The organism is Microbacterium sp. (assembly GCF_047602155.1).
GTDB lineage: Bacteria > Actinomycetota > Actinomycetes > Actinomycetales > Microbacteriaceae > Microbacterium.
In genome coordinates this window covers 1,998,995-2,112,057 of the sequence record NZ_JASGHZ010000001.1, presented here as the reverse complement: position 1 = coordinate 2,112,057, position 113,063 = coordinate 1,998,995, and the positions used below count along the sequence as shown (strand labels likewise).

At 71.9% G+C, this 113,063-nt stretch carries 105 protein-coding genes, 1 tRNA gene and 5 pseudogenes (2 of these 111 running past the window's edge); 42 read left to right on the top strand and 69 right to left on the bottom strand.

Annotated features, from left to right (window positions below; translation table 11 throughout):
- The 5 genes from QM720_RS09525 to coaBC all read right to left on the bottom strand — a co-directional run.
- Positions 1-1,526: the 5' portion of a DEAD/DEAH box helicase gene (locus QM720_RS09525; RefSeq protein ID WP_415125934.1), read on the bottom strand. The gene continues 637 nt to the left of window position 1, outside the view; 1,526 of the gene's 2,163 nt are visible here — the first part of the coding sequence; it begins with the start codon at positions 1,524-1,526; its stop codon lies beyond the left edge, outside the window.
- A 117-nt stretch (positions 1,527-1,643) separates the two neighbouring features.
- A complete protein-coding gene (locus QM720_RS09520; protein WP_415125932.1) occupies positions 1,644-3,821 on the bottom strand; it encodes a heavy metal translocating P-type ATPase in 2,178 nt (725 codons plus the stop codon).
- Positions 3,818-4,018, bottom strand: coding sequence for a heavy-metal-associated domain-containing protein (locus QM720_RS09515; protein ID WP_415127878.1), 201 nt, complete (start codon positions 4,016-4,018; stop codon positions 3,818-3,820). The genes QM720_RS09520 and QM720_RS09515 overlap by 4 nt, the downstream gene beginning before the upstream one ends.
- Before the next feature lie 53 nt (positions 4,019-4,071).
- Positions 4,072-4,956 carry a glycerophosphodiester phosphodiesterase gene (locus QM720_RS09510; protein WP_415125930.1) on the bottom strand — a complete coding sequence of 295 codons (885 nt, stop codon included), beginning with the start codon at positions 4,954-4,956 and terminating at the stop codon, positions 4,072-4,074.
- Positions 4,957-5,047: 91 nt separating this feature from the next.
- Positions 5,048-6,268 (bottom strand): bifunctional phosphopantothenoylcysteine decarboxylase/phosphopantothenate--cysteine ligase CoaBC, encoded by a 1,221-nt coding sequence (coaBC, locus tag QM720_RS09505; protein ID WP_415125928.1) that lies wholly within the window; start codon positions 6,266-6,268, stop codon positions 5,048-5,050.
- Positions 6,269-6,309: 41 nt separating this feature from the next.
- On the opposite strand from coaBC, the gene QM720_RS09500 reads away from it, so the two are divergent.
- On the top strand, positions 6,310-7,023 hold the full coding sequence (locus QM720_RS09500) for an NRDE family protein (RefSeq protein WP_415125926.1): 714 nt from the start codon (positions 6,310-6,312) through the stop codon (positions 7,021-7,023).
- Positions 7,024-7,029: 6 nt separating this feature from the next.
- On the opposite strand, the gene QM720_RS09495 is transcribed toward QM720_RS09500, so the two are convergent.
- From QM720_RS09495 to truB, 4 genes are read right to left on the bottom strand one after another with little or no spacing between them, the layout of a single operon-like run.
- Positions 7,030-7,986 carry a bifunctional riboflavin kinase/FAD synthetase gene (locus QM720_RS09495; protein ID WP_415125924.1) on the bottom strand — a complete coding sequence of 319 codons (957 nt, stop codon included), beginning with the start codon at positions 7,984-7,986 and terminating at the stop codon, positions 7,030-7,032.
- Positions 7,983-8,438 (bottom strand): hypothetical protein, encoded by a 456-nt coding sequence (locus QM720_RS09490; RefSeq protein ID WP_415125922.1) that lies wholly within the window; start codon positions 8,436-8,438, stop codon positions 7,983-7,985. The genes QM720_RS09495 and QM720_RS09490 overlap by 4 nt, the downstream gene beginning before the upstream one ends.
- Positions 8,439-8,450: 12 nt before the next feature.
- A complete protein-coding gene (locus QM720_RS09485; RefSeq protein WP_415125920.1) occupies positions 8,451-8,819 on the bottom strand; it encodes a hypothetical protein in 369 nt (122 codons plus the stop codon).
- Positions 8,816-9,727, bottom strand: coding sequence for a tRNA pseudouridine(55) synthase TruB (gene truB / locus QM720_RS09480; protein ID WP_415125918.1), 912 nt, complete (start codon positions 9,725-9,727; stop codon positions 8,816-8,818). The genes QM720_RS09485 and truB overlap by 4 nt, the downstream gene beginning before the upstream one ends.
- Positions 9,728-9,777: 50 nt before the next feature.
- Here truB and QM720_RS09475 point away from each other — a divergent pair, with 50 nt between their 5' ends.
- Positions 9,778-10,656 carry an A/G-specific adenine glycosylase gene (locus QM720_RS09475; RefSeq protein ID WP_415125916.1) on the top strand — a complete coding sequence of 293 codons (879 nt, stop codon included), beginning with the start codon at positions 9,778-9,780 and terminating at the stop codon, positions 10,654-10,656.
- Positions 10,657-10,818: 162 nt separating this feature from the next.
- Here the strand turns inward: QM720_RS09475 and rbfA are convergent, their stop codons facing one another.
- From rbfA to QM720_RS09450, 5 genes are all read right to left on the bottom strand, one after another.
- Entirely contained in the window at positions 10,819-11,250 is a 432-nt protein-coding gene (rbfA, locus tag QM720_RS09470) for a 30S ribosome-binding factor RbfA (RefSeq protein WP_415125914.1), read from the bottom strand.
- Positions 11,247-13,985, bottom strand: coding sequence for a translation initiation factor IF-2 (gene infB, locus QM720_RS09465; RefSeq protein ID WP_415125912.1), 2,739 nt, complete (start codon positions 13,983-13,985; stop codon positions 11,247-11,249). The genes rbfA and infB overlap by 4 nt, the downstream gene beginning before the upstream one ends.
- A gap of 92 nt (positions 13,986-14,077) precedes the next feature.
- Entirely contained in the window at positions 14,078-14,329 is a 252-nt protein-coding gene (locus QM720_RS09460) for a YlxR family protein (protein WP_415125910.1), read from the bottom strand.
- Positions 14,330-14,433: 104 nt separating this feature from the next.
- A complete protein-coding gene (gene nusA, locus QM720_RS09455; protein WP_415125908.1) occupies positions 14,434-15,423 on the bottom strand; it encodes a transcription termination factor NusA in 990 nt (329 codons plus the stop codon).
- Between the two features lie 52 nt (positions 15,424-15,475).
- On the bottom strand, positions 15,476-16,540 hold the full coding sequence (locus tag QM720_RS09450; protein ID WP_415125906.1) for a TIGR00730 family Rossman fold protein: 1,065 nt from the start codon (positions 16,538-16,540) through the stop codon (positions 15,476-15,478).
- A gap of 155 nt (positions 16,541-16,695) precedes the next feature.
- On the opposite strand from QM720_RS09450, the gene QM720_RS09445 reads away from it, so the two are divergent.
- Positions 16,696-17,964: a glycosyltransferase gene (locus tag QM720_RS09445; protein WP_415125904.1), complete on the top strand. Its 1,269-nt coding sequence runs from the start codon at positions 16,696-16,698 to the stop codon at positions 17,962-17,964.
- 179 nt (positions 17,965-18,143) lie between these two features.
- Here QM720_RS09445 and QM720_RS09440 read toward each other — a convergent pair whose 3' ends face one another.
- A complete protein-coding gene (locus tag QM720_RS09440) occupies positions 18,144-19,898 on the bottom strand; it encodes a proline--tRNA ligase (RefSeq protein WP_415125902.1) in 1,755 nt (584 codons plus the stop codon).
- A gap of 69 nt (positions 19,899-19,967) precedes the next feature.
- Here QM720_RS09440 and QM720_RS09435 point away from each other — a divergent pair, with 69 nt between their 5' ends.
- Genes QM720_RS09435 through QM720_RS09420 form a run of 4 tightly spaced genes read left to right on the top strand, consistent with a single transcriptional unit; the run spans position 19,968 to position 23,120 of the window.
- Complete coding sequence (locus QM720_RS09435; RefSeq protein ID WP_415125900.1) at positions 19,968-20,234, top strand: type II toxin-antitoxin system Phd/YefM family antitoxin; 267 nt, start codon at positions 19,968-19,970, stop codon at positions 20,232-20,234.
- Positions 20,231-20,623, top strand: coding sequence for a type II toxin-antitoxin system VapC family toxin (locus QM720_RS09430; protein ID WP_415125898.1), 393 nt, complete (start codon positions 20,231-20,233; stop codon positions 20,621-20,623). Before QM720_RS09435 ends, QM720_RS09430 begins: the two co-directional genes overlap by 4 nt.
- Before the next feature lie 26 nt (positions 20,624-20,649).
- Complete coding sequence (locus QM720_RS09425; RefSeq protein ID WP_415125896.1) at positions 20,650-22,095, top strand: RNB domain-containing ribonuclease; 1,446 nt, start codon at positions 20,650-20,652, stop codon at positions 22,093-22,095.
- Complete coding sequence (locus QM720_RS09420) at positions 22,092-23,120, top strand: 1-aminocyclopropane-1-carboxylate deaminase (protein WP_415125894.1); 1,029 nt, start codon at positions 22,092-22,094, stop codon at positions 23,118-23,120. Before QM720_RS09425 ends, QM720_RS09420 begins: the two co-directional genes overlap by 4 nt.
- A 196-nt stretch (positions 23,121-23,316) precedes the next feature.
- On the opposite strand, the gene QM720_RS09415 is transcribed toward QM720_RS09420, so the two are convergent.
- The 4 genes from QM720_RS09415 to ispG all read right to left on the bottom strand — a co-directional run bounded on the left by QM720_RS09415 (position 23,317) and on the right by ispG (position 26,284).
- Positions 23,317-23,940: a GNAT family N-acetyltransferase gene (locus tag QM720_RS09415; protein ID WP_415125892.1), complete on the bottom strand. Its 624-nt coding sequence runs from the start codon at positions 23,938-23,940 to the stop codon at positions 23,317-23,319.
- A gap of 106 nt (positions 23,941-24,046) precedes the next feature.
- The gene (locus QM720_RS09410; protein ID WP_415125890.1) at positions 24,047-24,505 is read right to left on the bottom strand and encodes an SRPBCC family protein; all 459 of its coding nucleotides are present in this window, start codon (positions 24,503-24,505) and stop codon (positions 24,047-24,049) included.
- A gap of 262 nt (positions 24,506-24,767) precedes the next feature.
- Positions 24,768-25,154: a VOC family protein gene (locus tag QM720_RS09405; RefSeq protein ID WP_415125888.1), complete on the bottom strand. Its 387-nt coding sequence runs from the start codon at positions 25,152-25,154 to the stop codon at positions 24,768-24,770.
- Complete coding sequence (gene ispG, locus QM720_RS09400; RefSeq protein ID WP_415127876.1) at positions 25,154-26,284, bottom strand: flavodoxin-dependent (E)-4-hydroxy-3-methylbut-2-enyl-diphosphate synthase; 1,131 nt, start codon at positions 26,282-26,284, stop codon at positions 25,154-25,156. Before ispG ends, QM720_RS09405 begins: the two co-directional genes overlap by 1 nt.
- A gap of 44 nt (positions 26,285-26,328) precedes the next feature.
- Here ispG and QM720_RS09395 point away from each other — a divergent pair.
- Together QM720_RS09395 and QM720_RS09390 are read left to right on the top strand one after the other, a co-directional pair.
- Positions 26,329-27,584 (top strand): annotated as a pseudogene (locus tag QM720_RS09395) (low temperature requirement protein A).
- A gap of 156 nt (positions 27,585-27,740) precedes the next feature.
- Positions 27,741-29,663 (top strand): chorismate-binding protein, encoded by a 1,923-nt coding sequence (locus tag QM720_RS09390; RefSeq protein WP_415125886.1) that lies wholly within the window; start codon positions 27,741-27,743, stop codon positions 29,661-29,663.
- Between the two features lie 136 nt (positions 29,664-29,799).
- Here the strand turns inward: QM720_RS09390 and QM720_RS09385 are convergent, their stop codons facing one another.
- Positions 29,800-31,107, bottom strand: a complete 1,308-nt coding sequence (locus QM720_RS09385; RefSeq protein ID WP_415125884.1) for a M50 family metallopeptidase — start codon at positions 31,105-31,107, stop codon at positions 29,800-29,802.
- 396 nt (positions 31,108-31,503) lie between these two features.
- On the opposite strand from QM720_RS09385, the gene QM720_RS09380 reads away from it, so the two are divergent.
- The 3 genes from QM720_RS09380 (at position 31,504) to QM720_RS09370 (ending at position 34,453) form a co-directional block, all read left to right on the top strand.
- Positions 31,504-32,076, top strand: a complete 573-nt coding sequence (locus QM720_RS09380; protein WP_415125882.1) for a hypothetical protein — start codon at positions 31,504-31,506, stop codon at positions 32,074-32,076.
- A gap of 32 nt (positions 32,077-32,108) precedes the next feature.
- Positions 32,109-32,795, top strand: a complete 687-nt coding sequence (locus tag QM720_RS09375) for a DUF1775 domain-containing protein (RefSeq protein ID WP_415125880.1) — start codon at positions 32,109-32,111, stop codon at positions 32,793-32,795.
- Positions 32,796-32,881: 86 nt separating this feature from the next.
- Complete coding sequence (locus QM720_RS09370; RefSeq protein WP_415125878.1) at positions 32,882-34,453, top strand: Mur ligase family protein; 1,572 nt, start codon at positions 32,882-32,884, stop codon at positions 34,451-34,453.
- An 11-nt stretch (positions 34,454-34,464) separates the two neighbouring features.
- Here QM720_RS09370 and dxr read toward each other — a convergent pair whose 3' ends face one another.
- The 3 genes from dxr to QM720_RS09355 all read right to left on the bottom strand — a co-directional run bounded on the left by dxr (position 34,465) and on the right by QM720_RS09355 (position 36,853).
- Positions 34,465-35,547 (bottom strand): 1-deoxy-D-xylulose-5-phosphate reductoisomerase, encoded by a 1,083-nt coding sequence (dxr, locus tag QM720_RS09365; RefSeq protein ID WP_415125876.1) that lies wholly within the window; start codon positions 35,545-35,547, stop codon positions 34,465-34,467.
- A 167-nt stretch (positions 35,548-35,714) separates the two neighbouring features.
- Positions 35,715-36,698: an FKBP-type peptidyl-prolyl cis-trans isomerase gene (locus tag QM720_RS09360; protein ID WP_415125874.1), complete on the bottom strand. Its 984-nt coding sequence runs from the start codon at positions 36,696-36,698 to the stop codon at positions 35,715-35,717.
- The gene (locus QM720_RS09355) at positions 36,695-36,853 is read right to left on the bottom strand and encodes a hypothetical protein (protein ID WP_415125872.1); all 159 of its coding nucleotides are present in this window, start codon (positions 36,851-36,853) and stop codon (positions 36,695-36,697) included. Before QM720_RS09355 ends, QM720_RS09360 begins: the two co-directional genes overlap by 4 nt.
- On the opposite strand from QM720_RS09355, the gene QM720_RS09350 reads away from it, so the two are divergent.
- Complete coding sequence (locus QM720_RS09350; protein ID WP_415125868.1) at positions 36,840-37,616, top strand: lysophospholipid acyltransferase family protein; 777 nt, start codon at positions 36,840-36,842, stop codon at positions 37,614-37,616. The genes QM720_RS09355 and QM720_RS09350 overlap by 14 nt on opposite strands.
- 258 nt (positions 37,617-37,874) lie before the next feature.
- The gene (locus tag QM720_RS09345; RefSeq protein WP_415125866.1) at positions 37,875-38,717 is read left to right on the top strand and encodes a type IV toxin-antitoxin system AbiEi family antitoxin domain-containing protein; all 843 of its coding nucleotides are present in this window, start codon (positions 37,875-37,877) and stop codon (positions 38,715-38,717) included.
- Positions 38,718-38,902: 185 nt separating this feature from the next.
- Here the strand turns inward: QM720_RS09345 and QM720_RS09340 are convergent, their stop codons facing one another.
- Together QM720_RS09340 and QM720_RS09335 are read right to left on the bottom strand one after the other, a co-directional pair.
- Positions 38,903-39,376 carry an OsmC family protein gene (locus QM720_RS09340; RefSeq protein WP_415125864.1) on the bottom strand — a complete coding sequence of 158 codons (474 nt, stop codon included), beginning with the start codon at positions 39,374-39,376 and terminating at the stop codon, positions 38,903-38,905.
- A 59-nt stretch (positions 39,377-39,435) separates the two neighbouring features.
- Positions 39,436-40,230, bottom strand: coding sequence for a class I SAM-dependent methyltransferase (locus QM720_RS09335; protein WP_415125862.1), 795 nt, complete (start codon positions 40,228-40,230; stop codon positions 39,436-39,438).
- Between the two features lie 126 nt (positions 40,231-40,356).
- On the opposite strand from QM720_RS09335, the gene QM720_RS09330 reads away from it, so the two are divergent.
- Genes QM720_RS09330 through ald form a run of 3 tightly spaced genes read left to right on the top strand, consistent with a single transcriptional unit; the run spans position 40,357 to position 43,343 of the window.
- On the top strand, positions 40,357-41,145 hold the full coding sequence (locus QM720_RS09330; RefSeq protein ID WP_415125860.1) for a helix-turn-helix transcriptional regulator: 789 nt from the start codon (positions 40,357-40,359) through the stop codon (positions 41,143-41,145).
- A 53-nt stretch (positions 41,146-41,198) separates the two neighbouring features.
- Positions 41,199-42,188: an asparaginase gene (locus QM720_RS09325; protein WP_415125858.1), complete on the top strand. Its 990-nt coding sequence runs from the start codon at positions 41,199-41,201 to the stop codon at positions 42,186-42,188.
- Positions 42,189-42,221: 33 nt separating this feature from the next.
- On the top strand, positions 42,222-43,343 hold the full coding sequence (ald, locus tag QM720_RS09320; RefSeq protein ID WP_415125856.1) for an alanine dehydrogenase: 1,122 nt from the start codon (positions 42,222-42,224) through the stop codon (positions 43,341-43,343).
- A 29-nt stretch (positions 43,344-43,372) separates the two neighbouring features.
- Here the strand turns inward: ald and QM720_RS09315 are convergent, their stop codons facing one another.
- From QM720_RS09315 to QM720_RS09295, 5 genes are all read right to left on the bottom strand, one after another.
- Positions 43,373-43,981: a hypothetical protein gene (locus tag QM720_RS09315; RefSeq protein ID WP_415125854.1), complete on the bottom strand. Its 609-nt coding sequence runs from the start codon at positions 43,979-43,981 to the stop codon at positions 43,373-43,375.
- 48 nt (positions 43,982-44,029) lie between these two features.
- Positions 44,030-46,900 (bottom strand): FtsK/SpoIIIE domain-containing protein, encoded by a 2,871-nt coding sequence (locus tag QM720_RS09310; protein ID WP_415125852.1) that lies wholly within the window; start codon positions 46,898-46,900, stop codon positions 44,030-44,032.
- Between the two features lie 67 nt (positions 46,901-46,967).
- Positions 46,968-47,783, bottom strand: a complete 816-nt coding sequence (locus tag QM720_RS09305) for a PP2C family protein-serine/threonine phosphatase (RefSeq protein WP_415125850.1) — start codon at positions 47,781-47,783, stop codon at positions 46,968-46,970.
- 2 nt (positions 47,784-47,785) lie between these two features.
- Entirely contained in the window at positions 47,786-49,750 is a 1,965-nt protein-coding gene (locus QM720_RS09300) for an ABC transporter ATP-binding protein (RefSeq protein WP_415125848.1), read from the bottom strand.
- On the bottom strand, positions 49,747-51,480 hold the full coding sequence (locus QM720_RS09295; RefSeq protein WP_415125846.1) for an ABC transporter ATP-binding protein: 1,734 nt from the start codon (positions 51,478-51,480) through the stop codon (positions 49,747-49,749). Before QM720_RS09295 ends, QM720_RS09300 begins: the two co-directional genes overlap by 4 nt.
- A 260-nt stretch (positions 51,481-51,740) precedes the next feature.
- On the opposite strand from QM720_RS09295, the gene QM720_RS09290 reads away from it, so the two are divergent.
- Positions 51,741-52,265 carry a DUF4870 domain-containing protein gene (locus QM720_RS09290; protein ID WP_415125844.1) on the top strand — a complete coding sequence of 175 codons (525 nt, stop codon included), beginning with the start codon at positions 51,741-51,743 and terminating at the stop codon, positions 52,263-52,265.
- Here QM720_RS09290 and QM720_RS09285 read toward each other — a convergent pair whose 3' ends face one another.
- The 13 genes and pseudogenes from QM720_RS09285 to prmC form a co-directional block, all read right to left on the bottom strand.
- Entirely contained in the window at positions 52,266-53,024 is a 759-nt protein-coding gene (locus QM720_RS09285; RefSeq protein ID WP_415125842.1) for a YaaA family protein, read from the bottom strand.
- A gap of 93 nt (positions 53,025-53,117) precedes the next feature.
- Positions 53,118-53,378 (bottom strand): F0F1 ATP synthase subunit epsilon, encoded by a 261-nt coding sequence (locus QM720_RS09280; protein ID WP_415125840.1) that lies wholly within the window; start codon positions 53,376-53,378, stop codon positions 53,118-53,120.
- A 1-nt stretch (position 53,379) separates the two neighbouring features.
- On the bottom strand, positions 53,380-54,834 hold the full coding sequence (gene atpD / locus QM720_RS09275) for a F0F1 ATP synthase subunit beta (RefSeq protein ID WP_415125838.1): 1,455 nt from the start codon (positions 54,832-54,834) through the stop codon (positions 53,380-53,382).
- 22 nt (positions 54,835-54,856) lie between these two features.
- On the bottom strand, positions 54,857-55,759 hold the full coding sequence (locus tag QM720_RS09270; RefSeq protein ID WP_415125836.1) for a F0F1 ATP synthase subunit gamma: 903 nt from the start codon (positions 55,757-55,759) through the stop codon (positions 54,857-54,859).
- 20 nt (positions 55,760-55,779) lie between these two features.
- Entirely contained in the window at positions 55,780-57,420 is a 1,641-nt protein-coding gene (gene atpA, locus QM720_RS09265; RefSeq protein ID WP_415125834.1) for a F0F1 ATP synthase subunit alpha, read from the bottom strand.
- Positions 57,421-57,475: 55 nt separating this feature from the next.
- Complete coding sequence (locus QM720_RS09260) at positions 57,476-58,264, bottom strand: F0F1 ATP synthase subunit delta (protein WP_415125832.1); 789 nt, start codon at positions 58,262-58,264, stop codon at positions 57,476-57,478.
- Complete coding sequence (locus QM720_RS09255; protein WP_415125830.1) at positions 58,264-58,821, bottom strand: F0F1 ATP synthase subunit B; 558 nt, start codon at positions 58,819-58,821, stop codon at positions 58,264-58,266. The genes QM720_RS09260 and QM720_RS09255 overlap by 1 nt, the downstream gene beginning before the upstream one ends.
- A 28-nt stretch (positions 58,822-58,849) precedes the next feature.
- Positions 58,850-59,068, bottom strand: coding sequence for a F0F1 ATP synthase subunit C (gene atpE / locus QM720_RS09250; RefSeq protein WP_415125828.1), 219 nt, complete (start codon positions 59,066-59,068; stop codon positions 58,850-58,852).
- Between the two features lie 38 nt (positions 59,069-59,106).
- Entirely contained in the window at positions 59,107-59,931 is an 825-nt protein-coding gene (gene atpB / locus QM720_RS09245) for a F0F1 ATP synthase subunit A (protein ID WP_415125826.1), read from the bottom strand.
- A gap of 184 nt (positions 59,932-60,115) precedes the next feature.
- Positions 60,116-60,568, bottom strand: coding sequence for a hypothetical protein (locus QM720_RS09240; RefSeq protein WP_415125824.1), 453 nt, complete (start codon positions 60,566-60,568; stop codon positions 60,116-60,118).
- Between the two features lies 1 nt (position 60,569).
- Positions 60,570-61,748 carry an MraY family glycosyltransferase gene (locus QM720_RS09235; protein ID WP_415125822.1) on the bottom strand — a complete coding sequence of 393 codons (1,179 nt, stop codon included), beginning with the start codon at positions 61,746-61,748 and terminating at the stop codon, positions 60,570-60,572.
- Positions 61,745-62,448 (bottom strand): annotated as a pseudogene (locus QM720_RS09230) (L-threonylcarbamoyladenylate synthase). Before QM720_RS09230 ends, QM720_RS09235 begins: the two are co-directional and overlap by 4 nt.
- Positions 62,449-62,476: 28 nt before the next feature.
- Positions 62,477-63,334, bottom strand: coding sequence for a peptide chain release factor N(5)-glutamine methyltransferase (gene prmC / locus QM720_RS09225; protein WP_415125820.1), 858 nt, complete (start codon positions 63,332-63,334; stop codon positions 62,477-62,479).
- Positions 63,335-63,434: 100 nt separating this feature from the next.
- On the opposite strand from prmC, the gene cysK reads away from it, so the two are divergent.
- The 3 genes from cysK to epsC are packed head-to-tail and all read left to right on the top strand — an operon-like array spanning position 63,435 to position 65,145.
- Entirely contained in the window at positions 63,435-64,373 is a 939-nt protein-coding gene (gene cysK / locus QM720_RS09220; protein ID WP_415125818.1) for a cysteine synthase A, read from the top strand.
- A gap of 8 nt (positions 64,374-64,381) precedes the next feature.
- The gene (locus QM720_RS09215) at positions 64,382-64,567 is read left to right on the top strand and encodes a hypothetical protein (protein ID WP_415125816.1); all 186 of its coding nucleotides are present in this window, start codon (positions 64,382-64,384) and stop codon (positions 64,565-64,567) included.
- Positions 64,564-65,145 carry a serine O-acetyltransferase EpsC gene (epsC, locus tag QM720_RS09210; protein ID WP_415125814.1) on the top strand — a complete coding sequence of 194 codons (582 nt, stop codon included), beginning with the start codon at positions 64,564-64,566 and terminating at the stop codon, positions 65,143-65,145. The genes QM720_RS09215 and epsC overlap by 4 nt, the downstream gene beginning before the upstream one ends.
- Positions 65,146-65,308: 163 nt before the next feature.
- Here the strand turns inward: epsC and QM720_RS09205 are convergent, their stop codons facing one another.
- From QM720_RS09205 to QM720_RS09160, 10 genes and pseudogenes are all read right to left on the bottom strand, one after another.
- Positions 65,309-65,713, bottom strand: a complete 405-nt coding sequence (locus QM720_RS09205; protein ID WP_415125812.1) for a hypothetical protein — start codon at positions 65,711-65,713, stop codon at positions 65,309-65,311.
- Between the two features lie 123 nt (positions 65,714-65,836).
- On the bottom strand, positions 65,837-66,916 hold the full coding sequence (prfA, locus tag QM720_RS09200; protein ID WP_415125810.1) for a peptide chain release factor 1: 1,080 nt from the start codon (positions 66,914-66,916) through the stop codon (positions 65,837-65,839).
- Positions 66,917-66,920: 4 nt separating this feature from the next.
- Positions 66,921-68,849 carry a transcription termination factor Rho gene (gene rho / locus QM720_RS09195; protein ID WP_415125808.1) on the bottom strand — a complete coding sequence of 643 codons (1,929 nt, stop codon included), beginning with the start codon at positions 68,847-68,849 and terminating at the stop codon, positions 66,921-66,923.
- A gap of 164 nt (positions 68,850-69,013) precedes the next feature.
- Positions 69,014-69,945: pseudogene (gene thrB / locus QM720_RS09190) on the bottom strand (homoserine kinase).
- The gene (gene thrC / locus QM720_RS09185; protein ID WP_415125806.1) at positions 69,942-71,012 is read right to left on the bottom strand and encodes a threonine synthase; all 1,071 of its coding nucleotides are present in this window, start codon (positions 71,010-71,012) and stop codon (positions 69,942-69,944) included. Before thrC ends, thrB begins: the two are co-directional and overlap by 4 nt.
- 28 nt (positions 71,013-71,040) lie before the next feature.
- Positions 71,041-72,363, bottom strand: a complete 1,323-nt coding sequence (locus tag QM720_RS09180) for a homoserine dehydrogenase (RefSeq protein WP_415125804.1) — start codon at positions 72,361-72,363, stop codon at positions 71,041-71,043.
- Positions 72,360-73,814 (bottom strand): diaminopimelate decarboxylase, encoded by a 1,455-nt coding sequence (lysA, locus tag QM720_RS09175; protein WP_415125802.1) that lies wholly within the window; start codon positions 73,812-73,814, stop codon positions 72,360-72,362. Before lysA ends, QM720_RS09180 begins: the two co-directional genes overlap by 4 nt.
- A 373-nt stretch (positions 73,815-74,187) precedes the next feature.
- Positions 74,188-75,072, bottom strand: coding sequence for an LmeA family phospholipid-binding protein (locus tag QM720_RS09170; RefSeq protein ID WP_415125801.1), 885 nt, complete (start codon positions 75,070-75,072; stop codon positions 74,188-74,190).
- An 11-nt stretch (positions 75,073-75,083) separates the two neighbouring features.
- Positions 75,084-76,748 (bottom strand): arginine--tRNA ligase, encoded by a 1,665-nt coding sequence (argS, locus tag QM720_RS09165; RefSeq protein WP_415125800.1) that lies wholly within the window; start codon positions 76,746-76,748, stop codon positions 75,084-75,086.
- Between the two features lie 177 nt (positions 76,749-76,925).
- A complete protein-coding gene (locus tag QM720_RS09160) occupies positions 76,926-77,846 on the bottom strand; it encodes a transglutaminase-like domain-containing protein (protein WP_415125799.1) in 921 nt (306 codons plus the stop codon).
- Positions 77,847-77,960: 114 nt separating this feature from the next.
- On the opposite strand from QM720_RS09160, the gene QM720_RS09155 reads away from it, so the two are divergent.
- Together QM720_RS09155 and QM720_RS09150 are read left to right on the top strand one after the other, a co-directional pair.
- Positions 77,961-78,719 (top strand): SGNH/GDSL hydrolase family protein, encoded by a 759-nt coding sequence (locus QM720_RS09155; protein ID WP_415125798.1) that lies wholly within the window; start codon positions 77,961-77,963, stop codon positions 78,717-78,719.
- Between the two features lie 16 nt (positions 78,720-78,735).
- A tRNA-Arg gene (locus tag QM720_RS09150) sits at positions 78,736-78,808 on the top strand.
- A gap of 282 nt (positions 78,809-79,090) precedes the next feature.
- Here the strand turns inward: QM720_RS09150 and trmB are convergent.
- Positions 79,091-79,762 (bottom strand): tRNA (guanosine(46)-N7)-methyltransferase TrmB, encoded by a 672-nt coding sequence (gene trmB, locus QM720_RS09145; protein WP_415127874.1) that lies wholly within the window; start codon positions 79,760-79,762, stop codon positions 79,091-79,093.
- 266 nt (positions 79,763-80,028) lie between these two features.
- Here trmB and QM720_RS09140 point away from each other — a divergent pair, with 266 nt between their 5' ends.
- Genes QM720_RS09140 through QM720_RS09130 form a run of 3 tightly spaced genes read left to right on the top strand, consistent with a single transcriptional unit; the run spans position 80,029 to position 83,298 of the window.
- Entirely contained in the window at positions 80,029-80,949 is a 921-nt protein-coding gene (locus QM720_RS09140) for an alpha/beta hydrolase fold domain-containing protein (RefSeq protein WP_415125797.1), read from the top strand.
- Positions 80,950-80,998: 49 nt separating this feature from the next.
- A complete protein-coding gene (gene glsA, locus QM720_RS09135) occupies positions 80,999-82,222 on the top strand; it encodes a glutaminase A (RefSeq protein WP_415125796.1) in 1,224 nt (407 codons plus the stop codon).
- A gap of 50 nt (positions 82,223-82,272) precedes the next feature.
- The gene (locus QM720_RS09130) at positions 82,273-83,298 is read left to right on the top strand and encodes a putative zinc-binding metallopeptidase (protein WP_415125795.1); all 1,026 of its coding nucleotides are present in this window, start codon (positions 82,273-82,275) and stop codon (positions 83,296-83,298) included.
- A gap of 4 nt (positions 83,299-83,302) precedes the next feature.
- On the opposite strand, the gene QM720_RS09125 is transcribed toward QM720_RS09130, so the two are convergent.
- Positions 83,303-84,154 (bottom strand): DUF3097 domain-containing protein, encoded by an 852-nt coding sequence (locus QM720_RS09125; protein ID WP_415125794.1) that lies wholly within the window; start codon positions 84,152-84,154, stop codon positions 83,303-83,305.
- 228 nt (positions 84,155-84,382) lie between these two features.
- Between QM720_RS09125 and QM720_RS09120 the strand changes: the two genes are divergently transcribed.
- From QM720_RS09120 to QM720_RS09105, 4 genes are all read left to right on the top strand, one after another.
- Entirely contained in the window at positions 84,383-86,437 is a 2,055-nt protein-coding gene (locus QM720_RS09120) for a TPM domain-containing protein (RefSeq protein ID WP_415125793.1), read from the top strand.
- 87 nt (positions 86,438-86,524) lie between these two features.
- The gene (locus tag QM720_RS09115; protein WP_415125792.1) at positions 86,525-87,262 is read left to right on the top strand and encodes a PspA/IM30 family protein; all 738 of its coding nucleotides are present in this window, start codon (positions 86,525-86,527) and stop codon (positions 87,260-87,262) included.
- A gap of 184 nt (positions 87,263-87,446) precedes the next feature.
- Positions 87,447-88,265 carry an arginase family protein gene (locus QM720_RS09110; RefSeq protein WP_415125791.1) on the top strand — a complete coding sequence of 273 codons (819 nt, stop codon included), beginning with the start codon at positions 87,447-87,449 and terminating at the stop codon, positions 88,263-88,265.
- Entirely contained in the window at positions 88,262-88,711 is a 450-nt protein-coding gene (locus tag QM720_RS09105) for a Fe-S oxidoreductase (protein ID WP_415125790.1), read from the top strand. Before QM720_RS09110 ends, QM720_RS09105 begins: the two co-directional genes overlap by 4 nt.
- Positions 88,712-88,885: 174 nt before the next feature.
- Here the strand turns inward: QM720_RS09105 and QM720_RS09100 are convergent, their stop codons facing one another.
- The 4 genes and pseudogenes from QM720_RS09100 to QM720_RS09085 form a co-directional block, all read right to left on the bottom strand.
- Positions 88,886-89,380, bottom strand: a complete 495-nt coding sequence (locus tag QM720_RS09100; protein ID WP_415127872.1) for an SIP domain-containing protein — start codon at positions 89,378-89,380, stop codon at positions 88,886-88,888.
- Positions 89,381-89,444: 64 nt separating this feature from the next.
- Complete coding sequence (locus QM720_RS09095; protein ID WP_415125789.1) at positions 89,445-90,155, bottom strand: tyrosine-protein phosphatase; 711 nt, start codon at positions 90,153-90,155, stop codon at positions 89,445-89,447.
- On the bottom strand, positions 90,152-90,649 hold the full coding sequence (locus tag QM720_RS09090) for a carboxymuconolactone decarboxylase family protein (RefSeq protein ID WP_415125788.1): 498 nt from the start codon (positions 90,647-90,649) through the stop codon (positions 90,152-90,154). The genes QM720_RS09095 and QM720_RS09090 overlap by 4 nt, the downstream gene beginning before the upstream one ends.
- A gap of 110 nt (positions 90,650-90,759) precedes the next feature.
- Positions 90,760-92,452, bottom strand: a pseudogene (locus QM720_RS09085) (glycoside hydrolase family 13 protein).
- Positions 92,453-92,475: 23 nt separating this feature from the next.
- Here QM720_RS09085 and QM720_RS09080 point away from each other — a divergent pair.
- From QM720_RS09080 to QM720_RS09040, 9 genes and pseudogenes are all read left to right on the top strand, one after another.
- Positions 92,476-93,405, top strand: coding sequence for an alpha/beta fold hydrolase (locus QM720_RS09080; RefSeq protein WP_415125787.1), 930 nt, complete (start codon positions 92,476-92,478; stop codon positions 93,403-93,405).
- 147 nt (positions 93,406-93,552) lie between these two features.
- Positions 93,553-95,054 (top strand): annotated as a pseudogene (locus QM720_RS09075) (ABC transporter substrate-binding protein).
- Positions 95,055-95,063: 9 nt separating this feature from the next.
- Entirely contained in the window at positions 95,064-96,014 is a 951-nt protein-coding gene (locus tag QM720_RS09070) for an ABC transporter permease (RefSeq protein WP_415125786.1), read from the top strand.
- Entirely contained in the window at positions 96,011-96,880 is an 870-nt protein-coding gene (locus QM720_RS09065) for an ABC transporter permease (protein ID WP_415125785.1), read from the top strand. The genes QM720_RS09070 and QM720_RS09065 overlap by 4 nt, the downstream gene beginning before the upstream one ends.
- Entirely contained in the window at positions 96,877-97,665 is a 789-nt protein-coding gene (locus QM720_RS09060) for an ATP-binding cassette domain-containing protein (protein WP_415125784.1), read from the top strand. The genes QM720_RS09065 and QM720_RS09060 overlap by 4 nt, the downstream gene beginning before the upstream one ends.
- Before the next feature lie 50 nt (positions 97,666-97,715).
- Positions 97,716-98,519 carry an ABC transporter ATP-binding protein gene (locus QM720_RS09055; RefSeq protein WP_415127870.1) on the top strand — a complete coding sequence of 268 codons (804 nt, stop codon included), beginning with the start codon at positions 97,716-97,718 and terminating at the stop codon, positions 98,517-98,519.
- Positions 98,520-98,693: 174 nt separating this feature from the next.
- Positions 98,694-98,849 (top strand): hypothetical protein, encoded by a 156-nt coding sequence (locus tag QM720_RS09050; protein ID WP_415125783.1) that lies wholly within the window; start codon positions 98,694-98,696, stop codon positions 98,847-98,849.
- Between the two features lie 594 nt (positions 98,850-99,443).
- Positions 99,444-100,508 carry a M4 family metallopeptidase gene (locus QM720_RS09045; protein ID WP_415125782.1) on the top strand — a complete coding sequence of 355 codons (1,065 nt, stop codon included), beginning with the start codon at positions 99,444-99,446 and terminating at the stop codon, positions 100,506-100,508.
- Positions 100,489-100,830, top strand: coding sequence for a protealysin inhibitor emfourin (locus QM720_RS09040; protein ID WP_415125781.1), 342 nt, complete (start codon positions 100,489-100,491; stop codon positions 100,828-100,830). The genes QM720_RS09045 and QM720_RS09040 overlap by 20 nt, the downstream gene beginning before the upstream one ends.
- A gap of 21 nt (positions 100,831-100,851) precedes the next feature.
- Here the strand turns inward: QM720_RS09040 and QM720_RS09035 are convergent, their stop codons facing one another.
- The 5 genes from QM720_RS09035 to QM720_RS09015 form a co-directional block, all read right to left on the bottom strand.
- Positions 100,852-101,463, bottom strand: coding sequence for a GNAT family N-acetyltransferase (locus QM720_RS09035; protein WP_415125780.1), 612 nt, complete (start codon positions 101,461-101,463; stop codon positions 100,852-100,854).
- A 3-nt stretch (positions 101,464-101,466) separates the two neighbouring features.
- On the bottom strand, positions 101,467-102,156 hold the full coding sequence (locus QM720_RS09030; protein ID WP_415125779.1) for a uracil-DNA glycosylase: 690 nt from the start codon (positions 102,154-102,156) through the stop codon (positions 101,467-101,469).
- Positions 102,156-102,671 carry a phosphoribosyltransferase gene (locus QM720_RS09025; protein WP_415125778.1) on the bottom strand — a complete coding sequence of 172 codons (516 nt, stop codon included), beginning with the start codon at positions 102,669-102,671 and terminating at the stop codon, positions 102,156-102,158. Before QM720_RS09025 ends, QM720_RS09030 begins: the two co-directional genes overlap by 1 nt.
- A gap of 9 nt (positions 102,672-102,680) precedes the next feature.
- Positions 102,681-103,481, bottom strand: coding sequence for a class I SAM-dependent methyltransferase (locus QM720_RS09020; RefSeq protein WP_415125777.1), 801 nt, complete (start codon positions 103,479-103,481; stop codon positions 102,681-102,683).
- Between the two features lie 112 nt (positions 103,482-103,593).
- Positions 103,594-104,373 (bottom strand): SDR family oxidoreductase, encoded by a 780-nt coding sequence (locus tag QM720_RS09015; RefSeq protein ID WP_415125776.1) that lies wholly within the window; start codon positions 104,371-104,373, stop codon positions 103,594-103,596.
- A gap of 174 nt (positions 104,374-104,547) precedes the next feature.
- On the opposite strand from QM720_RS09015, the gene QM720_RS09010 reads away from it, so the two are divergent.
- Positions 104,548-105,870, top strand: a complete 1,323-nt coding sequence (locus QM720_RS09010) for a bifunctional o-acetylhomoserine/o-acetylserine sulfhydrylase (protein ID WP_415125775.1) — start codon at positions 104,548-104,550, stop codon at positions 105,868-105,870.
- A gap of 219 nt (positions 105,871-106,089) precedes the next feature.
- The gene (gene metX / locus QM720_RS09005) at positions 106,090-107,289 is read left to right on the top strand and encodes a homoserine O-acetyltransferase MetX (protein WP_415125774.1); all 1,200 of its coding nucleotides are present in this window, start codon (positions 106,090-106,092) and stop codon (positions 107,287-107,289) included.
- 1 nt (position 107,290) lies between these two features.
- On the opposite strand, the gene QM720_RS09000 is transcribed toward metX, so the two are convergent.
- From QM720_RS09000 to QM720_RS08985, 4 genes are all read right to left on the bottom strand, one after another.
- A complete protein-coding gene (locus tag QM720_RS09000; protein ID WP_415127868.1) occupies positions 107,291-108,433 on the bottom strand; it encodes an MFS transporter in 1,143 nt (380 codons plus the stop codon).
- Positions 108,434-108,551: 118 nt separating this feature from the next.
- A complete protein-coding gene (locus tag QM720_RS08995; protein WP_415125773.1) occupies positions 108,552-108,875 on the bottom strand; it encodes a thiamine-binding protein in 324 nt (107 codons plus the stop codon).
- Positions 108,876-108,890: 15 nt separating this feature from the next.
- A complete protein-coding gene (locus QM720_RS08990) occupies positions 108,891-110,120 on the bottom strand; it encodes a hypothetical protein (RefSeq protein ID WP_415125772.1) in 1,230 nt (409 codons plus the stop codon).
- A 10-nt stretch (positions 110,121-110,130) separates the two neighbouring features.
- On the bottom strand, positions 110,131-110,976 hold the full coding sequence (locus tag QM720_RS08985; protein ID WP_415125771.1) for an ADP-dependent NAD(P)H-hydrate dehydratase: 846 nt from the start codon (positions 110,974-110,976) through the stop codon (positions 110,131-110,133).
- 46 nt (positions 110,977-111,022) lie between these two features.
- Between QM720_RS08985 and QM720_RS08980 the strand changes: the two genes are divergently transcribed.
- Complete coding sequence (locus tag QM720_RS08980; protein WP_415125770.1) at positions 111,023-112,096, top strand: NADH:flavin oxidoreductase/NADH oxidase; 1,074 nt, start codon at positions 111,023-111,025, stop codon at positions 112,094-112,096.
- A 20-nt stretch (positions 112,097-112,116) separates the two neighbouring features.
- Here QM720_RS08980 and QM720_RS08975 read toward each other — a convergent pair whose 3' ends face one another.
- Positions 112,117-113,063: the 3' portion of a hemolysin family protein gene (locus tag QM720_RS08975; protein ID WP_415125769.1), read on the bottom strand. Its footprint extends 103 nt past the window's final position; the window shows 947 of its 1,050 coding nt (coding positions 104-1,050); its start codon lies off the right edge, out of view; it ends in the stop codon at positions 112,117-112,119.

Sequence of the window (113,063 nt, the reverse complement as noted above, 5' to 3'; positions counted from 1 at the left end):
TCGTCGTACTCCCCCAGCCGCACGGTGTCGCCGCGCGCCTCGATGATGCGGCGGTACTTCGCCGCGAGGCGCTGGCCGAGCTCGTGCTCGGCCTGGCGGATCGAGCGCCCGAACTCGTCGTCGAGCTCGACCGGCAGGTCGGCGATGAGCTTGTCGGGCAGGTCCGCCGCGACGTCCTTCTTCTTGCGGCGGACGATGCCCATCGAGATGACGGCGTCGCGCGCCTCGGGGTAGAAGGCCTTGTCGGCCGGGGTGAACCCGGTCGCGTCGAGCTTGGCCATCAGCTCCGGCCCCGGCTTCTCGCCGTTGGTCCAGCCGAGGAACCGCCAGATCGCGTCGAAGTCTTCGACGTCGTTGATGAGCGGCGTGCCGGTGAGGGCGAGCATGAGGGGGCTGCGCACCTGCTCGCGGATGCGGGCGGCCAGCGCCAGCACGTTCTGCGAGCGCTGCGACGTGAGGTTCTTGATGAAGTGCGCCTCGTCGACGACCATGCCCTTCGGCCCGAGGCTCGACAGCCACGACAGGTGCCGGTCGAGCACCTCGTAGTTGACGATGAAGACGTCGGCGAACGCGTCGACGGCGTCGCCGTCGCCGTGGATGACGGTCGCGCGCCGCTGCGGCGTCCACCGTTCGACCTCGCGCGCCCAGTTCATCTTCACGACGTTGGGGACGACGGCCAGCAGCGGGTAGGCGCCCGCGACGGATGCCGCGAGCACCGACTCCGCCGTCTTGCCCAGGCCCGGCTCGTCGGCGAGCAGGAACGAGCGGTGCCCGGCGCGGACCGACTCGAGGAACCGCGACTGGTGCGGCATGACCTCGAGCCCCTTGGGCGACAGGCGGTCGAACTCGGGCACGGGCGGCAGCTCCATCGAGGCGGTGGCGCCGCCGGCGCCGGTCTCGAACGCCTTGTACAACGGGCCCATGAGCTCCCAGCCGTCGAGCCGACGGCGCGCCGTCGACACCGGCGCGCGCAGCGTGAGGTCGGGCGCGAGGAACGGGTTGGCCTCGCGGCGCGCCTCGACCTGCGGCGGGGTGACCTGGCGCTCGGCGAGCGCGGCGGGCACGACGGGCGCCTGCACGGGCGCGGTGTCGGTGATGATGAGCTCGTCCTCGGGCAGTTCGGCACCGGATTCGAGCAGCCAGTCTCGGCGCATGCGCTTGGCGACGGGCGAGGTGGCGGCATCCACCTCGAGCAGCTGGATGAGCGAGGTGTCGCGGGCGGCGGTCTTGGCGAGGATCGTCGCGACGCCGTCGAGGCGCTTGAGCAGCTCGGCCCGCGCCGCGGTCGGCACGTTCTCGTCGGAGCGCACGCGGGCACGCTCCTCGCGCACGAGGAACGCGATCACCTGGAACTTGACGCGATTGGTGGGGCCGAGCTTGCCGCGCTGGGCCTTGGCCTCGACCTCGCGCACCTTGCGGGCGAGGATCGGGATGAGGGGCGCGTCGTCGTCGCGACGTGCCGATGAGCCCCGGGTGGTCTTGGTGCGTCGCCTCGACGCCGGGGCGGTGGATGCCGTGGTCGGCATGCTCCTCCTGAGCGGGATGGCCGGCGCGAGCCGGCGTGGGAGTGGCCCGGTGCTCCCGGCTGCAGGCACTCGCTTCTGCGAGCTGCGGCGACGGAAGGCGGAGGCCTCGCACCCAGTCTAGCGGGTGGACCGCAGCCGCAGGCTGTTCAGCACGACGAACACGCTGGAAAACGCCATCGCGGCCCCGGCGATCATCGGGTTCAGCAGTCCGAGGGCGGCCAGCGGAATGGCGGCGACGTTGTAGGCGAACGCCCAGAACAGGTTGCCTCGGATGATCCGCATCGTGCGGCGGCTGAGCCGGATGGCGGTGAGCACCGGGGCGAGACCGTGGCCCGTGAGGGCGATGTCGCTCGCGTGCAGGGCGGCGTCGGTGCCCGACCCCATCGCGATGCCGAGGTCGGCGGTCGCGAGCGCGGCGGCGTCGTTGATGCCGTCGCCGACCATCGCGACGCGGCGCGGGCCGTCCGGCCCTGTGCCGTCCGGGTCTCGGCCTTGCAGCCGCTCGATCTCGGCGACCTTGCCCTCCGGCAGCACGCCCGCGATGACGCGACGGATGCCGGTGGCTTCCGCGACGGCGCGCGCGGCGCCCTCGTTGTCGCCGGTGAGGAGGACGACCTCCATCCCGAGCCCCTGGAGAGCTGCGACCGTCGCGGCGCTGTCGGCACGGACGGCATCGGCGACGGCGACGACGGCGTGCACGGCCCCGTCCCAGCCGACGACGACGGCGGTGGCCCCCGCCGCCTCGGCCGCCTCGGCCGCCGCGACCGCCACCCCGACGGGGGCCGCGAGCGGCGCCCCGGTCTGCTCCCGCGCGAACGCCGCCCGCCCGGCGAAGACGGCGTGCCCGTCGACGACCCCGGTGACGCCGCGCCCGGCGAGCCCGGCGAAATCTGTCACCGGCAGCGGTACGGGGGCGAGAGCGGCGAGCGCACGCGCGAGCGGGTGCTCGCTCGCGGCTTCGAGCGACCCGACGAGGCGGCCGATGTCGGCATCCGTCGCATCGATCGGCGTCACCGCGGCGACCGTCATCCGGCCCTCCGTGACGGTGCCGGTCTTGTCGAGCACGATCGTGTCGAGCTTCTCGACCGACTCCAGCGCCTCGGGGCCGGTGATGAGCACCCCGAGCTGCGCGCCCCGGCCGGTGCCGACGAGGATCGCGATCGGTGTCGCGAGCCCCAGCGCGCACGGGCAGGCGATGATGAGCACCGCGACGGCCGCGGTGAAGCCGTCCGCCACCGGGTGCCCCGTGACGATCCATCCGATCAGCGTCAGGACGGCGAGCGCGATGACGGCAGGGACGAACACCGCCGAGATCCGGTCGGCGAGGCGCTGCACGCGGCTCTTGCCGGCCTGCGCGTTCTCGACGAGGCGCGCGAGCTGCGCGAGGCGGGTGTCGTCGCCGACCGACGTGGCCTCGACGATGAGCCGCCCGTCGGCGGCGATCGTGCCGCCGGTGACGGCGGCGCCGGCCTCGATGTCGACCGGGACGGACTCGCCGGTGATCATGCTCTCGTCGACCGACGCGCGGCCGTCGACCACCCGCCCGTCGGTGGCGATCTTCTCCCCCGGTCGCACGACGAAGACGTCGCCGACGCGCAGCCGCTCGATCGGCACACGCGTGCCGTCGCGCAGCTCCACCTCGCGGGCCGACAGCTCCATCAGCGCGCGCATCGCGGCGCCGGCGCGGCGCTTGGACCGCTGCTCGATGACCCGCCCCAGCAGGAGGAACACCGTGACGGCGGCGGCGGTCTCGAAGTAGTAGTGCGCCATCCCGTGGTGCACGAACAGGACGGCCCACGCGCTCCACAGGTAGGCCGCCACGGTGCCCAGGGTGATGAGGGTGTCCATCGTCGCGGCGCCGTGCCGCGCGTTCGCCCAGGTCGCGCGGTGGAACGGCCAGCCGCCCCACGCGACGATCGGCGTCGCGAGCGCCCACGACACCCACTCCCAGCCCGGGAACTGCCAGGCCGGCACCATCCCGAGCGCCACGACGGGGACGGCGAGGATCGCGCTGACGATCAGTCGCGTCGCGAGGGTGACCCCTCCCGGGGCGTCGCCGTGCTCGTGCGCGGGGCGCGCTCGCACGTGCGCGTCGTATCCCGCTTCGCGGACGGCGTCGACGAGGAGGTCCGGGTGCAGCCCGCGCGGATAGTCCACGCGCGCCGACTCGGTCGCGAGGTTCACCGTGGCGGTGACGCCGTCGAGCCGCTGGAGCCGTTTCTCGATGCGGGCGACGCAGCTCGCGCAGGTCATCCCCTCGATGTCGAGGACGGCCTCCTCACGGAGCGTGCTCACCGTGCGGCGACGAGCGTGTAGCCGGCCTCGTCGACGGCCGCGGCGATGGCCGCCTCGGGGGCGTCGCCCGCGAGCGAGAGGATGCCGGTGCTCACGTCGACGGAGATGTCGCTGACGCCGGCGATGCGGCCGACTTCGCGGGTGACGGCGGCGGCGCAGTGCGCGCAGGTCATGCCCTGGATTCGGTACTCGTGCATGCTCACGTCAACAGGATACCCCCATGGGGTATTCCGCGCATGTCGGCGGGATGTCAGCCGCTCGCCAGCCCGCGCTGCCAGTCGTGGAGCAGGGCGGGGTCGTCGGTCACGATGCCGTCGACGCCGAGACTGGTGACGGCGTTCCACTGCCGGTCGGTGTTGAGCGTGTAGACGATGACGCGCAGGTCGGCGGCGTGCAGCGCACCGACGATCTCGGGCCGGGCCGCGAGCGCCCGGCGGTCGACGACGACGCCGCGGGCACCCACCTCGAGCGCCGCCTCGACGACGTCGGCCGGAAGCATCTTCAGGATCACGAGCCGCGAGATCACCTCGGAGCGGGCCTGGATGTACGCGAGCGTGCGCGCGTCGAAGCTCGCGACGGCGACCTGCCGATCGAGGCCGAGTGTCTGCAGTTCGTCGACGAGGGTGCCGGCGGCATCCGCCGTCCACACCCCCTTGAGGTCGAGGATCGCGCGCCCGTTCTCGCGGGCGAGCACGTCGAAGAGCTCCTGCGCGGTGGGCACCCGGGTGCCGGCGAAGGCGGGCGAGAACCACGACCCGGCGTCCAGTTCGCGGATCTGCGCGAGGGTGAGGTCGGCGACCCTGCCGGTGCCGTCGGTCGTGCGGTCGACGGTGGCGTCGTGCATGAGCACGGCGTGGCCGTCGGCGGTGAGCGCGAGGTCGACCTCGACGTAGTCGAAGCCCCGATCGAGCGCGCTGCGCACGGCCGGGAGGGTGTTCTCGGGGGCGGTGGTCGAGCCGCCGCGATGGCCGGCGATGAAGGCGGCCTCGCCGGGGACGCGCTCGGCTCCCATCAGCTCCTGCGCCGACACGCGCGCCGTCGTCGTGCCGAGCATGCCGATGACGAGGCTGACCGCGGCGAGCGCACAGACGATCAGGAGAGCGGGGAGCCGGTCGGCCTGCCGCGACGGGATCATTCGGGTGGGTCCCTTCGGGACGGTGACATCGTCGTCACCCCCACCCTAGCGGCTCGCGTTACCTTTTCGTTATCTCTTTCTTACCTTTTCGTTATCTTCGCCCGCGCAGGGCCACGACGGCGTCCCACAGCGCCTCCGCGACGGCGCGCTTCGTGCCCTGTGCCGCGCCGACGACCTCGCCGCCGGCGTCGACGAGCACGACGGCGTTGTCGGGCCGCTCGAAGCCCCGGGCCCAGCCGACCTCGTTCGCCACGAGCAGGTCGGTGCCCTTGCGCTGCGCCTTGCGGCGCGCCCGCGCCTCGAGCGTCTCCCCCGCGCCGGGGGTCTCGGCGGCGAAGCCGACGATCGTCTGACCGGCGCGGCGGCGACGGGCGAGCCCGGCCAGGATGTCGGCGGTCTCCACGAGTTCGAGGGTCAGACGCTCGCCCACGGCATCCTTCGTGAGCTTGCGTTCGGCGACGGCGGCGACGCGGTAGTCGGCGACGGCGGCGGCCATGACGACGACATCGGCGCCTTCGGCCTCGGCATCCATCGCGGCACCGAGCTCGGCGGCGGTGCCCGCGCGCACGATCCGGATGCCGGCGCGCTGCGCGTCGTCGAGCGCGCGCTGCTCGACGTGCGCGACGACGAGGGCGACCTGCGCGCCGCGCGCGGCCGCCGCGACCGCGACGGCGACGCCCTGCGCGCCGCTGGAGCGGTTGCCGATGAACCGCACCGGGTCGATCGGCTCGCGCGTGCCGCCGGCGCTGACGACGACGCGCAGCCCGGCGAGGTCGCGCCCGGCAGCACCGGACGCGGCGGCGAGCGCCGCCGCGAACAGCGCCTCGGGCTCGGTCATGCGCCCGGTGCCCGAGTCGCCGCCGGTGAGGGGGCCGTCCTCCGGGCCGACGACGACCACGCCGCGCCCCCGCAGCACGCCGAGATTGTGCTGCGTCGCGGGGTGCCGCCACATCTCGGTGTGCATCGCCGGCGCGACGACGACCGGCGCCGTGGTGGCCAGTAGGGTGGTGCCGAGCAGATCGTCGGCAAGCCCTGCGGCCATCTTCGCCAGCGTGTTCGCCGTCGCCGGCGCCACGACGACGAGGTCGGCCGCCTGGCCGAGAGCGACGTGACGCACGCGCGCGACGTCGTCGTGGACCGAGGTCGTCACCGGGTTGCGGCTGATCGACTCCCAGGTCGGCGTGCCGACGAACCGGAGGGCGTCCGCGGTCGGCACGACGTGCACGTCGTGACCGGCGAGCACGAACAGACGGACGAGCTGCACGGTCTTGTAGGCGGCGATCCCGCCCGAGACACCCACGACGACGAACACGATCCGATCCTCCCACGCCCCACCCTCCAGGAGTCCACCGCATGTGCACCGTCATCATCCGCGTCCCCGCCGCCCGGGGCGAAGCCGTGCACCTGCTGGCCGTGCGCGACGAGGATCCGCAACGCGCGTGGGATCCGCTCGGTGCGCGGTGGCCCGAGCTTCCCGGCGTCGTCGGGGTGCGCGACGCCCGCGCCGGCGGTGCGTGGCTGGCCGCCGACCCGGATGCCGGGCGGCTGGCGGTGCTCCTCAACCGCGCCGACGTGTCGAGGCGGCCGGAGGAAGAGCTCGTCTCGCGCGGCGGCATCGCGCTGGCGTCGGTGGCGGGCGCCTCCCCCGTCGGCGAACCGGCCACCCACGGCTTCAACCTCGTCGAGGTCGACGGCTCCGCGGCGCGCGTGGTGACCTGGGACGGTGCCGTGCTGCGCACGACCGGGCTCGCCCCCGGAACGCACATGATCGCCCACGACGACGTCGACGACCCCGGCACGGCGCGCATCGCGCGGTGGCTCGGCGCGTTCGCGCGTGCCGCACTGCCGTCGAGCGCGCAGTGGTGGGCACCGTGGCTGGAGATCCTGGCGGGCTCCGCAGCGCTGCCCGCCGACGACGAACGGGCCATCGTCCGCGACAACCGCCCGCTCGGCTACCCCACCCTGTCGACGCTGCTGTGCGTCGCCGCCGTCGCACCCGGCACGGCCGACGTGCGCTACGCCGCGCTGCGCGAACCCGGGCGCTGGGATGCCGTGACGCTCGCCTGAGCCGCCCTAACTGAGCAGCCGCCGCACCTCGGCGACATCGGCATCCATCTGCGCGATCAGCGCGTCGATGCCCTCGAACGCGACCATGCCGCGCACGCGGTGCGTGAACTGGACGTGCACGCGGTGGCCGTACAGCTGAAGGCCGGTCTCGTCGAGCACGTACGCCTCGACCTGCCGCACCGGCACGTCGTCGAACGTCGGGTTCGTGCCCACCGAGATCGCCGCCGGGTAGCGCGTCGTCGAGGGGGTCGGGGCGCCAGTCGGCCCGAGATCGATGAGCCACCCGGCGTAGACGCCGTCGGCGGGCACGAAGCCCTCGGCATCCGTGGCGAGATTGGCGGTCGGAAAGCCCAGCTCGCGGCCCCGCTTGAGGCCGTGCACGACCTCGCCCTGCACGCCGTGCGGGCGGCCGAGCAGCCGCGCCGCGCCCTCGACGTCACCCGCGGCGAGGAGGTCCCGCACCCACGACGACGACACGCGCCGCCCTCCGCCCTGCACGTCGCCGACGACGTCGACGGCGAACCCGTGCTCGGTGCCGAGCGCCGTCAGCAGCGCCGGGTCGCCGGCGCCGCCGCGCCCGAACCGGAAGTCGTCGCCCACCATGACGCGCCGGGCGTGCAGCGCGTGCACGAGCACCAGCTCGACGAACTCTCGCGGCTCGAGGGCGGCGAGCGCGTCGTCGAAGCGCAGCACGAGGGTGGCATCGACGCCGGCGTCGGCGAGCAGCCCGAGCTTCTGGTCGAGGCTCGACAGCGGTTCGGGGCACAGGCCGGGGCTCAGCAGGCTGAGCGGATTGCGGTCGAACGTCACCGCCACGACGCGCGCACCCGCCTCGGCGGCGCTCACCCGCGCCCGGTCGATGACGGCACGGTGCCCGGAGTGCACGCCGTCGAACTTGCCGATCGCGACGATGCAGGGGCCGAATCCGGGTGGCACCTCGGAGGGCTCGTGAAAGACGATCACCAGCTCGACCTCCCGGCGAGGGACGACTCGGGTGCCCGCTCGCGCGCGACGCGCCCGGCCGAGGTGCGCAGCCACCACAGGCCGACGAGCGGCAGCACGAGCGGCACCCAGAAGTAGCCGAACCCGAAGCCCGACCACACGGTCGCGTCGTGCAGGAACAGCTCGGGATGCGTGAGGCTCAGCGTCCCCACGACGAGCACGCCGGCCAGTTCGACACAGATCGCGATCCAGGCGACGACCGCCCACGCCCGCGACTGCGACTTCACGAGCGCGACGGTGGCGATGAGGTAGACGACGGCGGCGAAGGCCGACAGCAGGTACGCGACCGGCGCGTCGTCGAACCGCTCGATGATCTGCACGAGCGAGCGCCCCGTCGCCGCGAGCGCCATGATCGCGTAGACGACGACGAGCACCCGGCCGATGCCGGTCATGCGGGGTCGGAATTCAGCCATGACCCGTCAATCCTAGGCGGCGGGCGCGGTCCAGATCACCTGCATCCGCCACACCATCACCGCGATCGCCAGTGCGGCGATGCCGAGGATGACGGTGCTCCACCGGCTGCGCTCGACGAGCGCCCAGAACACCGCCGCGGGCGGGATCAGCAGCGCCGAGACGAGGTACACCCAGAACTCCAGCACGCTGCCGGTCGGCGGATTGCCGGCCAAGGGAGCGACGATCGCGATGACGACCTGGGCGACCAGCAGCACGAACACGAGTGCCATGCCGCCGACCGTGACGTCGCCGGGACGGCGGCCGGCGAGCCCCGCGACGATCGCGACGAGGCCCGCGGCGACGGCGACGGCGACCTGCGCGATCGCGAACCACGCGATCACGACGCCTCCTCGGCGAGGTTCATGACGCTCTTGACGTCGTCGCCGCGCCGCTCGACGATGCCGACGAGGCGGCCGTCGGGATCGATCGCGGCGGGGGTGGCCTGCACTGCGGATACGCGGTGCGCCGCGCCCGCGAGCCGCTTGCCGTGGCGCAGGTCGCGGGCCTCGTCGGCGGTGACGGGGAACGTGCCGAGCACGGATGCCGCCACCTCCGCGGGCGCGCGCAGCGGCAGCCCGGGCGCGAGCTCGATCACCGCGTCACGAACCTCGAACGGCCCGATGCGCGTGCGGCGGAGGGCGGTGAGGTGCCCGCCGACGCCGAGTGCGGCGCCGAGGTCGCGCGCGAGCGCCCGGATGTAGGTGCCGCTGGAGCAGTCCACGACCACCTCCAGGTCGATCCCGCCGGGCACGGGCCGCAGGCGCGAGAGCGCGAACCCGCTCACCGTGACGCGCCGCGCCTTCAGCTCGACCCGCTGCCCCGCCCGCGCGAGGTCGTAGGCGCGCTTGCCACCGACCTTGATCGCCGACACGGTGCTCGGCACCTGGTCGATCTCGCCGGTGAGGGCGGCGATGCCCGCCCGGATGGCGTCGGGGGTGACGGCGGCGAGGGCGGCGGCATCCGCCGTGTGCGTCACGGTGCCGTCGGCGTCGTCGGAGGCGGTCGCGACCCCGAGCCGGATCGTCGCCTCGTACGTCTTGTCGAGGCCGACGAGGTAGGTCAACAGGCGCGTGGCGGGCCCGACGCCGAGCACGAGCAGGCCCGTCGCCATCGGGTCGAGGGTGCCGGCGTGGCCGATCTTGCGCGTGTTCAGCGCGCGCCGCGCGCGGGCGACGACGTCGTGGCTGGTCACCGCGCCCGGCTTGTCGACGAGCAGGATGCCGTTCGGCTGCGGCACGGGTTCGAGCATCCCCCCAGCCTAGGCCGGGCGGCCCGCCCGACCCGGCCTAGGCTGGTCGGGTGCCCGACCTCGCGACCCCGCTCATCGCGTGGTACCGCGAGAACGCGCGCGACCTGCCGTGGCGGCGGGCCGAGTTCACGGCCCGGTTCGGCGGGTGGGGGACGCTCGTCAGCGAGTTCATGCTGCAGCAGACACCGGTCAGCCGCGTCATCCCGCACCTCGAGGCGTGGCTGGCGCGCTGGCCCACGCCGACCGCCCTGGCCGCCGAGGCGCCGGCCGCGGCGGTGGCGCAGTGGGCGAACCTCGGGTATCCGAGGCGGGCGCTGTGGCTGCACCGCGCGGCGGTGGAGATCCGCGACCGCCACGGCGGCACGGTGCCGCGCGACGTGGACGAGCTGCTGGCCCTCACCGGCATCGGCGACTACACGGCGCGGGCGGTGGCGGTGTTCGCGTACGGCGACCGGCATCCGGTCGTCGACACCAACACGCGCCGCGTGCTGGCACGGGCGCTCGACGGCCGCGCACAGCCGGGGCCGCCGTCGCGACGCGACCTCGAGGCGATGGCGGCGCTGCTGCCGGCAGGCGCCGCGGATGCCGCCGTCGTCAACGCCGCGACGATGGAGCTCGGCGCCGTCGTCTGCACGGCCCGCTCGGCGCGCTGCGACGCGTGCCCGATCGCGCCGCTGTGCGCGTGGCGCGCGGCCGGATACCCCGACACCGGCGACGCTCGCCGCAAGCAGGCCCGCTACGAGGGCAGCGACCGGCAGGCGCGCGGGGCGATCCTGCGCGCGCTGCGCGCGGCATCCGGCCATCGCCTGCCGCAGGAGGCCGTCGCCGCCGACTGGCCCGACGCCGCTCAGCGCGACCGGGCGATCGACTCCCTCGTCGCCGACGGCCTCGTCGAGGCCTGCGACGGCGCGCTGACTCTGCCCCGCTGAGCGCGCCAAAAGCAGGCTGAACTGATCGTTGACGGGCCGCGGGGGGCCGGCAGAGCCGTTTCAGCCTGCTTTTCGTACGCGAGAAGTGCGGGGTCGGGCGCGAGGGCGCCCGCGACGACGATGGCCCCCGCCAGAAGGAGGGGGCCATCGTCTCACGACGCGTCAGTCCGCGTCGTCTTCGCGGGGCTTGAGGTACGGGTCGGCGTCGCCGGCGTAGGTCGCGCCGGCGGCCAGGCCCGCCACCGCGGCGTCGCGCTCCTGCGCCTCGCGCAGGAGGTCGGCGATGTGACCGGCGTTGTCCGGCAGCGCGTCGGGGATGAACTCCAGCGACGGCGTCAGCCGCACGCCGAGCTGCTTGCCGACCTCGCTGCGCAGCATCCCGGTCGCCGACTTCAGCGCCTCCGCCGTGTCGGTGCGCTCCTTCTCGTCACCGAGCACGGTGTAGAACACCGACGCGTGCTGGAGGTCGCCCGTGACGCGCACATCGGTGATCGTCACGAACCCGAGGCGCGGATCGCGCAGCCCCTTCTCCAGCCGCTCCGCGATCAGCACGCGGATGCGGTCGGCGAGCCTCGCCTGTCGTTCTGAGCTCATGAGCGCGGCTTCTCCACCATCTCGGTCGTCTCGATCTCGTCGCCGACCTGGATGTCGTTGTACTTGCCCAGGCCGATACCGCACTCGAAGTCGGTGCGCACCTCGGTGACGTCGTCCTTGAAGCGGCGCAGCGACTCGATGGCCAGACCATCGGCGATGACGACGCCGTCTCGGATGACGCGCGCCTTGGCGTTGCGCGTGATCGTGCCGGACCGGACGATGACACCGGCGATGTTGCCGAACTTCGACGAGCGGAACACCTCGCGGATCTCGGCGACACCCGACTGCACCTCTTCGAACTCCGGCTTGAGCAGGCCCTTGAGCGACTGCTCGACGTCGTCGATCGCGTTGTAGATGACCGAGTAGAACCGCACGTCCACACCCTCGCGCGCAGCGCGCTCGCGGGCCTTGGTGTCGGGGCGCACGTTGAAGCCGATCACGATCGCGTTGTCGATCGTGGCGAGGTTGATGTCGCTCTCGGTGATGGCACCCACGCCGCGGTGGATGATGCGCAGCTGCACCGAGTCGTCGACCTCGATCTTCAGCAGCGACTCCTCCAGCGCCTCGACGGCGCCGGAGACGTCGCCCTTGATGATGAGGTTGAGCGACTCGACCTTGCCCTCCTCGAGGGCACGCGTGAAGTCCTCCAGCGAGATGCGCTTGCGGGCCTTGGCCAGCTGGGCGTTGCGCTCGGCGGCCTCGCGCTTCTCGGCGATCTGGCGGGCCATGCGGTCTTCGTCGGTGACGATGAACGTGTCGCCGGCGCGCGGCACCGAGTTGAGGCCCTGCACCTGCACGGGGCGCGACGGGAACGCCTCGGCGACCGCGTCGCCGTTCTCGTCGATCATCGCGCGGACGCGTCCGTAGGCGGTGCCCGCGACGATCGCGTCGCCGACGCGCAGCGTGCCCGACTGGATGAGCACGGTCGCCACCGAACCGCGGCCCTTGTCGAGCTTCGCTTCGATCGCGACGCCGCGCGCGGCCTTGTTCGGGTTGGCGGTGAGATCCAGGCCGGCATCCGCCGTCAGCAGGACGGCATCGAGCAAATCCTGGATGCCGATCCCCTCGCGCGCCGAGACGTCGACGAACATGACGTCGCCGCCGTACTCCTCGGCCACGAGGCCGTACTCGGTCAGCTGCTGACGCACCTTGGCCGGGTTGGCGTCGGGCTTGTCGATCTTGTTGACGGCGACCACGATCGGCACCTCGGCGGCCTGCGCGTGGTTCAGCGCCTCGACCGTCTGCGGCATGATGCCGTCGTCGGCGGCGACCACGAGGATCGCGATGTCGGTGACCTGCGCACCACGGGCACGCATGGCGGTGAACGCCTCGTGACCGGGGGTGTCGATGAAGGTGATGGCGCGCTCGATGCCGTCGTGCTCGGTCCACACCTGGTACGCACCGATGTGCTGCGTGATGCCGCCGGCCTCGCCCGCCACGACGTTCGTCTGGCGGATGGCGTCGAGCAGTCGCGTCTTGCCGTGGTCGACGTGGCCCATGACGGTGACCACCGGAGGACGGATCTCGAGGTCGTCCTCGTCCTCGTTCTCCAGCTCGGCCTCGAGGTCGAGACCGAAGCCTTCGAGGAGTTCTTTGTCCTCGTCCTCGGGCGAGACCATCTGGATCTTGTAGCCGAGCTCGGCACCGAGCACCTCGAACGTGGCCTCGTCGAGCGACTCCGTCGCCGTGGCCATCTCACCGAGGTTGAAGAGGATCGTGACGAGCGTTCCGGGCTGAACGATGTAGCCGTTCATCGCCTCGAGCTTGTCGGCGAAGTCGGCGATGGATGCGCCGCGACGCAGGCGAATGATCTCGCCGTTGCCCTTCGTGACGTTGACGCCGCCGACGACCGGCGCGTCCCGCATCTCGAATTCCTGCCGCTTCGCCCGACGCGACTTGCGCTGCTTGCTCTTGCCGCCGCCCTTGCCGAAGGCACCCGCGGTACCACCGCCGGGGCCACGACCGCGGCCGCCGCCACCACCGGGGCGGCCGGCGAAACCGCCGGGCGCGCCGGCGCCGGGGGCGCCGGGACGCTGGAAGCCGCCGGCACCGCCGGGACGACCCGGGCCGCCCGGACGCTGCTGGAACGGCGCACCGGGACGGCCGGCGCCACCGGGGCGACCGGCACCGCCGGGACGGGGGGCACCCGGGCGCGGGGCACCGGGGCGCGGCGCCTGCGGGCGCGGGATGTTGCCGGGCGTCGGGCGCTGGCCCATGCCCTGGCTCGACGCGAACGGGTTGTTGCCCGGACGGGGGCCGGCGGGGCGCTGACCCATGCCCTGGCTCGACGCGAACGGGTTGTTGCCCGGACGCGGGGCGCCGGGGGCACCGCCGGGGCGGGGCGCCGCGGGCACGTCAGCCGGTGCCGACGGCGCGGCGGGCGCCGCCGCGGGCGCGGCAGCAGCGGGTTCGGCGAGCGCCGCGGCGGCCGGTTCGGCGGGCGCCGGGGCGGCGGGTTCGGCGGGCGCCGGGGCGGCGGGCCGGGCCGGGCCGGGGCGCGGGCCGGCGGGCTTTGCCGCGGCCGGTGCGGCGGGTGCCGCCGGCGCGGCCTTGGCCTCGGCGGGCTTGCTCGCACCGTCGGCCTCGAGGGCCGCACGGAGCTTGCGAGCGACCGGCGGGGCGATCGTCGACGAGGGGCTCTTGACGTATTCGCCGAGCTCCTTCAGCTTCGCGAGGGCGACTTTGCTGTCGACGCCGACCTCGGAAGCGATTTCGTGCACGCGTGGGTTTGCCACAATTCTCCTGTCTGAGGTCTCCCCCGGACAGGGCAGACCGTTACTTGCGGACGGGTCTCATTTCGAGCCGTTCACTTTGTGTCCATAGCCGTTCAGCCGTTTCGCTGGTGGGTGTTCTGAAAGGTCTGCGTGTCGAGCGGGCCCGACACACGCAATGCTCGTCCGAAGGCGCGGCGCCGGATGGCGAGGTCTACGCACGCATCCGTGTCATGCACCCACGCCCCCCGGCCCGGAAGGACGGCCTTCTCGTCGGGGACGAGTTCACCGCCCTGGGCGACGACGCGCAGGAGCGCGGATCGCGGGGTGCGCGCGCGGCATCCCACGCACGTTCGAACGGGTTCCATCCTACCCCCTTGCCAGGTCGCTGCGTTTCGTCTCGTCGCTGCGCTCCTCGCTCAACGACCGGTTGACCCGCGGTCGTTGAGCGAGCGAAGCGAGACGAAACGCGTCAGGAGTCTTCCAAGATGCTGTCGGGCTGGATGTCGATCTTGGCGCCGGTGAGCTTGGCCGCGAGCCGTGCGTTCTGGCCCTCCTTGCCGATCGCGAGCGACAGCTGGTAGTCGGGCACGAGCGCGCGCACGGCCTTGATGTTCGCATCGAGCACGAAGCTCGACGTGACCTTCGCGGGCGACAGCGCGTGGGCGACGAAGGTGGCGAGGTCGGCGTCGTAGTCGACGATGTCGATCTTCTCGCCGCCGAGCTCCTCGGTCACGGCGCGCACGCGGCGGCCGAGCTCTCCGATGCAGGCGCCCTTCGCGTTGATGGCCGGGTCGTTCGCCTTGACGGCGATCTTGGTGCGGTGACCGGCCTCGCGGGCGAGCGAGGTGATCTCGACGAGGCCCGAAGCGATCTCGGGCACCTCGAGGGCGAAGAGCTTGCGCACGAGCCCGGGGTGGGTGCGCGAGACCGTGATCGACGGGCCCTTCAGCCCCTTCGACACCGACGTCACGTACACGCGGATGCGGGCGCCGTGCGGGTACTCCTCGCCCGCGACCTGCTCCTCGGGCGGGAGGATCGCCTCGACGGTGCCGAGGTCGACGTGCACCATGCGGGGGTTCGGCCCCTGCTGGATGACGCCGGCGACGATGTCCCCCTCCTTGCCGCGGAACTCGCCGAGGATCGCGTCGTCGGCGATGTCGCGCAGCCGCTGGCTGATGACCTGCTTGGCCGCGAAGGCGGCGATGCGGCCGAAGTCCTCCGGCGTCGACTCCTCTTCGCCGATGACGGCGCCCTCGTCGTCGAGCAGCGGCACGTAGATCGCGACGTGGCCGGTCTTCTGGTCGAGCTGCGCGCGCGCGCCGTCCGGGAGCTCCCCCGTGGGAGACGTGTGCTTCGCGTACGCGGTCAGGATCGCCTGCTCGATGATCCGGACGAGTTCGTCGAACGGAATCTCCTTCTCGCGCGAGACGGTACGCAGCAGTCCCATGTCGATGTCCACGGTGGCCTCCCTATTCAGCTCTCGCCGCGCGGGTCGACGCCGCGGCATCCCTTCAGGGTACCGGATGCCGCCCCGCTGGAGCTGATCCGAGCGCGCCCAGCGCGCGGATGAGCCGGTGCAGCTCCCCCACCCGGTGCTGGTCGAGGGTCAGCACGATGCGCGGCAGGTCGAGCCGGTCACCGTCTTCGCGTTCGGCCTGCAGCGGCGCGGTGCGCTCGATGCGGCCGGATGCCAGCAGGTCGCCGAACCGGGCGGTGAGGTCGTCGAGCTCCGCATCGGCGGGCTCGTGCCGCAGCCGCAGCACGAGCCGCTTGCCGACCCATCGCAGCGAGTCGTAGTTGCGGTAGAAGCCGGTGATCTCGCTGACGGCGGCATCCACCGAGTCGGTGATGACGACGCGATCCAGGTCCTCCGGCGAGATGACCCCGGCCGGGATCAGCTGCTCGTCGACGAAGCGCTGCAGGCCGGCCCAGAAGGTGCCGCCGGGGGCGTCGAGCAGCACGATGGGCGTCGGCTCGGCCTTTCCGGTCTGCTGTAGCGTCAGCAGCTCGAACATCTCGTCGAGGGTGCCGAAGCCACCCGGTACGCAGACGAATCCGGCCGATTCCTTCACGAGCATGAGCTTGCGCGTGAAGAAGTACTTCATGACCACGTTGCGGGCGTGCGCGGCGATGACCGCGTTGGGCTTCTCCTCGAACGGCAGCCGGATCGACACTCCGAGGGAGTGGTCGGGGCCGGAACCCTCGGCCGCGGCCTGCATGATCCCGGGGCCGGCTCCGGTCACCGTCATCCAGCCCTGCTGCGCGAGCGCGTGCGTCAATTCGACGGTGTGGCGGTAGAGCACGGATTCGGGTCTCGTGCGGGCGGAGCCGAAGACCGTGACCTTCGGGATGCCGCGGTAGGGCGCGAACAGGGCGAACGCGGCGCGCATCTCGGTGAGCGCGGCCGCCGTGATCTTCAGGTCGAGACGCGTGCTGTCGTCGCGCCCGAGCCCGATGCCGGTCGCGAGGATGCGGGCGATGAGGTCGACGTCTTCCGTGACGCCGGCATCCGCGATGATCCTGCGGATGTCGTCGGTCACGGCGGACGGAATCGGGCCGGTGGTGCTGCCTGTCATGCTCCTCAGCCTGGCACGCGCCGGCGCACGCCGCGCGGCACGCCGGGCTCGCGAGAAACCACTTCCCGCGCGAGAAACCACGGGTGCAGGTGTTTTTCGCGCAGAATGTGGTTTCTCACCGTCGCGCGGCGCCGGCGATGGTGCAGGATCGCCTCATGGCCCGCTTCTTCGTCACGGCGATGCCTTTCACCGGTCACGTCGTGCCCGTGCTCGCGGTCGCCGGCGCACTCGTGGCGCGCGGCCACGACGTGCGGGTCTACACCGGCAGCGCCTTCCGCGCCCGCGTCGAGGCGACCGGCGCGCGGTTCGTGCCGTGGCAGGCGGCGCCGGATTTCGACGAGCAGAACCTCCCGGCATCCTTCCCCCGGCTCGTGGGCAAGAAGGGCTTCGCGCAGCTGCTGATCAACATGGAGGACCTGTTCATCGCCACGGCGCCGCAACAGCTCACAGACGCGCACGCGGAATGGCTCCGCGACCCGTGGGACGTCCTGGTGGGCGACGAGGCCTCCCTCGGCCCGCGGCTCATCGCGGATGCGCTGGGATGCCGGTGGGCCACGATCGCGGTCCTGCCGCTGCAGTTGGTGGGACCGCACGGCCCGCCACCCGGGCTGGGCTTCCGGCCGGGGCACACCGCGGTGACCAGGGCGCGCGACGCCGCGCTGCGCGCCCTGGTGCCCGCACTCGAGCGGCCCCTGACCCGGGCTGCGCGGCGAGCTCGCCTCGCGGCCGGTCTCGCGCCGGGCGACGAAGGCTTCTCGACGATGGTGTGGTCGCGGCGGCTGATCCTCGCCAGTGGCGTCGCCGCCCTCGACTTCGACCGCACCGACCGGCCGGAGCACCTGCACTGGGTCGGCCGGCTCACGGCGCCGGCGGCATCCACCCCGCCGGAGCTCCCGCCGTGGTGGAGCGACCTCGACGGCCGGCGCGTCATCCACGTGACGCAGGGCACCCAGAACGTCGACCCCGAGGATCTGCTGCGCCCAGCGCTCGAAGCGCTCTCCGATGTCGACGCACTGATCGTGGCGACGACCGGCGTCCGGGGCGTCGACGAGCTCCCGTTCCCCGTGCCGCGCAACGCGCGCGTCGCGAGCTTCGTGCCCTACGAGCAGCTGCTGCCGCGATGCGACCTCGTCGTGACCAATGGCGGGTGGGGTGGTGTGCTGGCGACGCTGGCGCACGGCGTCCCGATCGTCGCGGGCGGCGGCGACCTCGACAAGCCGGAGTCCGCCGCACGAGTCGCCGGCTCCGGCGCCGGCATCAATCTGCGCACCGGGACGCCGTCCGCGAAGGCGGTGCGCGAGGCGGTCGACCGAGTGTCGGCGGATGCCGGGTACCGCAGCGCGGCTCAGCGGGTGGCCGTCGCGCTGGCGGCCGCGGGCGGCGCCCCGCGCGCCGCCGCCCTGCTCGAGGAGTTCGCGGCCTGACGCGCGCGCAGCCGACCGCGCCCCGCGCGCTCGGCGTTCTCATCTCTCGCGCTGCAGAAATCTGCACGCGCTATCGAAACTTCGACAGCGCAAGCAGGATTCGACAGCGCGAGCGGATGCCGCGGCCGCGGCGCGGGCCGGGGCCGCGGCGCGGGCCGGGCCGGGCCGGTGCGGCGGGTTCAGCGCGTCAGGCGCGTGACGGCATCCGCGGCGGGCACGACCTCGCGATCGCCCGTGCGACGGTCCCACAGCTCGACCTCGCCGGCGGCGGCGCCGCGGCCGACGATGACGATCTGCGGCACGCCGACGAGCTCGGCGTCGCCGAACTTCACCCCGGGCGACACCTTGGGGCGGTCGTCGTACAGCACGTCGAGCCCCGCCGCCTCCAGCGACGCCGACAGCGACGCCGCGAGCTCGAAGGCGACGTCGTCCTTGCCGGTCGCGACGACGTGGACGTCGAACGGTGCGACGGATGCCGGCCAGACGAGCCCGCGGGCGTCGTTGTTCAGCTCGGCGATGATCGCGAGGATGCGCGTCACGCCGATGCCGTACGAGCCCATCGTGACCGTCACGAGCTTGCCGTTCTCGTCGAGCACCTTCAGGCCCAGCACCTCGGCGTACTTGCGGCCGAGCTGGAACACGTGCCCGATCTCCATGCCGCGCGCGAGCGTCACCGGCCCGGAGCCGTCGGGCGCCGGGTCGCCCTCGCGCACGTTCGCGACCTCCACGAAGCCGTCGGCACCGAAGTCGCGGCCCGCGACGAGCGCGTGCACGTGCTTCTGGTCGATGTTCGCGCCGGTGATCCACGCCGTGCCGTCGACGACCCGGGGGTCGAGGAGGTACCGGATGCCGGTCGCCGACTCCTCGCCGAGGATCGCGCCGGTGGGCGACCACGGACCGATGTAGCCCTTCACGAGCAGCGGGTGCTTCTCGAAGTCCTCCGGCGTCGCCGCCTCGACCGCCGCCGGCGCGAACGCCACCTCGGCGCGCTTGTCGTCGACGTCGCGGTCACCCGGGATACCGACGATCACGAGTTCCCGCGTTCCGTTCAGGTGCGTGAGCGCCAGCACGACGTTCTTCAGCGTGTCGGCGGCCGTGTACGACCCGTCCAGCACCGCGTTGGAGTGCGCGACGAGCGTCTCGATCGTCGGGGTGTCCGGCGAGTCGAAGATCACCGGCTCGGGCAGCCCGTCGAACGCGACCGGCTCGGGTGCGACCGTCGTGAACGCCTCGACGTTGGCCGCGTAGCCGCCGGCCGAGCGCACGAACGTGTCTTCGCCGACCGGGGTCGGGTGCAGGAACTCCTCCGACTTCGAGCCGCCCATCGCGCCGGCGTCGGCCTGCACGATGACGTACTCCAGGCCGAGGCGCTGGAAGATACGCTCGTAGGCGTCGCGCTGCGCCTGGTACGACGCGTCGAGGCCGGCATCCGTCGCGTCGAACGAGTAGGCGTCCTTCATCGTGAACTCGCGGCCACGCAGCAGACCCGCGCGCGGACGCGCTTCGTCGCGGTACTTGTCCTGGATCTGGTAGATCGTCAGCGGCAGATCCTTGTACGACGAGTAGAGGTCCTTCACCAGCAGGGTGAAGGCCTCCTCGTGCGTCGGCGCGAGCAGGTAGTCGGCATCCTTGCGGTCCTTCAGGCGGAAGATACCGTCGCCGTACTCCTCCCACCGGCCGGTCGCCTCGTAGGGGTCGCGCGGCATGAGGGCGGGGAAGTGCACTTCCTGCGCACCGGCGTTCGTCATCTCTTCGCGCACGATCTTCTCGATGCGCGCCTTGACGCGCAGGCCGAGCGGCAGCCACGCGAAGATCCCGGGCGCCTGACGCCGGATGTACCCGGCGCGCACGAGCAGCCTGTGGCTCGTGACCTCGGCATCGGAGGGGTCTTCGCGCAGCGTGCGAAGGAACAGGTGCGACAGACGGGTGACCACGAGGGTCAAGTCTACGGATGCCGCGGACTCTCACGGTGTCGGCGACGCCCGCGGAGTAAACTAAGTCACATGACTAAGTCGGATGCGCCGATCGTCGTCGGGGTGCACGAGGCCAAGACGCACCTGTCCCGGCTGCTGCACGACGTCGAGAGCGGCACCGAGGTGCAGATCAACCGCGGCTCGACCCCGGTCGCCCGGATCGTGGCGGTCGAGCAGCCGCCGCGCACGCGGCAGCTCGGCATCGACAAGGGAAAGATCTGGGGCCCGGATGACTTCGACGACATCGACCAGGGCATCATCGACGCGTTCGAGAACAGCGAGATCTTCCCGGAATGAGCGCCTTCCTACTCGACACGCATGTCTGGATCTGGATGCTGGAAGACGACAAGCGGATGCGTGGACGCGTGCGGGCCGCCGTGGAGAGTGAGGACAACCAGCTCTTTCTCTCCATCGCAAGTCTCTGGGAGATCTCCATCAAGATGCATCGCGGTCGGCTGCAGCTCGCCGGCACGACAGAGGAGTACCTGCGGGATCGGCTGCGCGCCACGAGAGTCGAGACAGTGCCTATCGACCTCTCCCATGCGGTCGCCGCCGGCGCGCTGCCACCGCACCACGGCGACCCGTTCGACCGGATGATCGTCGCTCAGGCGCAGGCTCTGGACGTCCCCGTCCTCAGCGTCGACGCGAAGCTCGCCGCGTACGACATCGACGTCATCGGCCGCTGAGAGCGCCGGCCTCGTACACTGGCGCCGTGCCGCCTCGTCGCTCCCGCATCGTCCCCAGCGCCGCACGGGGTGAGCTGGCCGCGTCGCTGCAGACCCTGCGCACCGCGCTCGAGGTTCCGTCGGCCTTCCCTCCCGACGTGCAGGCCGCAGCGGAGCGTGCGGCGCGCGACGTGCCGGCCGACCCCGCGACCTCGGGGCTGGCCGACCTGCGCGACATCGCGTTCCTCACGATCGACCCGGCGGGCTCGACCGACCTCGACCAGGCCCTGCACCTGGAGCGCACGGCATCCGGCGCGATCTTGCACTACGCGATCGCCGACGTCCCGGCCTTCGTCGAGCCGGGCGGCGCGCTGGATGCCGAGACCCGCCGCCGCGGCCAGACCCTCTACGCGCCCGACGCGCGCGTCCCGCTGCACCCGACGGTCATCAGCGAACACGCCGCGTCGCTCCTGCCCGGCGCCGACCGCCGCGCCTTCGTCTGGCGATTCACCCTGGATGCCGGCGCCCGCCCGACCGAGACGACGCTCACGCGGGCGATCGTCCGCTCGCGGCAGCAGTGGGCCTACGAAGACGCACAGCGCGCGATCGACGACGGCACTGCCCCCGAGACCCTGCTGGCGATGCCCTGGTTCGGCGCACGGCGTGCGGACCGTGAGGCCGAGCGCGGCGGCGCGAGCCTGAGCCTGCCCGAGACCCGCATCGTGGCCGAAGGCGACGGCTACCGCCTGGAACGCAGCTACGGCGTGCCGCTCGAGGACTGGAACGCGCACGTGTCGCTGCTGACCGGCATGGCCGCCGCCGACCTCATGCTGCGCGGGCGCATCGGCATCCTGCGCACGATGCCGCCGGCCGCGCCGGAGGCCGTCGCCGACTTCCGGGCTCGGACGGTCGCCCTCGGCATGCCGTGGCGGCGGGGCGTCGACTACGGCGACTACCTGCGCGGGCTCGACCGGTCGCCCGTCGCACGCGCGATCCGCGAGTACGCGGGCGGGCTGTTCCGGGGCGCGGGCTACGTCACGTTCGACGGCTCCGTGCCCGACGACGTGACCCAGGCCGCGATCGGCGCGCCGTACGCGCACACGACCGCTCCCCTGCGGCGCCTCGTCGACCGCTGGGTGCTCGTGATCTGCGACGCCCTCGCGAACGGCCGCGAGGTGCCCGCGTGGGCACGCGACAGCCTCTCCGACCTGCCGAAGCTGATGGCGCGCAGCAGCGCCCTGGCGAGCCGCCTCGACGCGGGTGCGCTCGACCGGATCGAAGCCGCCCTGCTGCACGGCAACGAGGGACGACTCTACGAAGCCGTCGTGCTCACGCAGCGCGGCGACGGCGCCCGCGTGCAGGTGCAGCAGCCGCCGGTCGAGGCGAACGTCGCCGGCCTCGACCAGACGCCCGGCTCTCGCGTGCGGCTGCGACTGGTGGCGGCATCCATCGCCGAGGGCACCGTGGAGTTCGCACCTACAGTAGAGCCATGAGACTTCACGAGTTCGAGCGCTACCCGCTCACCTTCGGCCCGAGCCCACTGCAGCACCTGAAGCGCCTCAGCCAGCATCTCGGTGGCGCGCAGGTGTGGGCCAAGCGCGAAGACGTCGCCAGCGGGCTCGCGTTCGGCGGCAACAAGGTGCGCAAGCTCGAGTACATCGTCCCGGACGTGCTCGCCTCCGGCGCCGACACGCTCGTCTCGATCGGCGGATACCAGTCCAACCACACCCGCCAGGTCGCCGCCGTCGCCGCGCACCTGGGGCTTGCGGCCCGCCTCGTGCAGGAGAAGTGGGTGCCGTGGGACGACCCGGTGAACGACAAGGTCGGCAACATCCTGCTCTCGCGGATGATGGGCGCCGATTCGCGGCTGGATGCCGCGGGCTTCGACATCGGCATCCGCGACTCGTGGAAGCAGGCTCTCGCCGAGGTCGAAGCGGGCGGCGGCACGCCCTACCCGATCCCGGCCGGGGCGTCGGAGCACCCGCTCGGCGGGCTCGGCTTCGCGAACTGGGCGTTCGAGGTCGCCGAGCAGGAGAAGCAGCTCGGCGTGTTCTTCGACACGATCATCGTGTGCGTCGTCACCGGCTCCACCCACGCCGGCATGATCGCCGGCTTCGCGGCGCTCGAGGATCTCACCGGGGTCAAGCGCCGGGTCATCGGCATCGACGCGTCGGCGACGCTGGAGAAGACCCGCGACCAGGTGGCGCGCATCGCCCGCAACACGGCGGCGCTCATCGAGCTCGGCCGCGACCTGCGCGACGACGAGATCCAGGTGCTCGAGGGCTGGGCGGGCGACCTGTACGGCATCCCGGTGCAGTCCACGATGGATGCCATGGCCCTCGGCGCGCAGCTCGAGGCGATGATCACCGACCCGGTCTACGAGGGCAAGTCGCTCGCCGGGCTCATCGACCTCGTGGGCTCGGGCGACATCCCGGCCTCGTCCACCGTGCTGTACGCGCACCTGGGCGGGCAGCCGGCGATCAACGCCTACCATTCGCTCTGGGATCCGACGGCCTGAGCACAGCCCGACGGGCTTGATGACCCGGGACCAGCCCCCGCCCCGCCCTGGCCCCGCCGCGCCCCCGCCCCCGCCCCGCCCGAAGACGAAGTGCGTCTCGGTCGTGCGCACCGGGGGCGGCCGCTACCGCACGATCGTGCGCCAATCGCAGGGTGAAATGCGCTTTCCGGCCCCTCAGCCGCCCCGAACGGCCGTTTCACCCTGCGTTTGGCGCGTCGCGCGGCCGTGACGGAGCGGTGACCGTCCCGCTCACCGACCGGATGTACTGCCGGCAGATGTAGACGCGCCGGTATCGCGCGCGCAGTTCGGCCTCGTCGTCGATCCTGCCGTGCAGGTAGGCGGTCACCGGCGTGCTCAGGCCGTCGGGCGTCTGGAACCCCCGGTCGTCGTCGCCGTCGGAGAGGTACACGTGCGGGTATCGGAAGTTCTCGACGAACCCGTTGCCCAGGTACCACCGGTTCGCGGCGATGTCTTCGCGCGTCCAGGCATCGAGGGTCGTGGCGCCTCGGGCGCCCAGCTGCGGCAGCGCCGCGTCGAGCAGCGCCGTCGCGATGCCGAGGTGCTGATGGTCGGGGTGCACGGCGACGGTGTCGATGGTGGCGGCATCCCCGTCGATCTCGATGTCGAGGATGCCGATGACCTCCGCCGACGGCGCGACCGCGACGAGTGCGATCGCGGGCTCGACGAGGTCGACCCTGCGCGGCCGCACGTCGTCGTAGTACTGGGTGTCGAGGAAGGACAGGACGCGGCAGCGCAGCCAGCTGCGCTCATCCGCGGGGTGGTAGACGCGCACCGCGAAAGGTGCGGAAGAGGTGGTCACAGAGGTTCCGATCGTCGAGAGCGACCGCGCGGCAGAACAGCACAGAACAGCATTCTGGGGGGCGGATCGCGGGTGGGTGAAGTGAGCGAAACGGCTCATCTCGACGTCATGTGCCCACTATAGGCGTCAGCCGTTGCGCCAGCACGCTGGGGCGGGCGAGTTGCACGGCGCGGGCGCGTGCGGCGGCGAAGCGGCCGAGCCCCCACGGGGTGCGGAGGACCACCTCGTCGCGGACACGGCATCCCTCGCCGTCTGCCGTGATGTCGTAGCGGTACCAGACGCGGATGCCGCCGGGGCTCACCACCTCGCCATGCACGACGTAGGCGTCGGCCTCGTGACGCGCGAACAGGGTCACGACGAGCGGGTTGTCGACCGTCCAGCCCGCCACGATCGGCACGCGTTCGACGGCGCGGTAGCGGTATCCGTCGGCGATCTCCTCGATGTCGCCCACCGACACGACGAGGGGCGAGAGCCCGACGTAGCTCTGCGGATCGCGCACGTGGTCGAACACGGTATGGGCGGAGGCGGCGAGCGCGAACTCGCCCAGCAGCGTGCGGGTGGGCATGAGGACCATGCTCGCACGCCCGCCGGAGGGCACCCGACACCTCTGACGCCTGCCTTCGAGCGCCGATGCCGGCTACTTCCCCCGCACCCGCGCTCGAACCGCGAGAAGCTGCCGCGTGATCGTGTGCCAAAAGCAGGGTGAAATGCGCTTTCCGGCGCCTCCGGCGGCCCGAACGGCCGTTTCAGCCTGCGTTTGGCACGTCGCGCGGCCGTGACAGGGCGGTGAACGTCCCGCGCACCGAGCGAACGGGCTGCCGTGCATCTCAGCGCGCGACGACCTCGGCCTTGAACCCGGCGGAGTTCTCCAGCCAGCCGGCGTAGTGGTCGGGGCCGCCCGCGTGCGGATAGCGATCCGCGTACAGCGGCCGCCAGCCGTGCTCCGCCGCCTCCGACATCAGGGCGTCGACCTCGCCGCGCGCGCCGCCGTGGAAGGCGAGGTGGTTCAGCCCCGGCGTCCGCCGGTCGTGCACGTCGCCGCGGAGGTTCGGCGACGTCGTGATCGTCAGGTAGGTCTCCCCCGCGACCCAGGTCGATCCCTCGGCCCACGAACCGTCGAACGTCCAGCCGAGGCGCTCCAGCAGCCAGCCCCACTCGGCGCGCGCCGCCGCGAGATCGGCGACCCACAGCTCCACGTGGTGGAGGCCGGCCATCAGACGGTGACGACCTGCGCCGTGCCGACGGCGGCGTCAGGCCCCAGTTCGTCGGCGATGCGGTTGGCCTCGGCGATGAGGGTCGCGACGATCTCCGACTCGGGCACGGTCTTGATGACCTCGCCCTTCACGAAGATCTGGCCCTTGCCGTTGCCCGACGCGACGCCGAGGTCGGCCTCGCGCGCCTCGCCGGGCCCGTTGACGACGCAGCCCATGACGGCCACGCGCAGCGGCACCGTCATGTCCTTCAGCCCCTCGGTCACGTCGTTGGCCAGGGTGTACACGTCGACCTGGGCGCGCCCGCACGAGGGGCACGACACGATCTCGAGCGTCCGCTCGCGCAGGTTCAGCGACTGCAGGATCTGGTGCCCGACCTTGACCTCTTCGGCCGGCGGCGCCGACAGCGACACCCGGATCGTGTCGCCGATCCCCTCCGACAGCAGGATGCCGAACGCGGTCGCCGACTTGATCGTCCCCTGGAACGCGGGCCCCGCCTCGGTCACCCCCAGGTGCAGCGGCCAGTCGCCGCGCTCGGCGAGCAACCGGTAGGCCTTCACCATCACGATCGGGTCGTTGTGCTTGACCGAGATCTTGAAGTCGTGGAAGTCGTGCTCCTCGAACAGCGACGCCTCCCACACGGCACTCTCCATGAGCGCCTCGGGCGTCGCCCTGCCGTACTTCTCCAGCAGGCGCTTGTCGAGCGACCCCGCATTCACGCCGATGCGCAGCGACACGCCCGCCGCCGTGGCCGCCCGCGCGATCTCGCCCACCTGGTCGTCGAACTTGCGGATGTTGCCGGGGTTCACGCGCACCGCAGCGCACCCGGCGTCGATCGCCTGGAACACGTACTTCGGCTGGAAGTGGATGTCGGCGATCACCGGGATCTGGCTCTTCGCCGCGATGATGTGCAGCACGTCGGCATCGTCCTGCGACGGCACGGCGACGCGCACGATCTCGCAGCCGGATGCCGTCAGCTCCGCGATCTGCTGCAGCGTCGCGTTGATGTTCGTCGTCGGCGTCGTCGTCATCGACTGCACGCTGACGGGCGCGTCGCCGCCGACGAGCACCTTGCCGACCTTGATCTGACGGCTCTTGCGGCGGGGAGCGAGGATGTCCGGCACGCGCGGCATCCCGAGGTTCACTGCTGGCACCGCACCAGCCTACGCTTGCAGACATGACACTTCCCCGTGTGCTGGTCCCGATGACCGGACGCGACCCGCACGAGCAGCACCGCACGGCCACCCCGCTCGACCTGCTGTTCGACCTCACGTTCGTGATCGCGTTCGCGCAGGCCGCGAGCCAGGCTGCGCACTACCTCGAAGAGGGCCACACGACGACGGCCATCGCGGGCTTCGCGATCGCCGTGTTCGCCGTCACCTGGGCGTGGATCAACCTCTCCTGGCTCGCCTCGGCCTACGACACCGACGATGTCGCGTACCGCGTCGCGGTGTTCGTCGAGATGGTCGGCGTGCTCATCATGGCGCTCGGGCTGCCCGCCTTCTTCCATTCCCTGGATGCCGGGGAGCACATCGACAACGCGGTCATGGTCGCGGGCTACATCGTCATGCGCGTCGCGACGATCGCCCTCTGGCTGCGCGCCGCCCGGCAGGACCGTGCGCGCTCGCGCATCGCCCTCACCTACGCCCCGGGCTCGGGATCGCGCAGGTCGGCTGGATCGCCGTCGTCTTGGCAAATCCCCCGGTACCGGTCGCGCTCGGGCTCATGATGGCGCTGAGCGTGTTCGAGATGGCCGTCCCCGTCGTCGCCGAACGCCGCGGCGACGGTGGAACGGACGGCACCCGCGGCACGCCATGGCACGCGCATCACATCGCCGAGCGCTACTCGCTGCTGGTCATCATCACGCTCGGCGAGGTCATCACCGGCACCGTGCTCGCCATCTCCGCCGTCGTGCAGGAGCACGGCTGGTCGGTGGAGGCCGTGCTCGTCGCCTTCGGCGGCACGCTGCTCGCCTTCGGCATGTGGTGGGCGTACTTCATCGTCCCCTCCGGGCGCGTCCTGCACCGCTATCGCGAGCGCTCGTTCTGGTGGGGATACCTCCACATCGTCCTCTTCGGCTCGGTCGCCGCCGTCGGCGCGGGGCTGCACGTCGCCGCCAACGTGCTGGCCCATGAGGCCCACGAGATCGACGCCACCTTCGCCCTGTGGACGGTCGCGGTTCCCGTCATCGTGTTCCTCGTCATGCTGTCGGTGCTGTCTGAGCTGCTCGTGCGCCGCTTCGACGCCTTCCACCTCGGGATGCTGGTGGCCGCCCTCGCCATCGTCGCCATCGCGATTGCGGCATCGGCCGCCGGGGCGACCCTCGGCACGACGATCGTCGTCGTCGCCCTCGCCCCGCTCACGGTGGTCGTCGGCCACGAGACCGTCGGCTACCGCAAGTCCGAGGCCGACCTGGAACGCCTCGGCGTCTGAGGCGTACGTGGTCTGCTATCGTGGCGGCATGTTCGCGAACACCACGTGGTGGCCCACCCGCTGAGGCGGTGTGTTCGCAAACCTGACGAAGACCGCCCGCAGAGGCGGTCTTTTCGTGCCACGACGAGCCCGCCCGACCTCACGAAAGGCCCGGCGATGACCCCGAGCCCCGCCCTCACCCGCGTCGTGCACTCCGGACGCCCGTTCGCGCTCATCGCGCGCGACGGGCAGACGGTCGAACTGCTCACGGGCGACGTCGTCGACGTGCCGCTGCTGGCGGACATCCCCCTGACCGATACCGCCGGCACCCCCCGCGAGGTCTTCGCCCTCGTCCCCTACCGTCAGATCGTCGAGCGCGGTTTCGAGTGCCACGACGACGAGGCGCCGCTGCGCTGCCTCGTCGTCGACGCGCACGAGCACCTCCCCCTGAGCGAGGTGCTCGCCGCCCTGCCGACCGCCCCCGTTCCCTTGACGGATGCCGGCTTCGACATCGCCGACGCCGACTACGCCGACATCGTCCGCCGTGTCATCGCCGACGAGATCGGGCGCGGCGAGGGCGCGAATTTCGTCATCCGGCGTGACTTCACGGCATCCGTCGACGTCGACCCGCTCACCGCCGCACTCACCTGGTTCCGGGCGCTGCTGGAGCACGAGCGCGGCGCGTACTGGACGTTCCTCGTGTCCACGCCCGGCCACCTCGCCGTCGGCGCGAGCCCCGAGGCGCACGTGAGCGCCGCGGGCGGAGTCGTCACGATGAACCCCATCTCCGGCACCTTCCGCCATCCCGCGGGCGGCGCGACCGCCGCGACGCTGACCGAGTTCCTCTCCTCGACGAAGGAGACCGAGGAGCTGTTCATGGTCGTCGACGAAGAGCTCAAGATGATGTCGGCCGTGTGCAGCGACGGCGGCCGCATCACCGGCCCGCACCTCAAGGAGATGTCGCGCCTCACGCACACCGAGTACATGCTGCGCGGCCGCAGCACGATGGACCCGCGCGACATCCTCCGCGAGACGATGTTCGCCCCGACCGTCACCGGCTCGCCGATGCAGAACGCGTGCACCGTCATCCGCCGCCACGAGCGCGCGCCGCGCGGGTACTACTCGGGCGTGGCGGCGTTGTTCACCCCGACGGATGCCGGCACCCACGACCTCGACGCCCCCATCCTCATCCGGACGGCGTATCTCGTCGACGGCACGCTGCGTGTGCCCGTCGGCGCGACGCTCGTGCGCCACTCCGACCCCGATGGCGAGGTGAGCGAGACGCACGGCAAGGCGGCCGGCGTTTTGGGCGCGATCGGCGCGATCCCGCGCGACGAGGCCGCCGAAGCCGCCGCGGCTGACGAAGACGCCCCGACCGCCGCGCCGAGGCGCCTGGCCGACGTCCCCGAGATCGGGGCCCTGCTGGCGGCGCGCAACGAACGCCTCGCGCCGTTCTGGCTGAACCCGCAGCACGCGCCCGGCGGTGAGGCCGACGGCCCCCATAAGGGACGCACCGCCGTCGTCGTCGACGCCGAAGACCGCTTCACGACGATGCTCGCCCACCAGCTGCGCCACCTCGGCTTCGCCGTCGAGATCGTCCCGTGGCACGCGGCCGGCGCCGCGACCCTGGATGCCGCCGACCTCGTCGTCGCCGGCCCCGGCCCCGGCGACCCGCGCGACGAGGCGAGCCCGCGCATCGCGGCGATGCGCCGCGTCGTCGGCGCCCGCCTCGATGCCGGGCGGGCGCTGCTGGCGGTGTGCCTGAGCCACCAGATACTCGCCGACCGGCTCGGCATCGCGCTCGCACCGCTGGCCGCGCCGCACCAGGGGCTGCAGAAGTCGATCGACGTGTTCGGGGAGCCGGCATCCATCGGCTTCTACAACACCTTCACGGCGCGGGTGGATCCCGGCACCACCGCGCAGGGCGAGGCGCGCATCGCCGCCGACTCGGTGACGGGCGACGTCTACGCACTGGAGGGGCCGGGCTACGCGTCGATCCAGGGGCACCTGGAGTCGATCCTGTCGCGCGACGGCCTGCACACGCTGCAGCGCCTCGTCGCCCACGCCCTGGGTGCGCCGGTTCACGACGACGCGCGCTGACGTCGACCCCGCCGCTTGCGCACGACCCTGCCTCCTGCACACCGCGTCCAACCGGCAGGCTCGACAGGAGGGCACGGGGTCGACGGCGCCGCGCCCGCCGTGAGTGCGCACGCGAGCGTGCGCGGACTCACGCTCGCTAGCCGAACAGGTTCACCGGGTTGACGATGTCGGCGAGGATCAGCACCGCGCTCATGCCGATCAGCGCGATCACGACGACGAAGGTGACCGGGACGAGCCGGGTGGCATCCACCGGTCGCGGCGCGCGACGACCGGTCAGCTTCGCCCACGCGCGCTTGAGGCCGTCCCACAGGGCGACGACGATGTGCCCGCCGTCGAGCGGCAGCAGCGGGATGAGGTTGAAGACGAACAGGGCGATGTTGAGCGACCCCAGCAGCGTCAGCAGCCCCGCGACGCGGTTCAGGATCGGTGCATCGGTCGCGGCGACCTCGCCGGCCAGGCGGCCGACGCCGACGACCGACAGCGGGCCGTTCGGGTCGCGCTCGGCGCCGGTGACCATGTCGGCCGCGGTCTGGTACACCTTCGCGGGCAGCTGCCAGATGATCCCGACGACCTGCCCGGCCTGCGCGATCGCCGCCTCCGGACCCGACCAGATGGGCTGCGCGACGTAGGCGACCTGGGCGGTCATGCCGACGAACCCGACCTCGGCGGTCGTCACCTCGCCGTCCGCGCCGAGCACCTGACGCTCGGCGAGCATCGGCGTCACGTGCAGCGTCTGCTCCGCGCCGTCCCGGCGCACCACGAGATCGAGCGTCCGGTTCGGCGCGGCCTGGATGATCGCCGACGCCTCGGCGAAGGTTCCCACCGCCGTGCCGTCGACCGACACGATCTCGTCGCCCGGGAGGACGCCGGCCGCCGCCGCCGGCGACGCCGGGTCGTCGGCGGCGCACTCGGTCTGCGTGGAGTCGGCCGGCAGCACGCACTCGTTGACCGACGCGATCGTCGTCGTCGCCGTCTGCACGCCGATGCCGCTGAACACGATCGCGAACAGCACGATCGCGAACAGCAGGTTCATGACCGGCCCGCCGAGCATGATCACGACACGCCGCCACACCGGCAGCTCGTAGAACGCCCAATGCTCCGCGGCATCCGCGAGGGTCTCGTCGTTGGCGGTGCGGGCGTCCTGCACCATCGTCGCGAAGAATCCGCCGCCGGCCTTGCCGTCGGCGCCGTCCGCGGCGCGTGGCGACGGCGGGTACATCCCCGCCATCGAGATGTAGCCGCCGAGCGGGATCGCCTTGACCCCGTACTCGGTCTCGCCGAACCGCTTCGACCACAGCGTCGGCCCGAACCCGATCATGTACTGGCCGACGCGCACCCCGAACCGCTTCGCCGGCAGCAGGTGGCCGAGCTCGTGCAGGGCGATGGATGCCGCGAGCCCGACGACCAGCAGCACGACGCCGATGAGGAAGGCGATGACCGTCACGTCGGCCCACGCTACCGGCGCCCGCTTTGAGTTTGCCGAGCCACGGCGTCCGCCACACGGGCGCGACTTGGCGTTCATCCGTCCCACACCACGGCTATACCCGCGCGTGGCCGCGATTTGCGACGGATGAAGAGGGCCTGACGCCTCATCCGGCGCAAACCACGGCCATCGCCGCGCGCGGAGCCCCGGACGCCGCCAACTCCACAGCAGCACCACACCCCAAGCTGGCAACATCCGGCCCCACCCGGCGCCATAACCCCGGATACCGCCAACTCCACAGCAGCACCACACCCCAAGCTGGCAACATCCGGGCCCACCCGGCCCCATAACCCCGGATGCCGCCAGGTCCGCACGGCGCCGACGCGCGGCAGCGGGGCGGCAGTTAGGCTCGTGACCATGGATGCCGGCCGGTCGAGCGCGCGGCGCACCCGTGCGCTGCGCGGCGTGGCCGCGGCATCCATCGCCACGATGCTCGCCGCGACGGCGCACACCCTCTCCGGCGGCGGCGCGCCGCCGCCCTGGCTCGTGCTGGCCGTGACGGCGCTGACCGCTCCCCTCGCGGTCGCCCTCGTCGGCCGCCGCCGCAGCATCGTGCGCCTGGCGGCCGTGGTCGCGGTCGCGCAGGGCGGGCTGCACCTCGCGTTCGCCGCCGTCGGCCCGGCAGAGCTCGGTGCGATCGGCCATGTGCACGGCGGGGCGGTGCTCGAGGCGACGGCAGCGCTGCCCGGCGCCGACCCCATGACGATCGGCCACGCGACGGCGGCGATCGTCACGACCGCGATCCTCGCGTGGGGCGAGCGGATGCTGGCCGCCCTCGCGCACGGCATCGTCCGGCTCCTCGGGCGGATGCCGGCGCCGACACCGCCGCCCTCGTTCACCGCTCCCGCGACCGCGCGCCTCGACGTCGTGCCGGTGCGCGTGCCACTTCTCTCCCTCACCCGGCGGGGTCCGCCGGTGCTCGCCCGCTGAGCACCGACCCCACCATCACAGAGAGAGAACCCATGACCAGTACGACCTCGCGCGCGCGCACGCGCACGCGCATGCTCCTCGGCGTCCTCGCCGGCGCCGTCCTCGCCGTCGGCATGCCCCTGGCCGCTTCGGCGCATGTCCACGTGACGCCCGACGAATCCGATGCCGGAACCACGACCCGCCTCACCTTCTCGTTCAGCCACGGCTGCGACGACTCCCCCACGACGTCGATCGTCGTCACGATCCCGGACGGCATCGACGGCGCGACGCCCGTGCTCGACGGCGCCTGGACGATCACCCGCGAGGTGGGTTCCGACGGCATCCCGACGAGCGTCACCTACACGGCGGTGGAGCCCGTCGAGTCGGGGATCGCGGCATCCGTCGCGCTCGACGTGATCTTCGCGTCGACGGCGGCGCACACGTCGGTGGTCTTCCCGGTGCGGCAGACGTGCGTGGCCGGCCAGACCGACTGGTCACAGGTCGCCGCGGACGGGCAGACCGAAGACGACCTCGCCACCCCCGCGCCCGTCGTCACGGTCGGCGCCGTCGCGGCCACCGACGAGCACGGCCACGGCGAGGCGTCGACCGACCACGCCGACGCGCACGCGGCCACGACCGGCGACACGGACCCGGTCGCGCGATGGCTCGGCGGCGGCGCGCTGGTGGCGGGCCTCGCCGCCCTCGTGGTCGCCGTGACCGGCCGCCGGCGCAGAGCCTGACGGCGATATATCGCCACTACTCACGCCATTCATAGGATGAGGTGGGAGGATACTGGGAGATGACTTCCGGTTCGAAACTCCCACCCGTGCTTCGTCCCGAGCATCCGCCACGGCGTCGGCTTGCCGATCTTGTGGCGCGCCTCGGCACAAGTAGCGGAGTCCAGTTGCACGGTGTCGCCCACCCCGGCGACGCCGACGACGTCGTGCTCACCGGCATCACGCTGGCCACCGGCGACCTGCGACCGGGCGACGTGTTCGTCGGCATCCGCGGTGTCCGCGAGCACGGCGCCCGGTTCGCCGCGGACGCCGTCGCGCGCGGAGCGGTGGCGATCGTCACCGACGAGGCCGGCGCGGCGATCGCCGCGGATGCCGGCGTGCCGATCGTCGTGGTCGACGACCCGCGCGCCCGCCTCGCCGACCTCGCGGCCTGGGTGTACGGCAACGACGAGGCCATGCCGGTGCTGCTCGGAGTGACCGGGACCAACGGCAAGACCTCGACGGTGCACCTGCAAGACGCGCTGCTGCAGCAGCTCGGCATCCCGTCCGGAATGTCGTCGTCGGCTCGGCGGCACATCGACGGCGACGTCATCATGGCACGGCTGACGACGCCCGAATCGACCGAGCTGCACGCGCTGATCGCCCATATGAAAGAGCGCGGCGTGCGCGCCGTCGCGCTCGAGGTGAGCGTGCAGGCGATCGTGCGCCACCGCGTCGACGGGGTCGTCTACGACGTCGCCGGGTTCACGAACCTGCAGTACGACCACATGGACGACTTCGCCGACATGGACGAGTACCTCGCCGGCAAGCTGCAGATGTTCCGCTCCGACCGCGCACGCCGCGCGGTCGTCTCGCTCGACACGCCGGCCGGCCGCGCCGTCGTGGACCACGCCGACATCCCCGTCGTGACCATCGCGACGCCGCAGATCGCGGTCGACCCCGACCTCGCCGCGACCGCGCAGTGGACCGTGCACATGCCGGAAGAGGCCATCAACGCGTCTCGCATGGCGCTCAGCGGCCCCGACGGCCGGTATCTGGAGACGACGGTGCCCGTGACGGGGCCGCACATGGTCGCCAACGCGGGGCTCGCGATCGTCATGATCCTCGAGGCAGGGCTGGCCACGTGGGACGAGATCGTCGCCGTGCTGGAGCGCGACGGCGGCATCCGCGGCGTGCTTCCGGGACGCACCGAGATCGTCACCACGGGTCGCGGACCCACCGTCTACCTCGACTTCGCGCACACGCCCGACGGTTTCGAGATGACCGCCCAGGCGGTGCGGCGGCAGACTCCCGGCACGCTCCTGATCATGTTCGGCGCCGACGGATCACGCGACACGACCAAGCGTCCGGCGATGGGCCTGGCCGCGGCACGCAACAGCGACATCGCGATCGTCACCGACCACCACCCGCGGTGGGAGGATGCCGCCGTCATCCGCGACGGGCTCTACTCCGGCGCCGTGCAGGCGCCCCCGCCCGGTGGCCTGTACAACATCACGCCGCCCGAAGACGCCATCGTGAAGGCCGTCTCGCTCGTCGGCGAGGGCGACGCCATCCTCTGGTTCGGCCCCGGCCATCAGGATCACCGCGAGATCCGGGGCGTGCGCCACCCCTACAATCCGCGGCAACTGGCGCTGGACGCGCTCCACGACGCCGGTTGGTGACGCAGCGCCGGTCACGCGCGGGCGATCGCCGCGTCGGCTTCCGCGCGGGCCCAGCGCTCCGCTTCGGCGAGCGCGTCGCGGGTGAGCGCGGCGGGCGCCTCGTGCGCATCGACGACGCGAGCGACGGTGTCGAGGATGCCGAGGAAGCTCAGCCGCCCCTCGTGGAACGCATCGACGGCCTGCTCGTTGGCCGCGTTGAACACGGCCGGATAGGTGCCGCCCGCCCGGCCGACCTGCTTGGCCAGCCGCACGGCGGGGAAGGCGTCGTCGTCGAGCGGCTCGAAGGTCCACGACTGCGCCGCCGTCCAGTCCAGCGGTGCGCCGACGCCGGGAACCCGGTGCGGCCAGTCGAGGCCGAGCGAGATCGGCAGCCGCATGTCGGGCGGCGAGGCCTGGGCGATCGTCGAACCGTCGGTGAACTCGACCATCGAGTGCACGATCGACTGCGGGTGCACGACGACGTCGATCTCGTCGTAGCCGACGCCGAACAGCAGGTGCGCTTCGATCACCTCGAGCCCCTTGTTGACGAGTGTCGCCGAGTTGGTGGTAACGACACGACCCATGTCCCACGTGGGGTGCGCGAGCGCCTGGGCGGGAGTGACCGCGCCGAGCGCCGCGCGGGAGCGGCCGCGGAACGGGCCGCCGGAGGCGGTCAGCACGAGCCGGCGCACCTCGGCATCCGTTCCCGCGCGCAGCGCCTGCGCGATGGCGGAGTGCTCGGAGTCGACCGGCACGATCTGTCCGGGTGCGGCGAGCGCCGTCACGAGGTCGCCGCCGACGATGAGCGACTCCTTGTTCGCCAGGGCGAGGGTGCGCCCGCACTCCAGCGCCGCGAGCGTCGGGCCGAGCCCCACCGAACCGGTGATGCCGTTGAGCACGACGTCGGCCTCGACGCCCCGCACCAGCTGCTCGGCCTCGACCGCGCCGAGCGCGGTGTGCGCGACGCCGAACTCGGCGGCCTGGGCCGCCATCGCCTGGCGATCGCGGCCCGCGGCGAGCCCCACGACCTCGAACCGGTCGCGGCGCGTGCGGATGACGTCGAGCGCCTGCGTCCCGATCGAGCCGGTGGAGCCGAGGATCAGGACGCGCCGCATGCCGTCAGCATATCCGCGGTCCGCTGCCGGCATCCGCGGCGCCGGCCGCCGCACGAGAACAGGAGATCACGCGAATACAGGACGTTGGAACGATCACACGTCCTGTTCCGGGTGAATCTCCTGTCTCGCGCGACGGGTCATCGCGCGACGGGTCATCGCGCGGCGGGTTACTGCGTCGCCGTCTGCGCGCCCAGGATGTCGATGACGAACACGAGCGTCTCGCCCGTCAGGTCGGTCGTGTTGATCTCGCCCTCGCCGTAGCCGTCGGCGGGAGGGATCACGACGAGCACCTGCGAGCCGACCGTCTGGCCGACGAGCGCCTTCGAGAAGCCGGCGACGAAGCCGGAGGTCTGACCCGAATACGGCGTGCCGCCGTCCCAGGTGTCGCCGCCGTCGAACAGTTCACCGGTCGACCAGCGCGCGCCGCGGAACTGGATCAGCACGTAGTCGCCGTCGGCGACGGTGTAGCCGTCGCCCTTCTTGAGCGTCGCGACCTCGGTCTCTGCGGGCGGGGTCGCCGAGGTGTCGATGCTGATCGTCGGCGTGCCGTCGTCGGCGAGGGTGACCGTCGGCATCCCGGCGACCGGCTCCTGCGGTTCTCCCCACGCGGCGGTCGGGACGATCGACAGAACGTCGATGACGTACACCGCGGTCGGCGTCGTCTCGTCGCTGGTGGCCAACGCGGCGGTCAGGCGGGAGCCGACCGTCGCGCAGCCGAAGAGGGTGCCGCCGCTGTCGGCCGAGATCTGCTGGGGAAGCATCGTGCCCTGCTCGTAGCCGGCCTGCTCGAGGAGCTCGCCGGTCGTGCCGTCGTAGATCGAGTAGGCGAATCCGACGAAGTCGCCCGCGGTGAGCTCAGGGCCGGTGCCCTCGACCGTGACGGTGCGCTCGAGGGTCAGCCCGTCGGCGGCGATCGGCGTGTCGAAGCTCACCGTCGGCGCGGTGCCGACGTCGCCGGTGACGGTCACGGCCTCGGAAACCGGACCGCTGGCGGCGGCCGCGTCGCAGAGGTCGACGGCGGCGGTCTCGGTCGGGTCCGCGCTCGCCGTCGCGCCTCCCCCTCCCAGGCCGGAGCAGCCGGCGAGCAGGAGGGCCGACACGGCGGCGACGGACAGGGCGGCGAACGGGCGCAGGCGCACGGAAGACCTCACAGGTGAAGGGAAGGGATCGCTCCATCCTCGCCTATTTTCTTCTGCGCCGCCTGGGAGCGCACGCCCAGCGCGGATGCCGCAGCGAAAACGTGCAGCGCGGTCATGCCGACGAAGGCATGAATCCGGGAGTACCCTCGATGGGTGACCGATGCCACGCCCGTACCCGAAAACGGCGGCGAGGACAGCGGCGTCGTGCCCGGCATCGGCGTGACGTATGTGCTCGGCCGCTGGGTGCTCGCCCCGCTCGCCCGCCTCGTCTACCGGCCACGCATCGAGGGGCGCAAGAACTTCCCCCGTAAAGGCGCGGTGATCCTCGCCAGCAACCACCTGTCGTTCATCGACTCGTTCGTCATCCCGATGGCCGCGCCCCGCCCGGTGCGCTTCCTCGCGAAGTCGAGCTACTTCGACGGCAAGGGCATCAAGGGCTGGTTCTCGCGCGAGTTCTTCTCCGCCGTGGGCGCCTTCCCCGTGCAGCGCGGCGCAGGGCAAGCGGCGCTGGACGCCCTCGATCAGCAGCGACGGATGCTGGAGGCGGGCTGGTCGACCGCGCTGTACCCCGAGGGCACCCGTTCTCTCGACGGACGGCTGTACAAGGGGCGCACCGGCGTCGCCTTCCTCGCGCTGCAGACCGGCGCGCCGGTGATCCCGGTGGGGCTGGTCGCGACGAACGAGATCATGCCGGTGGGGGCGAAGTTCCCGCGGATGCGGCCGCGCGTCACGGTGCGCTTCGGCGAGCCGATCGACCTGTCGCACCACGGCCCGGCCGAGTCGGGCAGAGCCCGGCGCCTGGCGACGGACGAGATCATGGCCGCCATCCACGCCCTCTCCGGACAGGAGCTCGCGAACGCCTACAACGAGTCCCCCGCCGCGAACCCGGTCGAGCGGCTCAAGCAGGTCCTTCCGCACGAGCGCCGCTGAGTCCACGCCGGCCGCCCGCTGCGCCCCATCCGGTGCGAACGCTGGCCTTCGTGTGCGAAAAGCAGGCCGAAACGGCGTCTACAACAGTCTCGACGACGTTTCGGCCCCATCCACCCTGCTTTTCGGACGGCTTGTCGTCTCAGCATCCGTCGGTCCGGCCGATGCAACACCTCCTCCCCAGACCGCCGATTTCCGAAACTGTCCACAGATATGGGTATCTGGCCACCGGAGGTCCGCCGACGAGGCGATGCTGAAGGCATGGTCGATCTGGACGGTGGCAACAAGGGTGATGGCCCGCGCCTACTGCGCACCAGCGACCTTGCGGCGGCCGGCTGGCGCGCCCGCGATCTGCGTGCAGCGGTGGCACAAGGCCGGCTGACGCGTGTGCGGCAGGGTGCCTTCTGCGCGCCCGATGCCGACGCCGAGTGTGTTGCGGCCGGTGCGACACGAGCACGGCTCGCGTGTGTCTCCGAGCTGCAACGCCGTGGCGTTTTTGTGCTCTCTCACGCCGACAGGCACGTGCATGTCGATCCCGAGGCCGCCAGGCTGCGCACGTCGCCGATGAACGGCAGAGTTCATCGCGAACGGCTCGTTCGCGAGCCGCACCCGCGATCGTTGAGCGTCGAACCCATCGATGCCGTCCGGCAGGCCGTGCTGTGCCAACCCCCACGGGCAACGATAGCCACGATCGATTCCGCCCTGCATCTGGGCGTGCTGCCGGCGGATGACCTCGAAGAGTTGTTCGGCGCACTGCCGCGCCGGTTCCGGCGGCTGCGACGCCTGCTCGACGGGCGCGCCGAGTCGGGGCCGGAGACACTGATGCGCCTCATCCTGCGTTCGCTCGGCTGTGGCTTCGAGGTCCAGGTCGTGATCGTCGGCGTCGGCAGGGTCGACTTCGTCGTCGACGGCTGGCTCATCATCGAGTGCGACAGCGAAGCCCACCACTCCTCATGGCCGGAACAGAAGCGCGACCGACGACGCGATCAGCACGCGGCCGTCCTCGGCTATGCCACGTACCGGCCGATCGCCGAGGACATCATGTGGCACGCCGGCGAAGTACGCGCCGCAATCGCCGGTCTTCTCGCCAGTCGCCACCGCTGACTGCGTCGCCCCTTCACCGCACGGTGCGGTCAGACCGGCCTGTTGCCGTCAGCGTCTGTGTGTGAAAAGCAGGTTGAAACGCACTGGCGGCCGCCTGGCGGCGCCGCATGGCCCACTTCGCCCTGCTTTTGCGACACGAACGGGAGCCCGCGGCTCGGGACGTGCCGCAACCCCGTCTCCACATGTCATTCAGCAACACGGACCGTCGCCTCGTGGCGCACCGGGAAGTTGACCGAGTTCGCGATGAAGCACCACTCGTGCGCCTGGTGGTGGGCGGCGAGCGCCGCGGGGATCATCGCGTCGTCCGCCACGACGACCCGCGGATGCAGGATCACCTCAGTGAACGCTCCCCCGCCCCGGCCGTCCTCGACCATCGTTCCGGTCGCCTCGTCGTCGTACGAGACGACGACGACGCCCGCCTGCACGCACGCGTGGAGGTATGACAGCAGGTGGCATTCCGACAGCGCCGCCAGCAGGAGGTCTTCGGGGTTCCACTTCGACCCGTCTCCGCGGAACGGCCGGTCGCTGGAGACGTCGACAGAGGGCTTGCCGTCGATCGAGATCGTGACCGACCGGTCGTAGTCGCGGTACCCGCTGGTGCCGGTGCCGCGGTTACCGGTCCAGCGGCTGCTCAGCGCATAACGGTGCTCCCCGATCATGCGGCCAGTCTAGGCGGGCCTCACGGGACGACGGCGGCGCGCAACTCAGGCGACTCCGCCTACTCAACGCGGGAGATGAGCTCGGCGTGAAGGACCGAATACCAGCCGTCCTCGTGCTCGGCCCATTCCTTCCACGCATCGCTGATCTCCCGCAGATCGTCGGGGGTTGCCAGGCCAGACCTCGTGAGCTGCTGCGCGATCGCTGAATTGAGGATCCGATCGGCCCACATCCCGCCCCACCACGCGCGCTCTGCGGGAGTGGCGTAGCACCACGTGCTCGACGTAGCGGTCGCCGCGCCGAGACCGGCGGCATGGGCCCAGGACAGCAGACGGCGCCCGGCGTCCGGCTCACCGCCGTTGGCCCTGGCAGCGGTCCGGTAGAGGCGTAGCCAGGTGTCCAGCGCGGGAATCTCCGGCCACCAGCAGAACCCGGCGTAGTCGCTGTCGCGGACCGCGACGACACCGCCAGGTTTGGTGACTCGAGCCATCTCGCGCAGTGCCTGGACCGGGTCGGCGACGTGCTGCAGGACCTGGTGTGCGTGGGTGACGTCGAAGACCGCGTCAGCGAAGGGAAGAGAGTGGATGTCGGCGACGCGGAAGTCGACGTTGCCTGCGCCTCGCTCGGCCAGAGTCGCGCGGGTGATCGAGAGCTCGTCCGGACCCATCTCGGTTGCCGTGACGTCGCGGACGATCTCTGCCAGATCGGCAGTGATCGTTCCGGCGCCGGCGCCGACATCCAGGAGATGGTCGGTGGGCTTCAACAGCGGGAGGAGGTACGCGGCCGAGTTCTCCGCCGTGCGGGAACGATGGGAGCGCAGCACGGACTCGTCGTAACCGTGGGTGTACACCGTCATGGGGTCTCCTCGGGATGTCGCAGACAGATCTTCACTCAACGAGACTTCCCGGATTCGGTGGGGGCGAGAAGACCGGGTTGTTCATAGGAGTCCGACACCCACCCTCGCGTGAGCGAGAATCTCCCCATGCCCAACGAGCTCGGCGAATTCCTTCGCGCCCGCCGCACCGACGCAGGTTTGGCGCCACCCCATCACGACGACGCCAACCGCCGCCGTAGCACCGGGCTCCGGCGAGAGGAGGTCGCCGCGGCATCCGGGATCAGCGTCGACTACTACACGCGTCTCGAGCAGGGACGGGAGGCGCACCCCAGCGACTCCGTGCTGAATGCGCTCGCACGCGTGCTCTGCCTCCCACCCGATGCCTGCGAGCATCTCTATCGCCTCCGCGGCCCCCACCCGTTGACGGCTCGAGGCCAGCGGGATGACGCGGGACTGCTGCGAGAACGCATGACGGCGATCGTCACGGCGGTCCGGCCCAACCCGGCGTATGTCCTCGACCGGCTGAGCAACATGGTGGCGGCGAATGCTGAAGGGCTCGATCTGTACAGCGGATTCGCCGACAGAGAGCCGCAGGACCGAAACACACTTCGGTACCTCATGACCGACTCCCGTGCGCAACAGATCTTCGTCGAATGGGAGGAGATCGCGCGTGGCGCCGTCGCTCACCTCCGAGCGGCGAATGCGGACGATCTTCAGGACCCCGAACTGCACACGTTCGTCACGGAGCTCCAGGCCCGGAGTCCACTGTTCGCGGAATGGTGGAGCGGGCACCTCGTCGAGCGAAGAAGAACATCGATCACACACATCCGCACAGGCAAAGGCATCGTCGCCCGGCGACACGAGGTCTTCTATCTCCCCGAAGACGGCCTCCGGATGACGCTCTGGATCACCGGCACTTCGTCGGAATCTCTCTGATCGAGACTCAGCAACTCCCCGGCGGCGGCCGGTCGCGGCGATAGGCTGGGCACGTGGCACAGACCATCTCTGTGACGGGGGCAGTGGAGCTGGCCGTCGTCGTGCGCAGCGGCTTCGTCGAATCGCGCCATGCCGGCGCCGCGGTCGTGCTCGACCCCGAGGGCGCCGTGGCGCTGCGCCTCGGCGACATCGAGACCCCGATCCTCCCGCGCTCCAGCCTGAAACCCCTGCAGGCGCTGGGCTGCCTCACCGCGGGCGCGCCCCTCGACGGCGAGCGCCTGGCGCTGGCGACGGCAAGCCACGCCGGCACCGACCGGCACGTCGCGGTCGTCCGCGACATCCTGGATGCCGCCGGCCTCGACGAGTCGGCGCTGCAGTGCCCGGCATCATGGCCCGGCGACGCCGCCACCCGCGACGAGCTGGTGCGCGAGCTGGGGCAGCCCTCCCGCATCCGGATGAACTGCTCGGGCAAGCACGCCGCCATGCTGCTGGCCTGCACCACCAACGGCTGGGACATCGCCACCTACCTCGACCCGCAGCATCCGCTGCAGGTGCACATCCGCGAGGTGATCGAGCGCCTCACCGGCGCAAAGGTCGCCGCGACCGCGGTCGACGGATGCGGGGCGCCGGTGCACGCCATGAGCCTCGCCGCCCTCGCACGCGCCGCGCACCGCATCGGCACGTCGTCGGAACGCTCCCCGTTCGCGCTGCACCGGCTCGCCGGCACGCTCGTGCGCGCCGTGCGCGAGAACCCGTGGGCCATCGACGGGCCGGGGCGGCCCGACACGATCGCGATCGAGCGCCTCGGGGTGTTCGCGAAGGGCGGTGCCGAGGGCGTCATGATCATGTCGGCGCCGAACGGGGCGGCCGTCGCCCTGAAGGTGCTCGACGGCAGCGGCCGCGCGACCACCGCGATCGCCCTCGCGCTGCTGGAACGCGTCGGCGCCCTCGACTCCGCGGACGTCGCCCAGGCGATGACAGAGCTTCCGCTGACCGTGACCGGCGGCGGCAAGGATGTCGGCCTCATCCGGCCGACCGGATAGCCCGCCTCCACAAGAGGCGCAGAAAGGATCCGCATGCGCATCAGCGTCCCCACCGAGATCAAGAACAACGAGTATCGCGTCGCGCTCACCCCGGCGGGCGTCCACGACCTCGCCGCGGCGGGCCACGAGGTCTTCGTGCAGCGCGGCGCGGGCGCCGGTTCGTCGATGAGCGATGCCGAATACGCGGATGCCGGCGCCACGCTGCTCGACGACGCCGCCGAGGTGTGGGCGCGCGCGGAGCTGCTGCTCAAGGTCAAGGAGCCCATCGCCGCGGAGTACGGCTATTTCCGCGACGACCTCGTGCTGTTCACGTACCTGCACCTGGCGGCCGACCGTCCGCTGACCGATCGGCTGTTGGCCGACCGGGTCACCGCGATCGCCTACGAGACCGTGCAGCTGCCCGGGGGCGGCCTGCCGCTGCTCGCGCCGATGAGCGAGGTCGCGGGGCGGCTTGCGCCGACCGTGGGCGCCGCGACGCTGATGCGCTCGGCCGGTGGCCTCGGGCTGCTGATGTCGGGCGTGCCCGGCACGCGGCCGGCGACCGTCACGGTGATCGGCGGCGGCGTCGCGGGCGCGAACGCCGCCTACATCGCGGCGGGGCTCGGTGCCGACGTCACGATCTTCGACACCAGCATCCAGCGCCTGCGCTTCCTCGACGATCACTTCCAGGGGCGCGTGAAGACGGCGGCATCCAATCCCCTCGATCTCGACCGCGCCGTCGTCGCCTCTGACCTCGTGATCGGGTCGGTGCTCATCCCCGGCGCGAAGGCTCCCAAGCTCGTCACGAACGACATGGTCGCGCGGATGCGACCGGGTTCGGTGCTCGTCGACATCGCCGTAGACCAGGGCGGATGCTTCGAGGACACCCACCCCACCACCCACGCCGACCCCACCTTCGAGGTGCACGGCAGCGTCTTCTACTGCGTCGCCAACATGCCCGGCGCCGTTCCGAACACCTCGACCTCGGCCCTCACCAACGCGACGATGCCGTACGTGCGGCGGATCGCCTCGGCCGGCTGGCGCGCGGCGCTGCAGTCCGACCCGGCACTGGCCGGCGGCCTGAACACGGCGGGCGGCCACGTCGTCAACCCCGGCGTCGCCGCCGCGCACGACCTGCCCGCGCCACCCTTGGCGGAGGCGCTGGCGGCGAGCTAGAATCGGCATGAGGGCGCACACCCCGGGGTCTATGTACCTGGGCGAAGCGCCCTCGTCCCTTGGTGGAGCTCTACCTCGACAAGCTGGCCCTGCCGCCATATGAGTAGGCGAGAGATGGATGCAAGCGGGTGCGTGAGGTTGTAGTCCGCGACTTGCCGCAGCACGCTATCCGTGATCGGGTGCTGCCTCGAATAGACGAGGAAGATGTCCTTCGTCACGCCCCACTTCTGGGCGATGCCCACGGATCGGGCGATCTCGGCCTTGATCCTGGATGCCTTCGGCGATGCGAACGACTTCGCCTCGACGGGTGACGCGTTTACGAGCACACCGGGGAAAGCGAGGGTGGCATCGTTCGATGCGAGCCTCTCCCATCTCCCATGCGGCATGAGCACCTTCGCAGGTCTTGCGATCAGCGTGATCTTGCCGCCAGCATCGAAGACTTCCTCCCAAAGCCGAATCTCGTGCGGCTCCAGAAGATGGTCGATGTCGCCGGCGCATAGCCCCTTCTGTCTCGCCCACCAGTATGCGTCCGAGGCCTCCTTGTCCGACGGATCGGGCGGGTCGCCGAACCCTCCGCGCCTCGACGGCTTCGGTGGAACTGTTCCCCCGCCAGCAGCTGCTCCGCCCGTCGCGGTCATGGGCCGGAGCACGTGGGAGCTGGCGGGGGCGACATGGCGATCTGCCGCTCACGCTGCGGGCAGCAGCGCGCGCTCGACCTCGCCCGCGGCGGTGATGCGCCATCCTCGCCCGGCTCCCGGCCGTGCGTACGGCGGCAGGTCGCGGCGGCCGGTGACCTGCCGGTACTCGGGTGCGCACTCGGCGGCGACGACGAACTCGGCCGCGCCGCGGGCTGCGGCGAGCAGCCGCCACGCGGCGAGCCAGGCCTCCGGAGTGCCGTGCACGACGGTCGCCGGTGGCAGCGCCGCGGACGGGGCGAGGGATGCCGTCGCCTCCTCGACGCCGATCACGTGCGCTCCGGCGGCCCGGCACGCCGCCGGCACCCGCCCGGCGGCCGGACCGGGCGGGAGGACCAGCGCCACGGTCGTCCGGCCGGGCAGCCACGGGCGCGGCGCGGCCGGCGCGGGTGCGGCGACGGCCGGCACGTGCGCGAACTGCACCGGTCGGCGCCCCCAGCGACCGCGACCCGGCGGCGTGTCGGCCACGTGGTCGGCGGCTTCCCCGCCGGCGGCGACGTGGTCGGCCCGCGAGGCGACGGCGAGAATGGCGCGGTGACCCAGCAGATCGAGCGTGCGAGCGAGCGGCCCCGCCGCCCGCGCCGCGGAGACGACCACCAGCGTGCCCCGGCCCCGCGCTTCGCGCGCGGCGCGCTCCAGCCGCGCGAGCCACTCCGCGGCGTAGTCGCCCGGAAGACGCGCCGCGATGGCGTCGGCGTCGTCGACGAGCACGGCCGTGCCGGCGGGGGCGTCCTCGAGCGCCGCGACGGCGTCCCAGGCGCCCTCGGCATCGCCGGGCACCCACACGTGCGGCCGCTGCGCCGCGACGGCGCGCAGCAGCGTCGTGCGGCCGCTGCCCGCGCCGCCGATCACGGCGAAGCCCGCGGCGCCGGCCGGCAGCTCGAGTGCGACCTGACGCTGCTGCTCGGGCTCGTCGACGAGCCCGAGCAGCACTCCCCCTGCGGCCGGGGCACCGAGGGCGCCGAGGGCGCTCAGCGGCACGACGGGCGGCAGCGGGGGCAGCCACGGCGCGCGAGCGCGCCGCGGCCCGGCGCCGTCTGTCTCGACGGCGCCGGTCTCTGCGGCGCGGGTGTCCGCGGCGCAGGCCTCGGCGGCGCGGGCGACCGCCGCGATGGCCGTGGGCGCGCACAGCGCCACCCGCATCCGGCGTGCCCCGCCGTCGGCGGCGCGCCGCACCAGCGCCGTCCCGCGTGCGGCGGCATGGCCGGGCAACTGTGCGGCGTCGTCCGAACCGAGCACGGCACGGGAGTCGGCGGCATCGGTCACCCGAAACGCGATGCGCAACGGCGCGTTGGCGAGCACGGCGTCGCGGAACGACCCCGCCGCCCGCTGCGACGCGAGGATCAGGTGCATGCCCAGCGCCCGCCCGCGCGCCGCGATGTCGGCGAACAGCTCGTGCAGGCCGGGATGGGCGGTCACCAGAGCGGCGTACTCGTCGACCACGACGACCAGGCGCGGCAGCACTCCGGGCGCCTCGGCGAGTTCGCGTGCGCCGTGCGCGGCGAGCACCCGTTCGCGGTGGCGGACCTCGGCGCGCAGGCTCTCGACGGCGCGCAGCGCCTGCGCGTCGTCGAGATCGGTGAGCACGCCGACGACGTGCGGCAGCACCAGGAGCGGGTCGAACGTGCGCCCGCCCTTGAAATCGACCAGCAGCAACGAGACCTCGTCGACCGAGCGGCCGCGGCACATGCCGACGGCCCAGGTGGTCAGCAGCTCGCTCTTGCCCGAACCGGTCACCCCGATCACGACGGCGTGCGGGCCGTCGGCGACGAGGTCGAGCACGACCGTCTCGCCCCCGCTGACCCCGACGGATGCCGCGAGCACCCCGGCGCCCGGCAGCGCGAGGTCGTCGGCCGCGACGGTGTCGTCGGGGCGCTGCCCGAGAGCCGCGGCGCGCGCGGAGAGCACTGCTGCCGCCGCGTGCGCCTGCTGTGTCGACACGGCCTCGGTGCGCACCTCGCGCGAGGTGCCCGCGTGGTCGAGCCGCGCCGTGCCGGCAGCGGTGACCGTCAGCACCGCCGCGCAGCGCGGCGGCGGCGCCGTGCCGGTGACCTGCACGATCGGGATGTCGGCCTCGGCCGGGAGCGGATGGGTCGCGCTGCCGACGAACAGCACGTCGCCCTGGGTGGAATCCTGGTGCGGTAAGGGCGGCAAGGCGGGCACACCCGGCCCGCCGGCTCCGAGCGTGACGCGGACCTCCCCGGGCGGATGCGCGAGGCACACCTGCAGGGCCAGCGCCCGCACGACGGGCGCCGTCAGCGCGGGCGGACCGCAGACCGCGATGCCGGCGTGCAGCGGCACCGTGACCGGCACGTCGTCGAGCCGGCGGGCGCGGCGGCGCAGGTCGCGCGACGGCTCGTCGTGCGGCTCGCCCTCCAGCCGCACCGTGCTCGTGCCGACGCCGCGCCCCACGACGACGACCTCCTCCCGCCCGGGCACCCGCCGCCAGATCTCCGCCGGGTCGGCGTCGTAGCCGGCGACGTCGGGCGTGGTCGCCCACGCGCGACGTCGCTGGGCCGCGTGGTGCCGTTCCACCCCTGCCGCCACACCCTCCAGCTGCGTCGCGGCCTCGCGCCGCGCGCGACGGGCTGCGCGGCGCACGCCGCGCAGCCCGTCGATGAAGCCGGCCGCCGCCAGCAGCGGGCCGAGCGCGGCGAACCACAGGGCGTAGACCGACCCCGTCAGCTGCCACAGGACGACCGCTCCGGCGACCGGGACGATCGCCGCGAGCATCGGCACGGGCGGCCGCGGGGTCGCGGCGGGCGCCGCCGGCATCCGCAGCGGCTCGTCGAACTCCCCGGAATCCCACTCGGCCGGGTCGAGTTCGGCCGGGTCGAGGTCGGCTGCAGGACGATTGCGCATGCGGGCCAGTCAAGCGCGTCCGGCATCCCGTCGGGCGCGATTGCCGGAATCTGTGGATGAATCCGCGTCAGTCCGCGTCTGGGGAGGAGGTTTCGGTCCCGGCAGAGGCAAACGCCCCCGTGCGCGTGGCGTTGAGCACGATGATCGTGATGTTGTCGCGGCCGCCGTTCTCCAGCGCGGCTTCCAGCATGTCGTCGGCCGCCTCGGTGGGGTCGTCGTGCTGCAGCAGGAAGTGCAGGATGCCGTAGTCGGTCAGCTCCTTCGTGAGCCCGTCGCTGCAGATCACGAAGCGGTCGCCGTCCTGCACCTCGAGGCGCACGTAATCGGGCGTGACGCCGTCGGAGGGTCCGACGGCGCGCGTGATGACGTTGCCGTAGGGGTGGCTTTCGGCCTCTTCCGGGGTCAGCCGACCCGCGGCGATCAGCTCCTGCACGACGGAGTGGTCGGTCGTCACCTGGGCGAGCCCGCCCTCGCGGAACAGGTAGACGCGCGAGTCGCCGATATTGAGCGTCACCCACGTCGGCTCGGGCATCGACAGGTCGAGGTAGACGCCGGTCACCGTCGTCCCGGTGCCGTCGTCGGTGGCGCCGGGGTTCGACGCGATGTCCGAGACGGCACGCGCGAGCGCCTTCTCGATCGTCTTCGGGGTGACCTCGCCCTTGTCGGCGATCGCGCGCAGCCGCTCGATGGTGCGGGAGCTGGCGATCTCGCCGCCGATGTGACCGCCCATGCCGTCGGCGACGACGAACAGCGGATACAGCGACAGCATGGCGTCTTGATTGACCTCGCGCCGGCGGCCCCGATGCGTCACCTCCGACCAACGGAGCTCGAGCGAACCGTCGGCGAGAGGGACGGTGCGCGACTGGGTGGCGGCTTCGGGCACGCTCACACTCTAGTCGCCTCATCCCCCAGGGCCGATTCATCGCCCATCGGTGCCTCGAATTGCGCGTCGTACAGCCGCCGGTAGGCGCCGCGCGCCGCGAGCAGCTGCTCGTGCGAGCCCTGCTCGACGATTGCGCCGTTGTCCATGACGAGGATGAGGTCGGCATCGCGGATCGTCGACAACCGGTGCGCGATGACGAACGACGTGCGGTCGGTGCGCAGTCTGGACATCGCGCGCTGGATGAGCAGTTCGGTGCGCGTGTCGACCGAGCTGGTCGCCTCGTCGAGGATGAGGATGCGCGGATCGGCGAGGAAGGCGCGCGCGATCGTGACGAGCTGTCGCTCGCCCACCGACAGGTTCGTCGCCTCGTCGTCGAGCATCGTGTCGTAGCCGTCGGGCAGCGCGTGCACGAAGCGGTCGACGTACGCGGCCTTCGCCGCCGCCACGATCTCCTCCTCGGTCGCGCCGGTGCGCCCGTAGGCGATGTTCTCCCGGATCGTGCCGGCGAACAGCCACGTATCCTGCAGCACCATGCCGGTGCGCGAGCGCAGGTCGTCGCGCGCCATCCGCAGGGTGTCGACGCCGTCGAGGGAAATGGTCCCGGCATCCACGTCGTAGAAGCGCATGATGAGGTTCACGAGCGTCGTCTTACCGGCGCCGGTCGGGCCCACGATCGCGACGGTGCTGCCCGGTTGTGCCCGCAGCGACAGCGCGTCGATGAGCGGCTTGTCGGCGACGTAGCGGAACGAGACCTCCTCGAACGACAGTTCCGCCGCGTCGCCCTTCGCCGTGAGCGCCGGGTCGGCGTCGGGAGTCTGCTCGGGCTCGTCGAGCAGCTCGAACACGCGCTCCGCGCTCGCGACCCCCGACTGCAACAGGTTCGCCATCGAGCCGAGCTGGCTCAGCGGCTGGGTGAACTGGCGCGAGTACTGGATGAAGGCCTGCACGTCGCCGATCGACAGGAGCCCGGCCGCCACCTGCAGTCCGCCGGCGACGGCGATCGCGACGTAGACGAGGTTGCCGATGAAGCCCATCGCCGGCATGATCACGCCGGAGAGGAACTGGGCGCCGAAGCTCGCCCGGTACACCTCGTCGTTCTCGGTGGCGAAGTCGGCCTCGACGCGACGCTGGTGACCGAACACCTTGACGACCGCGTGGCCCGAGAACGTCTCCTCCACGCGGGCGTTGAGGATGCCGGTGGCCTTCCACTGCGCGACGAACAGCTTCTGCGAGCGCCGCGCGACGAGCATCGTCACGACGACCGTCAGCGGGATCGTCACGAGCGCGATGGCCGCCAGCAGCGGCGAGATGACGAACATCATCACGAGCACGCCGACCACGGTCAGCAGCGACATGATCACCTGCGACAGCGTCTGCTGCATCGTCTGGCCGATGTTGTCGACGTCGTTGGTGACGCGGCTGAGCAGCTCACCGCGCTGCACGCCGTCGAAGTACGACAGCGGCAGCCGGTGGACCTTGTCCTCCACCCGCACGCGCAGCCGGTGCATCGCGCGTTGCACGATGCCGTTGAGCAGCAACGCCTGCAGCCAGTTGAACACCGACGCGAAGACGTACACCGACAGCACCGCGATCATGATCCAGCCGAGGTGCGTGAAGTCGATGCCGGCGCCGGGCGTGACGTCCATCGCCGCGATCATGTCGGCCTGCTGCTGGTTGCCGCTCGCGACGAGCTGATCGATCACCTGCTGCTTCGTGCCCCCTTCGGGCACCTGCAGCGAGATGAACCCCGCGAAGACGACGTTGGTGCCCTCGCCGAGGATCTTGGGGCCGAGCACCGACAGGCCGACCGACAGGATGCCGAGGACGATCACGATGACGAGCTTCGCCGCGTCGGGGCGGAGCGTCCCGAGCAGGCGCTTCGCGCTCGGGCCGAAGTTCTGCGCCTTCTGGGCAGGCCCGCCCATGCCGCGCATGGGCCCGGGACCGCCACGACCGGGGCCGCTCATGACGCCTCCTTCGCCGCGAGCTGCGAATCGACGATCTCGCGGTACGTCTCGCAGGTCTGGATGAGCTCGGCGTGCGTGCCGCGCCCCACCATCCGGCCGTGATCGAGCACGACGATCTGGTCGGCGTTCTGGATGGTCGACACCCGCTGCGCGACGACGATGCGGGTCGCCTCGGGCAGGTGGGTGTCCAGCGCGTGGCGCAGGGCGGCATCCGTCTGCAGATCCAGCGCCGAGAACGAGTCGTCGAAGATGTAGATCTCGGGGTTCTTGGCGAGCGCCCGGGCGATCGCGAGGCGCTGGCGCTGGCCCCCGGACACGTTCGCGCCGCCCTGCGCGATGGGCGCGTCGAGCCCGCCCGGCAGCGCCTGCACGAAGTCCTTCGCCTGCGCGAGTTCCAGTGCGCGCCACAGGTCGTCATCGGTCGCGTTCTCGTCGCCGTAGCGCAGGTTCGAGGCGACGGTGCCGGCGAACAGGAACGCGCGCTGCGGGACGAGCCCGACCCGGTCCCACAGGTCGTCGGGGTCCATCGTGCGCACATCCACGCCGTCGACGGTGACGGTGCCGCCGGTGACGTCGAACAGGCGCGCGACGAGGCCGACGAGCGTCGACTTGCCGGCGCCGGTCGAGCCGATGATCGCCGTCGTCGTGCCGGGCTCGGCGCGAAAGCCGATGTCGCGCAGCACGGGCTCTTGCGCACCGGGGTAGGTGAACTCGACGTTGTGGAACACGACGCGGCCACCCGCCCGCTCGGCGGTCTGGGCCGCCGCCGGCGCCTGCACCGACGGCTCGGTGTCGAGCACGGCGCCGATGCGGTCGGCGCACACTGCGGCGCGCGGGATCATGACGAACATGAACGTCGCCATCATGACGCCCATGAGGATCTGCATCATGTAGCTGAGGAACGCGAACAGGGTGCCGATCTGCACGTCGCCGTTTTGCACCTGGAACGCACCGAACCAGATGATGGCGACCGACGAGACGTTCATCACGAGCATGACGGCCGGGAACATCAGCGCCATGAGGTTGCCCGCCCGCAGCGCCGTCTCCCTGACGTCTGCGCTGGCACCGGTGAAACGCGTGCGCTCCTGCTCCTCGCGCACGAACGCGCGGACGACCCGGATGCCGGTGAGCTGTTCGCGCAGAATCTGGTTGACCCGGTCGATGCGCGCCTGCATCTTGCGGAACGCCGGCACCATCCGCACGACGACCAGCGAGACGATGAGAAGCAGCACCGGCACCGACACCGCCACGAGCCACGACAGCTGCGGATCCTGCTGAACCGCCATGATGACGCCGCCGATGGCGAGCATGGGCGCCGACACCATGACCGTCGCCGACATCTGCACGAGCATCTGCACCTGCTGCACGTCGTTCGTGTTGCGCGTGATCAGCGACGGCGCGCCGAACTGCCCCAGCTCGCGCTGCGAGAAGGCGACCACACGGTGGAAGAGGTCGCTGCGGAGGGTCCGCCCGAGGCCCATCGCCAGGCGCGAGCCGAAGTACACCGCCACCAGCGCGCACACGACCTGTGCCAGGCTCACGCCGAGCATGACGGCCCCGGTGCGCCAGATGACGGCGATGTCGCCCGTCACGACGCCGTCGTCGATGATGTCGGCGTTGAGCCGCGGCAGCAGCAGCGAGGCGATCGACTGCCCGAGCTGGAAGACCACGACCACCAGCAGCAGCGGCCAGGCGGGCGTGAGGTACCGCACGAGGATTCTGCCGAGCACGAGTGCCCCTTCCGCGACCTTGAGGCGCCCTGAAAGAAGGGCGCGGATCGACGCTACGCCTGCCGCAGCGGTGCGCTCAACCGGCATCCTGCGCTGTCAGCGAACGCCGCCGGGGTCTGGGCCGCGCGAGCGCCCGGCACCGTTGCACGTGCGATCCCGGCGGCGGTATTTTGTCGCTGTGCGCGCAGACACCGTCCACACAGACATCGTGCGCACAGAGCGCGCACGCGCCCGCAGCACCCAGACGAAAGGCACCCGCGATGAGCGACCCGAATGCACCGCAACCCGAGGACGCGGCCGCACCTCAGCCCCCGGCAGCGCCGGTGCCTCCCGCACCTCCCGCCGCCGCGCCGCCGACCGCCGTCCCGCCGCAGTACGCCACCCCGCCGCAGTACGCGCAGCAGCCGCCGCAGTACGCCGCGGCCGCCCCGCAGCCGCTGACGGCCGAGTCCGATCGGCAGCTGGCGATGTGGGCGCACATCGGCGGCATCGTCGGGTTCATCCCGTCGCTGGTGATCTGGCTGATGTTCAAAGATCGCGGTCCGCGCGTCGACACGGAGGGGAAGGAAGCCCTCAACTGGCAGATCACCTTCACGATCATCTACACCGCGCTGTGGATCGTGACGTCGATCATCGGCGGCTTCCTCTGGGTGCTGTCGCTGGTCGTCGGCCTGGTTCCCCTCGCCTGGTGGATCCTCAACGTCGTCTGGTCGATCATGGGCGGCATGAAGGTCAACGCCGGCGGCAGCTACCGCTACCCGCTCAACTTCCGCTTCATCACGTAGTCACACCACGAGATCGAGCTCGCCGGCCGCGCCGGAGGCGCTGGGCCGGAGCGTCCAGCCGTGCCCGCCCGCCCAGCGCTGCAGCGCCGCGCCCGTCGCCACGCGCGGACGTGACAGCGCCAGGGCGCGCACGAACGCGCCCTTGGCGTGCTTGTTGAAGTGGTTGAGGGCGCGCACGGCGCCGCCGGAGTCGTGCGTCACGACCCGCAGATACGCCGACCGGATGCCGGCCGGCACCGGCCCGAGCGCCGCATACGCCTCGGAGCGCAGATCGAGCACGAACCCCGGGCCGGCCGCCGCCAGCGCCGCCGTCACGGCATCGGCCCACAGCCGCCGCAGCGGCGGCAGGCCCGGCAGCGACGTCCCGGCGGCGAGCCGGTACGCCGGGACGGCATCGAGCGCCGAGACCGGGCCGAACGGCGCGCTGTGGATCAGCGCGTGCGCGCCGAGCCAGCGCCGGGCGGGCGCGGGGAGCGTGCCGGCATCCAGCGCGTCGAACAGGACGCCGGTGTAGCGGTCGACCGCGGGCAGGGTGGCCGCCGTGCGCAGCGCCGCGTTGTGCGCGATGTCGTCGCGCTGGCGGGCCGACAGCTTCAGCACGCGGGCCGCCTCGTCCTCGTCGGCGGACAGCGCGACGAGGGCGTCGATCACGGCCTCGCGCTGTGGCCGCAGATGCGGCAGCGCGAGGCCGTCGAGCGCGAGGGGCGCGCCGGCGCCGCCGACGCGTTTCGTCTCCGACGGCGGCAGCAGGATCAGCATGGCGCTCCAGACAGTGAGAAACCACTTCGCGCGTGAGAAACCACCGTAGAAGTGGTTTCTCGCGCGAGAAGTGGTTTCTCGGGAGGGATCAGGTCAGGCGACGAGGGTGGCGTGGCCGGCGACGATCGTCAGCTCGTTGCCCTCCATCGACACGAACCCGTCGTCGGCCTTCGCGATCACCTTCGTGCCGTCGGCACGGGTGATGCGCACCTGGCCCTCGGCGAGAATCGCCAGAACGGGCTCGTGGCCGGTCATGAAGCCGATCTCGCCCTCGACGGTCTTGGCCACGACGAGGGTCGCCTCGCCGGTCCAGACCTCCGCCTCGGCGGAGACGAGGGTGACGGTCAGCGCCATGTCAGCTGTTCTCCTTCTGGATCTGCGCCCACTTGGCCTCGACGTCGGAGATGCCGCCGACGTTGAAGAACGCCTGCTCGGCGACGTGGTCGTAGTCGCCGCGCACGATCGCGTCGAACGACTCGATGGTCTCCTTGATCGGCACCGTAGAGCCCTCGACACCGGTGAACTTCTTCGCCATGTAGGTGTTCTGCGAGAGGAACTGCTGGATGCGGCGGGCACGCGCCACGACGACCTTGTCCTCCTCGGAGAGCTCGTCGACACCGAGGATCGCGATGATCTCCTGCAGTTCCTTGTTCTTCTGCAGGATCTGCTTCACGGCGGTGGCCACGCGGTAGTGGTCGGCGCCGATGTAGCGCGGGTCGAGGATGCGGCTCGTCGAGGCGAGCGGGTCGACGGCGGGGTACAGACCCTTCGACGCGATCTCACGCGAAAGCTCGGTCGTCGCGTCGAGGTGCGCGAACGTCGTCGCCGGCGCCGGGTCGGTGTAGTCGTCGGCGGGCACGTAGATCGCCTGCAGCGAGGTGATCGAGTGACCGCGCGTCGAGGTGATGCGCTCCTGGAGCACGCCCATCTCATCGGCGAGGTTCGGCTGGTAGCCCACCGCGGAGGGCATGCGGCCCAGCAGCGTCGAGACCTCGGAACCGGCCTGCGTGAAGCGGAAGATGTTGTCGATGAACAGCAGCACGTCCTGCTTCTGCACGTCGCGGAAGTACTCCGCCATCGTCAGGGCCGACAGGGCCACGCGCAGACGCGTCCCCGGCGGCTCGTCCATCTGACCGAAGACGAGGGCCGTCTTGTCGAAGACGCCGGCATCCTCCATCTCGTGGATGAGGTCATTGCCCTCACGGGTGCGCTCGCCGACACCGGCGAACACCGACACACCACCGTGATCCTGCGCGACGCGCTGGATCATCTCCTGGATGAGCACGGTCTTTCCCACGCCCGCGCCGCCGAACAGGCCGATCTTGCCGCCCTGCACATAGGGGGTCAGCAGGTCGATGACCTTGATGCCGGTCTCGAACATCTGCGTCTTCGACTCGAGCTGGTCGAAGTTCGGGGCCGCGCGGTGGATGCCCCAGCGCTCGGTGATCTCGATCTTCTCACCCGGCTCGCCGTTGAGGACGTCGCCGGTGACGTTGAACACCTTGCCCTTGGTGACGTCGCCGACGGGCACCGTGATGGGACCGCCGGTGTCGCGCACCTCCTGGCCACGGACCATGCCGTCGGTGGGCTTGAGCGAGATGGCGCGCACGAGGTCGTCGCCGAGGTGCTGAGCGACCTCGAGCGTGATCTCGGTCTTCTCGTCGCCGATGGCGATCGTCGTCTTCAGCGCGTTGTAGATGTCGGGGATCGAGTCGTGCGGGAACTCGATGTCGACGACCGGTCCGGTGACGCGCGCGACGCGGCCGGTGACCGTCGTCGCGGCCGTGTCGGCAGTGGCGGTGGCAGTCATTGTCTTCTCTTTCGTGTGGTCTTTACTTGCCCGATGCCAGAGCATCGGCGCCGCCGACGATCTCGGCGATCTGCTGAGTGATCTCGGCCTGGCGCGCGTTGTTGCGCAGGCGGGTGTAGTCGGTGATGAGCTTGTCGGCGTTGTCGCTCGCGCTCTTCATGGCCTTCTGCGTCGCGGCGTGCTTGGCGGCCGCCGACTGCAGCAGCGCATTGAACACGCGGCTTTGCACGTAGACCGGCAGCAGCTCGTCCAGCACGGCCTCGGGGCTCGGCTCGAACAGGTACAGCGGGAACGCCTCGTGCGGCGGCGGAACCTGATCGGCCTCGAGGATCTCCAGCGGCAGCAGGCGCACCGTCTCGGGCTCCTGCGTCATCATGCTGACGAAGCGGTTGTACACGAGGTGGATCTCGTCGACGCCGCCGTCCTGCTCGCCGCCCTTTTCATAGGCCGCCAGCAGCGCCGCGGTGATCTCCTCGGCCGTCTGGAACTGCGGCGAGTCGGTGTCGCCCGTCCACTCCCCCGCCGACGGCATACGGCGGAACTGGAAGAAGCCCACCGCCTTGCGCCCGACGAGGTAGTACTGTACGGCTTTGCCCTGCGAGCGCAGCAACTCGCCCAGCTCCAGACCCTCGCGGAGGATCTGGGAGTTGAACGCGCCGGCAAGGCCGCGGTCGGAGGCGAAGATGACGACCGCGGAGCGGTGGATCGTCTCACGCTCCGTCGTCAGCGCGTGCCGCACGTTCGAGTGCGTCGCCACGCCGGAGACGGCTCGCGTCACGGCCTTCGAGAACGGCGACGACGCGCGCACGCGCGCCATCGCCTTCTGAATGCGCGAAGCCGCGATGAGCTCCATCGCCTTCGTGATCTTCTTGGTCGTCTGAGCAGAGGAGATCTTCTGCTTGTAGACCCGCAGTTGTGCGCCCATAGGTATGTGTCCTCAGGCGCTCAGCGGCGCACGCCCTTGACGATCTGCTCCTGGTCGACGTCTTCGGCGGCGGCCGCGGCGAACTCCTCGTGACCGGGGTTGTCGATCGCCTGGCCCTTGCCGCCCTGGAACTCGAGGAGGAACGCGTCGGTGACCTTGTCCAGCTCGGCGGCGGTGTCGTCGTCGAGCACGTTGGTGTCGCGCAGCGTGTCGAGGATCGAGGTGTTGCGCTTGAGGTGGTCGAGCAGTTCGCGCTCGAAGCGCAGGACGTCCTCCACCTCGATGGTGTCGAGCTTTCCGCCCGTGCCGGCCCAGATCGACACGACCTGCTCCTCCACCGGGTACGGGTCGTACTGCGGCTGCTTGAGCAGCTCGGTCAGGCGCGCACCGCGCGCGAGCTGACGACGGCTGGCGGCGTCGAGGTCGCTCGCGAACATCGCGAAGGCCTCGAGCGAGCGGTACTGGGCGAGCTCGAGCTTGAGCGTGCCGGAGACCTTCTTGATCGACTTGACCTGGGCGTCACCGCCGACGCGCGAGACCGAGATGCCCACGTCGACCGCGGGGCGCTGGTTGGCGTTGAACAGGTCGGACTGCAGGAAGATCTGGCCGTCGGTGATCGAGATCACGTTGGTCGGGATGTAGGCCGACACGTCGTTGGCCTTCGTCTCGATGATCGGCAGGCCCGTCATCGACCCCGCGCCGAGCTCGTCGCTCAGCTTGGCGCAACGCTCGAGCAGACGCGAGTGCAGGTAGAAGACGTCGCCGGGGTAGGCCTCGCGGCCCGGCGGACGGCGCAGCAGCAGCGACACGGCGCGGTAGGCCTCGGCCTGCTTGGACAGGTCGTCGAAGATGATGAGCACGTGCTTGCCGCCGTACATCCAGTGCTGGCCGATGGCCGAGCCGGTGTAGGGCGCGAGGTACTTGAAGCCGGCCGGGTCGGATGCCGGGGCCGCCACGATCGTCGTGTACGCCATGGCGCCGGCATCCTCGAGCGCACCCTTGACCGAGGCGATCGTCGAGCCCTTCTGACCGATGGCGACGTAGATGCAGCGCACCTGCTTGTCGACGTCGCCCGACTCCCAGTTGGCCTTCTGGTTGATGATCGTGTCGATCGCGATGGCCGTCTTGCCGGTCTGGCGGTCGCCGATGATGAGCTGGCGCTGACCGCGGCCGACCGGGATCATCGCGTCGATGGCCTTGATGCCGGTCTGCATCGGCTCGTGCACGCTCTTGCGCTGCATGACGCCGGGCGCCTGCAGTTCGAGCGCACGACGACCCTCCGTCGCGATCGCGCCGAGGCCGTCGATGGGGTTGCCGAGCGGGTCGACGACGCGACCGAGGTAGCCGTCGCCGACGGCGACCGACAGCACCTCGCCGGTGCGGGTGACCTTCTGGCCGGCCTCGATGCCGGAGAAGTCGCCGAGCACGACGACGCCGATCTCCTGCTCGTCGAGGTTCAGCGCGAGGCCCTCGATGCCGTTGTCGAAGCGGACGAGCTCGTTCGCCATGACGCCGGGAAGACCCTCGACGTGCGCGATGCCGTCGGCGGCGTCGACGACGGTGCCGACCTCGGTGGCGGCGGCGCCGGCCGGCTCGTAGGCGGCGACGAAGTCTTTCAGCGCGTCACGGATGACGTCGGGGCTGATGGTCAGATCTGCCATGGTTTTCCTTTGTGTGTACGTGAGTGGACGCGGATGCTCCGCGCAGAATTCTGAATCAGCCCGCCAGCCGCAGCCGCAGGTCGGAGAGGCGTGCCGCGACGCTGCCGTCGATGACGTCGTCGCCGATCTGCACGCGCAGGCCGCCGACGAGCGCCGGGGTGAGCACGACGTTGAGCGCGACCGGAGAGCCGTACCGACGCGTCAGCGTCTCGCGCAGCCGGGTCGCCTGCGCGTCGGACAGGGCGGTCGCCGTCTGCACGGTCGCGACGAGCCGGTCGCGCTGGGCCGAGACGATGCGCATGGCACGGTTCAGCAGCCGGTGCACCCGCCGTCCGCGCGGGTGCTGCACGAGCGACGAGACGATGAGCGTCGTCGCCGCACCGGCGCGGCCGCCCAGCAGCTTCTCGACGAGGGCCGCCTTGGCGGCGCCGTCGCCCAGGCGGCTGCCCAGCGCCAGTTCGAGCTCGGGGTTGCCGGAGATGATCCGCGTCACCGCGAACAGCTCGCCCTCGATGTCGGTCTCGGGCGCGGCGATCGCCGCCGCGCGGATGCCGAGCTCGCCAACGGCGTCGACGAGGTCGGAGGGCGACGACCAGCGCTCGGCGGCGACCTGGGCGATGACCGACCGGGTGACGGCGCCGAACGAGGCGAAGACGTCGGCGGACAGCTTCTGCCGCACCGGCGCACCGGCCCCGGGGTCGGCGAGCGCACTGCTGAGCGCGGGGTTCTCATCGAGCAGCGCCGCGGCGGTGAGCAGTTCGCCGGCGGTGCCGAGCGTGACGCCCTTCGCCTCGGACAGCGCCGCCGCCGATGTCGCCAGCGCTCGCGTGGTCGCGCTTCCCATTACGACTCCTGCGTCTTGCCCGCGGGCGCGGCCTCGAGCTCCGCGAGGAAGCGGTCGACGACGGCCTGCGCCTTCGTGTCATCGCTCAGCGACTCGCCGATCACGCCGCCGGCCAGGTCGAGGGCGAGCGTGCCGACCTCGGTCTTGAGCGACGAGAGGGCCGACAGACGTTCGGCCTCGATCTGCGAGTGCGCGTTCGCGGAGATGCGTGCGGCCTCGGTGGCGCCGATCTCGCGCGCCTCGGCGACGATCTTGGCTCCGTCGGCGCGGGCCGCGTCGCGGATCTCGCCGGCCTCACGCCGGGCATCGCTGAGCTGTGCGGTGTACTGCTCGAGCGCCGCCTCGGCGCGCTGCTTCGTCTCGGCGGCACGCGCCAGTTCGCCCTCGATCGCGTCCTTGCGGGCCGCGAGCATGGCGTTCATCTGCGGCAGCGCCGCCTTGAGCACGACGACCAGCACGATCACGAAGCAGATCGTGCCCCAGATCAGGTCGGGGGTCGAGGGAAGAATCGGGCTGTGCGTCGACTCTTCCGCCGCCACGACGAGTGCGGTGTTCATTCAGACTCCTTGAGGGCCGGGGGCCTGATCAAGACGGGAAGGGGATGAACGCCACACCGATCGCGATGAAGCAGAGGGCCTCGGTGAGCGCGACACCGAGGAACATCAGGCTGCTCAGCGGGCCGCGCATCTCGGGCTGACGGGCCACCGACTCGATCGTCTTGCCGATGACGTAGCCGACGCCGATACCCGAGCCGATGACGGCCAGACCGAAGGCGAGCGGGGCGAGTTGTCCAGTGATATTCACGGGTGGTTCCTTTCAGGGTGGTCGTGCAGCGGTCGCCGTCAGTGCTCGTCGGCGACCGAAAGCTGAATGTAGATGGCGGAGAGGATGGCGAAGACGTACGCCTGCAGTGCGGCGACGAACAGCTCGAGCACGGTGAAGACGATGCCGAAGGCGAACGTCCCGACGCCGAGCAGACCCAGCAGGTTGCCGTCGGCGAGCACCGTGAAGAAGAAGAACTGGGTCGCCGTGAAGCAGAGCACGAGCAGGATGTGCCCGGCGATCATGTTCATCGTGAGACGCAGTGTCAGCGTGACGGGGCGCACGATGAAGGTGGAGAGGAACTCCAGCGGCACGAGCAGGATGTGCAGCACGGGCGGCACGCCGGGGATCACCAGCGCGTGCTTCCAGTATCCGGCGCCCTTTTCGCGCAGCCCCGCGTAGATGAACATCACCCACGCCACGAGGGCCATGATCAGGGGCAGGCCGATCGCCGCGGTTCCGGCCAGTTGCAGGCCGGGGATCGTGCCGGTGAGGTTCATGCCGAGGGTGACGAAGAAGATCGTCATGATGATCGGCTCGTACCGGCGTCCACGCTGTTCGCCGAGGGTGTCGTAGATGATCCCCTGGCGCACGAACATGAAGATCGACTCGAACGCCGCCTGTGCCTTCGTGGGCACGATCTGCAGGCGACGGGTCGCAAGCCACAGCCACAGCACGAGCACGATCGTCACGAGGATGCGGATCGCCATGAGGCGGTTGATCTCGAACGGCGTGCCTTCGAACAGCAGCGCCGACGGGAAGAACTCGTCGATCGACGGACCCTCGAAACCGCTGTCACCGTCGCTGGCTGCGAATCGGGCGATCAGCGAGGCGGCATGTATCAACTGGATCGGCTCCGTTGTCGGGGCACTGGCACAGGCCGGTGCGACGATGGGTTACACGTGCGTGCGGTGGGAAAGGATGCAACGATTCTCAACCCGATGGGCCTGGGCAGGCCGGGGCGGTTGAGGCTCGCGCTCGCCCCTCCACACTACCAAGAATCGGGTGCGCCCGCGCAAATCGACGGACCTACTCGTCGAGCTGATCCGGCCCCGGCAGGGGCACGTCGCCGACATACGGGACGCGGGTGCGCACGAAGGCGACGACGTCGACGATCAGGGAGGCCAGCACCGCGGCCACGAGCGAGAAGATCAGCACGTACGGGCTCACCCACGTCTGCATCCGCAGCACGATCATGATGCCGACGAAGACGAGCAGCTTGACGAGCCAGCCGCTGATGAAGATCACGAAGAAGCGCGGGTCGCCCTGGGGCGTGCGCTCGGCGATCACGACGATGAGCGCCGTCAGCCCCAGGAACAGCCCCGACACCACGACGCCGGCCACGCCGCTGAGAAGCCCATTCGTGCCGTCGACCAGCCAGCCGACGAGCGCGGCGATCACCGCGAGGGCGCCCACGACGATGACGGACCACGTCAACGTGGCGCGCATCACGGGGCTCGGACCGGGAGAGGTGGTGGTCATGTCAGGCCTCCTTGGCGGCGGGGGTCGAGGGAGAGTCGTCGGGGCGGGAGCCGGCATCCGTCGGCGATGGCAGCAGCGTGACGACGAGGCACGCGGCGACGCCGATCAGCACGTACACGATGCCGATGAGGTAGCCGCCGGGCCAGTCCTGCGCCGTGCCGATGTACATCAGCAGCACGCCGATCGAGACGACCGCGGTCCAGGCGTAGAACGCGAGGACGGCATCGCGGTCGCTGTGACCCATGTCGAGCATGCGGTGGTGCAGGTGCCCGCGGTCGGGCGAGAAGGGCGAGGAGCCGCGCGCGAGCCGGCGGACGACGGCCATGGCGAAGTCGAGCAGCGGCAGCAGCACGACCACCACCGGCAGCAGGATCGGGATGAAGGCACCGAGCAGCTGCGAACGGCCGAACAGATCGTTGTTGCCCAGCAGGTTCGGGTCGAGCCCGCCGGTGAACAGGATGGCCGAGGTCGCCATCAGCAGGCCGATGAGCAGGGCTCCGGAGTCGCCCATGAACAGCTTCGACGGGTTCCAGTTCAGCGGGAGGAACCCGATGCACACCGCGACGAGGGCGACCGCCAGGAACGAGGCGAGGTTCGAATAGCTCGCGTAGCCCTGGTCGCGCATGACGAGGTAGGTGTACACGAAGAACACGGCGTTCGCGATGAGCGCGACCCCGGCCACGAGTGCGTCGAGTCCGTCGATGAAGTTCACCGCGTTCATGACGATGACGATCGCGAACACCGACAGCGTGAAGCTGATCCAGCTGGAGACGACGATCTGCCCGCCGAACGGGAGGAAGAAGATCTGCACGCCGCCGAGCCCCACCACGATGCCGGCGGCGAGGAACTGGGCGCCGAGCTTGACCATCCAGTCCAGATCCCACAGGTCGTCGGCCAGGCCCACCGCGACGATGAGCGCGGCCGCGCCGAGGATCGACCAGACCGTCGCGGGCTTGCTCCACAGGATCGAGAACCACTCGCTCTGCGTCGACATCGCGAATGCCGCCAGCAGGCCGAAGAACATCGCGACGCCGCCGACGCGGGGCTTGGGCGTCGTGTGCACGTCACGCTCGCGGATCTCCGGGTACAGCCTGAACCGCAGCCCGAGACGCCACACCACCCAGGTCAGGCCCAGGGTGATCGGTGCCGTCAGCAGGACGATGACCAGCGAGGCCGTCACTCCCGCGCCCCGTCGCCGGGCAGCGGCGCGTCGGCGGCGGCGGGCTCGAGCAGGTCGCCGAGCACCTCCGACAGCGCGGCGCGCGAGACCGCGCCCTCGCGCAGCACCCGCACCGGGCGATCGCCGCCGACTGCCAGGCCCGTGGCGTCGATGATCGTGGACGCCACGCCGTGCGTCGACGGCCCGCCGTCGAGATACACCGCGACGGCGTCGCCGAGCATGTCGACCGCGTGATGCACGTCGATCGCGGCGGGCATGCCGGTGAGATTGGCGCTGGAGACCGCCAGCGGTCCGCAGTCTTCGAGCAGTTCCACAGTGAGGCGCTCCGCCGGCATCCGCACTGCCACCGTGCCGCCGGTCTCGCCCAGATCCCACGACAGCGACGGCTGGGCGGGGAGCACGATCGTCAGGCCCCGGGCCAGAACCGCGCGACGAGCCGTTCGACCGGTTCGGGCACCTCGGCCACGAGCGCCCGCATCGCGCCCAGGCTGCCCACGAGCACCGGCGGCGGCGACTGCCGGCCCCGGCCCTTGGCCGCCAGCAGCGCCGCGACGGCACCGGGGCTGAACGCGTCCGCGGCGACGCCGTACACCGTATCGGTGGGCAGGACCACGAGCTCGCCGCGAGCGATGGCCTGACGGGCTCGGCGCATGCCGGGCAGCAGCTGCTCCGAATCGCGGCAGTCGAAGAGGTCGGACATAACCGTCCCAGTCTACGGCGGGCTCCCCTCAGGGCCGCAGCGCCGTGGTCGCGCGGTCGCGCAGGGTGAGGTCGAGGTGGGTCGCCGCGGCGCGCCAGCCGTCGGCGGTGAGGAGCTCCCGCACGGGGCCGCCCTGCCACTCGCCGTGCTCGATGACCAGCGTCCCGCCGGGGCGCAGCAGCCGCATCCCGACGCCCGACAGCACCCGCACGACGTCGAGCCCGTCCACTCCGCCGTACAGGGCGGCGGGCGGGTCGAACAGCCGCACCTCCGGGTCGCGCGGGATCGCGTCGTCCGGGACGTACGGCGGGTTGGAGACGACGACCGCGACCGTCCCGTCGAGGTCGGCGAACGCATCGGCGAGGTCGGCGAACGCCAGGTGCGCGTGCGGTGCGTGCGCGGCGAAGTTGCGCTGCGTCCAGCCGAACGCGTCCGCCGAGCTCTCGGCCGCGTACACCCGCGCGTGCGGCACCTCGGTCGCCATCGCCAGGGCGATCGCCCCCGAGCCGGTGCCGAGATCGACCGCGACGGGGGCGGCATCCGGCACCGCCAGGAGCGCGTCGATCGCGAGCTGCGCGACGAGCTCGGTCTCGGGCCGCGGCACGAAGACGCCCGGCCCGACGGCCAGTTCCAGATGGCGGAACGGCGCGAGCCCGGTGAGGTGCTGCAGCGGCTCGCGCGCAGCGCGCCGGGCCAAGAGCTCGGCGAACGCCGCGGTGTCTGCGGGGGCCGCGTCGCCGCGGATGGATGCCGCCGCCACCTCGCCCCGGCTGAGGCCGAAGGCGTGGGCGGCCAGCAGTTCCGCGTCGACCTCCGGGGTCGGCACGCCGGCGTCGGCGAGCGTCGCCGCGGCGGCGCGCAGCAGGGCGGACAGTGTCGAGGTCATGAGCCTTGCCAGCCTAGCCGTGATGATTCGTCACATTCAGCGCGGGAATAACCGGGCCGCATAGGCTGGTTCGACTTGTCATCCCGATGAAAGGCAGGCCATGTCCGGCATCCACTCCGACATCACGAGCGCATTCGGCAACACTCCCCTGGTGCGCCTCAATCGCGTCAGCGCGGGCCTGCCCGGCACGGTGCTCGCCAAGCTCGAGTTCTTCAACCCCGGGTCGAGCGTGAAGGACCGCATCGGCATCGCCATCATCGACGCCGCCGAGGCGTCGGGGGCGCTGCAGCCCGGCGGCACGATCGTCGAGGGCACGAGCGGCAACACCGGCATCGCGCTGGCGCTCGTGGGTGCCGCGCGCGGCTACAAGGTCATCCTGACGATGCCGTCGTCGATGTCGATCGAGCGCCGCCAGCTGCTGAAGCGCTTCGGCGCCGAGCTCGTGCTCACCGACCCGGCCGGCGGCATGAAGGCCGCCGTGGCCAAGGCCGAGGAGATCGTCGCCGAGACCCCCGGCGCGATCCTCGCGAAGCAGTTCGAGAACGCCGCCAACCCGGCGATCCACCGCAAGACCACCGCCGAGGAGATCTGGCGCGACACCGACGGCGACGTCGACGTGTTCGTCGCCGGCATCGGCACCGGCGGCACCATCACCGGTGTCGGCCAGGTGCTGAAGGAGCGCAAGCCCGACGTGCAGGTCGTCGCCGTCGAGCCGGCCGCCTCTCCCCTGCTGTCGACCGGCACCCCGGGCCCGGCGAAGATCCAGGGCATCGGCCCGAACTTCGTGCCGCCGATCCTCGACACCGGCGTGTTCGACGAGATCGTCACGGTCGAGTTCGACGACGCGATCGACACCGCGCGTGCACTGGCGGCGCAGGAGGGCATCTTCGTCGGCATCTCGTCGGGAGCGGCCGCCTGGGCCGCGCTGCAGATCGCCGCGCGCCCCGAGAGCGCCGGCAAGAACATCGTCGTCGTCCTCCCCGACACCGGCGAGCGCTACCTGTCGACCGCGCTGTTCGACGACCTGCGCGAGGACTGATCCCGGCCGTGCCCGGCATCCACGAAGACATCACCACCGCGTTCGGCGAGACGCATCCGGTGCGCCCGCACGCGCACACCGCCGGGACGGATGCCGAGGTGCTCGCGCATCGTCGTGATCTCGTGCCGGATGCCGGCGAACGTCATCTGTCCACGGCGCTGTACGCGCACCTGCAGGAGGAAGCCACGAAATGAGCGAACGGATCGGCGCGTACGCGCGCGTGCGCGAAGACCTCGCGGCGGCGAAACTGCGCGACCCCGCGGCCCGCAGCGAGTGGGAGATCGCGGTGCTGTACTCGGGGCTGCACGCGATCTGGTCGTACCGCCTCGCACACGCGCTGTGGACGCGGGGCTTCCGGTTCGCCGCGCGTGCCCTGTCGCAGGTGACGCGGTGGCTGACGGGCATCGAGATCCACCCGGGGGCCACCATCGGGCGCCGGTTCTTCATCGACCACGGCATGGGGATCGTCATCGGCGAGACCGCCGAGGTGGGCGACGACGTCATGCTGTACCACGGGGTGACGCTGGGCGGTCAGACGCGTGACGCCGGCAAGCGGCATCCGACGCTCGGCGACGGCGTGGCCGTGGGCGCGGGCGCGAAGATCCTCGGCCCCATCCACATCGGCTCGGGCACGGTCGTGGGCGCGAACGCCGTCGTGACGCGCGACGCGCCGGAAGACTCCGTGCTCGTGGGCGTGCCCGCCAAGCCGCGCAAGCGCGCGAGCGGCGACGACAACCCCGCACTGCTGCAGGCGCCCGAGTACGTCATCTAGCCGCCCGGGCGTCCGCCGGGCTCATCCGGCGCAAACGACGTCCATTCCGCCGGATCGCCGCGATTCGCGACGGATGAAGGCGGCGCGCCCCGCCTCATCCGGCGCAAACAGCGTCCATTTCGCCGGATCGCCGCGATTCGTGACGGATGAAGGCGGCGCGGCGTCAGGCGGCGCGCTTGGCTTCCACCTTCTTCTTGATGAAGAGGGCGGGCAGCAGCCACGTGGCGAGCGCCGTCACGAGCCACACGATGACGGGGGCGAGCACCCACGTCCACCACGGGGTGCCGATGGTCAGCCCCGCACCCGGGACGATCACGACGATCAGGAGCGCGACGAACGACGACACGATGCCGATGCCGCCCAGCAGCGCCGGGGCCTTGCGGCGCGCGACGGTCGCCAGCCACGGGGCGAGGACGCTCTGCAGGATCGCGAAGATCACGATCGCCAGGATGAAGCCGACCGGGTTGCTCCACTCGATCGTGAAGCCGGGCAGCACGAGGTCGGCGACGATGAGCCCGACCGCCGCCGACACGAGGAAGATCAACGCACGGATGAGAAACATGACCATACCGCGAGCGTAGCGGCATCCCTCGTTCGCGCTGTCGTTTTCGGCACGCGCTGCTGAACTTTCAGGCGCGCGTGCCGAAAACGACAGCGTGAGGATGCCGGCGCCGAGCCGCCGGCGGCGTGCTCAGGCATCGGAGCCGAGGGCGGCCAGGCGCGCCTCTTCGTCGGCGGCGATCGCCGACTCGATGATCGGGGCGAGCGCGCCGTCCATCACCTGATCGAGGTTGTAGGCCTTGTACCCCGTACGGTGGTCGGCGATACGGTTCTCCGGAAAGTTGTACGTACGGATGCGCTCCGACCGGTCCATCCCCCGGATCTGCGACCTGCGGGCGTCGGATGCCGCGGCATCCCGTTCCTCCTGCTGCTTCGCGAGCAGGCGCGCACGCAGCACGCGCATGCCCGCCTCGCGGTTCTGCAGCTGGCTCTTCTCGTTCTGCATCGACACGACGATGCCGCTCGGGAGGTGCGTGATGCGCACCGCCGAGTCGGTCGTGTTGACCGACTGCCCACCCGGACCCGACGAACGGAAGACGTCGATCTTCAGGTCGTTCGCATCGATCTGCACCTCTTCGGGCTCGTCCACCTCCGGGAAGACGAGCACGCCGGTCGTCGAGGTGTGGATGCGCCCCTGCGACTCGGTCGCGGGCACGCGTTGCACGCGGTGCACGCCGCCCTCGTACTTCAGGTGCGCCCAGACTCCCTGTGCGGGGTCGGACGACGTGCCCTTGATCGCGACCTGGACGTCCTTGTAGCCGCCGAGGTCGGACTCGTTGCGCTCCAGCAGTTCGGTCTTCCACCCCCGCGAGGCGGCGTACTGCAGGTACATCCGCAGCAGGTCGGCCGCGAACAGCGCCGACTCGGCACCGCCCTCGCCCTGCTTGATCTCCATGATGACATCGCGCGCGTCGTCGGGATCGCGCGGAATGAGCAGCCGCCGCAGGCGCTCCTGCGCCAGGGCGAGCTGCTCTTCCAAGACCGGGATTTCGGCGGCGAAGGCCTCGTCCTCCCGCGCGAGCTCGCGCGCGGCATCGAGGTCGTCGGATGCCGCCACCCAGTCCTCGTGCGCCTTCACGATGCGCGACAGCTCGGCGTAGCGCCGGTTGACGCGCTTCGCGCGGGCGGCGTCGGCGTGCACGGCCGGGTCGGAGAGCTCCTCCTGAACGGCGCGGTGCTCGTCGATCAGCCCCTGGACGGACTCGAACACGCGCTCAGCGGATGTTGTTCTCGTGCCCGTGGCTGTGCCCGCCGGAGTGGGTGTCACGAGCCGGAGCCGGGATCGACTTCTGCATCTGGAGCAGGAACTCGACGTTCGAGCTCGTCTCCTTGAGCTTGCCGAGGATGACCTCCAGCGCCTGCTGCGGGTCGAGCCCGGCGAGGGCGCGGCGCAGCTTCCAGCTGATCTTGACCTCGTCGGGGCTCATCAGCATCTCCTCGCGGCGCGTGGACGACGCGTTGACGTCGACGGCCGGGAAGATGCGCTTGTCGGCGAGCTGGCGGGAAAGGCGCAGCTCGCTGTTGCCGGTGCCCTTGAACTCCTCGAAGATGACCTCGTCCATCTTGGAGCCGGTCTCCACGAGCGCCGTCGCGAGGATCGTGAGCGATCCGCCGTTTTCGATGTTGCGCGCCGCGCCGAAGAAGCGCTTCGGCGGGTAGAGCGCCGAGGCGTCGACGCCGCCCGTGAGCACGCGACCGCTGGTGGGCGCGGAGATGTTGTAGGCCCGGCCCAGGCGCGTGATCGAGTCGAGCAGCACGACGACGTCGCGGCCGAGCTCGACGAGGCGCTTGGCGCGCTCGATGGCGAGCTCGGCGACCGTCGTGTGGTCTTCGGCCGGACGGTCGAAGGTCGACGCGATGACCTCGCCCTTGACGGTGCGCTGCATGTCGGTGACCTCTTCGGGGCGCTCGTCGACGAGCACGACCATGAGGTGCACTTCGGGGTTGTTGATCGCGATGGCGTTCGCGATCTGCTGCAGCACGATCGTCTTGCCGGCCTTGGGCGGGGCGACGATGAGGCCGCGCTGGCCCTTGCCGATCGGGGCGACGAGGTCGATGATGCGCTGCGTCAGCTTCTCCGGCGCGGTCTCCAGACGCAGGCGCTCCTGCGGGTACAGGGGCGTGAGCGCGCCGAACTCGACGCGGCTCGCCGCATCGTCGACGGACAGGCCGTTGATGGCGTCGACCTTGACCAGCGCGTTGTACTTCTGGCGGCTCGACTGCTCGCCCTCGCGCGGCTGCTTGATGGCGCCGACGACCGCGTCGCCCTTGCGCAGGTTGTACTTCTTGACCTGGCCGAGCGACACGTACACGTCGCTCGGGCCGGGCAGGTAGCCGGTGGTGCGCACGAATGCGTAGTTGTCGAGCACGTCGAGGATGCCGGCGATCGGGATGAGGACATCGTCCTCACCGATCTCGGTCTCGAACTCGTCGCCGGTCTGGTTCGGGCCGCGGCGCTTGTTGCGCTGACGCCCGCGGGCCGCGCCCTGCTGCTCGTCGTCGGCGTCGGCGGGCTTGGTCTCCTCGACGGCGCTCTGAGCGTTCTGGTTGCCGTCGGTCTTCTGGCCGCGGTTGCGGTTGCGGCTGCGCGAGCGGCTGCGCGAGCGGGTCGGCGTCTCGCCTTCCGCGGGCGCCTCGCCCTCGGCGGGCGTGTCGCCCTCGGCGGATGCCGGAGCCTCAGCACCCTCGGCAGGCTGCGTGGCGGCATCCGTCGCGGGTTCGGCCGGCTGCTCGGCGGCGGCATCGGCGCCCTCGGCGGCCTGGTCGGCGGCAGGCTGGTCGGCGGCCTGCTCGGCTGCGGCGACGTCGGTGCTCTTCGCGCGGCGCGGCGCACGCTTGCGCGGCGCCTTGACGGGCGCGGCCTCGGCGGCGGGCGCTTCCTCGGCGGCGGCCTCTGTCGGCACCTGGACGAGCTCGGGGCTCTCCGAGGCGACCTCGACCGGCGCGTTCGCGGCGGCGAGCTCGGCGACGGCCTCCACGGCGGCGACCTCGTCAGCGGCCTCCTCGGCAGCCTCCGCGGCCTCCTCGGCGGCTTCCGCGGCCTCCGCGGCGGCCTCTTCGGCCGTGTTCTCTTCGGTCACCGGCGCGGCATCGTCGAGCGCGGCATCGGTGTTCTCAGTCTGGATCTCGGAGACGGACTCCACGAGTTCTCCCTCTTGCTGTGTGGAAAGGACAGGTCCGCATGGGCGCCGTCCACGACGGACGCCGGCCTTGCCGCGCGCGTCGCGGTCGCCCGGAGCGGGCAGCCGAAGAAGGCGTGGAGGTTATGCGGGGGTTCGCAGAAATGCGATGGAGGCCAGATTCACGGTCACGCCGTGGCACCCTCCGTATGGTTCTTCACTGTACCACCCCTGACGTCCACGGCGAGCATGAGCGGCTCCCACGGGGTGTCCGACACCGTGCGCGCGACCTCGGCGGCGTCGACGCGTCGGCCCGGACCGTCGGCGAGCACGAGCACGCTGGCCCCGCACCCGAGACGACGGCGGCGAAACCGCGCGCGCGCAGCGCCCGCACCAGTTCATCGGTCGCCGGCATCGCCGCGGCGCGGTACGACTGGTGCAGCTTGTCCTCCGTCGCGGCCAGCAGCAGCTCGGGGCTCTGGGTGAGGGCGGCGATCAGCAGCGCGGAGCGCGAGACGTTGAACACGGCATCCTCGCGGGTCACCTGCAGCGGTGCGAGCCCGCGGGCGACCGACGTCGACATCGTGAACTCCGGCACGAACACGAGCGGCGACACCCCGCGGTGCACGAGGAGCTTCTTGTGCTGCGGGCCGGTCTCGTCCATCCACGCGATCGTGAGGCCGCCGAACAGCGCGGGCGCCACGTTGTCGGGGTGTCCCTCCAGCTCGGTCGCCAGGCGCAGCAGCGTCTCGTCGCTGAACTCGACCTCGCCCTCCAGCAGCCCCTTGGCCGCGAGCAGCCCCGCGACGACGGCGGCGCCCGACGACCCCATCCCCCGGCCGTGCGGGATCGTGTTGTGCGCCACGAGCCGGATGCCGGGAAGCTGCCGCCCGACCGCCTCGAACGCGTACGCCATCGAGCGCACGACGAGGTGCGAGCCGTCCAGCGGCACCTCGCCGGCGCCCTGGCCGGCGACGATGATCTCCAGCCCGGGACCGGGCAGCGCCGTGACGGTCAGCTCGTCGTACACGCTCAGCGCGAGGCCGAGGGTGTCGAACCCGGGGCCGAGGTTGGCGCTGGTCGCCGGCACGCGGACGGCGACGGTGCGTGCCACGCTCATGCCAGGTCGAGCACGGCAGCGACCTCGCTGGTCGTCGCGTCGACGACGGTCGGGCTCACCTCGGTGCCGTCGGGGTTGCGCAGCGCCCACTGCGGGTCTTTCAGGCCGTGGCCGGTGACGGTCAGCACGACCTTCGCGCCGGCCGGGAGCTGACCGGCCTCGGCGCGGTCGAGCAGACCCGCGACGCTGATCGCCGAGCCCGGCTCGACGAAGACGCCCGCCGTCGCGGCGAGCAGCTTCTGCGCCGCCAGGATGCGGTCGTCGTCGATGGCGCCGAAGTATCCGTCGGTCGCCGCGCGCGCCTCGAGCGCGAGATCCCACGAGGCCGGGTTGCCGATGCGGATCGCCGAGGCGATCGTCTCGGGGTTCTTGACGACCTCGCCGCGCACGAGCGGCGCCGAGCCCTCGGCCTGGAAACCGAACATCCGCGGCACCCTGGTGGCGGCGCCGCGGGCGGCCTCCTCGCGGTAGCCGCGCGAATACGCCGTGTAGTTGCCCGCGTTGCCGACCGGGATGAAGTGGAAGTCGGGCGCGTCGCCCAGCTGCGAGACGATCTCGTACGCGGCCGTCTTCTGCCCCTCGATGCGATCGGGGTTGACCGAGTTGACGAGGTGCACGGGGTAGTTGTCGGCCAGCTCGCGCGCGATCTCGAGGCAGTCGTCGAAGTTACCGCGGATCTGGATGAGCCGCCCGCCGTGGATGACGGCCTGACTGAGCTTGCCCATCGCGATCTTGCCCTCGGGCACGAGGACGGCCGCCGTGATCCCCGCGTGCGCCGCGTACGCGGCGGCAGATGCCGAGGTGTTGCCGGTCGACGCGCAGATGACGGCCTTGGCGCCGTGCTCGACGGCGCGCGAGAGCGCGACCGTCATGCCGCGGTCCTTGAACGACCCGGTCGGGTTCATCCCCTCGAACTTCACGTACACGTCGGCGCCGGTCATCCGCGACAGCGCCGCCGCCGGGATCAGCGGCGTGCCGCCCTCGCCGAGCGTGACGACGGTCGACGCGTCGGTGACGCCGAGCCGATCGGCGTATTCGCGCAGGACGCCCTGCCAGAGATGTGCCATTTCCGTCTCCTTCTTCCGGTGTACCTTCTCAGTCGCCCTCGACCCGAAGGACCGAGACGACGCGCGCCACGACGCCGCTGGCGGCGAGGTGGTCGACGGTCTCGCCCAGATCCTGTTCGAGGGCCCGGTGGGTTCCGATGACGATCCGGGCCGTTCCCGGTGCGCCGTCTGCTGCGGTGATGACGGTCTGCTCGACCGTCGCGATCGACACGTTGCCGTCGCTGAGGATGCCGGCCACCGTCGCCAGCACGCCCGGCTGATCGGCGACCTCCAGCGTGATCTGGTAGCGCGTCGTGAGGGTGCCGATCGGCAGCACCGGCAGGTTCGCCCGCGTGGACTCCCCCACGCCGACGCCGCCGGCGAGGTGCCGCCGCGCGGCCGAGACGACGTCGCCGAGCACGGCCGACGCGGTCTGCACGCCGCCGGCCCCGGCGCCGTAGAACATGAGGTCGCCGGCCGCCTCGGCCTGCACGAAGACGGCGTTGTTGGCGCCGTGCACGCTGGCGAGGGGGTGGTCGCGGTCGACGAGCGCGGGATACACGCGCACCGAGATGGCGTCACCGCCGCCCTCCGCGCCGCCGACGACGCGCTCGCACACGGCGAGCAGCTTGATGACGTAGCCGGCGTGACGGGCGGCATCCATCGTCTGCGCGTCGATCTGCGTGATGCCCTCGCGGTGCACGGCATCCAGCGGCACGGCGGTGTGGAACGCGAGCGACGCGAGGATGGCGGCCTTCTGCGCCGCGTCGTAGCCCTCCACGTCGGCGGTCGGGTCGGCCTCGGCGTAGCCGAGCGCCTGCGCGTCGCCGAGCACCGCGGCGAAGTCGCTGCCCTCGCGGTCCATCCGGTCGAGGATGTAATTGGTCGTGCCGTTGACGATGCCCATGATCCGCTGCACCCGGTCGCCGGCGAGCGAGTCGCGCAGCGGGCGGATGATGGGGATCGCACCCGCGACGGCGGCCTCGTAGTACACCGACGCCCCGACCTGGTCGGCGGCGTCGAAGATCTCCGGGCCGTGGGTGGCCAGCAGCGCCTTGTTGGCGGTGACGACGTCGGCGCCCGAGCTCAGCGCGAGCAGGATGCCGGTGCGCGCCGGCTCGATGCCGCCCATGAGCTCGATGACGATGTCGGCGCCGACGATCAGCTGCTCGGCATCCGTCGTGAACAGCTCGCGCGGCAGCGGGGCGTCGCGCGGGGCGTCGAGGTCGCGCACGGCGATGCCGACGAGGTCGAGCGCGGCGCCGGCGCGGCCGGCGAGCTCGTCGCTGTGCGCGCGCAGCAGGTGGGCGACCTGGGAGCCCACGGCGCCCCCGCCCAGGAGAGCCACGCGCAGGCGGCGGGTGTCGGTCACAGGGAGTCCTCCGGGGTCGGGACGGGTCGGGAAGCGGCGATGCCGGCGTCGCGCGCCAACAGGTCGTCGATGCTCTCGCCGCGCACGATGACGCGCGCCTGCCCGTCGCGGACGGCGACGACCGGCGGCCTGGGCACGAAGTTGTAGTTGCTGGCCAGGGCGAAGCAGTAGGCGCCCGTCGCGGGCACCGCCAGCAGGTCGCCGGGCGTCACGTCGCCGGGCAGGTACTCGGCCTCGACGACGATGTCGCCCGACTCGCAGTGGCGTCCGACGACGCGGGCGAGAGCGGGGGCGGCATCCGAGGTGCGCGACGCGAGCCGCGCGGAGTACTGCGCGCCGTACAGCGCCGGCCGGGCGTTGTCGCTCATGCCGCCGTCGACGCTCACGTAGAGGCGCTCGAGGTCGTCGGTCACGCGCACCGGCTTGACCGTGCCGACCTCGTACAGGGTGACGCCGGCGCGGCCGACGATGGTGCGGCCCGGTTCGAACGCGAGGTTCGGCAGCGCGATGCCGCGCACCTCGCACTCGCGCGCCACGGCGTCGACGATGCCGTCGGCGAGCCGCTCGATCTCGACGGGCTCGTCGGCGGAGGTGTAGGCGATGCCGAATCCGCCGCCGAGGTTGAGGACGTACACCTCACCGCCGGCCAGCAGCTGCGCGTGCAGCTCGACGAGACGGGCGGCCGACTCCTCGAAGCCGCGGGTGCCGAAGATCTGCGAGCCGATGTGGCAGTGCAGGCCGACGAAGCGCAGGCCCGGCAGTTCCCGGATGCGGGCGACCACGGCGGGCGCGTCGTCGAGGGCGAAGCCGAACTTCTGGTCTTCGTGGGCCGTCGCGAGGAAGTCGTGGGTCTCGGCGTGCACCCCGCTGTTGACGCGTACGAGCACGTTCTGCGGCTCGATGTCGCCGGCGTCGCGCGACGTGCCGGCGCGCTCGATGATGGCGGCGAGCCGCTCGAGCTCGATCATCGAGTCGAGCACGATCGAGCCGACGCCGAGGTCGACGGCGCGCTCGAGCTCGGCGACCGACTTGTTGTTGCCGTGCAGGCCGATGCGCCCCGGTTCGGCGCCGCCGGCGAGGGCGACGGCCAGCTCGCCGCCGGTGGCGACGTCGACGGCGAGCCCCTCCTCGGTGACCCACCGCACGATCTCGGTCGACAGGAACGCCTTGCCGGCGTAGTACACGCGCGCCTGCACGCCGTGGCGGGCCGCGGCGGCCTGGAACGCCTCGCGCACCCGGCGGGCACGCTCCCGCACCCCGGCCTCGTCGAGGACGTACAGCGGCGTGCCGAAGCTCTCGCGCAGCGCCGACGCCGCGATGCCGGCGATCACGAGTTCGCCGTGCTCGTCGCGGTGGGCGGATGCCGGCCACACCTTCTCGACGAGGTGGTTCGCGTCGTCGGGCACGCGGAGCCACTCCGGCACGAGCGGGCGGTCAGGGGCGGCGGACACGTTCGGGCACCAATCGGGCGGGTTCGGAGAATCGGGCGGGTTCGGACGCCGGCGGTCGCGTCACGCCGGGCATCCTGAAAGTCTATGGCACCCGCTCATGCCGCCCGGCGCATGCGTCGGCCGCTCGCGGGGAGGTTCGGCATCCGCCGCCCGGCTGCGCGCGTCGCCCGGCTGCGCCCGTCGCCCGGCTGCGCGCGCCGCTCCTCTCACGCTGCCGAAACCTGCACGCGCTGCGGAAATTTCAACAGCGCGTGCCGAAAACAACAGCGCGAGCAGACGGGCGACAACGCGAGCGGGCGGGCGGCAGCGCGAGCGGGCGGGCGACAGCGCGGGGCGGGCGACGCGAGCGCCGCGGCGACGCGAGCGCCGCGGGTCAGCTGCAGGTGCCCGTGGCCTGGGCGGCGGCGTCACGCAGGATCGCGCTGTCGATCTCGACGGTCGCGGTGAGGCCATCGCGCGTGACTTCGACGCCGGTGAGCGTGACCCCGGCCGGGTAGTACTGCGCGATGCACACGTGCCAGTCGCGGATGACGGTGGTGGCAATCGCGCCGAACTGGTCGACGAGGGCGGATGCCTCCACCTCGGCGCCGGCCACCCGCAGCGTCTGCGGGGTGAGCACGAGTTCGCCGTTGTCGACGGTCGGAGTCAGGTCGACGCCGACCGGCACCGTCAGCGCCCACAGCTGGAGCTCCATCGAGATGCCGACATCGGGCGGGTCGAGCGTCACGGTGTCGATCGGGAAGCCGTCGATCGTGCCGAGCAGCGTGTTCAGCTGGGCCTCGTCGATCGTGATCGTCCCGGTCGCGCTGCTCCAGTCGACGCCGCCGCGGATCGGGACGTCGTCCACGACGATGCGGACATCCGCCGCGAGCGCAGCCCCGCTGTCCGCTCCGCCGAGCGGTACGTCGTCGGACGAGACGGTGACCTGCCCGAGGCTGCCCGCGATCAGCTGCGGCAAGATCGCGCCGGGAACGTCCACATCGATCTGCTGGTCGGCGGGCAGGTTCAGGTTCTCGATCAGCTGCTCACGGATCGTACGCTCCACGATGCCCCGGGCGATGTACTCCCCCACGACCCACGCGCAGGCGGCGAGCGCCGCGACGACCACGAGCGCGACGATCCAGGGCCACCGGCTGCGCCGGCGCGACGCGGGCTGCGTCGGCGCGACGAGCGTCGGCGGCGCGGCCGGAGTCTGCAGCATCCACTGCGTGTGCGGATCGGGCAGCGTCGGGTACTCGTCGGGGGTCGCGCTGTTCATGCCGGCATCCGTCACATGCGCTCGGGCGCGCTCACGCCGAGGAGGGTCAGTCCGTTGCGCAGCACCTGGCCGGTGGCGTCGCTCAGCCACAGGCGCGTGCGATGCAGATCGGTGACCTCCTCGTCGCCGAGCGGGGTGACCCGGCAGTTGTCGTACCAGCGGTGGTAGAGGCCGGCGAGTTCCTCGAGATAGCGCGCGACACGGTGCGGTTCGCGCACCTCGGCGGCGAACGCGACCACGCGCGGGAACTCCTGCAGGCCGCCCAGCAGCGCCGATTCGGTCTCGTGGTCGAGCAGCTCGGGCACGAAGGCACCGCGGTCGACGCCGAGGGATGCCGCGTTGCGCGCGACGTTGTGCGTGCGGGCGTGCGCATACTGCACGTAGAAGACCGGGTTGTCGTTGGTGCGCTTCTGCAGCTGATCGAGGTCGATGTCGAGGTTCGAGTCGGCCGAGCTGCGAGTGAGGGCGTAGCGGGCGGCATCCACCCCGACGATCTCGACGAGGTCTTCGAGCGTGACGACGGTGCCGGCGCGCTTGGACATCCGCACCGGCTGGCCGTCTTTGACGAGGTTGACCAGCTGCCCGATGAGGATCTGCAGGGTGACGTCCGGCACGTCGCCGAACGCCGCGCACATCGCCTGCATGCGGCCGACGTAGCCGTGGTGGTCGGCACCCAGCATGATGATGCAGCGGTTGAAGCCGCGCTCGCGCTTGTTCAGGTAGTACGCGAGGTCGCCGGAGAAGTAGGCCGGCTCGCCGTTGGAGCGGATGATGACGCGATCGCGGTCGTCGCCGAACTCGGTGCTGCGCAGCCACACGGCGCCGTCGAGCTCGAAGATGTGGCCGAGCTCACGGAGGCGCTCGACGGCGTGCGCGACGGCGCCGGAGTCGTGCAGGTCGTTCTCGTGGAAGTAGACGTCGAAGTCGACGCCGAACTCGTGCAGGCTCTGCTTGATCTCGGCGAACATGAGGCCGACGCCGATCTCGCGGAACGCCTCCTGCTTCGCGGCAGGGTCGAGGGCGTCGATGTCGGCGTCGTAGGCCGCGACGACGCGCGCGGCGATGTCGTGGATGTAATCGCCGCCGTAGCCGTCTTCGGGCGTCGGGAGGCCCTCGTGGGCGGCGACGAGGCTGCGGGCGAAGCGGTCGATCTGCGCGCCGTGGTCGTTGAAGTAGTACTCCCGCGTGACCTGGGCGCCCTGACTGGCGAGGATGCGGGCGAGCGCGTCGCCGACGGCCGCCCAGCGCGTGCCGCCGAGGTGGATGGGGCCGGTCGGGTTGGCGCTCACGAACTCGAGGTTGATGACCTCGTCGGCGCGGCTGTCGTTCGTGCCGAAGGCGGCGCCGGCATCCACGATCGTCTTCGCCAGGGCACCGGCGGCGCCCGCCTCCAGCCGGATGTTGATGAAACCGGGGCCGGCGACCTCGACGCTCGCGATGCCGTCGGTCTGGGCGAGCGCGTCGGCGATCTGCTGTGCGAACTCGCGCGGGTTCGCGCCCAGGCTCTTGCCGAGCTTGAGCGCGGCGTTGGAGGCCCAGTCGCCGTGGTCGCGATTGCGCGGGCGCTCCAGCGGGAGGTCGTCCGCCGTCAGTGCGTCGCTCGCGCCGGGGCGCCGCGCCTCGGCGAGCGGGGCGATGACGGCGAGCAGGGCGGCGGAGAGCGCATCAGGGTTCATAACCCGACAAGTCTACGGGCGCCGCATCGCGGCGCCCGCGGCATCCGCCTCGGCGCCTGCGCGCGGCATCCGCCCGCGAGACAGCATCCGTGCACCGAGACTGCTGCTGCCGATTGCTGTCTCGGTGCACCGATGCAGTCTCGACGGGGAGTGCGGTGGGCGGAGGGCGGCGGGCGGCTAGGCGAGTTGGACGAGTTCGGTGGCGTCGTCGAGGGTGGGGTCGGACGCGGCGAGCCCGACGGATGCGGCGGGCGACGCGGCGAGCCCGGCGGATGCGGCGGGCGACGCGGCGAGCCCGGCGGATGCGGGAGAACCGGCGGCATCCATCGCCTCGGCGACATCGCCCGGCACGACGCAGGCGTCGACGCGCATGTGCTTCAGGCTCACGTGGCCGCCGTGGTAGCTGAGGAAGGCGCAGTCGGCGGCGTCACGGCCGGTGGCGATGCGCACGAGCGAATGCCGGTTGGCCAGGCGCGTCGCGTCGATGACGTACCAGCTGCCGTCGACGTACGCCTCGGCCACGGCGTGGAAGTCCATCGGGCGCAGCCCCGGGGCATAACAGGCGGCATAGCGGGCGGGCATGTCCATCGCGCGCAGCAGGGCGATGACGACGTGCGCGTAGTCGCGGCAGACACCCTGCCCGGTCATGAGCGTCGTGACGGCCGAGTCGGTCCCCTGGCTGAGACCGGGCGTGTACGTCGTGCTGGTGGCGACGAACTCGCTCACGGCGGCGATGAGGTCGAATCCGGCGAGTGCGCGGAACTGGCGGCGGGCCTGGGCGAACACCTCGTCGGACTGGCAGTAGCGGCTGGGGCGGAGGTACGTGATGGCCTCGAGGTCGCTCGTGGAGCGGGCCGCGACGCTGCCGTCGATGAGCGCTTCGTACCGCACCTCGAGCACGCCCGACTCGCCGAGCAGCCGGTGCAGGCGACTGCCCGACTGGTCGATGATCTCGGTCGGCGTGTACACGCGGTCGCCCTGCGTGAACGTCAGCTCCTCGCGCAGCACGGGGGCCGGCTGCGCCGCCGCGATCTGGAAGATGAGGTCGACGGATGCCCCCAGATCGAGGTCGAGTTCGGCGGTCACGAGGCGTTGCACCGAAGTATCCTCGCATGCCCGCGGGGGTGCACGCGCAGCGGATGTGCGGCGGCACGAGTCGGCGCGCGAAAGACACGTTTCCGTTTTGTGGGAAAGCTGACTTACCCTCGACCCATGCACGCCGACGCACGCTCCCACACCCGCGTGCTGGCGTGGGCCGCGACGGCCGTCGCGGCGACGGCCGCAGTCGTCTTCGCGCTGTGCCTGTGGCGGCCGTGGACCGTGCCCGCGGCGACCGTCGCCGCCGGCCCCGGGAGTGCGGCCCTGCCGCTCGTCCCGGCATCCTTGGACCTGCCGGAGAACCCGACCGTCCTGATCTTCGGCGACTCGTGGACGTACGGGTCGGCCGCCTCGACGCCGGCCCTGGGCTACGCCTACGTCGTCGCCGAGCTGGCCGGGTGGACGACGATCGTCGACGGGGTGCGCGGGTCGGGCTACCTCAAGCCCGGCATCGACGGGCCCGACTACGGCGCCCGCATCGCGACTCTCGACCCGAGCCTCGATCCCGACCTCATCGTCGTGCAGGGATCGATCAACGACCGGCGGCTTTCGGCATCCGGATACCGCGGGGCGGTGGATGCCGCCTGGGACGCCCTGGCGCAGAAGTATCCGCGCGCGCAGATCGTGATCCTGGGGCCGGCGCCGCAGGTGCTGCCCGTGCAGAAGGCCACCGCCCGCATCGACCGCGACCTCGCGGCCGCGGCGGCCGCGCGCGGCTGGTGGTACATCTCTCCCGTGCAGGAGAACTGGATCACCGACGAGAACTACGCGGCCGTCATCGACACCGGTCTCGGACGCGATCACCCGTCGACCGCCGGGCATCGCTACCTCGCCGAGCGGCTGGCGGCGGCGATCGCGGCGATCACGGGGTGATACCCTCGATCGGTACGCCTCCGTAGCTCAGGGGATAGAGCGCTGGTTTCCGGTACCAAAGGTCGCAGGTTCGATTCCTGTCGGGGGCACAGTAAAGACAACGGCAGTCGCCCTCTTCGCGCACACGAAGAAGATCGCCCCGGGGCCGAAGCCCCGGGGCGATCATCAGTGCGGTTTCGGTCTCTGTCTCCGAGTCCCTTTCGGGTCTCTTCCGTCTCCGTTTTCCTTCGCAAGACCCAAGATACTCAGCCCGCATCCGAGGTCAAGAGTTCACCGCGAAGTCACCTCGACGTCAGGTTGAAGGTGAGACTCTACGCCGCGAAAACGGCGAGACGCCGAAGAGCCCGCCCAGCATCCCGGGTTGTACGCGTTCACGATCCGGCGCGGCGGTAGGCGAGGTCGCGGATCTCGCGCCCCTTCGCGAGACCCTTGCGCTCGAACGCCGTCATGACGCGCCCCTCGAAGCGCGGCGCCCACGCCCCCTCCGACGCCGGGAACGCCGGCGCGAAGCCGTCGGCATCCGTCATCACCTCGCGCATCTGGCGCGCGTAGTCCGCCCAGTCGGTCGCCAGCCGCAGCACGCCGCCGGGGCGCAGCGCCCGCGCCGCGAGCGGGGGGAACACGGGTGCGATGAGGCGCCGCTTGTTGTGCTTGGCCTTGTGCCACGGGTCGGGGAAGAAGATCCACAGCTCGTCGACCGACGCCGCCGGCAGCAGGTGCTCCAGCACCTCGGGGGCGTTCGCCTCGACGAGCCGGAGGTTGCGCACTCCCGCCCGGTCGGCGTCGAGCATCGTGCGGGCCAGGCCCGCCCGGAACACCTCGACGGCGAGGAAGTCGGTGTCGGGTGCCGACGCGGCCGCCTGCACGATCGCGTGCCCCTGCCCGGACCCGATCTCGACGATGAGCGGCGCCGCGCGTCCGAAGACGGCGGCCGGGTCGATCGCCGTGCCGGGAAGGATGCTGGTGGCCGCAGCATCCCGCTGCACCTCCAGCAGATACCGGGGCGACAGTTCGGCCCACGCCCGCTCCTGCCCGTCGCTCATCCGGCCGCTGCGGCGCACGAACGACACCGGCCGGTCGCGGAAGCGCAGCGTGTCGGAGGCGTCGGAAGGCACCCCACCAGGCTAGCTTCTGCGCCGGCCGGCGTGCGCGCGAACCGACCTGCCGCCACCCTGGATCCCGGCACCGCGGCGCGACTGCGGGACGTCTCCGCGCAGCTCCCCCCGACCCGTTCTCCCCCCGCGCCGGATGCCGCGGGGCTACGCTGAATCGACGGGAGCGCGGCAGGCGCGCGCCCGAGAACAGGGGTGTGACCGTGGGAGTTCCGGGCTGGCTGGCCGACGGCGCGGCGAAACTGATGCAGCGCGGTCCGGGCAGCGCCCGCACGGCAGAGGAGATCGCCTTCGCCGAGATTCCGGCCGCGACCGCGGACGTGACCATTCCGACCCGGCACGGCGAGGTCGCCGCGACGGTGTACGCCCCTCCCGGAGGCAGCGCCGGCCGGGGCGTGCACGTCAATCTGCACGGCGGCGGCTTCGTGCTGCGGCATCCCGAACAGGACGACCCGATCTGCCGCTATCTCGCCGCGCACGCCGGCGTGACCGTCATCAACGTGGACTACACCCCGGCCCCGCAGCTGCGCGCCCCCGGCGCGGTCGAGCAGGCCCTCGACGTGACCCGCTGGGCCGCCGCACCCGAACGCCCCTGGGACGGATCCCGCCCCACGGTCGGCGGCGCATCCGCCGGCGGCGCACTGGCGGCGGGCGTCGCCCGGCTGGCCTGGGAGGAGGGTGCGCCCCCGATCGCCCTCCAGGTGCTGCTGTACCCGCCGCTGGATCTGACCGTCCCGGCCCGCACGAAGTTCGGCCCGGGAAGGGAGCGCTATCTCGTGCCGCTCGGCCCGTTCTTCGACAAGGCGTACGCCCCCGACCCGCACCGTCGCGGCGACCGGCTCGTGTCCCCCGCGGGCCCGCAGGACACCGTGCCGCTGGGCGGCATCGCACCGGCCCTCGTCATCACGTGCGAGAAGGACATCCTCCGCGCCGAGGGCATCCGGTACGCCGAGAGGCTGGATGCCGCGGGCGCGCTGCGCGAGCACGTCGACGTGCCCGGAGTCGGGCACGGCTTCAACATCCTCGGGAGCCCCCGCGCGCTGATCGTCGACGTGTACGACCGCATCGCGGCACACCTCAGGGCCGCCGGAACCCCCGACGACGACACCGCGAGGTAGGCTCAACGTCCCGCACGGTCCTCGAACGCACCCCCAGGGAGCCCCGCCGATGCCGCACCCCGGCAATCCCGTCACCCGATCGCTCACGCGCGTGCTCGCGGACGTCCGCGCGCAGGATCACCCCGGCCGCGTCGCCGACTACATCCCCGAGCTGTCCCGGGCCGATCCCGAGGCGTTCGCGATCTCCGCGGCATCCGTCTCCGGACACACCTATGCGGCCGGCGACAGCACGACGCTGTTCACGATCCAGTCGATCTCCAAGGCGTTCGTCTACGCGCTCGTGCTCTCGGAGCACGGCGCGGATGCCGTCACGGCGCGCGTTGGGGTCGAGCCGAGCGGCGAGGCGTTCAACGCCGTGAGCTTCGACGACCGCGGAAGGCCGCACAACCCCCTCGTCAACGCGGGCGCGATCGTGACGACCTCCCTCGTCCCCGGGGCGAGCGCCGAGGAGCGGTTCGCGCGCATCCGGCGGGGTCTGTCGGCGTTCGCGGGCCGCGACCTCGACTGCGATGAGACCGTCGCGGCGTCGGAGTCGGCCACGGGCGACCGCAATCGCGCCCTCGCGATGCTGGCGCGGTCGTCGGGCGCGCTCACCGAGCCCGTCGACGACGTCGTCGAGGCCTATTTCCGGCAGTGCGCGCTGCGGGTCGACACCACCGACATCGCCGTCATGGGGGCGACCCTCGCAGGCGACGGCATCAACCCCCGCACCGGCGAACGCGTCGTGCCCCCCGCGGTCGCCCGCGACACGCTCTCGGTGATGGCGTCGTGCGGCATGTACGACCGCTCCGGGCAGTGGCTGTTCGAGGTGGGGATGCCGGCGAAATCGGGCGTCGGGGGCGGCATCGTCGCCGTGGCCCCCGGCGAGTACGGCATCGGCGTGTTCAGCCCGCCGCTGGACGCCGTCGGCAACAGCGCCCGGGGCGTGGCGACGCTGCGCACCCTGTCGCAGGAGTTCGGACTGCACCTGTTCCGCCACCCCGAGCGGCCGGCCTCGCCCGTGCAGGCCATCGACGTCGAGCCGGGCGGCACGGTCGTCATCCGGCTGCGCGGCATGCTCGATTTCGTCGCGGCCGAACAGGTCGCCCACCTCACCGCCTACGGCCCGGAGACCACCGCCGATGCCACGACCCGCGTCGTCCTCGATGTCAGCGCGGTCACGGCATCCACCCGTGTCGCGGCCAGGCTGCTGGCCGATGTCGCCGCCGAGCTGCGCCTTCAGGGCCGCGACATCGTGCTGGTCGACCCCGACGGTGTGATCGACATCGCCTGAGGTGCAGCGTGCCGGCACCGGCGAGCGCGCAGTCGTACCAGACTGGGCACATGGCCGGCTACTCCTGCTCCGCGTGCGGTTCGTTCCTCATCCTCGAAAGCCTCACCTGCCCGGGATGCGGTGCGGTCGTCGGCTTTCACCGTCAGTCTCGCGCGTTCTTCACCCTGCCCGACGAAAAGGCGAGCATCGACATCGGCGGCGAGGAGTTCCGCGCGTGCAGCCGACGCTCGTGGGAGTGCAACTGGCTCGTCGGCGAGAGCGAGCAGTCCGGCCGGTGCTTCTCGTGCCGCCTCACGCGGCGCATCCCGCCGTCCGACGACACGCTCGCGCTGGAGAAGCTCGCCGACACCGCCGTGGCCAAGCGTCGCCTGCTCGTGCAGCTGTTCGAGCTGGGGCTGCCCGTCACGCCGTACGACGAGCAGGAGGGCGGCCTGGCATTCGACCTCGTCTCCAGTCGGTCGTCGGGCGAGAAGGTGATGATCGGCCACGCGAACGGCGTCATCACGATCGACCTCGCCGAATCCCTCGACGACCACCGAGAGCGGCTGCGCGTGCAGCTCGGCGAGCCGTACCGCACCATGCTCGGCCACCTGCGCCACGAGGTCGGCCACTACTTCCAGAACGTTCTGGTCACCGACTGGGATGAATGCCGCGACCTCTTCAGCGACGAGCGCGCCAGCTACCGCGACGCCATCGCGCGGCACTACCGCACCGGCGCGCCCGAGGGATGGCGGGAGAACTACCTCTCCGAGTACGCGACGATGCATCCGTGGGAGGACTTCGCCGAGTGCTTCGCGCACTACCTGCACATCACCGGCACCCTCGGCACGGCCGCACGCGCCGGGCTGGAACTGCACGCCGAGCATGCGGAGGACGTCGCCGTGAGCATCACCCCTCGGCTGAGCTACGCCGACGCCGAGATGCAGACGATGCTCGACGACTGGGCGCTCGCCTCACTCTTCTTCAACCAGATCAACCGCGCGATGGGCCACCGTCCCCTCTACCCCTTCACGATCTCGGCGGCCGTCGCGACCAAGCTCACCTACATCCACCGCCTCGTCACGGGGCACGTGTAGTCCGTCAGGGCGCCGTGACGAAGTCGATCAGCTCCTCGACGCGTCCGAGGAGGGCGGGGTCGAGGTCGCGGTAGGAGTGCACGGCGCCGAGGATGCGCTGCCACGTCCGTGCGAGGTCGGCCTGATCGCGCGCCGGCCAGCCGAGGGCGCGGCTGACGCCGACCTTCCACTCGATGCCCCGCGGCACGTCGGGCCAGGCCCGGATGCCGAGCGCGCGCGGCAGCACGCACTGCCACACGTCGATGTGCGGGTGGCCGACGATGCGCACGTGCGCCGCGTGCGGGCCGCGCTCGACGGCGGCGGCGATGCGCGACTCCTTCGAGCCCGGCACGAGGTGGTCCACGAGCACGCCGTACCGCCGGTCGGGGCCGGGCGGCTCGTCGCGCAGCATCGACTCGAGCAGGTCGACGCCCTGCAGGTACTCCACGACGACGCCCTCGGCGCGCAGGTCGTCGCCCCACACCTTCTCGACGAGTTCGGCGTCGTGCCGCCCCTCGACGAGGATGCGCGAGGCCCGCGCCACCCGCGCCCGCGTCTGCGGCGCCGCGAAGGACCCGGATGCCGTCCGCGCCGGTGCGGCCGCGACCGTGCGGGGGACGACCAGCTCGACCGCCGCGCCGTCGATGAGGAACCCGCCGCCGAGCGGGAACAGCCGACGGCGCCCGAGCCGGTCTTCGAGCTCGACCGTCCCGGACTGCACGCGGGTGACGGCGCCGCAGAAGCCGTCGCCGGCGACCTCGACGACGAGGTCCGCCGTCGCGTCCACCTTCGGCACGAGGCGGCGACCGGCATCGCGCCATCCGGGCGCGAGCACGTCGGCGCCGTACCGGTCGGCGCCGAATCCGTTGTCGCTCATGTGTCCTCCGAAGCCGCCACCCTACCCGGCGACGACGGCGCCCCGCGCGAGCGACTCCCCCTTCGGCGCAGTTCTTCTGCGCACCGACCTTGTGCGCACCGGCTTTTCCGTACGCTGGGCGAATCCATCGGCAATCCGTGCCACCGGCGTCCTACCGTCGCATGCGCGCCGAGGCATAGGATCGGGCGGAGGGGGGACGAGAGCGACCCTCGCAGGAGGGGAGTCGGCATGCATCTGCGTCTCAGAACGGTCGGTGCGGTCGTGGCGACGGCGCTGCTCGTTCTCGGCGGAGCATCGGCGACGCTGGCCACCGACCCCGTGTCGCTCGGCAGCACCCGGGTCGTCGACCAGTCGGGCGTGCTGTCGTCCGCGGAGGTGTCCGCCGTCGAGAAGCGCCTGGCGACGCTGTCGTCGACGGACGGCGTCGACCTCTGGGTCGTCTACGTGCCCGAGTTCACGAACCCCTCCGACAGCGAAGACTGGGCCAACACGACGGCCGACGACAACGGGCTCGGCCCGAACCAGTACCTGCTCGCCGTCTCGACCGACGGGCGGCAGTACTACCTGTCCGGCTACTCCGAGGGCCCGGTCACCGAGAGCCAGCTCGCCGCGATCGAGCAGCAACGCATCCAGCCGAAGCTGACCGACGACGACTGGGCGGGCGCCGCGACCGCCGCCGCCGACGGACTCGCCGACGCCGTCGGCGGGGGCACCGGCGGTGCCGACAGCGACACGGGCGGATCGTTCACCGGCATCCTCGTGGTCGTCCTGCTCATCGTCGCGGCGGCCCTCGTCATCTGGCTCGTCGTCCGCGCGCGTCGCAAGGCGAAGCAGCCCGCCGTCGCGGGCGGCGCGCCCTCGCCCGACGAGCTCGGCCAGCTCAGCACGAAAGAGCTCGCGCGTCGTGCGGCGTCGGCGCTCGTGCAGACCGACGACGCCATCAAGACGAGCGAGCAGGAGCTGGGCTTCGCCAAGGCGCAGTTCGGCGACGAGGCCGCGAAGGAGTTCGACGAGACCCTCGCGACCGCCAAGCAGACCCTGAACCAGGCGTTCTCGCTCCAGCAGCAGCTCGACGACAACGTTCCCGACACCGAGGCCGACACCCGGCGGTGGAACGCGCAGATCATCGACCTGTGCGCCCACGCGAACGCCGACCTCGACGCCAAGGCCGCCGCCTTCGACGAGCTGCGCCAGCTCGAGCAGAACGCGCCCGAGGCCCTCGCCCGGGTGCAGGAGCTGCGCAACACGGTCGGCGCCGGCGCCGCGTCCGCGACGGCGACGCTGACCGCCCTGCGGCAGTCGTACGCGCCGGAGGCCCTCGCCACCGTCGCCGACAACCCGGCGCAGTCGCAGCAGCTGCTCGCCTTCGCCGACGAGCGCCTGGCAGCGGCGCAGCAGCAGATCGGAGCGGGCGACGGCGCGGCGGCGGCGGTCGGCATCCGCGCCTCGGAAGACGCCGTGGCCCAGGCGCAGCAGTTGCAGACGGCCGTCGGGAAACTCGGCGCCGACCTGGCGAAGGGCGAGCAGGAGGCCACGGCCCTCGTCGCCGACATCGAGGGCGACCTCGCGGCGGCGGCGACCCTGCCCGACCCCGACGGACGCCTCGCGCCGGTCGTCGCCGCGACGCGGCAGCAGGTGGATGCCGCCAAGGCGCTGCTGGCCGCCCCCGCCAAGCAGCCGCTGGTGGCGCTGCAGACCCTCGAGAAGGCCAACACCGAGATCGACACGATGCTCGCGGGCGTTCGCGACGCCCAGCAGCAGGCCCAGCGCGCCGCGCAGCAGCTGAGCGCGCTGCTCACCCAGGCGCAGGGCCAGGTGTCGGCCGCGGAGGACTACATCACCTCGCGTCGCGGGGCCATCGGCGCCGAGGCGCGCACGCGCCTGGCCGAGGCCGGCGCCTCGCTCGTGCAGGCCCGGCAGCTCGCCCCGACCGACCCGGCCCAGGCGCTGCAGTACGCGCAGCGCGCGAACGACCTCGCCGCGCAGGCGATCCGGTACGCGCAGAACGACGTCGGCGGGTTCGGCGGCGGGTCCGGCACCGGCGGTGGCGGCGGGGGCAACGTGATGGGCGCCGTGCTCGGCGGCGTTCTCATCAACTCCATCCTGAACAGCGGCGGCCGCGGTGGCGGTGGCTTCGGCGGAGGCGGCTTCGGCGGTGGCGGCGGTTTCGGCGGAGGTGGCGGCCGCGGTGGTGGCGGCGGCTTCGGCGGCGGTGGCGGCCGGAGCCCCGGCAGCTTCGGCGGCGGCGGTACCCGCTCACGCCGCGGAGGGGGACGCTTCTGAACCGCCGGCATCCGCTCTCTCGACGCTCTGATCCCGCGGCATCCGCCGCCTTCGACCCCGCAGTTTCCCGTTAGGAAAGGAAAAACGATGGCAAAGCAGTCCATCTTCGGCCGCATCTCGACTCTCGTGAGGGCGAACATCAACGCGATGCTCGACTCCGCCGAGGATCCGCAGAAGATGCTCGACCAGCTCGTGCGCGACTACACGAACAACATCGCCGACGCCGAGTCGGCGATCGCCGAGACGATCGGCAACCTGCGCCTGCTCGAGCGCGACCACGAACAAGACGTCAAGGACGCCGCCGAGTGGGGCAACAAGGCCCTCGCCGCCAGCCGCAAGGCCGACCAGCTGCGCGCGGCCGGCAACACGGTGGATGCCGACAAGTTCGACAACCTCGCCAAGATCGCCCTGCAGCGTCAGATCGGCGAGGAGAAGGAGGCGAACGCCCTCGCTCCGTCGATCGCGGCGCAGACCGAGGTCGTCGACAAGCTCAAAGACGGCCTGAACGGCATGAAGCAGAAGCTCGAGCAGTTGAAGGCGAAGTCGGCCGAGCTCGTCGCCCGCCAGAAGACCGCCGAGGCGCAGAGCAAGGTCGTCGACGCCGTCAAGTCGATCGACGTGCTCGACCCGACGAGCGACCTCGGCCGCTTCGAGGAGAAGGTGCGCCGCCAGGAGGCCCTCGCGGCCGGCAAGACCGAGCTCGCCGCGTCGTCGCTCGACGCCCAGTTCAGCCAGCTCGACGACCTGGGCGAGCTGACCGAGGTCGACGCGCGCCTGGCCGCGCTGAAGGCCGGCGGCTCCGCCGCTCCGGCCATCGAGCAGTAGGTCCGCAGACCTCCTGCGCCTCCTGCGCCTCCTGCGCCTCCTGCGCTGAGAAACCACATTCCGCCCGAGAAACCACTGCAGAAGTGGTTTCTCGGGCGCGAAGTGGTTTCTCGGCCGGCGTAGTTCCCTGGGCGATGGGGGGCGCCGCGCGCGAGAGGCGCGAGAGGCGCGAGAGGATGGAGCCATGACGCGATTCGTGGTCGTGCCGCAGTGGCAGGGCTCACCCTCGAGCCGGGCGATGCAGTTCATCGACGGCGCCGAGGCGATCGCCGGCGACCTGCCGCGCTCGGCGACGACGCGGGTGGACGTGCCGGTGGAGGCGGGCGAGGCGCTGGGGACCGGCATCCATCGGTTCAGTGCGCTCACCCGCATCGCCGAGGCCATCCGCGCCGCACTGACGGATGCCGGTGCGGACCAGCCCGCCGTGGTCGTCGGCGGCGACTGCGGCGTCGCCGTGCCGGCGATCGCGCAGGCGGCGGCGCAGCACCCCGGGCTCGCGGTCGTGTGGCTCGACGCGCACGCCGACCTCAACTCCCCCGCGTCGTCGCCGTCCGGCGCGTTCGCGGGGATGGCGCTGCGCGCCGTCGTCGACGAGCTGGCGCTGCCCGGCAGCGGCGCCGTGCCGGGCGAGCGGATCGTGCTCGCCGGTGCGAGGGAGTTCGACGACGCCGAGGCGGCCGTGATCGCCGAGCGGGGGCTGCGCACCCTGACCGTCGACGACCTCGGCTCCCCGGGGGCGCTTGCCGACGCCGTCGCGGCGACCGGAGCCTCGGCCGTGTACGTGCACGTCGACCTCGACGTGCTCGACCCGGCGGTCATCACGGGCCTCGCCCTGCCGCTGCCGTTCGGGCTCGCGCTGAGCCAGCTCACCGACGCGATCGGCGCCCTGCGGGCGCGACTGCCGCTGGCGGGTGCGTCGATCTCGGGGTTCGCCCCGTCGAGCCCCGCCGCCGCGGTCGACGACCTCGGCACGATCCTGCGGGTCGTGGGGGCGCTGGCGTGATCGCGACGCCCCCGGCCGGGTGGCGGGAACGCGCCCAGCGCTGCGTCGACCGCGGCGCGCGTCTGGACCGGTTCATCCCGCCGGTGCTGCTCGACTCGCCGATCAGCCGCGTCGGCTACTGGTGGGGCACCGCGGTGGGTTTCGTCTGGGGCGGACTGTGGTCGACGGGCCGCGTGCGGCGCCGCGCCGGTCTGTGGGTGTTCACGGGCATGCCCGGCTGGACGTTCGGCCGTGGCGGCGTGTGCGTCGGCGGGTGCTACCTGACCGGATCGGCCGTCGTCACCGACGCCGTGCTGCGCCACGAGGCCGTGCACGCGCGGCAGTGGCGCCGCTACGGATTTCTCATGCCGGTGCTCTACCTGCTCGCCGGACGCAACCCGCTGACCAACCGCTTCGAGATCCTCGCCGGGCTCGAAGACGGCAACTACGTCCCCCGCGGCGCCTGACCGGCGCGCTGCCGGCATCGTGCTGCGGGGGTCTCACGCATCCCTCAGCACCGCCGCAGCCGGGCGCATCGCCGTCCTCGTCGCAGAATCGGAGATCCGTCGCAGAATCGGACGATGCGGCGCAGCGCTTCCGATTCCAGGGGCGGTTTCCGATTCTGCACGCCCGCGACGGGCTCAGGCGGTCGCGGCGAGCCCGAACTGCGCGGGCGTGTGCACCTCGTCGGCGGCGATGTGCAGGTCGTCGACCAGGTGGTCGAAGATGTCGGCGGTGCCGAGGTATCCGCCGAGGAGATGGATGCGGGTGCCGCCCGCGCACGTCGCGTCGCGGCCGGCATCGGGCGCGCACAGCATCTCGTCGGCCCACGCGGTCACGGCGCGGGCGAGAGCCTGGCCGGGGGCGCATGCGCGGCCCGTACCGGGGGCGCCGCTGCGGCGCGAGCGGTCGAGCCACGTGACGGTCATGCGCACCGGAACCTCGATCGGAGAGATCCAGCCGGCATCCGGCACCTCGATGAACACGCGCCCGGTCGAGCAGATCGGCAGCGTCGCGATGAGGGCCGCGAGCTCGGCGAGCGCGTTCTCGTCGGCGGTGATGAGGTGCTGCACGCGCGCGTGCCGAGAGGCCTTGCAGGCCGTCTCGTCGTGCGCGGGTGCCGCGGAAGAGCTCATCACGACACCCATCATACCCCCGATTAAGGGGAGCCTAACCTCAGTGGGGCGAGGGCCGGCGTCGTCAGGGCGCGACGAGCACGTCGCGCAGGCCCGCGATCTCGCCGTCGTCGAGACCTCCCGCGCGCAGATAGTCGGCCGCCGAGCCGAAGCGCGCGTCGATGTCCTCGAGGAGCCCGCGCATGATCGGGGCCGGCGAGCGCGTCGCGAGGTCGACGAGGTTCGTCGAGTCCGGATGCCGGCTCTGCAGGAACGCCACGACGCTCGCGTTGCGCTCGGGCGGCAGCAGGCTCTCGGTGCGGGCGTAGTCGGCGATGACGGCGTCGGTGTCGACCCCGGCCGCCGCGAGCATGAGCGCGACGGTCACCCCGGTGCGATCCTTGCCGACGGTGCAGTGGATGAGCACGGGCTGATCAGCGAGCACGGCGCGGACCGCGCCGACGATGCGGTCCGCCGCGGTGTCCACCAGTTCGCTGTACAGCTGCGCCATCGTCAGGTCGGCACCGAGAAACGACTCCGTGGAGCCGAGGAACAGCGGGGCGTGCACCGTCTCGATCCCGAGGCCGTCGACGAGGCTCGGCTCGTGCGCAAGCTCGAACTCGTCGCGCAGATCGACGATGCGACGCAGGCCCAGCGCGGCCAGCGTCGCCCGCCCGTCGTCGTCGAGGTGGGCGAGGTTGCCCGATCGGTACAGCACGCCCGAACGGGTGAGCCGCGAGCCCGCGGGCAGCCCGCCGACGTCGCGGAAGTTGAAGGCGCCCGAGACGGCGATCATGCCTGTGCCCCCTCGGGGTCTGCGGCGGGCTCGGTGCGGCGCGGCGGCACCGGGTATTTGCCGGCGATCGTGACGCGGTTGAAGGCGTTGATCGACACGAGCAGCCAGCTGAGGGCGACGTATTCCTGCTCGGAGAGGATGCCTCCGACGTGGTCGTACACGTCGTCGGGAATGCCCTCCTCGTGGATGAAGACGTACCGTTCCGCCAGCTCCAGCGCGGCCCGCTCGCGCGCCGTGAACACGCCCGACTCGCGCCAGGCCGGCAGCTGCCCGATCTCGTCGGCGCCGACGCCGGCCGCGACGGCGCGGTCGACGTGCACGCGCACGCAGTACGCGCAGCCGTTCAGCTGCGAGCTGTGGATGAGGGCGAGCTCCTTGAGCCGGTCGTCGATGCCGGCATCCCTCGCGATCGCGCCGACCGCGTGCGAGAAGGCGTCGAGCGCGTCGTAGGCGGCGCGTGCCGAGCGGGAGAGATGGACGCGGCGTTCGGTCATCCCCTCAGCCTACGACCCCGATAGATACGGTCGTTGAGCGAGCGAAGCGAGACGAAACGCCCCAGGCGCCTGCGCGCAAGGACGTTTCGTCTCGTCGCTTCGCTCCTCGCTCAACGACCGGTCGCGGGTGGGGCCAGCCACGCGGTCGTCTCGCCGGGCAGCACGCCGGACGCGGCGGAGCCTGCGGCGCCGCTCGCGATCAGCACGACGGCGTCGCCGAGCGCGAACGGCTCGGCGCCGAAGTTGGCGACGACCTCCCAGCCGTTCGGGCGGCGCAAGCGCAGCACGTCGTCGCGGCCGGTCTCGACCCACTCCAGCTGCTCGCCGGTCTGCAGCCGGCGCCGCAGCGCGAGCGCCTGGCGGTACCGGTTCAGCGTCGATGCGGGGTCGGCGTCTTCGACGTCGACGGCATACTGGGCGAACCAGGCCGGCTGCGGCAGGTGCGCGCCGCCGGCGCCGAAGCCGAACGACGTGCCCGAGGCGGTCCAGGGCAGGGGCACCCGGCATCCGTCGCGGCCGTACGCCGCGCCGCCGGTGCGGAAGAACGTCGGATCCTGCCGCTGGTCGGCGGGGATCTCGGCGACCTCGTGCAGGCCGAGCTCTTCGCCCTGATACAGGTACGACGAGCCGGGCAGCCCCAGCATGAACAGCGTCGCCGCCGCGGCACGCCGCGCACCGCCCTGCCGGTCGAGCAGGGTCTCGTCGGCGCCCGACTCGAGCCAGCCGCCGCCGTGCCGGTTGGGCACCTCGCCCTCGACGGCGGGCAGGTCGAGCCCGTAGCGCGTCGGGTGGCGGAACACGTCGTGGTTCGACAGCACCCACGTGCTCGACGAGCCCGACCGGGCGGCGAGCTCGAGGTTGTGGGTCACGATCGCGCGGAACTGCGCCGCGTCGAAGGCCGCCGTCAGCAGGTCGAAGTTGAACGACTGGCCGAGGCTCTCGGGGGCGGCGTACTTCGGCACCCGGTCCGAGGCGACCCACGCCTCGGCCACCGCCGTGCGCGGCGGATCGTACGAATCGAACACGGCGCGCCACTCGGCGTAGATCTCGTGCACGTCGTCGCGGTCCAGCAGCGGGTGGTTGCCGTCGACCGGGATGCGGGCGAGCTCGTCCCGTGACGGCAGCGGCTCGGTGAGGTCACTTCGTCAGCATGTGGGCGACGTCGATGCGGAAGCCGTCGACGCCCCGATCCGACCAGAAGCGCAGCGTCGTGAGGAAGTCGGCGCGCACCTCCGGGTGGGCCCAGTTGAGGTCGGGCTGCTCCGTCGCGAAGCTGTGCAGGTACCACTGCCCGTCGTCGACGCGGGTCCAGGCCGACCCGCCGAACGCCGAAATCCAGTCCGTGGGCGGCTCGGAGCCGTCGGCTCCCCCGCCCTCGCGGAAGAGGTACCGTTCGCGCGCCGCCGAGCCGCGGCCGGCGGCGAGCGCCTCCTGGAACCACGCGTGCTGGTCCGACGTGTGGTTCGGCACGATGTCGACGACGACCTTGATGCCCCGGGCATGCAGAGCCGCGACCAGCTCGTCGACGTCGGCGAGCGTGCCCAGCCGCGGGTCGACGTCGCGGTAGTCGGCGACGTCGTAGCCGCCGTCGGCCAGCGCCGAGGGGTAGAACGGGCTCAGCCACACGGCATCCACCCCCAGCGCGGCGAGGTAGTCGACCCGCGACGTGATGCCCGGCAGATCTCCCAGGCCGTCGCCGTTGCTGTCGGCGAAACTGCGCGGGTAGATCTGGTACACGACGGCTTGGCGCCACCACGGCGAGAGAGCGGATTCGGTCACGAAGACTCCGTTTCGGTTCGTGATCGTCAGCCTAGGACAATGGGGCTGTGAACGAATTCGACTTCCTTCCCGCGCAGGCCGCCGGCCTCGGGGTCGCCGCGCCGCCGGTGCGCCGCCTCACCGCCGGGCTCCCCGACGGGCGCACCGTCAGCGCGCTGCGCTACGGCGACGCTCCCCCGGTCGTCACCCTCCTGCACGGCGGCGGGCTGAACGCCCACACGTGGGACACCACGGTGCTCGCGCTCGGGCTGCCCGCCCTCGCGGTGGATCTGCCCGGACACGGCGACTCGTCGTGGCGAGAGGATGCCGCCTACACCGGTCGCGTCCTCGCCGCCGACATCGCCGACGCCGTCGCCGCCTGGGCCGACGGCCCGCAGGTGCTCGTCGGCCAGTCCCTCGGCGGGCTGACCGCCGCGGCGCTGGCCGCGACCCACCCGGGGCTCGTGCGCGACCTCGTCGTCGTCGACATCACGCCCGGCATCGACCCGAACGGCGGTGCCGCGGCGCTCGCCGCCTTCTTCGCCGGCCCGACAGACTGGGCCACGCGCGACGAGCTCGTCGACCGGGCGCTCGCGTTCGGCCTCGGCGGCACGCGGGAGGCGGCCACCCGCGGCGTCTTCCTCAACTCGCGTGTGCGGCCCGACGGCCGCGTCGAGTGGAAGCACCACTTCGCCCGCCTCGCCAACGCCGCCGATCCGTCCGCCGCCGTCGACGCGGCCGCACCGGGGAAGACCGCACAGGGGAACATCCTCCGCGACGTCGTGACGGCATCCGGCTGGGAGGATCTCGCCGCCGTGACCGCGCCGATCACTCTCGTCCGCGGCGACCACGGCTTCGTGACGGCGACGGATGCCGACGAGTTCGCGCGACGCGTGCCCGCGGCATCCATCGTGACGATGGCGTCGGGGCACAACGTGCAGGAGGAGCAGCCGGTCGCCCTCGGCCAGTTCATCGCGGCGATCGCCGGGAACAGCTGACGCGCGGTGACGGTTGATGACATCACCGCCTGCCCTCGATGAGGCTCGGGCCGCGCGCAAAGCCTAGGCTGATACGCGCACCCGAGTCAGCGGATCGTGCGAAGCCAGCACGTCTGCACGTCCGCGCCCTTGCGAAAGGACACACCCATGCTTCGCCGCACCGCCGCCGCAGCACTGCTCACCGTCGGCGCCCTCCTGCTCAGCGCCTGCACGAGTGAGCCCGAGCCCACCCCCACCAAGACGGCGGCCGCGGCCGACCCCGACGCATCCGTCAGCGTCCGGCTCGTGCTCGAACCGACCAACCTCGACCTGCGCGAGACCGCCGGCGCGGCGCTCGACCAGATCCTCATCGACAACGTCTACCAGGGTCTGGTCGCCCGCACGCCCGAGCAGGAGATCGTACCGGCGCTGGCGAGCAGCTACGACGTCTCCGCCGACGGTCTGACCTACACGTTCGCGCTGCGCGAGGGCGTGACCTTCCACGACGGCCAGAACCTCACCCCGCAGGACGTGGTGTGGTCGCTGACCGACCTGAAGGCCCACCCCGAGTACCGGGAATCGGCCCGGCTCGCGAACGTCGCGTCGATCACCGCCGAGGGCCAGACGATCACCCTGACCCTCAGCGCACCCGACTCGACGCTGCTGTGGAACCTCACCGGCCGCGCCGGCCTCGTCTACAAGGAGGGCGACACGACCGACCGCAAGACGAAGGCCAACGGCACCGGGCCGTTCACCCTCGCGAGCTGGAAGCAGGGCGACTCGATCACCCTCGAACGCAACGACGCCTACTGGGGCGACAAGGCCCAGGTCGGCGAGGTCGTGTTCCGCTACATCCCCGACACCCAGGCCGCCCTCAACGGGGCCTGGCCGGCGAGCTCGACGTCGTGACCGGCTTCGACGCCACGCTGAAGGACCAGATCGAGGCGAACGGCGACTTCGCCCTCGTCGTCGGCGCCTCGACCGACAAGGGCACCCTCGCGATGAACTCGACGAAGGGGGCGCTCGCCGACAAGCGCGTGCGACAGGCGATCCGCCAGGCGATCGATCACGACGCGATCGTCGAGGCCCTCGGCGCCGGGCAGACGCTCTACGGCCCGATCCCCGAGCTCGACCCGGGCTACGAAGACCTCGAGTCGACCGCCCCGTTCGATCCGGATGCCGCCAAGGCGCTGCTGGCCGAGGCCGGCGTGAGCGACCTCACCCTCACGCTGACGATCTACAACGGCTACGGGACGACGGTGTCGCAGATCCTCGTCTCCAACCTCAACGACGTCGGCATCACGCTGAAGGTCAACGCGGTCGAGTTCGGCACCTGGATCAACGACGTGTACTCCAACCACGACTACGAGCTCAGCTTCGTGCTGCACCCCGAGGCCCGCGACTTCGAGAACTGGGCGAACCCCGACTACTACTTCACCTACGACAACGCCGAGGTGCAGAAGCTGTACGCGCAGTCGGTCGCCGCGACCGAACCCGACACCGCCGCCGACCTGCTGAAGCAGGCCGCGCGCATCGTCGCCGAAGACCAGGCCGCCGACTGGCTGTACAACGGGGCATCCATCGTCGCGGTCGGCTCGAACATCACCGGGTTCCCGTCGGTCAACGTGAACGAGCGCATCGACCTCGCGAGCCTCGTCAAGAGCAAGTAACACGAGAGGGTGATCCGCTACGCGCTGACGCGACTGGCCCTGCTGGTGCTGGGCCTGTTCGTCGCCAGTGCGCTGATCTTCCTCACCCTGCGGGTTCTTCCCGGCGATGTGGCCCAGCTCATCGCCGGGATGAACTCCAGCCCGGGGCAGATCGAGGCCCTGCGCGAACGGCTCGGGCTGAACGAGCCGCTGCTCGTGCAGTACGCCACCTGGATCGCGGGCGTCGTGCGCGGCGACCTCGGCACGTCGCTCGTGACCGGCACCCCGGTCGCGGCCGAGCTCGCGCAGAAGGCGCAGGTCACGATCCCGCTGGGCCTTCTCGCCATGACGATCGCGCTGCTGATCGCGCTGCCGTTCGGGGTGCTCTCCGCCCTGCGGCGCGGGCATCCCGACGGCACGGCGCTCAGCGTCGGCGCACAGACCCTCGCCGCCGTCCCGGTGGTGTGGGCGGGCATGATGCTCGTGCTCGTGTTCGCGGTGTGGCTCGGCTGGCTGCCCGCACAGGGGTTCCCGCGCGGTGGCTGGAGCGATCCGTGGTCCGCGGTGCGCGCCCTGCTGCTGCCGGCGATCACGATCGGCGTCATCGAGGGCGCCATGCTGCTGCGCTTCGTGCGCTCGGCGACGCTGCAGGCCGCCGGAGAGGACTTCGTGCGCACCGCCGCCGCGAAGGGTCTCACCCGCGACCAGGCTCTCATCCGGCACGGCCTGCCGACGGTCGGCCTGTCGATCGTCACCGTGCTGGGGCTGCAGGTGGCCGGCATCATCGTCGGCGCGGTCGTCATCGAGCAGTTGTTCAGCCTGCCCGGCATCGGGCGGATGCTGGTCGCCGACGTCGGCGCACGCGACCTGCCCAAGGTGCAGGGCGAACTGCTCGTGCTCACCGGGTTCGTGCTGATCGTCGGATTCGTCGTCGATCTCGTCCACCGGGTCATCGACCCCCGGCAGCGGGAGGCGGAATGAGCTGGCTGCGCCGCCTCTGGTCGCTGTCGACGGGACGCTTCGGCCTCATCGTGGTCGCCGTCATCGCGCTCACGGCGCTCGTGTCGCTGTTCTGGGTGCCGTTCGACCCGCAGCACGTCGACATCTCCGGGCGCTGGGCGCCGCCGGGCTGGCCGCATCTGCTCGGCACCGACGGCTCGGGGCGCGACATCCTGAGCCTGCTCATGGCGGGGGCACGCACGACCGTGCGGGTCGCGCTCGGCGCCGGTGTCGTCGCGACGCTCCTCGGCCTCGCGCTCGCCGCCCTCGGCGCGCTGACCACGCGCGGGATGCGCGAGTCGATCGCGGTGCTGGTCGACATCCTCGTCGCCTTCCCGGTCCTGCTCATCGCCATGATGATCTCCGCGGTCTGGGGCGGATCGCTGTGGGTCGTGATCGTCTCGGTGGGCATCGGCTTCGGCGTCAGCGTCGCCCGCGTGACCCGGCCGGAGCTGCGCCGCGTGCTGCACAGCGACTTCGTCCTGGCGGGGCGCGCGGCCGGCCTCACCCCGTTCGAGAACCTGTGGCGACACCTGCTGCCGAACGTCGCGCCGGTGTTCATCGTGCAGCTCTCCTGGGGCATGGCCGTCGCCGTGCTCGCCGAGGCGGGCCTGAGCTACCTCGGCTTCGGGGCGCCGGTGACCGAGCCCAGCTGGGGCCTGCTGCTGGAGGAGCTGCAGACCTACACCTCCGTGCATCCGCTCACCGTCGTCTGGCCGGGGCTCGCGATCACCCTCACGGTGCTCGGGCTCAACCTCCTCGGCGACGCCCTGCGCGAGGCGACCGATCCGACCCTTTCGCGACGCGGCGCGGCAGCGCAGGCGCACCAGCCGGTGGTGGTGTCATGAGCCTGTCGGTCCAGGGTCTCACGATCGACCTCGGCGGTCGCCGCGTCGTCGACGGGGTGTCGTTCGACGTGCCCGACGGCGCGCGGGTGGGGCTCATCGGCGAATCGGGGTCGGGCAAGTCGCTCACGGCGCTGGCGGTGCTGGGCCTGCTGCCCGCCGGGGCGACGGTGGGCGGCAGCATCCGGTGGAACGATCGCGAGCTCGTCGGCCTGAGCGATCGCGAGCTCGCGCGCCTGCGCGGCGACGAGATCGGGATCGTGTTCCAGGAGCCGCAGACGGCGCTGAACCCGATCCGCACGATCGGGCGGCAGATCGCCGAGTCGGTGCGCATCCACGAGCGGGCGCCGCGCCGCGCCGCCTGGGCGCGCGCCGTCGCCGAGGCCGAGCGGGTGCGCCTGCCCGATCCGGCGCAGCTCGTGCGCCGCTACCCGCACCAGCTCTCCGGCGGGCAGCGGCAGCGCGCGGCGATCGCCATGGCCCTGGCCTGCCGGCCGCGGCTGCTCATCGCCGACGAGCCGACGACGGCGCTCGACGTGACGATCCAGGCCGACGTCCTGCAGCTGCTGCACGGCCTCGCCCTGCAGGACGGGATGTCGCTCGTGTTCATCACGCACGACCTCGCCGTGCTGTCGCAGATCGCGACGGATGCCGTCGTGCTCGAACACGGCCGCGTCGTCGAGCACGGGCCGCTGCGCCGCCTGCTGACGACGCCGGAGTCGGCCGTCACGCAGGGTCTGCTGCGCGATGCCACCGCGACGCTGTGGCGCCCGGGAGGCGAGTCGTGAGCGCGCGACGGGACTGCGCGGCGGGCGCGGGCAGCGGAGACCGCGGGGGGCTGGTGCGCGCCCGCGGGCTCACCCGGCGCTTCGCGCAGCCGCGGAACGGGCTGTTCGGGCCGAAGCGCTGGACGACGGCGCTCGACGACGCCGACCTCGACGTGCGCGAAGGCTCGGCGGTCGGGGTCATCGGCGAGTCGGGCTCGGGCAAGTCGACCCTGATCCGCCTGCTGCTGGGACTCGACGCGCCCACGGCCGGCACCGTCGAGTTCGACGGGCGCCGGGTCGATGCGCGCGCCGGCGCGCGTGCGCTGCACTGGCTGCGCCGCGAGACCGGCATCGTGTTCCAGGATCCGTACGCCTCGCTCGACCCGCGCATGAGCGTCGGCCGGATCGTCGCCGAGCCGCTGTGGGCGCTGGGCCTGGATACCGCCGAGCTCGGCGTCGACCGGCGGGGACGGGTGCGCGAGGTGCTCGCCGCCGTCGGCCTCGAGCCGGAGACGACCGGCCGCTACCCGCACGAGTTCTCCGGCGGGCAGCGGCAGCGCATCGCGCTGGCGCGGGCGATCGTGCACCGCCCGCGCCTGCTCGTCGGCGACGAGCCGCTGTCGGCGCTCGACGTCACGGTGCGCGCGCAGATCCTCGACCTGCTGCGCGAACTGCGCACGGCACAGCGCCTGACGCTCGTGATGGTCTCGCACGACATCGGCGTCGTGCAGAACCTCTGCGACGAGGTGGTCGTCATGAAGGACGGTCGCATCGTCGAGGAGGAACCCACCGAGAAGGTGCTCCTCGAGCCGCAGGTCGCGTACACGCGGCGGCTGCTGGCATCCATCCCCACGATCGACCCGGCCCACGGCTGAACCGCGTGTCCCGCGGGTTCCGCGGGTTCCGCGGGTTCCGCGGGTTCCGCGGGTTCCGCGGGTTCCGCGGGTTCCGCGTGATGCTCCCAGAGGTTGTCAAGTGGTGGCGAACCCTTGGCGGTAGCGGTTGGTGCGGTCGTCGTCGCGGCGTTTGCCGCGTTCGATGGTGGAGATGTGCCGGGGCCAGCCGCCGAAGTGGTCGGCGACGCTCTGGAGCGAGAGCCCGCGCCGGCCACGCCGTGGTGGCGCGCGCTGCGCGCCGACCGCGCCGTGCGCGATGCCCTCGACGAGCTGTTCCTCCTCGAGGCGAGCACGCCGCCCCGCGAGTGACCGGCATCCTGGACCCGTCGGCGCCGCGCGCCGCGCGCGCCGCGCGCGCCGCGCGCCCTGGCTCCGCGCGCCCTGGCTCCGCGCGCCCTGAGCTTCGGACCCGAACCGCTGAGTTTCGGACGCCTGAAGCGCCCGAAACTCGACCCTGGGCAGTTTCGGACGCTTGGAGCGTCCGAAACTCGATGCGGGTGCGCGCCGTCGGCGGCCATCCGCGTCCATGAAGCCGGAACGTGACACGTCGGCACCGGGCAGCCGCACCCGCGCCGCGCGGCGCGCAAACCTGGCGGCATCCGGGCCTATCTCCAGGAATACGCCCGGATCGTGACAGATCCGCAAACGAGCGCGGCGTCGACCTGGCAGCATCCGGGCCCATCCGCGTCAATGAAGCCGGAACGTGACACGTCGGCACCGGGCAACCGCACCCGAACCACCCCGGCGCGCAAACCTGGCGGCATCCGGGCCTATCTCCAGGAATGCGCCCGGATCGTGACAAATCGGCAAACGAGCTCAGGACAGACCTGGCGGCATCCGGGGCCATATGCGTCTGAAACTCGATGAGGGACAACGTCGGAGGGGCGGCGTAGTGTGGCCGCCATGCACGCGATCGTCCCTCCATACCTGCTCGCGCGGCTCGCCCAGGCGGACCAGCCGCACCTGGCCGTCGCCGCCGAGGCGGCCCGCGCGACGCTGGCGCTGCCCCGCAGCTATCGTCGCCCCACCCGCGCCCGCATCGACCTGTCGGTCGACGGGGATGCGCTCGTGCTGCAGGGCTCCCCCGCGCCCGATCGGGTGATCTCCGACGCGCAGCACCGCGAGCGGCTGCCGGGCGTGCGGGTGCGCGGCGAGGACGACCCGGCCACGGGAGACGCCGCCGTCGACGAGGCCTTCGACGGCCTCGGCGCCAGCTTCGACTTCCTCTGGGACGCGTTCCGGCGCCTCTCCATCGACGGCGCCGGCGGCGCCCTCCCCGCCACCGTGCACTACGGCGAGAAGTACGACAACGCGTTCTGGGACGGCGAGCGCATGGTGTTCGGCGACGGCGACGGCGAGGTGTTCACGGGCTTCACGGCATCGCTGACGGTCATCGCGCACGAGCTCGCGCACGGGGTGACCTCGCACTCGGCCGCCCTCGTCTACCAGGGCCAGTCCGGCGCGCTCAACGAATCGGTCTCCGACGTCTTCGGGGTGCTCACCGAGCAGCATGCGCTCGGCCAGACCGCCGACGCGGCGACCTGGCTCATCGGCGCCGGCATCTTCACCGAAGCGGTCGAGGGCGAGGCGCTGCGGTCGATGAAGGCGCCCGGCACGGCGTACGACGACGACGTGCTCGGCAAGGATCCGCAGCCCGCCCACCTGCGCGACTACGTCACGACCGACGACGACAACGGCGGCGTGCACATCAACTCCGGCATCCCGAATCACGCGTTCTACCTCGTCGCGACCGCGCTGGGCGGCCACGCGTGGGAGCGGGCCGGGCTGATCTGGTACCGCACGCTCACCGGCGGCTCGCTCTCGTCCACGGCGGACTTCGCCGCCTTCGCGCGCGCGACCCTCGACACCGCGACAGGCGAGTACGGTGAGAAGTCGGAGGAAGCCGCCGCGGTGCGCGCCGCGTGGACCGCGGTCGGCGTGCTGGAGGATGACGCCGCAGACGGATGATGCACCGCTCGTCGAGCCGGAGGTCGAGGTCACCGTGACCCGTACCGGAGGCTTCGCCGGTCTGCGGCGCGAATGGCATGCCGAGCCGCCGGCATCCGACGCGGCGGAATGGGTCGAGCTCATCGCCGACTGCCCCTGGGAGGAGACGGCGCCCGAGCCGTCACACGAGCCGTCACCCGGCGCCGACCTGTTCGTCTGGCGCATCCGCGCGCGCTGCGCCACGACCGCCGGCACGGTGCGTCACGACGCCGAACTGCACGATCCGCACGTGGCGGGCCCGTGGCGGACCCTCATCGACGCGGTGCGCGACGCGGCCGACTGAAACGGGGCGGCCGCGCGGCGCTCACGTGCGCCGGAGCAGCCCCCGGCGCTTCGGCTTGAGGCCCAGCTGCATGTTGATGACGCCGAGCCAACGACCGAACTTGAACCCCACCCGTCCCATGCGGCCGGTCTCGACGAAGCCCAGCCGCTCGTGCACGGCGACCGACGCCTCTGCGCCCTTGTCGCTGATGACGGCGATGATCTCGCGGATGCCGGCTTCGCGGCACGCCTCGACGAGCGCTTCCAGCAGCGCACGGCCGAGGCCCTTGCCCGCGGCGGCCTGCCCGAGGTAGATCGAGTCCTCGACCGTGTACCGGTACGCCGACTTCCCCGACCACGGCGAGACGAGCGCGTAGCCGAGCACGTGACCCGACGGCGAGACGGCGACGAGGAACGGCAGCTTGAGCTTGCTCAGATGGTCGAACTTGTCGAGCCACTGCTGGTGCGGCCACTTCTTCTCGTCGAAGGTGACGACCGAGTTGGTGACGTAGTAGTTGTAGATCTCGCGGATGTCGGGGATGTCGCTGCGCCGGGCGGCCCGGATCTCGTACGCGAACGGCTGCTCGGGCGCCGGCTCGCGCCGCAGGTGCCGCGGCAGCCGGCGCCGGTCCCGGTTGTATTCCTCTTCGAGCATGTATCAGCCCACCCTCCAGTCGACGGGGTCGGCACCCTGCTGCCGGAGCAGGGCGTTCGCCCGCGAGAACGGCTTCGAACCGAAGAAGCCGCGGCTCGCCGACAGCGGCGACGGATGCGCCGACTCGATGGCCGGCGTCGCACCCAGGAGGGGCTTGAGGTTCGCGGCATCCCTCCCCCACAGAATCGCGACGAGGGGCTTGTCGCGCGCGACGAGCGAGCGGATGGCGTGCTCGGTGACCCGCTCCCACCCCCAGCCGCGGTGGGATGCCGGAGCGCCCGGCGCGACCGTCAGCACCCTGTTCAGCAGCATGACGCCCTGGTCGCTCCAGGCGGAGAGGTCGCCGTGCGCCGCAGGCGGGATGCCGAGGTCGGCCTCGAGCTCCTGGTAGATGTTCGCGAGGCTCCGCGGGAGGGGCCGCACGTGCGCGTCGACGGCGAACGACAAGCCGATCGGGTGGCCCGGCGTGGGATACGGATCCTGCCCGACGATCAGCACCCTGACCTCGTCGAGCGGGCGGGCGAACGCCCGCAGCACCGTGTCGCCCGCGGGCAGGTAGCGCCGGCCCGCGGCCGTCTCGGCCCGCAGCCGCTCACCGAGCGCCGCGATGTCGGGGCCAACCGGCTCGAGCGCCGCGGCCCAGCCGGCGTCGATGAGGCCGGCGTCGGCCAGTTGCGGCAGCGTCATCGCCATCAGGCGCTCGCCTCGCCCCCGGCATCCTCCTCGACGACGGATCCTCGCGCCGACCAGGGGAAGTCGATCCACAGGGCGGTTTCGCGCCAGGAGTAGTCGGGGCGGGCGATGGCACCGGGCTTCGTGTAGACGCACACCGAGCGGACGTCGGCGCCGACGTCGGCGAGCATCCCGACGGCGAGCGCGAGGGTACGGCCGCTGTCGGCGACGTCGTCGACGAGCAGCACGCGCTTGCCGGGGAGGTGGTCGAGGTCGAGGTCGGGCGGCAGCAACTGCGGCGCGTCGAGGACGGTGCCGATGCCGGTGTAGAACTCGACGTTCAGAGCACCGCAGCTCTTGACCCCGAGGCCGTACGCGATCGCGCCGGCCGGCAGCAGTCCGCCGCGCGCGATCGCCACGACGACGTCGGGCACGAAGCCGTCGGCGACGATCGCCCGCGACAGCTCGCGGGTCGCGTCGCCGAACCCCTGCCAGGTCAGGATCTCGCGGTGGGTGGGGGCGTCGTCATGCGTCACGGTTACAACCTAGACCGAACGCACCCCCGACGCGGCGAAGGCCGTGGCTTCGAGCGCGAAGCCGCCGCTCGGCGAGCCGAGCCGGGCGAACAGCGCGTCGCGCAGCCGCGCCCGGACGGCGTCGCCGAGGCTCACACAATACGTTCCGGCGGGCCCGATGCCGGCCAGATACCCCGCCCACAGCTCGTCGAACGAGTCGTAGTGCGAGCTGACCCGCAGGACGCTCTCGCGCACCGACGCGCACCCGGCATCCCGCAGCAATGCGGCGATCTCGCCCCTCCGGCCGAACCGGAGCCGGTCGCCCTCGTCGGGCGCGTGCGGATCGACGTCGGTCGCCGCCTGCCAGAACACGCGCAGCATCTGCATGCCGCCGCGGAGATCCCACATGCACGCCGCCGCGACACCCCCCGGGCGCAGCACCCGCAGGAACTCCCCCACGGCCGCCTCGGGGTCACTCGTGAACGGCAGCACGAGCTGAGCGAAGACGGCATCCGCAGAGGCATCGTCATAGGGCAGCGCCTCGGCCCTGCCCACCTCGACCGCCACGCCAGGATTGCGCCGCGCGCAGTCGGCGGCGAACGGCGGCGACGGGTCGACGGCACGCACGTGACCGGCGCCGACGCGTGCCACCAGTTCGGCGGTCAGGGCGCCCGGCCCGCATCCGACATCGACCACGTCCGCGCCGGCCACCAGCTCGACGGTGTCCGCGAACGGCGACGCGAGCTGCCTCGAATAGCGCCCCATGTACAGGTCGTACGCGTCGCCCGAGTGCAGGAACGCCCGCGCTCCCGGAGCCTCTTCGTCATCCATCGCGCACCTCCAGGGTCGTCTCCGATGAGGAGGCGTGTCCCGCTCCCGTGATACTCCGATCGGGGCGGCGGCGCCAGGGGTCTGCCGTCGAGGTGCGAGGTGCGAGCGCGCGCTACGCGCCGGCGCGGGGCGCGAGGGGTCCGCGGGCGAGCAGGTGCTGCGCCGACTGCGCGACCGGGCGCATCGTGACGAGGTCGAGGTTGACGTGCCCCGGGGCGTTCAGCGCGTAGGCGATGACGTCGGCGACGTCGGATGCCGTGAGCGGCTGCTCGACGCCCTGGTAGACCTTGTCCGCCCCGGCCCGGTCGCCGCCGAGGCGGTTGAGCGTGAACTCCTCCGTGTAGACCATGCCCGGCGCGACCTCGGTCACCCGGATCGGCTCGCCGTTGAGCTCGAGCCGCAGGGCGTGCGCGAGCATCGCCTCGCCGGCCTTGGCCGCGTTGTACCCCGCGCCGCCCGGATAGGCGGTCTGGGCCGCCGTCGAGGTGAGGTAGAGCGTGTCGGCGTGGCCGCCGTCTTCGATCGAGGCCCGCAGCAGCGGCAGCAGCGCCGCCGTCACCAGCTGCGCCGACAGGACGTTGACCTCGAACATCCAGCGCCAGTCGGCGGGCGTGCCGTCTTCCACGCGGTCGGCGCCGCGGGCGCCGCCGGCGATGTGCACGAGCGCGTGCACCGGCCCGGTCGCCGCGACGTGCGCGGCGAGCGCCGCGACGTCGGCCTCGTCGGTGAGGTCTGCCGCGAAGGATGCCGAGCCCGCCTGCGCGTCGAGGGCGGCGAGGCGCTGCGCGCGCCGCGCGACGCCGACGACGTCCCAGCCCGTCGCACGCAGCGCGCGCACCGTCGCCTCTCCGATCCCGGAGCTTGCTCCCGTCACCACGGCACGTCTGGTCATGGTTCCACGGTACCCGTCTCCCCCGCGCCGGGCGGCGCGCGGGGAGGGGACGGGGCGGGTTCATTACGTCACATGTCCGGCTCGTTGTTGACAGCGGGCGCAATCCGTACTATCGGTGTGGTCGCCGGCATCCGTCGCCGACCAGTACCGACGAAAGACGATGGGGAACCCGCCATGACCGCTCCCGAGAACTGGCGCTTCGAGACCAAGCAGATCCATTCCGGCGCCGCTCCGGACCCGGTCACCAAGGCACGCGCGACGCCGATCTACCAGACGACCTCGTACGTCTTCGACAACGCCGACCACGCCGCGAACCTGTTCGCCCTCGCCGAGTTCGGCAACATCTACACGCGCATCCAGAACCCGACGCAGGACGTGCTCGAGCAGCGCCTCGCGGCGCTGGAAGGCGGCACGGGTGCGCTCGTGGTCTCCAGCGGCCAGGCGGCGGCGACGTTCGCGGTGCTCAACATCGCGGAGGCCGGCGACCACATCGTCTCGTCGAGCTCGATCTACGGCGGCACCTACAACCTGTTCAAGTACACGCTCGCCAAGCTCGGCATCGAGGTCACGTTCGTCGAGAACCAGGACGACCCCGACGAGTGGCGCCGTGCCGTGCGCCCGAACACGAAGCTGTTCTTCGCCGAGACGATCGGCAACCCGAAGATCAACATCCTCGACATCCGCACCGTCGCCGACCTCGCGCACGAGGCGGGAGTACCGCTGATCGTCGACAACACGATCGCGACGCCGTACCTCATCCGTCCGTTCGAGCACGGTGCCGACATCGTCGTGCACTCCGTGACGAAGTTCCTCGGCGGCCACGGCACCACGATCGGCGGCGTCATCGTCGACGGCGGCACGTTCGCCTGGTCGCAGAACGTGGAGAAGTTCCCCGGGCTCACCGTGCCCGACCCGTCGTACCACGGCGCCTCGTACACGGCGGCGGTCGGCGACGGCTTGGCCTTCATCATCAAGGCGCGCGTGCAGCTGCTGCGCGACCTCGGCTCGTCGATCGCGCCGCAGAGCGCGTGGAACCTCATCCAGGGCGTCGAGACCCTGTCGCTGCGCATCGAGCGCCACGTGCAGAACGCGCAGGAGGTCGCGGAGTGGCTGGAGAACCACCCCGACGTTGCGTCGGTCAACTACTCCGGTCTGCCCACCTCGCCCTGGTACGCCGCCGCCAACACCTACGCCCCCAAGGGCGTCGGCGCGGTGCTCTCGTTCGAGCTCAAGGGCGGTGTGGACGCCGGCCGCGAGTTCGTCAACAGCCTGACGCTGTTCAGCCACCTGGCCAACATCGGCGACGTGCGCTCGCTCGTGATCCACCCGGCCTCGACGACGCACTCGCAGCTCACGCCCGAGCAGCAGCTCACGAGCGGCGTCACGCCGGGCCTCGTGCGCCTGTCGGTGGGCCTCGAGAACGTCGACGACCTCAAGGCCGACCTCGAGCAGGCACTCGCCGCCGCGCGCGCCCTCTCGGAGGCCGCCCGCGCCTGAGCGCTGCGCACGGATGCCCCGCCCCGCACCCCGGGTCGGGGCATCCGTGCGTTCGCGCTGTCGAAACCTGCACGCGCTGTCGAATATTCGATAGCGCGTGCAGCTTTCTGCCGCGCGAGCGGCGGAGCGGCGTGCGATGGATGCCGTGAGAGAGCGCCGCGGAGTACCGCGCCGCGTAACACGGCGGCGGCGGGCGGCGACAGCCGCGATAATCGACGGATGGACTGGCAGATCTCCGAGGACACGGTGCCGAGCGCACCGATCACGGAGGCCGATGCGCGCCTGCTCGGCGGGCGCCCGCCCGCCACCGGCGCCTGGCGCGACGGCGACCCGGCCGGCGACCGCCGCTTCGCCGCCCTGGGCGCGTTCACGACCGAGGGCGGCCGGAGCCTGCCCGGCATCCGGCTGGCGTACGAGACGTGGGGCGAGCTCTCGCCCGCGCGCGATAACGCCGTGCTCATCCTGCACGCCCTCACCGGCGACAGCCACGTGCGCGGACACGCCGGGCCGGGGCACCCCACGGACGGCTGGTGGGGCGACGTCGTCGGGCCGGGTGCGGCGATCGACACCGACCGCTGGTTCGTCGTCGCCCCGAACATGCTCGGCGGATGCCAGGGCTCCACCGGCCCGTCGTCGATCGCTCCCGACGGGCGCGAGTGGGCCGAGCGCTTCCCGTACCTGACGATCCGCGACCAGGTCGCCGCCCAGGCGGGCCTGGCCGATGCCCTCGGCATCGATGCCTGGGCAGCCGTCATCGGCGGCTCGATGGGCGGCATGCACGCCCTGGAGTGGGGCGTCGGGCATCCGGAGCGCGTGCACCGCCTCGCGGTGCTGTCGTCGCCGCCGACGACGACCGCCGACCAGATCGCGCTCAACGGCGTGCAGCTGGAGGCGATCCACGTCGATCCGCGTTTCGCGGGCGGCGAATACTACGACGCCGCCCCCGGCGAGGGGCCGCACCGCGGGCTGGCCCTGGCCCGCCGGATGGCGCTGCTCAACTACCGCAGCCCCACCGAGCTGAACCAGCGGTTCCAGCGCTCGTGGCAGTCGGACAAGAGCCCGATCGGCCGCGACGGCCGGTTCGCCGTGGAGAGCTACCTCGACTTCCACGGCAACAAGTTCACGCGCCGCTTCGACGCCAACAGCTACATCACCCTCGTCGAGGCGATGAACTCGCACGACGTCGGTCGCGACCGCGGCGGCGTCGAAGACGCCCTCGCGCGCGTCACCGCGAAGACCCTCGTGCTCGGCATCGACAGCGACCGGCTGTTCCCGGTCGAGGGGCAGCATCGCATCGCCCGCGGCATCCGCTCGACGATCGACGACGCCGTGGTGCTCGCCAGCGACTTCGGCCACGACGGCTTCCTCATCGAGACCGCCGCCGTCGGCATCCACCTGCGACGACTGCTGCAGGCCTGAGTCAGACCGCGACGGATGCCGGCTGCCGCGCTTCGACGGCGTAACTGACGGCGGCCAGCGCCAGACCCGCCGCCGCGAGCAGCACGCCGACCCAGATCGGGGTGACGAACCCGAACCCGCGGGCGATGACGAGGCCGCCGAGGAAGGCGCCCAGCGCGTTGCCGATGTTGAGCGCGGAGTGGTTCAGCGCGGCGGCGATCGACTGGTTGTCGCCGGCGACGCTCATGAGGCGCGACTGGATCGTCGGGCTGAGCGCAGAGGCCACCAGCCCGATCGCGAAGACGAAGACGCCGACCGCGACGATCCACTGCGCCGTGAGGGCGAGCAGCATCTGCACCGCGATCAGGACCACGAAGCCCACCATCAGCGTGCGCTTCAGGTCGACGTCGGCGAGGTGCCCGCCGATGAGATTGCCGACGGTCATGCCGAGCCCCATCAGCACCAGGATGACCGGCACGATCGCCTCGGGCGCGCCCGCGACCTCGGTGACGACGGGGGCGATGTAGCTGTAGGCCGCGAAGAACCCGCCGAAGCCGATCGCGCCGACGCCGAGGGCGAACCAGACCTGGCCGATGCGGAACGCGCGGAGCTCTGCGCGCAGCGTCCGGCCGGGGTCGCCGGCGTGCGCCGGGACGAACAGCGCGATGCACAGCGCCGTCGCCGCGAAGATCGCCGCGACGATGACGAAGGCGACCCGCCAGCCCAGCTGCTGCCCCAGGAAGGTGCCGACGGGAACCCCCACGACGTTGGCGACGGTGAGCCCGGTCAGCACGAACGCGACGCCCTTGGCCCGGTTGCCGGGACCGAGGACGTCGGCGGCGACGAGCGCGCCGATGCCGAAATACGCCCCGTGCGGCAGGCCCGCCAGGAACCGGGATGCCGCCACCAGCTCGAAGGTCGGCAGCACGAAGGTGAGGGCGTTGAACAGGGTGAGCGCGATCGCCAGGGCGAGCATGACCCGGTGCCGCGGATACTTGGCGACCGATCCCGCGATGGTCGGCGCCCCGACGACGACGCCGAGGGCGTACATCGTGATCAGCCACCCGCACTGGGCGATCGCCGCCTCGGGGTCGCGCGCCGACAGCGCGGGCAGCAGATCGGCGGAGATGTTCGGCAGCAGTCCCATCACGACGAACTCCGTCATGCCGATGCCGAACGAGCCGATCGCGAGCGACAGCAGCGCCCGCCTCGCGGTGCGGGGCGGGATCGATGGCGCGTCGGTCGTCGGGGGCGGCGTGGAGGTCACGCGGCTACGTTACTCGTCAATCGTCGTCCGGCCGAATCGATTCGATCGCGCGCTCGAGCCGTTCGAGCTTGCCGTCGAGCTCACCCGTGCGGCCGGGGCGGATATCGGCCTTCAGCACGAGGGACACGCGCGACCCGAACGGCATGACGGCCTCCGTGGCGCGCTTGACGACCTCCATGACGGTGTCCCAGTCGGGGCCTTCGACCTCGGTGAACATCGAGGTCGTGCGGTGCGGCAGGCCCGACGCGCGCACGACGGCGACCGCCGCGGCGACGGCATCGTGCACCGAGCCGTCGGTGCGGCCGGTGCCGGACGGGGCGACGGAGAAGGCGATGAGCATGGGTGTCCTCCCGTTTCAGGCCGCGACGCGCTCGTGGCGGGGACGGATGCCGGCTGTCACCGGCATCCGGACGATGCGGATCAGGCGCACCAGCATCCAGACGAACATCGCGACGAGCACGACGTTGCGCACCGTGAGGATCGTCACGGCCGCCGGCGCCGGAACGAGGATGCCGTAGTACAGCACCGGGTAGACCAGCTGCGTCAGCAGCGCGGCGACGAGCGTCACGGTCGCCGGCGCGATCCACCGGTGCCGGTCGATGACGAGCCCGAGCAGCACCGACGGCACGAGCCAGCACAGGTACTGCGGCGAGCCGACCTTGTTGAACACGATGAAGCCGAGCACGAGCGCGAGCGACAGCGGCGGGAACAGCGTCACGTACCGCACGCCGCGCACGGCGGCGAGCGCGCCCAGCCCCGCGACGGCGGACATCGCCACCACCAGCAGCGGGGTCATCGCCGCGATGACGGCGTCGATGTCGCTGCCCGTCACCTGGAACGTGAGCATGTCGGCGTCGTAGAACACCCAGAAGCCCGGCACCTGCAGCAGCGCGCCCCACAGGAAGAACATGCTGACCGGCGCCTCGACCTGCAGCCCGCGCGCGGTCTGGTCGCCGATGAACCCGAACGCGTTGGCGGCTCCCCCCAGCGCGGCCACGACCCCGAGGGTCGCCACGCTCACGAAGAGGGCGCCGCCCACGACGGCGCCGCGCCGACGCACCGCGACGACGCCGGCGGCCAGCAGCGCCGCCGGCCACACCTTCATCCACGTGGCGATCGCCAGCAGCGTCGAGGCGAGCCAGGGCCGGCCGACCAGCCACAGGCAGCCGAGAATCGCGATCGGCACGGTGAACCCGTCGAGCCGGTACACGCCGACCGGCCCGAGCAGCGCGATGAACGACAGCCAGAACCACGCCGCCGTGACGCGGCCCGCAGAGCGGGCACGACCGACGAGGACGGCGAAGGCGACCGCGTCGGCCGCCGTCACGAGCAGCGCCCAGGTCAGCGTGTAGCCGGCGATCCACGAGAACGCCTGCACGATCACCATCGGAATCAGCGCGAGCTGCGGATACACCCACGGCTCGGTGATCCCGACGATCCCGTAGCCCTCGAGCGCCTGCCGCGACCACGGATCGTAGACGCGATACACGTCGCCCATCGGCTCGTTCGGCATGAGAAAGCCGAGCCACGCGACCCCGACGTGCACGACGGCGAACGCGACCCACAACACCGCCCGCCTCGACACCCTTCCCATCCTACGGAGCGGGTCGGGCCAGGAGCGTGCCCACCTCGGCGGCCACGGCCTCGGCGACCTCGAGCGCGACGACGGGGCCGCCGGAGTGCGCCGCCGACGCCGCCGCGGCGGCACGTCCGTGCAGCAGTGCGGCCGTGGCCGCGGCGAGATCGAGCCGGCCGGCGTCGGGCTGTCGCGCCCCCAGCCCCGCCAGGACCGCACCGAGGATGCCGGCGAGCACATCGCCGGTGCCCGCCGTCGCAAGCCACGGCACCCCGGTCGTGACGGTGCGCACCCCGCCGTCCGGAGACGCCACGACCGTCACGGCGCCCTTGAGCAGCACGACGGCATCCAGGGTCGCGGCCGTGTCGAGGGCCGCGGCCGCCCGGCCCGGCCCGGCGGCGAGCCCCAGCCGCGACCGCAGGGCGGCGTGCTCGCGGTCGTGCGGTGTCAACACGAGCGGGGCGCGCTGCGCGCCGGGCACGGGCGGGGCGACGAGGTCGAGGGCGCCGGCATCCACCACGACGGGCGCCTCCCCCGCCAGCAGCGACCGCAGCGCGGCGGACTCCTGCGCCGTGCGGCCGGCCGACGACGTGCCCGAACCGATCACCCACGCCTGCACGCGGCCGGGCACCGTCACCGTCTCGGGGCGGCGCGCCAGCACGAGGTCCCGGGCGGGCCCCACGTAGCGGACCATCCCGGCGCCGGTGCGCCACGCCGCCTCCACGCCGAGCACCGCCGCGCCGGGGTAGAGCGCCGAGCCGGTGCGCAGTCCGACGACGCCCCGGGAATACTTGTCGTCGGCGGCGGTTGGCACACGCAGGAGCGCGGCGGCCTCGGCGGCCGTCCACTCCCGCGTCTCGTCCATGGCGCCACTGTACCGGCGAGCGTCCGAACCGACCCGAAAGCGACCGATGAGCCTGCTGTTCACCCCCTACGACCTCGCCGGACGCACCGTCCGCAACCGCCTGTGGGTCGCGCCGATGTGCCAGTACTCCGCCGTCGCGGGGGTGCCGAACGACTGGCATCACGTGCACCTCGCGCAGTTCGCGTCGGGCGGTGCGGGCATCGTCATCGCCGAGGCGACCGCAGTGCTGCCGGAGGGACGCATCTCGCCCGAGGACACCGGCCTGTGGAACGACGCCCAGCAGGCCGCGTGGGCGCCCATCGTCGCGTCGATCCGCGCCCGCGGGGCGCTGCCCGGAGTTCAGCTGGCGCACGCGGGGCGCAAGGCCTCGACGTGGTCGCCGTTCTCCGGCGGCCACGGGTCGGTCCCGGCGGATGCCGGCGGCTGGACGACCCTCGCGCCCTCCGCGATCGCCTTCGAGGGGTTCGCGGCGCCCGTCGCGCTGGATCGCGCCGGCATCGATGCGATCGTCGACGCCTTCGCCGCGGCGGCCGGGCGCGCCGTCGCGGCGGGCTTCGAGGTGCTGGAGATCCACGCCGCGCACGGCTACCTCCTGCACCAGTTCCTCTCGCCGCTGTCGAATCTGCGCGGCGACGAGTACGGCGGGTCGCTGGAGAATCGTGCCCGCCTGCTGCTGCGCGTCGTCGAGGCGGTGCACGCCGCCGCACCGGATGCGGCGCTGCTCGTGCGGTTCTCCGCCTCGGACTGGGCCGACGGCGGCTGGGATGCCGCCCAGACCGCGACGGTCGCCGGCTGGGCGGCCGAGCGCGGGGCCGGCTTCTTCGACATCTCCAGCGGCGGCCTCGTCGCGCACCAGCGCATCACGACCGGCCCGGGCTACCAGGTGGCGCTGGCCGCGGAGGTGCGCCGGCGCAGCGGCCGACCGGTGAGCGCGGTCGGCGAGATCACGTCGGGCCCGCAGGCCGAGGCGATCCTCGCCTCGGGCGCCGCCGACGTCATCCTCGCCGGCCGCGAGTGGCTGCGCGACCCGCACTTCGCCCTGCGGGCCGCGACCGAGCTCGGCGAGCCCGCCGCAGCTGCCTGGCCGCCGCAGTACGTCCGCGCCCGCCCGCGGGCCTGAACCGCGCCCGAGCGGCCGGCTCAGTACCCGCGGCGGGTGGCGTCGCGGACCTCGCCGACGAGTTCCTCGATGATGTCCTCCAGGAAGAGCACGCCCGTCGTCCGGCCCTCGGTATCCCGCACCTGCGCGAGGTGGCGCCCGGCGCGGCGCATCAGCGCGAGGGCGTCTTCGAGGTCGGTCGCCTCGACCACCGGCACCATGTGGTGGATGCGCTTCGGGTTGATCGGGACGGTGACATCGGCATCCGGCCCCTCGGCGGCGCGCAGGATGTCCTTCAGGTGCACGTAGCCGACCGGCATCCCGTCGGCGCCGGTGATGACGTAGCGCGAGAAGCCGTGCTTCGCGACCGCACGCTCGATCTCGTCGGGGGTCGTCGTCTCGGGCAGGCTCACGAGCTCCGCCAGCGGCACGGCGACGTCGCGCGCCTTCTTGTCGGTGAACTCCACGGCCGCGGCCACCGCGCCCGACGCATCGTCGAGCACGCCCTCGATGCGCGACTGGTTCACGATCGTGGCGACCTCGTCGAGGGTGAACGTGGATGCCGCCTCGTCCTTCGGCTCGACCCGGAACAGCCGCACGATGTGGTTGGCGGTCCAGTTCAGCGCGACGATCAGCGGATGGAACACCTTCGAGACCCACACGAGCGGCGTCGCGAGCATCAGCACCGCCCGGTCGGGCAGCGAGAACGCGAGGTTCTTGGGCACCATCTCGCCGAACACGACGTGCAGGTACGACACGAGCAGCAGCGCGACCGCGAACGCGACGCCGCCGATGACCGCGTCGCTCCAGCCGGTGAGGCCGAGCGGCACCTCGAGCAGGTGGTGGATCGCCGGCTCCGACACGTTCAGGATCAGCAGGGAGCAGATCGTGATGCCCAGCTGACTCGTCGCGAGCATCAGCGTCGCGTGCTCCATGGCGTACAGGGCGGTCTTCGCCGCGCGCGATCCGCGTTCGGCGAGTGGTTCGA

What these genes read in the sequence shown, in the direction of transcription:
- ald (WP_415125856.1), top strand. Translation starts at nt 42,222, where the DNA reads ATGCGCATCAGCGTCCCCACCGAGATCAAGAACAACGAGTATCGCGTC.
- QM720_RS09330 (WP_415125860.1), top strand. Translation starts at nt 40,357, where the DNA reads ATGCCCAACGAGCTCGGCGAATTCCTTCGCGCCCGCCGCACCGACGCA.
- trmB (WP_415127874.1), bottom strand. Translation starts at nt 79,762, where the DNA reads ATGAGCGACGGGCAGGAGCGGGCGTGGGCCGAACTGTCGCCCCGGTAT.
- QM720_RS09280 (WP_415125840.1), bottom strand. Translation starts at nt 53,378, where the DNA reads ATGGCGCTGACCGTCACCCTCGTCTCCGCCGAGGCGGAGGTCTGGACC.
- QM720_RS09020 (WP_415125777.1), bottom strand. Translation starts at nt 103,481, where the DNA reads ATGGATGACGAAGAGGCTCCGGGAGCGCGGGCGTTCCTGCACTCGGGC.
- rbfA (WP_415125914.1), bottom strand. Translation starts at nt 11,250, where the DNA reads ATGAGCTCAGAACGACAGGCGAGGCTCGCCGACCGCATCCGCGTGCTG.
- QM720_RS09090 (WP_415125788.1), bottom strand. Translation starts at nt 90,649, where the DNA reads ATGACCGAACGCCGCGTCCATCTCTCCCGCTCGGCACGCGCCGCCTAC.
- QM720_RS09435 (WP_415125900.1), top strand. Translation starts at nt 19,968, where the DNA reads ATGACTAAGTCGGATGCGCCGATCGTCGTCGGGGTGCACGAGGCCAAG.
- atpA (WP_415125834.1), bottom strand. Translation starts at nt 57,420, where the DNA reads ATGGCAGATCTGACCATCAGCCCCGACGTCATCCGTGACGCGCTGAAA.
- QM720_RS09405 (WP_415125888.1), bottom strand. Translation starts at nt 25,154, where the DNA reads ATGGCCGGCCTCCACCACGTGGAGCTGTGGGTCGCCGATCTCGCGGCG.
- QM720_RS09115 (WP_415125792.1), top strand. Translation starts at nt 86,525, where the DNA reads ATGGCAAAGCAGTCCATCTTCGGCCGCATCTCGACTCTCGTGAGGGCG.
- QM720_RS09300 (WP_415125848.1), bottom strand. Translation starts at nt 49,750, where the DNA reads ATGAGCGGCCCCGGTCGTGGCGGTCCCGGGCCCATGCGCGGCATGGGC.
- QM720_RS09290 (WP_415125844.1), top strand. Translation starts at nt 51,741, where the DNA reads ATGAGCGACCCGAATGCACCGCAACCCGAGGACGCGGCCGCACCTCAG.
- QM720_RS09065 (WP_415125785.1), top strand. Translation starts at nt 96,011, where the DNA reads ATGAGCTGGCTGCGCCGCCTCTGGTCGCTGTCGACGGGACGCTTCGGC.
- QM720_RS09375 (WP_415125880.1), top strand. Translation starts at nt 32,109, where the DNA reads ATGACCAGTACGACCTCGCGCGCGCGCACGCGCACGCGCATGCTCCTC.
- epsC (WP_415125814.1), top strand. Translation starts at nt 64,564, where the DNA reads ATGAGCGAACGGATCGGCGCGTACGCGCGCGTGCGCGAAGACCTCGCG.
- QM720_RS09170 (WP_415125801.1), bottom strand. Translation starts at nt 75,072, where the DNA reads ATGAACAGCGCGACCCCCGACGAGTACCCGACGCTGCCCGATCCGCAC.
- QM720_RS09515 (WP_415127878.1), bottom strand. Translation starts at nt 4,018, where the DNA reads ATGCACGAGTACCGAATCCAGGGCATGACCTGCGCGCACTGCGCCGCC.
- QM720_RS09445 (WP_415125904.1), top strand. Translation starts at nt 16,696, where the DNA reads ATGGCCCGCTTCTTCGTCACGGCGATGCCTTTCACCGGTCACGTCGTG.
- QM720_RS09205 (WP_415125812.1), bottom strand. Translation starts at nt 65,713, where the DNA reads ATGGTCATGTTTCTCATCCGTGCGTTGATCTTCCTCGTGTCGGCGGCG.
- QM720_RS09380 (WP_415125882.1), top strand. Translation starts at nt 31,504, where the DNA reads ATGGATGCCGGCCGGTCGAGCGCGCGGCGCACCCGTGCGCTGCGCGGC.
- QM720_RS09060 (WP_415125784.1), top strand. Translation starts at nt 96,877, where the DNA reads ATGAGCCTGTCGGTCCAGGGTCTCACGATCGACCTCGGCGGTCGCCGC.
- dxr (WP_415125876.1), bottom strand. Translation starts at nt 35,547, where the DNA reads ATGCGGCGCGTCCTGATCCTCGGCTCCACCGGCTCGATCGGGACGCAG.
- QM720_RS09430 (WP_415125898.1), top strand. Translation starts at nt 20,231, where the DNA reads ATGAGCGCCTTCCTACTCGACACGCATGTCTGGATCTGGATGCTGGAA.
- thrC (WP_415125806.1), bottom strand. Translation starts at nt 71,012, where the DNA reads ATGGCACATCTCTGGCAGGGCGTCCTGCGCGAATACGCCGATCGGCTC.
- QM720_RS09490 (WP_415125922.1), bottom strand. Translation starts at nt 8,438, where the DNA reads ATGGCTGAATTCCGACCCCGCATGACCGGCATCGGCCGGGTGCTCGTC.
- prmC (WP_415125820.1), bottom strand. Translation starts at nt 63,334, where the DNA reads ATGACCTCGACACTGTCCGCCCTGCTGCGCGCCGCCGCGGCGACGCTC.
- QM720_RS09100 (WP_415127872.1), bottom strand. Translation starts at nt 89,380, where the DNA reads ATGAGCTCTTCCGCGGCACCCGCGCACGACGAGACGGCCTGCAAGGCC.
- QM720_RS09130 (WP_415125795.1), top strand. Translation starts at nt 82,273, where the DNA reads ATGGCCGGCTACTCCTGCTCCGCGTGCGGTTCGTTCCTCATCCTCGAA.
- QM720_RS09310 (WP_415125852.1), bottom strand. Translation starts at nt 46,900, where the DNA reads ATGCGCAATCGTCCTGCAGCCGACCTCGACCCGGCCGAACTCGACCCG.
- QM720_RS09285 (WP_415125842.1), bottom strand. Translation starts at nt 53,024, where the DNA reads ATGCTGATCCTGCTGCCGCCGTCGGAGACGAAACGCGTCGGCGGCGCC.
- argS (WP_415125800.1), bottom strand. Translation starts at nt 76,748, where the DNA reads ATGAACCCTGATGCGCTCTCCGCCGCCCTGCTCGCCGTCATCGCCCCG.
- QM720_RS08995 (WP_415125773.1), bottom strand. Translation starts at nt 108,875, where the DNA reads ATGCTCATCGCCTTCTCCGTCGCCCCGTCCGGCACCGGCCGCACCGAC.
- truB (WP_415125918.1), bottom strand. Translation starts at nt 9,727, where the DNA reads ATGCTCGAACCCGTGCCGCAGCCGAACGGCATCCTGCTCGTCGACAAG.
- QM720_RS09270 (WP_415125836.1), bottom strand. Translation starts at nt 55,759, where the DNA reads ATGGGCGCACAACTGCGGGTCTACAAGCAGAAGATCTCCTCTGCTCAG.
- QM720_RS09095 (WP_415125789.1), bottom strand. Translation starts at nt 90,155, where the DNA reads ATGATCGCCGTCTCGGGCGCCTTCAACTTCCGCGACGTCGGCGGGCTG.
- QM720_RS09315 (WP_415125854.1), bottom strand. Translation starts at nt 43,981, where the DNA reads ATGACCGCGACGGGCGGAGCAGCTGCTGGCGGGGGAACAGTTCCACCG.
- QM720_RS09240 (WP_415125824.1), bottom strand. Translation starts at nt 60,568, where the DNA reads ATGACCACCACCTCTCCCGGTCCGAGCCCCGTGATGCGCGCCACGTTG.
- QM720_RS09340 (WP_415125864.1), bottom strand. Translation starts at nt 39,376, where the DNA reads ATGATCGGGGAGCACCGTTATGCGCTGAGCAGCCGCTGGACCGGTAAC.
- QM720_RS09035 (WP_415125780.1), bottom strand. Translation starts at nt 101,463, where the DNA reads ATGCTCGAAGAGGAATACAACCGGGACCGGCGCCGGCTGCCGCGGCAC.
- QM720_RS09510 (WP_415125930.1), bottom strand. Translation starts at nt 4,956, where the DNA reads ATGATCCCGTCGCGGCAGGCCGACCGGCTCCCCGCTCTCCTGATCGTC.
- QM720_RS09335 (WP_415125862.1), bottom strand. Translation starts at nt 40,230, where the DNA reads ATGACGGTGTACACCCACGGTTACGACGAGTCCGTGCTGCGCTCCCAT.
- QM720_RS09390 (WP_415125886.1), top strand. Translation starts at nt 27,741, where the DNA reads ATGACCCCGAGCCCCGCCCTCACCCGCGTCGTGCACTCCGGACGCCCG.
- QM720_RS09040 (WP_415125781.1), top strand. Translation starts at nt 100,489, where the DNA reads ATGACGCCGCAGACGGATGATGCACCGCTCGTCGAGCCGGAGGTCGAG.
- QM720_RS09460 (WP_415125910.1), bottom strand. Translation starts at nt 14,329, where the DNA reads ATGGAACCCGTTCGAACGTGCGTGGGATGCCGCGCGCGCACCCCGCGA.
- QM720_RS09045 (WP_415125782.1), top strand. Translation starts at nt 99,444, where the DNA reads ATGCACGCGATCGTCCCTCCATACCTGCTCGCGCGGCTCGCCCAGGCG.
- QM720_RS08980 (WP_415125770.1), top strand. Translation starts at nt 111,023, where the DNA reads ATGAGCCTGCTGTTCACCCCCTACGACCTCGCCGGACGCACCGTCCGC.
- QM720_RS09125 (WP_415125794.1), bottom strand. Translation starts at nt 84,154, where the DNA reads ATGAGCGACAACGGATTCGGCGCCGACCGGTACGGCGCCGACGTGCTC.
- metX (WP_415125774.1), top strand. Translation starts at nt 106,090, where the DNA reads ATGGACTGGCAGATCTCCGAGGACACGGTGCCGAGCGCACCGATCACG.
- ispG (WP_415127876.1), bottom strand. Translation starts at nt 26,284, where the DNA reads ATGCCGCGCGTGCCGGACATCCTCGCTCCCCGCCGCAAGAGCCGTCAG.
- QM720_RS09155 (WP_415125798.1), top strand. Translation starts at nt 77,961, where the DNA reads ATGCACGCCGACGCACGCTCCCACACCCGCGTGCTGGCGTGGGCCGCG.
- QM720_RS09410 (WP_415125890.1), bottom strand. Translation starts at nt 24,505, where the DNA reads ATGCCCACCCGCACGCTGCTGGGCGAGTTCGCGCTCGCCGCCTCCGCC.
- QM720_RS09120 (WP_415125793.1), top strand. Translation starts at nt 84,383, where the DNA reads ATGCATCTGCGTCTCAGAACGGTCGGTGCGGTCGTGGCGACGGCGCTG.
- QM720_RS09010 (WP_415125775.1), top strand. Translation starts at nt 104,548, where the DNA reads ATGACCGCTCCCGAGAACTGGCGCTTCGAGACCAAGCAGATCCATTCC.
- QM720_RS09000 (WP_415127868.1), bottom strand. Translation starts at nt 108,433, where the DNA reads ATGACGGAGTTCGTCGTGATGGGACTGCTGCCGAACATCTCCGCCGAT.
- QM720_RS08985 (WP_415125771.1), bottom strand. Translation starts at nt 110,976, where the DNA reads ATGGACGAGACGCGGGAGTGGACGGCCGCCGAGGCCGCCGCGCTCCTG.
- QM720_RS09260 (WP_415125832.1), bottom strand. Translation starts at nt 58,264, where the DNA reads ATGGGAAGCGCGACCACGCGAGCGCTGGCGACATCGGCGGCGGCGCTG.
- glsA (WP_415125796.1), top strand. Translation starts at nt 80,999, where the DNA reads ATGCCGCACCCCGGCAATCCCGTCACCCGATCGCTCACGCGCGTGCTC.
- cysK (WP_415125818.1), top strand. Translation starts at nt 63,435, where the DNA reads ATGTCCGGCATCCACTCCGACATCACGAGCGCATTCGGCAACACTCCC.
- QM720_RS09015 (WP_415125776.1), bottom strand. Translation starts at nt 104,373, where the DNA reads ATGACCAGACGTGCCGTGGTGACGGGAGCAAGCTCCGGGATCGGAGAG.
- QM720_RS09110 (WP_415125791.1), top strand. Translation starts at nt 87,447, where the DNA reads ATGACGCGATTCGTGGTCGTGCCGCAGTGGCAGGGCTCACCCTCGAGC.
- atpD (WP_415125838.1), bottom strand. Translation starts at nt 54,834, where the DNA reads ATGACTGCCACCGCCACTGCCGACACGGCCGCGACGACGGTCACCGGC.
- QM720_RS09345 (WP_415125866.1), top strand. Translation starts at nt 37,875, where the DNA reads ATGGTCGATCTGGACGGTGGCAACAAGGGTGATGGCCCGCGCCTACTG.
- QM720_RS09255 (WP_415125830.1), bottom strand. Translation starts at nt 58,821, where the DNA reads ATGAACACCGCACTCGTCGTGGCGGCGGAAGAGTCGACGCACAGCCCG.
- QM720_RS09420 (WP_415125894.1), top strand. Translation starts at nt 22,092, where the DNA reads ATGAGACTTCACGAGTTCGAGCGCTACCCGCTCACCTTCGGCCCGAGC.
- QM720_RS09450 (WP_415125906.1), bottom strand. Translation starts at nt 16,540, where the DNA reads ATGACAGGCAGCACCACCGGCCCGATTCCGTCCGCCGTGACCGACGAC.
- QM720_RS09500 (WP_415125926.1), top strand. Translation starts at nt 6,310, where the DNA reads ATGTGCACCGTCATCATCCGCGTCCCCGCCGCCCGGGGCGAAGCCGTG.
- QM720_RS09030 (WP_415125779.1), bottom strand. Translation starts at nt 102,156, where the DNA reads ATGGCGATGACGCTGCCGCAACTGGCCGACGCCGGCCTCATCGACGCC.